Origin of the sequence: Paraburkholderia sp. BR14374, assembly GCF_040948685.1 — a bacterium.
GTDB lineage: Bacteria > Pseudomonadota > Gammaproteobacteria > Burkholderiales > Burkholderiaceae > Paraburkholderia > Paraburkholderia youngii.
In genome coordinates this window covers 461374-573961 of record NZ_JBFPKF010000001.1, presented here as the reverse complement: position 1 = coordinate 573961, position 112588 = coordinate 461374, and the positions used below count along the sequence as shown (strand labels likewise).

106 protein-coding genes, 1 tRNA gene and 5 pseudogenes (1 of these 112 cut by a window edge) are annotated in these 112588 nt (G+C 64.4%); 60 read left to right on the top strand and 52 right to left on the bottom strand.

Annotated elements, in window-relative coordinates:
- Positions 1–700, bottom strand: the 5' end (the start) of a protein-coding gene (locus tag AB3X86_RS02600) for a YifB family Mg chelatase-like AAA ATPase (protein WP_368594805.1). 923 nt of this gene lie to the left of the window's left edge; 700 of the gene's 1623 nt are visible here — the first part of the coding sequence; the start codon lies at positions 698–700; the stop codon falls past the left edge of the window.
- A 120-nt stretch (positions 701–820) separates the two neighbouring features.
- Positions 821–1075, bottom strand: a complete 255-nt coding sequence (locus AB3X86_RS02595) for an accessory factor UbiK family protein (RefSeq protein ID WP_176109667.1) — start codon at positions 1073–1075, stop codon at positions 821–823.
- 387 nt (positions 1076–1462) lie between these two features.
- Between AB3X86_RS02595 and AB3X86_RS02590 the strand changes: the two genes are divergently transcribed.
- From AB3X86_RS02590 to ptsP (AB3X86_RS02560), 7 genes are all read left to right on the top strand, one after another.
- Positions 1463–1801: a P-II family nitrogen regulator gene (locus AB3X86_RS02590; protein ID WP_013088261.1), complete on the top strand. Its 339-nt coding sequence runs from the start codon at positions 1463–1465 to the stop codon at positions 1799–1801.
- 47 nt (positions 1802–1848) lie between these two features.
- Complete coding sequence (locus tag AB3X86_RS02585) at positions 1849–3360, top strand: ammonium transporter (RefSeq protein WP_368594804.1); 1512 nt, start codon at positions 1849–1851, stop codon at positions 3358–3360.
- Between the two features lie 248 nt (positions 3361–3608).
- Complete coding sequence (gene gshA, locus AB3X86_RS02580) at positions 3609–4898, top strand: glutamate--cysteine ligase (protein WP_368594803.1); 1290 nt, start codon at positions 3609–3611, stop codon at positions 4896–4898.
- 103 nt (positions 4899–5001) lie between these two features.
- Positions 5002–5958, top strand: coding sequence for a glutathione synthase (gene gshB / locus AB3X86_RS02575; protein WP_176109665.1), 957 nt, complete (start codon positions 5002–5004; stop codon positions 5956–5958).
- Between the two features lie 229 nt (positions 5959–6187).
- Entirely contained in the window at positions 6188–6706 is a 519-nt protein-coding gene (locus AB3X86_RS02570; protein WP_368594802.1) for a PTS sugar transporter subunit IIA, read from the top strand.
- Positions 6707–6830: 124 nt separating this feature from the next.
- Positions 6831–7100: an HPr family phosphocarrier protein gene (locus tag AB3X86_RS02565; protein ID WP_013088266.1), complete on the top strand. Its 270-nt coding sequence runs from the start codon at positions 6831–6833 to the stop codon at positions 7098–7100.
- 386 nt (positions 7101–7486) lie between these two features.
- Positions 7487–9232, top strand: coding sequence for a phosphoenolpyruvate--protein phosphotransferase (ptsP, locus tag AB3X86_RS02560; protein ID WP_176126623.1), 1746 nt, complete (start codon positions 7487–7489; stop codon positions 9230–9232).
- 102 nt (positions 9233–9334) lie between these two features.
- Here ptsP (AB3X86_RS02560) and AB3X86_RS02555 read toward each other — a convergent pair whose 3' ends face one another.
- From AB3X86_RS02555 to gpmA, 3 genes are all read right to left on the bottom strand, one after another.
- The gene (locus AB3X86_RS02555) at positions 9335–10093 is read right to left on the bottom strand and encodes a ThiF family adenylyltransferase (protein WP_368594801.1); all 759 of its coding nucleotides are present in this window, start codon (positions 10091–10093) and stop codon (positions 9335–9337) included.
- A 249-nt stretch (positions 10094–10342) separates the two neighbouring features.
- A complete protein-coding gene (locus AB3X86_RS02550) occupies positions 10343–11920 on the bottom strand; it encodes a S41 family peptidase (RefSeq protein WP_176382401.1) in 1578 nt (525 codons plus the stop codon).
- A gap of 263 nt (positions 11921–12183) precedes the next feature.
- Positions 12184–12930: a 2,3-diphosphoglycerate-dependent phosphoglycerate mutase gene (gpmA, locus tag AB3X86_RS02545; RefSeq protein ID WP_176109660.1), complete on the bottom strand. Its 747-nt coding sequence runs from the start codon at positions 12928–12930 to the stop codon at positions 12184–12186.
- Between the two features lie 137 nt (positions 12931–13067).
- On the opposite strand from gpmA, the gene AB3X86_RS02540 reads away from it, so the two are divergent.
- From AB3X86_RS02540 to AB3X86_RS02520, 5 genes are all read left to right on the top strand, one after another.
- On the top strand, positions 13068–13493 hold the full coding sequence (locus AB3X86_RS02540) for a rhodanese-like domain-containing protein (protein WP_368594800.1): 426 nt from the start codon (positions 13068–13070) through the stop codon (positions 13491–13493).
- Entirely contained in the window at positions 13490–13750 is a 261-nt protein-coding gene (gene grxC / locus AB3X86_RS02535; protein ID WP_013088272.1) for a glutaredoxin 3, read from the top strand. Before AB3X86_RS02540 ends, grxC begins: the two co-directional genes overlap by 4 nt.
- 149 nt (positions 13751–13899) lie before the next feature.
- Positions 13900–14379, top strand: a complete 480-nt coding sequence (gene secB, locus AB3X86_RS02530) for a protein-export chaperone SecB (RefSeq protein ID WP_176109659.1) — start codon at positions 13900–13902, stop codon at positions 14377–14379.
- Between the two features lie 22 nt (positions 14380–14401).
- Complete coding sequence (locus tag AB3X86_RS02525) at positions 14402–15400, top strand: NAD(P)H-dependent glycerol-3-phosphate dehydrogenase (RefSeq protein WP_368594799.1); 999 nt, start codon at positions 14402–14404, stop codon at positions 15398–15400.
- Positions 15401–15497: 97 nt separating this feature from the next.
- On the top strand, positions 15498–16058 hold the full coding sequence (locus AB3X86_RS02520) for an O-acetyl-ADP-ribose deacetylase (protein WP_368594798.1): 561 nt from the start codon (positions 15498–15500) through the stop codon (positions 16056–16058).
- On the opposite strand, the gene trmL is transcribed toward AB3X86_RS02520, so the two are convergent.
- Entirely contained in the window at positions 16031–16501 is a 471-nt protein-coding gene (gene trmL, locus AB3X86_RS02515; RefSeq protein ID WP_176382409.1) for a tRNA (uridine(34)/cytosine(34)/5-carboxymethylaminomethyluridine(34)-2'-O)-methyltransferase TrmL, read from the bottom strand. The two genes, AB3X86_RS02520 and trmL, sit on opposite strands and share 28 nt — an antisense overlap.
- Before the next feature lie 18 nt (positions 16502–16519).
- Positions 16520–17180 (bottom strand): annotated as a pseudogene (locus AB3X86_RS02510) (ComF family protein).
- 208 nt (positions 17181–17388) lie between these two features.
- Between AB3X86_RS02510 and AB3X86_RS02505 the strand changes: the two are divergent.
- From AB3X86_RS02505 to AB3X86_RS02470, 8 genes are all read left to right on the top strand, one after another.
- Positions 17389–18354, top strand: a complete 966-nt coding sequence (locus tag AB3X86_RS02505; protein WP_368594797.1) for a methyltransferase domain-containing protein — start codon at positions 17389–17391, stop codon at positions 18352–18354.
- A gap of 395 nt (positions 18355–18749) precedes the next feature.
- On the top strand, positions 18750–19226 hold the full coding sequence (locus AB3X86_RS02500) for a DUF2244 domain-containing protein (RefSeq protein WP_176125092.1): 477 nt from the start codon (positions 18750–18752) through the stop codon (positions 19224–19226).
- A gap of 64 nt (positions 19227–19290) precedes the next feature.
- Positions 19291–20928: a cytochrome c oxidase subunit II gene (gene coxB, locus AB3X86_RS02495; protein ID WP_368594796.1), complete on the top strand. Its 1638-nt coding sequence runs from the start codon at positions 19291–19293 to the stop codon at positions 20926–20928.
- 44 nt (positions 20929–20972) lie between these two features.
- Positions 20973–22586, top strand: coding sequence for a cytochrome c oxidase subunit I (ctaD, locus tag AB3X86_RS02490; RefSeq protein WP_176382420.1), 1614 nt, complete (start codon positions 20973–20975; stop codon positions 22584–22586).
- Between the two features lie 125 nt (positions 22587–22711).
- Positions 22712–22846 (top strand): cytochrome oxidase small assembly protein, encoded by a 135-nt coding sequence (locus tag AB3X86_RS02485; RefSeq protein ID WP_368594795.1) that lies wholly within the window; start codon positions 22712–22714, stop codon positions 22844–22846.
- Between the two features lie 42 nt (positions 22847–22888).
- Positions 22889–23515 (top strand): cytochrome c oxidase assembly protein, encoded by a 627-nt coding sequence (locus AB3X86_RS02480; protein WP_368594794.1) that lies wholly within the window; start codon positions 22889–22891, stop codon positions 23513–23515.
- Positions 23516–23566: 51 nt separating this feature from the next.
- Positions 23567–23776 carry a DUF2970 domain-containing protein gene (locus tag AB3X86_RS02475; protein WP_368594793.1) on the top strand — a complete coding sequence of 70 codons (210 nt, stop codon included), beginning with the start codon at positions 23567–23569 and terminating at the stop codon, positions 23774–23776.
- Positions 23777–23901: 125 nt separating this feature from the next.
- The gene (locus AB3X86_RS02470) at positions 23902–24759 is read left to right on the top strand and encodes a cytochrome c oxidase subunit 3 (RefSeq protein WP_176109649.1); all 858 of its coding nucleotides are present in this window, start codon (positions 23902–23904) and stop codon (positions 24757–24759) included.
- Between the two features lie 190 nt (positions 24760–24949).
- Here the strand turns inward: AB3X86_RS02470 and AB3X86_RS02465 are convergent, their stop codons facing one another.
- Positions 24950–25159 (bottom strand): twin transmembrane helix small protein, encoded by a 210-nt coding sequence (locus AB3X86_RS02465; RefSeq protein ID WP_008921867.1) that lies wholly within the window; start codon positions 25157–25159, stop codon positions 24950–24952.
- A 111-nt stretch (positions 25160–25270) separates the two neighbouring features.
- On the opposite strand from AB3X86_RS02465, the gene AB3X86_RS02460 reads away from it, so the two are divergent.
- From AB3X86_RS02460 to AB3X86_RS02440, 5 genes are read left to right on the top strand one after another with little or no spacing between them, the layout of a single operon-like run.
- The gene (locus AB3X86_RS02460) at positions 25271–25987 is read left to right on the top strand and encodes an SURF1 family protein (protein ID WP_368594792.1); all 717 of its coding nucleotides are present in this window, start codon (positions 25271–25273) and stop codon (positions 25985–25987) included.
- A 51-nt stretch (positions 25988–26038) separates the two neighbouring features.
- The gene (locus AB3X86_RS02455; RefSeq protein ID WP_368594791.1) at positions 26039–26725 is read left to right on the top strand and encodes an SCO family protein; all 687 of its coding nucleotides are present in this window, start codon (positions 26039–26041) and stop codon (positions 26723–26725) included.
- Positions 26726–26747: 22 nt separating this feature from the next.
- The gene (locus AB3X86_RS02450) at positions 26748–27857 is read left to right on the top strand and encodes a heme A synthase (protein ID WP_368594790.1); all 1110 of its coding nucleotides are present in this window, start codon (positions 26748–26750) and stop codon (positions 27855–27857) included.
- Between the two features lie 5 nt (positions 27858–27862).
- Entirely contained in the window at positions 27863–28768 is a 906-nt protein-coding gene (cyoE, locus tag AB3X86_RS02445; protein WP_368594789.1) for a heme o synthase, read from the top strand.
- Positions 28769–28772: 4 nt separating this feature from the next.
- On the top strand, positions 28773–29402 hold the full coding sequence (locus AB3X86_RS02440) for an SCO family protein (protein WP_013088289.1): 630 nt from the start codon (positions 28773–28775) through the stop codon (positions 29400–29402).
- Positions 29403–29477: 75 nt separating this feature from the next.
- Here the strand turns inward: AB3X86_RS02440 and AB3X86_RS02435 are convergent, their stop codons facing one another.
- On the bottom strand, positions 29478–29768 hold the full coding sequence (locus AB3X86_RS02435) for a YciI family protein (RefSeq protein WP_368594788.1): 291 nt from the start codon (positions 29766–29768) through the stop codon (positions 29478–29480).
- Positions 29769–30040: 272 nt separating this feature from the next.
- Between AB3X86_RS02435 and AB3X86_RS02430 the strand changes: the two genes are divergently transcribed.
- The gene (locus AB3X86_RS02430) at positions 30041–30853 is read left to right on the top strand and encodes a MetQ/NlpA family ABC transporter substrate-binding protein (RefSeq protein WP_368594787.1); all 813 of its coding nucleotides are present in this window, start codon (positions 30041–30043) and stop codon (positions 30851–30853) included.
- Positions 30854–30930: 77 nt separating this feature from the next.
- Here the strand turns inward: AB3X86_RS02430 and AB3X86_RS02425 are convergent, their stop codons facing one another.
- The gene (locus tag AB3X86_RS02425) at positions 30931–31857 is read right to left on the bottom strand and encodes a GNAT family N-acetyltransferase (protein WP_368594786.1); all 927 of its coding nucleotides are present in this window, start codon (positions 31855–31857) and stop codon (positions 30931–30933) included.
- A 367-nt stretch (positions 31858–32224) separates the two neighbouring features.
- On the opposite strand from AB3X86_RS02425, the gene AB3X86_RS02420 reads away from it, so the two are divergent.
- The 5 genes from AB3X86_RS02420 to nagE all read left to right on the top strand — a co-directional run bounded on the left by AB3X86_RS02420 (position 32225) and on the right by nagE (position 39675).
- Entirely contained in the window at positions 32225–32959 is a 735-nt protein-coding gene (locus tag AB3X86_RS02420; protein WP_013088293.1) for a GntR family transcriptional regulator, read from the top strand.
- A gap of 75 nt (positions 32960–33034) precedes the next feature.
- The gene (gene nagA, locus AB3X86_RS02415) at positions 33035–34138 is read left to right on the top strand and encodes an N-acetylglucosamine-6-phosphate deacetylase (RefSeq protein ID WP_368594785.1); all 1104 of its coding nucleotides are present in this window, start codon (positions 33035–33037) and stop codon (positions 34136–34138) included.
- Positions 34122–35138, top strand: coding sequence for an SIS domain-containing protein (locus AB3X86_RS02410; protein ID WP_368594784.1), 1017 nt, complete (start codon positions 34122–34124; stop codon positions 35136–35138). Before nagA ends, AB3X86_RS02410 begins: the two co-directional genes overlap by 17 nt.
- An 11-nt stretch (positions 35139–35149) precedes the next feature.
- Positions 35150–37744 (top strand): phosphoenolpyruvate--protein phosphotransferase, encoded by a 2595-nt coding sequence (ptsP, locus tag AB3X86_RS02405; RefSeq protein ID WP_368594783.1) that lies wholly within the window; start codon positions 35150–35152, stop codon positions 37742–37744.
- 131 nt (positions 37745–37875) lie between these two features.
- Positions 37876–39675, top strand: coding sequence for an N-acetylglucosamine-specific PTS transporter subunit IIBC (gene nagE / locus AB3X86_RS02400; RefSeq protein ID WP_368594782.1), 1800 nt, complete (start codon positions 37876–37878; stop codon positions 39673–39675).
- A gap of 124 nt (positions 39676–39799) precedes the next feature.
- Here nagE and cydB read toward each other — a convergent pair whose 3' ends face one another.
- The 4 genes from cydB to rpoH form a co-directional block, all read right to left on the bottom strand.
- Complete coding sequence (gene cydB, locus AB3X86_RS02395; protein WP_368594781.1) at positions 39800–40936, bottom strand: cytochrome d ubiquinol oxidase subunit II; 1137 nt, start codon at positions 40934–40936, stop codon at positions 39800–39802.
- Between the two features lie 34 nt (positions 40937–40970).
- Positions 40971–42563, bottom strand: a complete 1593-nt coding sequence (locus tag AB3X86_RS02390; RefSeq protein ID WP_368594780.1) for a cytochrome ubiquinol oxidase subunit I — start codon at positions 42561–42563, stop codon at positions 40971–40973.
- On the bottom strand, positions 42553–42813 hold the full coding sequence (gene cydP / locus AB3X86_RS02385) for a cytochrome oxidase putative small subunit CydP (protein ID WP_368594779.1): 261 nt from the start codon (positions 42811–42813) through the stop codon (positions 42553–42555). Before cydP ends, AB3X86_RS02390 begins: the two co-directional genes overlap by 11 nt.
- 416 nt (positions 42814–43229) lie before the next feature.
- A complete protein-coding gene (rpoH, locus tag AB3X86_RS02380) occupies positions 43230–44165 on the bottom strand; it encodes an RNA polymerase sigma factor RpoH (RefSeq protein ID WP_176125074.1) in 936 nt (311 codons plus the stop codon).
- A gap of 353 nt (positions 44166–44518) precedes the next feature.
- Between rpoH and AB3X86_RS02375 the strand changes: the two genes are divergently transcribed.
- The gene (locus tag AB3X86_RS02375) at positions 44519–45082 is read left to right on the top strand and encodes an acyloxyacyl hydrolase (RefSeq protein WP_368594778.1); all 564 of its coding nucleotides are present in this window, start codon (positions 44519–44521) and stop codon (positions 45080–45082) included.
- A gap of 41 nt (positions 45083–45123) precedes the next feature.
- Positions 45124–45507, top strand: a complete 384-nt coding sequence (locus AB3X86_RS02370; protein ID WP_008921685.1) for a nuclear transport factor 2 family protein — start codon at positions 45124–45126, stop codon at positions 45505–45507.
- A 191-nt stretch (positions 45508–45698) separates the two neighbouring features.
- Here AB3X86_RS02370 and AB3X86_RS02365 read toward each other — a convergent pair.
- Both AB3X86_RS02365 and ybiB read right to left on the bottom strand, forming a co-directional pair.
- Positions 45699–46685 (bottom strand): annotated as a pseudogene (locus AB3X86_RS02365) (2-isopropylmalate synthase); the annotation flags it as partial.
- Between the two features lie 376 nt (positions 46686–47061).
- Positions 47062–48033, bottom strand: a complete 972-nt coding sequence (gene ybiB / locus AB3X86_RS02360; RefSeq protein WP_368594777.1) for a DNA-binding protein YbiB — start codon at positions 48031–48033, stop codon at positions 47062–47064.
- Between the two features lie 221 nt (positions 48034–48254).
- On the opposite strand from ybiB, the gene AB3X86_RS02355 reads away from it, so the two are divergent.
- Together AB3X86_RS02355 and maiA are read left to right on the top strand one after the other, a co-directional pair.
- Positions 48255–48953: a fumarylacetoacetate hydrolase family protein gene (locus AB3X86_RS02355; RefSeq protein WP_176368426.1), complete on the top strand. Its 699-nt coding sequence runs from the start codon at positions 48255–48257 to the stop codon at positions 48951–48953.
- Between the two features lie 34 nt (positions 48954–48987).
- Positions 48988–49632, top strand: a complete 645-nt coding sequence (gene maiA, locus AB3X86_RS02350; RefSeq protein WP_368594776.1) for a maleylacetoacetate isomerase — start codon at positions 48988–48990, stop codon at positions 49630–49632.
- A gap of 121 nt (positions 49633–49753) precedes the next feature.
- Here the strand turns inward: maiA and ftsY are convergent, their stop codons facing one another.
- Entirely contained in the window at positions 49754–50908 is a 1155-nt protein-coding gene (gene ftsY / locus AB3X86_RS02345) for a signal recognition particle-docking protein FtsY (protein ID WP_368594775.1), read from the bottom strand.
- Between the two features lie 250 nt (positions 50909–51158).
- On the opposite strand from ftsY, the gene rsmD reads away from it, so the two are divergent.
- Positions 51159–51773: a 16S rRNA (guanine(966)-N(2))-methyltransferase RsmD gene (gene rsmD / locus AB3X86_RS02340; RefSeq protein ID WP_368594774.1), complete on the top strand. Its 615-nt coding sequence runs from the start codon at positions 51159–51161 to the stop codon at positions 51771–51773.
- Between the two features lie 100 nt (positions 51774–51873).
- Positions 51874–52383 (top strand): pantetheine-phosphate adenylyltransferase, encoded by a 510-nt coding sequence (gene coaD / locus AB3X86_RS02335; RefSeq protein ID WP_176109624.1) that lies wholly within the window; start codon positions 51874–51876, stop codon positions 52381–52383.
- Between the two features lie 57 nt (positions 52384–52440).
- On the opposite strand, the pseudogene AB3X86_RS02330 reads toward coaD, so the two are convergent.
- A pseudogene (locus AB3X86_RS02330) lies at positions 52441–52710 on the bottom strand (winged helix-turn-helix domain-containing protein); the annotation flags it as partial.
- Between the two features lie 102 nt (positions 52711–52812).
- Here AB3X86_RS02330 and AB3X86_RS02325 point away from each other — a divergent pair.
- The gene (locus tag AB3X86_RS02325; protein ID WP_176125067.1) at positions 52813–53070 is read left to right on the top strand and encodes a YfhL family 4Fe-4S dicluster ferredoxin; all 258 of its coding nucleotides are present in this window, start codon (positions 52813–52815) and stop codon (positions 53068–53070) included.
- A gap of 74 nt (positions 53071–53144) precedes the next feature.
- On the opposite strand, the gene hisC is transcribed toward AB3X86_RS02325, so the two are convergent.
- The 8 genes from hisC to AB3X86_RS02285 form a co-directional block, all read right to left on the bottom strand.
- Positions 53145–54224, bottom strand: a complete 1080-nt coding sequence (gene hisC / locus AB3X86_RS02320; protein ID WP_368594773.1) for a histidinol-phosphate transaminase — start codon at positions 54222–54224, stop codon at positions 53145–53147.
- A 50-nt stretch (positions 54225–54274) separates the two neighbouring features.
- A complete protein-coding gene (pth, locus tag AB3X86_RS02315) occupies positions 54275–54880 on the bottom strand; it encodes an aminoacyl-tRNA hydrolase (protein ID WP_368594772.1) in 606 nt (201 codons plus the stop codon).
- Between the two features lie 149 nt (positions 54881–55029).
- A complete protein-coding gene (locus AB3X86_RS02310; RefSeq protein ID WP_013088318.1) occupies positions 55030–55647 on the bottom strand; it encodes a 50S ribosomal protein L25/general stress protein Ctc in 618 nt (205 codons plus the stop codon).
- Positions 55648–55810: 163 nt separating this feature from the next.
- Positions 55811–56767 (bottom strand): ribose-phosphate pyrophosphokinase, encoded by a 957-nt coding sequence (locus AB3X86_RS02305; protein WP_008921698.1) that lies wholly within the window; start codon positions 56765–56767, stop codon positions 55811–55813.
- Positions 56768–56840: 73 nt separating this feature from the next.
- Positions 56841–56917 (bottom strand) — tRNA-Gln (locus AB3X86_RS02300).
- Between the two features lie 52 nt (positions 56918–56969).
- A complete protein-coding gene (gene ispE, locus AB3X86_RS02295) occupies positions 56970–57851 on the bottom strand; it encodes a 4-(cytidine 5'-diphospho)-2-C-methyl-D-erythritol kinase (RefSeq protein WP_368594771.1) in 882 nt (293 codons plus the stop codon).
- Between the two features lie 87 nt (positions 57852–57938).
- Complete coding sequence (gene lolB, locus AB3X86_RS02290; RefSeq protein ID WP_176382474.1) at positions 57939–58571, bottom strand: lipoprotein insertase outer membrane protein LolB; 633 nt, start codon at positions 58569–58571, stop codon at positions 57939–57941.
- Positions 58571–60412: a tetratricopeptide repeat protein gene (locus AB3X86_RS02285; RefSeq protein ID WP_368594770.1), complete on the bottom strand. Its 1842-nt coding sequence runs from the start codon at positions 60410–60412 to the stop codon at positions 58571–58573. The genes lolB and AB3X86_RS02285 overlap by 1 nt, the downstream gene beginning before the upstream one ends.
- Positions 60413–60499: 87 nt before the next feature.
- Here AB3X86_RS02285 and mutM point away from each other — a divergent pair, with 87 nt between their 5' ends.
- Positions 60500–61330, top strand: coding sequence for a bifunctional DNA-formamidopyrimidine glycosylase/DNA-(apurinic or apyrimidinic site) lyase (gene mutM / locus AB3X86_RS02280; protein ID WP_368594769.1), 831 nt, complete (start codon positions 60500–60502; stop codon positions 61328–61330).
- Between the two features lie 7 nt (positions 61331–61337).
- Positions 61338–62471 (top strand): A/G-specific adenine glycosylase, encoded by a 1134-nt coding sequence (gene mutY / locus AB3X86_RS02275; protein ID WP_368594768.1) that lies wholly within the window; start codon positions 61338–61340, stop codon positions 62469–62471.
- A gap of 21 nt (positions 62472–62492) precedes the next feature.
- On the opposite strand, the gene AB3X86_RS02270 is transcribed toward mutY, so the two are convergent.
- The 11 genes from AB3X86_RS02270 to kdsD all read right to left on the bottom strand — a co-directional run bounded on the left by AB3X86_RS02270 (position 62493) and on the right by kdsD (position 71935).
- Entirely contained in the window at positions 62493–63128 is a 636-nt protein-coding gene (locus tag AB3X86_RS02270; RefSeq protein WP_013088324.1) for an LON peptidase substrate-binding domain-containing protein, read from the bottom strand.
- Positions 63129–63167: 39 nt separating this feature from the next.
- Positions 63168–64061 (bottom strand): RNase adapter RapZ, encoded by an 894-nt coding sequence (gene rapZ, locus AB3X86_RS02265; protein WP_041734268.1) that lies wholly within the window; start codon positions 64059–64061, stop codon positions 63168–63170.
- A 98-nt stretch (positions 64062–64159) separates the two neighbouring features.
- The gene (gene hprK, locus AB3X86_RS02260; RefSeq protein WP_008921706.1) at positions 64160–65128 is read right to left on the bottom strand and encodes an HPr(Ser) kinase/phosphatase; all 969 of its coding nucleotides are present in this window, start codon (positions 65126–65128) and stop codon (positions 64160–64162) included.
- An 80-nt stretch (positions 65129–65208) separates the two neighbouring features.
- Entirely contained in the window at positions 65209–65724 is a 516-nt protein-coding gene (locus AB3X86_RS02255; protein ID WP_083421008.1) for a PTS sugar transporter subunit IIA, read from the bottom strand.
- A gap of 341 nt (positions 65725–66065) precedes the next feature.
- Positions 66066–66422, bottom strand: coding sequence for a ribosome-associated translation inhibitor RaiA (gene raiA, locus AB3X86_RS02250; protein WP_008921708.1), 357 nt, complete (start codon positions 66420–66422; stop codon positions 66066–66068).
- A gap of 170 nt (positions 66423–66592) precedes the next feature.
- Positions 66593–68110 (bottom strand): RNA polymerase factor sigma-54, encoded by a 1518-nt coding sequence (locus tag AB3X86_RS02245; protein WP_176110653.1) that lies wholly within the window; start codon positions 68108–68110, stop codon positions 66593–66595.
- 192 nt (positions 68111–68302) lie between these two features.
- Positions 68303–69079, bottom strand: a complete 777-nt coding sequence (gene lptB / locus AB3X86_RS02240; protein ID WP_368594997.1) for an LPS export ABC transporter ATP-binding protein — start codon at positions 69077–69079, stop codon at positions 68303–68305.
- Positions 69080–69096: 17 nt separating this feature from the next.
- Positions 69097–69768: a lipopolysaccharide transport periplasmic protein LptA gene (gene lptA, locus AB3X86_RS02235; RefSeq protein ID WP_368594767.1), complete on the bottom strand. Its 672-nt coding sequence runs from the start codon at positions 69766–69768 to the stop codon at positions 69097–69099.
- Positions 69769–69807: 39 nt separating this feature from the next.
- A complete protein-coding gene (gene lptC, locus AB3X86_RS02230) occupies positions 69808–70395 on the bottom strand; it encodes an LPS export ABC transporter periplasmic protein LptC (RefSeq protein ID WP_368594766.1) in 588 nt (195 codons plus the stop codon).
- Positions 70392–70952 carry an HAD family hydrolase gene (locus tag AB3X86_RS02225; RefSeq protein ID WP_176109614.1) on the bottom strand — a complete coding sequence of 187 codons (561 nt, stop codon included), beginning with the start codon at positions 70950–70952 and terminating at the stop codon, positions 70392–70394. The genes lptC and AB3X86_RS02225 overlap by 4 nt, the downstream gene beginning before the upstream one ends.
- The gene (kdsD, locus tag AB3X86_RS02220; protein WP_368594765.1) at positions 70952–71935 is read right to left on the bottom strand and encodes an arabinose 5-phosphate isomerase KdsD; all 984 of its coding nucleotides are present in this window, start codon (positions 71933–71935) and stop codon (positions 70952–70954) included. The genes AB3X86_RS02225 and kdsD overlap by 1 nt, the downstream gene beginning before the upstream one ends.
- A 205-nt stretch (positions 71936–72140) precedes the next feature.
- On the opposite strand from kdsD, the gene AB3X86_RS02215 reads away from it, so the two are divergent.
- The 5 genes from AB3X86_RS02215 to purU all read left to right on the top strand — a co-directional run bounded on the left by AB3X86_RS02215 (position 72141) and on the right by purU (position 77494).
- On the top strand, positions 72141–74138 hold the full coding sequence (locus AB3X86_RS02215; protein ID WP_368594996.1) for a cation:proton antiporter: 1998 nt from the start codon (positions 72141–72143) through the stop codon (positions 74136–74138).
- 81 nt (positions 74139–74219) lie between these two features.
- Complete coding sequence (locus AB3X86_RS02210) at positions 74220–74786, top strand: adenine phosphoribosyltransferase (RefSeq protein ID WP_018434674.1); 567 nt, start codon at positions 74220–74222, stop codon at positions 74784–74786.
- Between the two features lie 159 nt (positions 74787–74945).
- Positions 74946–75560: a LysE family translocator gene (locus AB3X86_RS02205; RefSeq protein WP_176109611.1), complete on the top strand. Its 615-nt coding sequence runs from the start codon at positions 74946–74948 to the stop codon at positions 75558–75560.
- 71 nt (positions 75561–75631) lie between these two features.
- Entirely contained in the window at positions 75632–76543 is a 912-nt protein-coding gene (locus tag AB3X86_RS02200) for a DUF4743 domain-containing protein (protein WP_368594764.1), read from the top strand.
- 81 nt (positions 76544–76624) lie between these two features.
- Positions 76625–77494 (top strand): formyltetrahydrofolate deformylase, encoded by an 870-nt coding sequence (purU, locus tag AB3X86_RS02195; protein ID WP_176125056.1) that lies wholly within the window; start codon positions 76625–76627, stop codon positions 77492–77494.
- A 58-nt stretch (positions 77495–77552) separates the two neighbouring features.
- Here the strand turns inward: purU and AB3X86_RS02190 are convergent.
- The 4 genes and pseudogenes from AB3X86_RS02190 to uvrA form a co-directional block, all read right to left on the bottom strand.
- Positions 77553–77885 (bottom strand): annotated as a pseudogene (locus tag AB3X86_RS02190) (PepSY domain-containing protein); the annotation flags it as partial.
- 120 nt (positions 77886–78005) lie between these two features.
- Positions 78006–78226 (bottom strand): annotated as a pseudogene (locus AB3X86_RS02185) (PepSY domain-containing protein); the annotation flags it as partial.
- Positions 78227–78446: 220 nt separating this feature from the next.
- Positions 78447–79532, bottom strand: a complete 1086-nt coding sequence (locus AB3X86_RS02180) for an AI-2E family transporter (protein WP_176125054.1) — start codon at positions 79530–79532, stop codon at positions 78447–78449.
- Positions 79533–79567: 35 nt separating this feature from the next.
- Positions 79568–82441 (bottom strand): excinuclease ABC subunit UvrA, encoded by a 2874-nt coding sequence (gene uvrA / locus AB3X86_RS02175; RefSeq protein ID WP_368594763.1) that lies wholly within the window; start codon positions 82439–82441, stop codon positions 79568–79570.
- A 309-nt stretch (positions 82442–82750) separates the two neighbouring features.
- Between uvrA and AB3X86_RS02170 the strand changes: the two genes are divergently transcribed.
- Positions 82751–83938, top strand: coding sequence for an MFS transporter (locus AB3X86_RS02170; RefSeq protein WP_368594762.1), 1188 nt, complete (start codon positions 82751–82753; stop codon positions 83936–83938).
- 146 nt (positions 83939–84084) lie between these two features.
- On the top strand, positions 84085–84621 hold the full coding sequence (locus AB3X86_RS02165) for a single-stranded DNA-binding protein (RefSeq protein ID WP_368594761.1): 537 nt from the start codon (positions 84085–84087) through the stop codon (positions 84619–84621).
- A gap of 145 nt (positions 84622–84766) precedes the next feature.
- On the opposite strand, the gene AB3X86_RS02160 is transcribed toward AB3X86_RS02165, so the two are convergent.
- Positions 84767–85567 (bottom strand): hypothetical protein, encoded by an 801-nt coding sequence (locus tag AB3X86_RS02160; RefSeq protein ID WP_368594760.1) that lies wholly within the window; start codon positions 85565–85567, stop codon positions 84767–84769.
- A gap of 227 nt (positions 85568–85794) precedes the next feature.
- Here AB3X86_RS02160 and AB3X86_RS02155 point away from each other — a divergent pair, with 227 nt between their 5' ends.
- On the top strand, positions 85795–87441 hold the full coding sequence (locus AB3X86_RS02155; protein ID WP_368594759.1) for a methyl-accepting chemotaxis protein: 1647 nt from the start codon (positions 85795–85797) through the stop codon (positions 87439–87441).
- Between the two features lie 37 nt (positions 87442–87478).
- Here AB3X86_RS02155 and AB3X86_RS02150 read toward each other — a convergent pair whose 3' ends face one another.
- From AB3X86_RS02150 to AB3X86_RS02120, 7 genes are all read right to left on the bottom strand, one after another.
- Complete coding sequence (locus AB3X86_RS02150) at positions 87479–88285, bottom strand: cytochrome c (protein ID WP_368594758.1); 807 nt, start codon at positions 88283–88285, stop codon at positions 87479–87481.
- Entirely contained in the window at positions 88282–89907 is a 1626-nt protein-coding gene (locus tag AB3X86_RS02145) for a b(o/a)3-type cytochrome-c oxidase subunit 1 (RefSeq protein ID WP_368594757.1), read from the bottom strand. Before AB3X86_RS02145 ends, AB3X86_RS02150 begins: the two co-directional genes overlap by 4 nt.
- Entirely contained in the window at positions 89894–90466 is a 573-nt protein-coding gene (locus AB3X86_RS02140; RefSeq protein ID WP_176109599.1) for a cytochrome C oxidase subunit II, read from the bottom strand. The genes AB3X86_RS02145 and AB3X86_RS02140 overlap by 14 nt, the downstream gene beginning before the upstream one ends.
- 2 nt (positions 90467–90468) lie before the next feature.
- Positions 90469–90645: a hypothetical protein gene (locus tag AB3X86_RS02135; protein WP_368584449.1), complete on the bottom strand. Its 177-nt coding sequence runs from the start codon at positions 90643–90645 to the stop codon at positions 90469–90471.
- Between the two features lie 51 nt (positions 90646–90696).
- Positions 90697–92037 carry a cytochrome c gene (locus AB3X86_RS02130; RefSeq protein ID WP_368594756.1) on the bottom strand — a complete coding sequence of 447 codons (1341 nt, stop codon included), beginning with the start codon at positions 92035–92037 and terminating at the stop codon, positions 90697–90699.
- A complete protein-coding gene (locus AB3X86_RS02125) occupies positions 92034–92759 on the bottom strand; it encodes a cytochrome c (protein ID WP_368594755.1) in 726 nt (241 codons plus the stop codon). Before AB3X86_RS02125 ends, AB3X86_RS02130 begins: the two co-directional genes overlap by 4 nt.
- A gap of 553 nt (positions 92760–93312) precedes the next feature.
- Positions 93313–94200 (bottom strand): LysR family transcriptional regulator, encoded by an 888-nt coding sequence (locus tag AB3X86_RS02120; RefSeq protein WP_368594754.1) that lies wholly within the window; start codon positions 94198–94200, stop codon positions 93313–93315.
- Between the two features lie 94 nt (positions 94201–94294).
- Between AB3X86_RS02120 and AB3X86_RS02115 the strand changes: the two genes are divergently transcribed.
- The 5 genes from AB3X86_RS02115 to aqpZ all read left to right on the top strand — a co-directional run bounded on the left by AB3X86_RS02115 (position 94295) and on the right by aqpZ (position 99121).
- A complete protein-coding gene (locus tag AB3X86_RS02115; protein WP_368594753.1) occupies positions 94295–95626 on the top strand; it encodes an MFS transporter in 1332 nt (443 codons plus the stop codon).
- Between the two features lie 265 nt (positions 95627–95891).
- Positions 95892–96563 carry a response regulator gene (locus tag AB3X86_RS02110; RefSeq protein WP_368594752.1) on the top strand — a complete coding sequence of 224 codons (672 nt, stop codon included), beginning with the start codon at positions 95892–95894 and terminating at the stop codon, positions 96561–96563.
- 136 nt (positions 96564–96699) lie between these two features.
- Complete coding sequence (locus tag AB3X86_RS02105; protein ID WP_368594751.1) at positions 96700–97377, top strand: response regulator; 678 nt, start codon at positions 96700–96702, stop codon at positions 97375–97377.
- A gap of 108 nt (positions 97378–97485) precedes the next feature.
- A complete protein-coding gene (locus AB3X86_RS02100; protein WP_368594750.1) occupies positions 97486–98130 on the top strand; it encodes a response regulator in 645 nt (214 codons plus the stop codon).
- Positions 98131–98377: 247 nt separating this feature from the next.
- Positions 98378–99121, top strand: a complete 744-nt coding sequence (aqpZ, locus tag AB3X86_RS02095) for an aquaporin Z (RefSeq protein WP_368594749.1) — start codon at positions 98378–98380, stop codon at positions 99119–99121.
- Between the two features lie 40 nt (positions 99122–99161).
- Here aqpZ and AB3X86_RS02090 read toward each other — a convergent pair whose 3' ends face one another.
- The gene (locus AB3X86_RS02090) at positions 99162–99368 is read right to left on the bottom strand and encodes a hypothetical protein (RefSeq protein WP_368594748.1); all 207 of its coding nucleotides are present in this window, start codon (positions 99366–99368) and stop codon (positions 99162–99164) included.
- On the opposite strand from AB3X86_RS02090, the gene AB3X86_RS02085 reads away from it, so the two are divergent.
- The 3 genes from AB3X86_RS02085 (at position 99289) to AB3X86_RS02075 (ending at position 105576) form a co-directional block, all read left to right on the top strand.
- Entirely contained in the window at positions 99289–103704 is a 4416-nt protein-coding gene (locus AB3X86_RS02085; RefSeq protein ID WP_368594747.1) for a transporter substrate-binding domain-containing protein, read from the top strand. The two genes, AB3X86_RS02090 and AB3X86_RS02085, sit on opposite strands and share 80 nt — an antisense overlap.
- 338 nt (positions 103705–104042) lie before the next feature.
- A complete protein-coding gene (locus AB3X86_RS02080) occupies positions 104043–104477 on the top strand; it encodes a CHRD domain-containing protein (protein WP_368594746.1) in 435 nt (144 codons plus the stop codon).
- Between the two features lie 130 nt (positions 104478–104607).
- Positions 104608–105576: an alpha/beta hydrolase gene (locus tag AB3X86_RS02075; RefSeq protein ID WP_368594745.1), complete on the top strand. Its 969-nt coding sequence runs from the start codon at positions 104608–104610 to the stop codon at positions 105574–105576.
- On the opposite strand, the gene AB3X86_RS02070 is transcribed toward AB3X86_RS02075, so the two are convergent.
- Positions 105543–106382: an EcsC family protein gene (locus tag AB3X86_RS02070; RefSeq protein ID WP_368594744.1), complete on the bottom strand. Its 840-nt coding sequence runs from the start codon at positions 106380–106382 to the stop codon at positions 105543–105545. The two genes, AB3X86_RS02075 and AB3X86_RS02070, sit on opposite strands and share 34 nt — an antisense overlap.
- Positions 106383–106519: 137 nt before the next feature.
- Between AB3X86_RS02070 and AB3X86_RS02065 the strand changes: the two genes are divergently transcribed.
- Positions 106520–108115 (top strand): MFS transporter, encoded by a 1596-nt coding sequence (locus tag AB3X86_RS02065; protein WP_368594743.1) that lies wholly within the window; start codon positions 106520–106522, stop codon positions 108113–108115.
- A 30-nt stretch (positions 108116–108145) separates the two neighbouring features.
- On the top strand, positions 108146–108649 hold the full coding sequence (locus tag AB3X86_RS02060) for a MarR family winged helix-turn-helix transcriptional regulator (RefSeq protein WP_368594995.1): 504 nt from the start codon (positions 108146–108148) through the stop codon (positions 108647–108649).
- A 110-nt stretch (positions 108650–108759) separates the two neighbouring features.
- Here the strand turns inward: AB3X86_RS02060 and AB3X86_RS02055 are convergent, their stop codons facing one another.
- Entirely contained in the window at positions 108760–110037 is a 1278-nt protein-coding gene (locus AB3X86_RS02055; RefSeq protein WP_368594742.1) for an amino acid deaminase, read from the bottom strand.
- 155 nt (positions 110038–110192) lie between these two features.
- On the opposite strand from AB3X86_RS02055, the gene AB3X86_RS02050 reads away from it, so the two are divergent.
- Entirely contained in the window at positions 110193–111083 is an 891-nt protein-coding gene (locus AB3X86_RS02050) for a MurR/RpiR family transcriptional regulator (protein ID WP_368594741.1), read from the top strand.
- 3 nt (positions 111084–111086) lie between these two features.
- Entirely contained in the window at positions 111087–112568 is a 1482-nt protein-coding gene (locus AB3X86_RS02045) for an amidohydrolase family protein (protein ID WP_368594740.1), read from the top strand.
- Positions 112569–112588: the final 20 nt, after the last annotated feature.

The following is a 112588-nucleotide window of genomic DNA, read 5'->3' as shown; positions in this document are numbered from 1 at the left end:
CGATCACGTCAGCCATGTCCGGCGCCGGAGCGGCGGCGTGCTCGTGGAGCTCGGGTGCGGCGACCGGGCTAAGACGCGCGTCAGGCGCGCCTGCGAGGTGCGCGCATAGCGACGGCAGATCGGCGGCGCCGTACACATCGACACCGGGTACGAGCGCCGCTTCCGCCGCGCTAGCGGCCGGCAGGTAGAGCTGTGGGGTGGGGAACGCCTGCGCGGTTGCCTGATCGAGGAGGGCCGGCAACGCGGAACGCGTTTCAGATGATGCGTCGGCGTCTGCGCAGGCGGCGTCTGCGCTCGTCAGAGCGCCCCGCGCGGTGCCGCATGCCATCGCGAACGCGCCGCGCATCGGCCGCAGCGCGCCGGTCAGCGACAGCTCGCCGGCGAACTCGCGATGGAGCAGCGATTCTGCCGGAATTTGCCCGCTCGCGGCGAGGATGCCGAGCGCGATAGGCAGATCGAAACGACCGGATTCTTTCGGCAGATCGGCGGGCGCGAGGTTGACGGTGATGCGGCGGACCGGGAAATCAAAACCGCAGTTCTGCAGCGCCGCGCGCACGCGCTCACGGCTCTCGCGCACTTCCAGGTCGGGCAGGCCGACGATCGAAAAGGACGGCAGTCCATTGGCGAGGTGAACCTCGACGGTCACTTCGGGCGCACGGCCAGCGGCCGGCGCGCGGCTGCGCACCACGGCAAGCGACATATTCCCTCCCGTCGGACAGCGCGCTCACTTCGCGCGCAGATCCCCTAAAACGCTGATGACGTCACGGCCCGCTTGCCGGTGATGTGTGGCACTGCGCAGCGCGAAGGCTGCAACCGTTGCTTACGGCGTCTGGGTGAGCGGCAGCTTCTGTTCAAGCTCAGCGACCCGGCGCTCGAGTTCTTCCAGGCGCGCGCGCGTACGCACGAGCACCTGGGTCTGCGTATCAAATTCCTCGCGCGTGACTAGATCGAGCTTCGAGAAGCCCTGCGTCAGCATTGCTTTGACGTTGCGTTCGACATCCTTGGCCGGCGAATTCTTGAACAGATCGCTGACGCGAGCCTGGAAGTCGTTAAAAACGTCGTTCGGTTGTTTCATCGTGTTCCCCTTGGTGCACAAAAAATGTGCATGTTTCATTGCGCCCGTGCCCCGTTGCGGCGAATGGGCGGTCCTGGTGCGCGCGGCTGCTTCGCTGCCGCGGCCTCGTGAACGTGTTTGGTGCGCGCCTCTCGTTCAGAATGTTCGAACACTCTAGCAACGATCCCCCCGCCGCGCCACCGCCGGCCGCGCCGCTGGCCGTTCGGATAAGGCCGCCCGGGCGCGCTGCGCCACGCGCGCGACGCGCAGTCAGACACGATATGGCATAGGAGTTGCTGTTACTGCCGCGCGCGCACTGCCAGGACACTTTTACCGGGAGCGCAGGAGACCGCGGTCACGGGTACGCAACCGGGCAGCAACGGTTCAGCAACAACTAGCGAGGATTTCATGAAACTCATTACCGCAATCATCAAGCCGTTCAAGCTCGATGAAGCGCGCGAAGCCCTGTCGGCGATCGGCGTGTCGGGCATCACGGTGACCGAAGTCAAAGGCTTCGGACGGCAGAAGGGCCACACCGAGCTGTATCGGGGCGCTGAATACGTGGTCGATTTTCTGCCGAAGGTGAAGATCGAAGCGGCGGTATCGGACGACATCGTGGATCAGGCGATCGAGGCGCTCGAGCGCGCGGCGCGAACCGGCAAGATCGGCGACGGCAAGATCTTCGTGACGCCGATCGAGCAGGTGGTTCGGATCCGCACCGGCGAGACCGGCGCGGACGCACTGTAAAAAAATCAAAGCATAGCGACACGGATCGCGACAAGAGGAAAACCAAGATGCGCAAACTCATGATGTCCCTGCTGATGGCCGGCTCGCTGCTCGCGGCCGGTGTCGGCACCGCCCTCGCGGACGACGCGTCAGCTCCCGCGGCCGCCTCCGCTCCCGATACGACGGCGAGCGCGCCCGCACCGGACGCCTCCGCCGCAGTCGCTGCCCCCGCTGCTTCGGCTCCCGCCGCCGAAGCGTCCGCCGCGCCGGCCGCAAGCGCACCGGCCGCCACCGACGCATCGGCTGCCGCAGCCGCAGCCGCGCCGGCCGCGCCGACCGCACCGTTCTCGGTCGATTCGTCGAAGCTCAACTCCGGCGACACCGCGTGGATGCTGACTTCCACCGCGCTGGTGCTGTTCATGACGATCCCGGGCCTCGCACTGTTCTACGGCGGCATGGTCCGCAAGAAGAACGTGCTCGCGACGCTGATGCAAAGCTTCGCGATCACCTGTCTGGTGACGATCGTCTGGACCGTGGTCGGCTACAGCCTCGCGTTCACGCCGGGCAACTCGTTCATTGGCGGCTTCTCGCGCGTGTTCATGACGGGCATGAACTACATCAAGGGCGACAAGGCCACGACGCTGACCGTCAGCCATCTCGCGCCGACGATCCCCGAGACGGTCTACTTCGTCTACCAGATGACTTTCGCGATCATCACGCCGGCGCTGATCACCGGTGCGTTCGCGGACCGCATGAAGTTCTCGGCGATGCTGGTGTTCATGACGCTGTGGTCGATCCTCGTCTACTCGCCGATCGCGCACATGGTGTGGGAACCGAGCGGCTGGCTGGCGACCGCGGGCATCCTCGACTTCGCGGGCGGCACGGTGGTGCACATCAACGCGGGTATCGCGGGTCTGGTCTGCTGTCTGGTGCTCGGCAAGCGCGTCGGCTACGGCAAGGAGTCGATGGCGCCGCACAACCTGACGCTGACGCTGATCGGTGGCGCGATGCTATGGGTCGGCTGGTTCGGCTTCAACGCGGGTTCGGCGGTAGCGGCGGACGGCCGTGCCGGCTTCGCGATGTTCGCGACCCAGGTGGCGACCGCCGCGGCGGCGCTCGCATGGATGTTCGCCGAATGGGCGGCCAAGGGTAAGCCGTCGGTGCTCGGTATCGTGTCGGGCGCGGTCGCGGGTCTGGTGGCGGTGACGCCGGCGTCGGGCTTCGTCGGCACGGTAGGCGCGCTGGTGATCGGCATCGTCGCGGGCGTGGTCTGCTTCTGGGCGGCCACGTGGCTCAAGCACAAGCTCGGCTACGACGATTCGCTCGACGCGTTCGGCGTGCACTGCATCGGCGGCATCATCGGCGCGATCCTCACAGGCGTGTTCGCGGTCAAGGACATCGGCGGCTTCGACGGCAACGTGATCCTGCAGGCGAAGGGCGTGCTGACGACGCTGATCTACAGCGGCGTGGTGAGCTTCGTGCTGCTGAAGATCATCGACCTGGTGATCGGCATCCGCGTGACCGAAGAGCAGGAGCGCGAAGGCCTCGACGTGAGCCTGCACGGCGAGAAAGTCGAATAACGAAGAATCTGTTCCGCTGCGGGCCCGCGCTCTCGGGCCCGTCAGTCAGGAAATAGCTGAGCGCAGCAAAGTTCGCCCGCCTTCATGGCGGGCTTTTTTCTTGCTGATCGGGTTGCGAACGGCAATTTTCCGCGCCTATCATCGAGATAGGGAGAATGCATTCGGGTCTGCTTGCGAATGGAGAAACCGTCCCCAAATGGACAAAGCATTTGCTCTACAATCTTTTTTCTCCAGTCTGCGAGTGATCAATGGTTCCGCACCTAGTTACGGCGTTAAACGGCCCGCTGCTCGACCTCGAGCGGAAGATCCTCGACGCCACGCCCGCTATCGAACGCTGGTTCCGGCTTGAATGGCAGGAGCACACGCCGCCGTTCTATTGCTCCGTCGATCTGCGCAACGCGGGCTTCAAGCTAGCGCCGGTCGACACCAACCTGTTTCCCGGCGCCTTCAACAATCTGCCGCAGGAAGTGCTGCCGCTCGCGGTGCAGGCCGCGATGGCGTCGATCGAAAAGATCTGCCCGGACGCGAAGAATCTCCTCGTGATTCCGGAGCGCCACACGCGCAACGCGTTCTACCTCGAAAACGTCGCCCGGCTTGCGTCGATCATGCGCCAGGCGGGCCTGAACGTACGCTTCGGCACGCTCGACGAAACCATCAACGGCCCGGTCACGATCGCGCTGTCCGACGGCCAGAAGCTCGTGCTCGAACCGCTCGAGCGCTCGCAGCGGCGCTTGGGGCTGAAGAACTTCGACCCGTGCTCGATTCTGCTGAACAACGACCTGTCCGGCGGCATTCCGCCCGTGCTCGAAAATCTGCACGAGCAGTACCTGCTGCCGCCGCTGCATGCGGGCTGGGCTGTACGCCGCAAGTCGACGCATTTCTCGTGTTATGACGACGTCGCGAAGAAGTTCGCGAAGATGGTCGAGATCGATGCGTGGATGATCAATCCGTATTTCGCGCACGTCGAGGGCGTCGACTTCCAGCAGCGCACCGGCGAGGAAGCGCTGGCCGATGCGATCGACGGCGTGCTGAAGAAGATCGCGCGCAAGTATCGCGAGTACGGCATCTCCGAAAAACCGTATGTCGTGATCAAGTCGGATGCGGGCACTTACGGCATGGGCGTGATGACCGTGCACGACGCGTCGGAAGTCGCCGCGCTGACGAAGCGCGAACGCACGCGCATGGCCGCGACCAAGGACGGCCTCGAAGTGCACGACGTGATCGTGCAGGAGGGCGTGTACACGTTCGAGCGCATCGGCGAGGAAGTCGCCGAGCCGGTCGTCTACATGATCGACCGCTATGTGGTGGGCGGCTTCTATCGCGTGCACGGCAGCCGCGAGCGCGACCAGAACCTGAACGCGCCGGGCATGCACTTCGTGCCGCTCGGCTTCGAGCATACGGCGCTGCCCGATGCGCACGCGAAGCCCGGCGCGGCGCCGCCGAACCGCTTCTATATGTATGGCGTCGTGGCGCGGCTCGGGTTGCTGGCCGCATCGGTCGAACTCGAAAAGACCGATCCCGAAGCGATCCAGGTCTAAGCCATCTCGCGCGGCAGGATGGCGGCATGCGTGCCGCCATCGCCGTCTTCAAAGACTATATTGACGAACAATGTCACGCCCGTCAGGGCGCACCGGGACTTTCATGGACATTCTTTTCATCGCCGATCCGCTCAGCCATTTCAAGATTTACAAAGACTCGACCTACGCGATGATGGCCGAAGCGGCGCGCCGCGGTCACACGGTGTACACCTGCGAGCCGAAGCATCTGGCGTGGACGGGCGGCGATGTCGAAGCGAACGTGCAGCGCATTGCGATCACCGGCGATACCGCCGATCTGCATCGTGACGTCTGGTTTGTCGCCGATGCCGCCGCGCCGCGCGCGCTTGCGAGCTTCGGCGCGGTTGTGATGCGCAAAGACCCGCCGTTCGACATGGAATACGTGACGTCGACGTGGCTGCTCGAACTGGCCGAGCGCGGCGGCGCGCGCGTCTTCAACAAGCCGCAGGCGATCCGCGATCATTCGGAGAAGCTCGCGATCGGCGAGTTCGCGCAGTTCGTCGCGCCGACGCTGGTCACGCGCGATCCGGCGCGTCTGCGCGCGTTCCACGAACAACACGGCGACGTGATCCTGAAGCCGCTCGACGGCATGGGCGGCATGGGCGTGTTCCGCGTGAAGGCGGACGGTATGAACCTCGGCTCGATCGTCGAAATGCTGAGCCACGACGGCGCACGCTCGGTGATGGCGCAGAAATTCATCCCCGAGATCAAGGAGGGTGACAAGCGCATCCTGCTGATCGGCGGCGAAGCGGTGCCATACTCGCTCGCGCGCATTCCTCAGGGTAATGAGGTGCGCGGCAACCTGGCGGCCGGTGGACTGGGTGTCGCGCGCCCGCTCAGCGAGCAGGACCGCAAGATCGCCGATACGCTCGCGCCGGTGCTGGCGGCGCGCGGCTTGCTGCTGGTCGGACTCGATGCGATCGGCGACTGGCTCACCGAAGTCAACGTCACGAGCCCGACGTGTTTCCGCGAGATCATGGATCAGACTGGCTTCGACGTCGCCGCGATGTTCGTCGACGCGCTGGAGCGCGCGGTCGGCTGACGCGCCGACTCTAGCGGCCTTGATTGCCCGGCTGCACCCCCCAATCTGTGTAGTAAATCCGCATCAGGCGCGCCGTCGGGATTGGCGCGAAAATGAGGCTGCTACAATGCCCGCTCGCCCGACGAATGCATTTCCGCCCTCGCGACCCACGGCCGGTCCGAGGCGATGGCGAACCGGGCTCGAGTCCCGGTCCACGGTTTTGGGGCCGTTCTATTGCAGTAAGGCTGACATGGCAGGCATTCTGATCATTGCGCACGCTCCATTCGCCACCGCGTTGCGCGATTGCATTTCCCACATCTATGGCGGTTTGCCGGCGCGTATCGGCGTGATCGATGTGTCGCCCGATTGCGATCCCGCGCAGGTCGTCGCGTTCGCGAATTCGGAAGTCGCGCGGTTGAAGGAAGAGAACGGCGCGCTCGTGCTGACCGATATGTTCGGCGCGACGCCGGCCAACATCGCGGGCCGGCTCGCCACCGAGCCGGATGTGCGCGTGCTGTGCGGCGTCAATCTGCCGATGCTGGTACGTGCGGTCTGCTATCGCGCGACGCCGCTCGACACGCTCGTCGACAAGGCGCTCGCCGGCGCGACCAAGGGCGTGCACGCGATCGGACCGGCGGCGCCTGAACCGGTCGCGGCGTCAGCCTGCCCGGCCGATTGCCTGCCGGCTGACGCGGCGCCCGCCGACTGTGTTCCCGCGTTGCCGGCCGATGCCGATCTGACGCAGAAGCCGGACGCGCCCGGCCTGTAAATCGGGCTGGTTCGCAGGCAAGCTTCGACGGATTCAAGCGGTTTCGCAACGGCGCCAAGCGCATTGCAGCCGCTTTGCAGTTTGACTTTTCACCATTTCATTCACCCGCGCTTCGGACCATCACATGCTGCAACAAGAAACGACAATTGTGAACAAGCTGGGGCTGCACGCGCGCGCGTCGGCCAAGTTGACGCAACTCGCGGGCAACTACCAGGCGGAAATCTGGATGAGCCGCAATGGCCGTCGTATCAACGCAAAGAGCATCATGGGCGTGATGATGCTGGCCGCGGGCATCGGCAGTACCGTGCTGATCGAAACGGAAGGTACCGACGAACAGGAAGCGATGGACGCGCTGTTGAAACTGATCGCCGATAAATTTGGCGAAGGTCAATAACGCCGCGTGCTTTGCGTTCGACAAACCCGAAAATGCCGCGGCTCAGTCCGCGGCTTTTTTTTCGCCGCCGACATTTGAATATCAGAAGAGGCCCGCTGGTAATCGACATTAAGGCTAATAGAAGCGGCGCGAAAGCCGCGGGGAAGGGTGCGTAAGGCGGCATGCGCGTAGGGCGACACGCGTTTTCAATGTTTAAACCATATATTTTGCGCGACGCGTATAAAGCGTAGCTTCGCGGTGTACGAGGACACCTGATTGCAATAACTCGTGCTGCGCTGCACACACCGCCGACATACTTCAAAAAGGCGCGGAATTTATAATGCCAGGTACAGTCTGAGAGCATTGCAGCGGTTTGCCGCGGCATCACACAACTAGAGGAGGTGCGCGTGTCATTCACGCTGCATGGAATTCCCGTCTCGCGCGGTATCGCCATCGGGCGGGCCTATCTGATCGCCCCGGCAGCACTCGACGTAGACCACTATCTGATCGAACCCGCCCAGATCGAAGGGGAGGTCGGGCGCTTTCGCGCGGCTCAGCAACGCGTGCATGAAGAACTCAACGTGCTGCGCGCCGATCTCGCCGCGGATGCCCCCAGTGAAATGGGCGCGTTCATCGACGTTCACACGATGATCTTGAACGACGTGATGCTGGTTCAGGAAACCATCGACCTGATCCGCACGCGCCGCTACAACGTCGAGTGGGCGCTGACCGAACAGCTCGAAAGACTCTCGCGCCATTTCGACGATATCGAAGACGAATACCTGCGCGAACGCAAAGCCGACATCGAACAGGTCGTCGAACGTGTGCTGAAGGCGCTCGCGGGTGCGCCGGGCATCGTCGACAACGTGCATGGCGCGTGCGATGAAATGATCGTCGTCGCGCACGACATCGCGCCGGCCGACATGATGCAGTTCAAGACGCAGACGTTCCAGGGCTTCGTCACCGATCTCGGCGGCCGCACGTCGCATACCGCGATCGTCGCGCGCAGCCTCGGCATTCCGGCCGCGGTCGGCGTGCAGCATGCGAGCGCGCTGATCCGCCAGGACGATCTGATCATCGTCGATGGCGACCACGGCATCGTGATCGTCGATCCCGCGCCGATCGTGCTCGAGGAATACTCGTATCGGCAAAGCGAGAAGGAGCTCGAGCAGCGCAAGCTGCAACGGCTCAAGTTCTCGCCGACGCAAACGCTGTGCGGCACGCGCATCGAACTGTGCGCGAACATCGAGTTGCCGGACGACGCGCGCGCGGCGATCGAATCGGGCGCGACCGGCGTGGGTCTGTTTCGCACTGAGTTCCTGTTCATGAATCACAAGGACCGGATGGCCGAAGAGGAGGAGCAGTTCAGCGCGTATCGTCGCGCGGTCGAACTGATGAACGGCTTGCCGGTCACGATCCGCACGATCGACGTCGGCGCCGACAAACCGCTCGATTCGATGGCCGGCGGCGACGGCTACGAGACCGCCGTGAATCCGGCGCTCGGCTTGCGCGCAATTCGCTGGAGCCTGTCCGAGCCGCAGATGTTCCTCACGCAGCTGCGCGCGATCCTGCGCGCGTCGGCGTTCGGCAAGGTGAAGATCCTGATCCCGATGCTCGCGCACGCGCAGGAAATCGACCAGACGCTCGATCTGATCCGCGAAGCCAAGCGCCAACTCGACGATGCGGGCATTGCTTATGATCCGAACGTGCAGGTCGGCGCGATGATCGAGATTCCGGCCGCCGCGATCGCGTTGCCGCTGTTTCTGAAGCGGCTCGATTTCCTGTCGATCGGCACCAACGATCTGATCCAGTACACGCTCGCGATCGATCGCGCGGACAACTCGGTCGCGCATCTGTACGATCCGCTGCATCCGGCGGTGCTCCATCTGATCGCGTTCACGCTGCGCGAGGCGAAGCGCGCGGGCGTGCCGGTGTCGGTGTGCGGTGAGATGGCGGGCGATCCGGCGTTGACGCGTCTGTTGCTCGGCATGGGCCTGACCGAGTTTTCGATGCATCCGAGCCAACTGCTCGAGGTCAAGCAGGAGGTGCTGCGCTCGCATCTGAAAACGCTCGAAAAGCCCGTGGCCGACGTGCTGGCTTCGTTCGAGCCGGAAGAGGTGCAGGCGGCGCTCAAGCGGGTCGCGCTGGTGTGAGTCCGACGCGCTTCGTCTCGCCTCGTTGAACGAAAAAACGCCGCACATGATGCGGCGTTTTTCTATTTCGGCGTCGTTCGGACGGGTAGTGGGGGAACCGCCTCAAGAGCCGTGCGCGTGGCCGCACACCGGGCAATCCGGCTGGCGTCCGATGCGCATCGTGTTCCATTCCATTCGCAGCGAATCGAGCATCGTCAGGCGGCCCACGAGCGGCGTGCCGATTGCGCCGATCACCTTCAGCGCTTCGGCAGCCTGCATCGAACCGATGATGCCGACCGTTGGCGCGAACACACCCATCGTCGAGCAGGCGACTTCCTCGAACGGCTGGTCTTCGGGAAACACGCACGCGTAGCATGGCGACGCTTCGTCGCGGAAATCGAAGGTGCTGATCTGGCCGTCGAAGCGCAGCGCCGCGCCCGACACGAGCGGCACGCGATGCTTGACGCACGCGCGGTTGATTGCGTGACGCGTCGCGAAGTTGTCAGTGCAATCGAGCACGACACTGGCGTGCGGCACTTCGCGATCGAGCCATGCATCGTCGACGCGCTCGGCGACCGCGCTGACGACGACCTCGGGATTGATCTGCGCGAGCGTGTCGCGCCCGGACTCGACCTTGCTGCGTCCAACCGACGCGGTGACGTGCAGGATCTGGCGCTGCAGATTGGTCAGGTCGACGGTATCGGCATCGACGAGCGTCACACGGCCGACGCCAGCCGCCGCGAGATACATTGCGGCCGGCGAACCGAGCCCGCCCGCGCCGACGACGATCGCGTGGGCGTCGATAAAACGCTGCTGCGCCTCGATGCCGATTTCGTCGACGAGGATATGGCGAGAGTAGCGAAGGAGTTGATCGTCATTCATGGCGGGGCGCGTGGGGTGTGTCGCTATGTCGCGGTGTCGCGCAAGGAGAGGCAGGCCGAAGGGCCGCGGCGCGCATTCGTGGCTGTTATTTTAATCGCGCGGGGAGGGTGGCTGCTGCGGCTTGCCGTGAGACGACGCCGGTTAAGCGGCGGCCTGTGCTGAAACTGCTGCTGCGGCGTGTCTTCGCAGACTATCGTACTGCGAAGACACGCGCGGGTTCGCTGCTTATTGGCCAGCTTATTTGCCGGCTTACTTTCCAGCGGGAGCCGGTGCCGAAGCCGGCGCCGGTCCCGATGCGCCCGGCACCGGTTGCGTCGGCTTCACCGCGACCGGCGCGGAGGCCGACGTGCCCGGCTTGTTCTGCGCGAGACGGCGTTCCATCAGCGACTTGGATTCCTGAACCGGCTTGCCTTCGAGCTTGCCGACCGCCTGTTGCATCATGAAGTCGTCGTTCGAACCGAACTCGACCGGCTTGCGTTCGCGTTCCTTCTGGCGCTGCTCCGGCGTCTTCTTGTCGTTCTGCTCTTCGAGCTGACGCAACTGCTCCATGCGCTCCGACTCGCGCTGCTCGGCTTCCTTCTTCTCGTTCGGGTCCTGCGTGTTCGCAAGGTGATTCGAGTAGTCGACTTCGCGAGTGACGAGCGCGTCGTCCGGATCGCCGTCCGCGTATTGATCGACCGGAAGGTCGGGGCGGATGCCCTTGTTCTGGATCGAACGGCCGCTCGGCGTGTAGTAATACGCGGTGGTCAGGCGCAGCGCGGTGTCCGCCGTCATGGGGCGTACGGTTTGCACCGAACCCTTGCCGAACGTGGTCTTGCCGAGAATCAGCGCGCGGTGCTGATCCTGCAGCGCGCCCGCGACGATTTCCGATGCCGACGCCGAGTAGGCGTTGGTCAGCACGATCATCGGCACGGTCTTGAAGATGGCCGGGACGTCTTTCAGCGGATCGCTGTCGAACGATTGCAGACGGTAGTTATCGTAGGTGTCGCGGTAGATCTGCTTCGAATCCGGAATCTGGCCGTTGGTCGACACCACCACCGAATTCGGCGGCAGGAACGCGCCCGCGACGCCGACCGCGCTTTGCAGCAAACCGCCGCCGTTGTTGCGCAGGTCGAGGATGAGGCCCTTCAGGTTCGGCTCCTGGCGCGCCAGATCCTGCAGCTTGGCCGCGAGGTCAGGCGTGGTGCGTTCCTGGAAGCTCGTGATGCGCACGTACGCGAAGCCCGGCGCAACGATCTTGCCCTTCACCGACTGCACCTTGATGATCGCGCGCGTGACGGTGAGCGGGAACGTGCGGTCGTCGGTCTTGCGGAAGATGGTCAGCGTGACCTTGGTGCCCGGCTCGCCGCGCATCTGCTTGACCGCCTGGTCGAGCGTCATGCCGCGCACGGGCTTGTCGTTGATGCGCGTGATCAGGTCGCCCGGACGGATGCCGGCGCGGAACGCGGGCGTGTCTTCGATTGGCGAAATCACCTTGATCAGGCCGTCTTCCGACGAAATTTCGATGCCGAGGCCCGCGAAGCGGCCCTTGGTCTGCTCCTGCAGCTCTTCGTAATCGGTCTTGTCGAGGTACGACGAGTGCGGGTCGAGGCTCGACACCATGCCCTTGATCGCGGAGGTGAGAAGCTTCTTGTCGTCGACCGGTTCGACGTATTCGTGCTTGATCTGCCCGAACACTTCGGCGAAGAGCCTGAGCTGGTCTAGCGGCAGCGGGGCGACCGCGGCGCTAGCGGGTTGCTGGGCCGAGGCGGAGAATTGCAGGGTGGCAAGGACACCGGTAGCAAGGCCCGCGGCAATCAGGCCGATATTTTTCAGGTTCTTTCGCATAGAGTCTATTGCGGTCGGAAGCGCGTGGCAGCGTCGATAAAGATTGGACGGACAAGTATAACTGCACACCCGCCTGCTCAGGGCGCGGTGCAGGCAATCGTGCTTCGACAGTACGGGAAGGTCCTGGTTCTTGCGAACCGGCCCGCGGATGGCGGTCCGTGCGATACGTCGCGCGGCGCAATACAGTATTTCCTGCCGGGCCGCTTGTCTCCGTGCGGCCCTGGGCCTTCCCGTGGCGTGGGGCCGTGGCCGGAAACGCGCGATCAGCCCGCCTTGCCTTGGCTCGCGACCGCGGCTTGCGCCTTTGCGATCGCGTCCTGGTCGCCGAGATAGTAGTGCTTGATCGGCTTCAGATCTTCGTCGAGTTCATAGACGAGCGGCACGCCGTTCGGGATGTTTAGGCCGACGATATCGCTGTCCGAAATGTTGTCGAGGTACTTGACCAGCGCGCGGATCGAGTTGCCGTGCGCGGCGATCAGGATGCTGCGCCCCGACTTGATGGCCGGCGCAATCGACTCGTTCCACAGCGGCAGCACGCGCGCGACCGTGTCTTTCAGGCACTCGGTCAGCGGCAGTTGCTCGCGCGGCACCTTCGCGTAGCGCGGATCGGTGTACGGCGCGCGCTCGTCGGTCGGCTCGAGCGCGGGCGGCGGCGTGTCGTAGCTGCGGCGCCAGACCAGCACCTGCTCGTCGCCGAATTTGGCTGCCGTTTCGGCCTTGTTCAGACCCGACAGCGCGCCGTAGTGGCGTTCGTTCAGGCGCCATGAATGCACGACGGGCAGGTACATCAGATCCATCTTGTCCTGCACGTGCCACAGCGTGCGGATCGCGCGCTTGAGCACCGACGTATAGGCGATGTCGAACGTATAGCCCGACTCCTTGAGCAGCACGCCCGCCTGCTGCGCCTCGAGGCTGCCCTGCTCGGTGAGGTCGACGTCGATCCAGCCGGTGAAGCGGTTTTCCTTGTTCCACGTCGATTCGCCGTGGCGGATGAGAACGAGTTTGTACATAAGAGTTGCCGGTCGGTAGTGAGGAAGCGGTCTCGCGCTGTGCAGCGCCTTCGGCGGCGCATCGCCATCGCGTCAAACGGTTATTTTATAATGCTCGGGTTGACCTTTTCGATTTCTCTCTTTCCGGCGGATCTTCCGTGAAGTTTTTCACCGAATACACAAACCTTGTCCTGATCGCAATCGTCCTTATCTCTGGTGGGTTGCTGCTGTGGCCGACCATCAGTCGGCGTGGACGTGCCGGCCTGTCGGCCGCCGAAGCCACCCAACTGATCAACCGGCGCAACGCGGCGGTCATCGATCTGCGGCCGTCCGCCGATTACGCCAAGGGGCACCTGCCCTCGGCACGGCATTTCGAATTCGCGGAGTTGCAGGCGAAAGTCGCGCAACTCGCGAAGAACAAGAGCAACCCGGTGCTGCTGGTATGCCAGACCGGCCAGCAGTCGAACAAGGCTGCGCGTATCGTGCAGGAAGCGGGATACGCGGAAGTCCATGTTCTCGAGGGCGGCGTCGACGCCTGGCAGAAAGCCGGTATGCCGGTTGTGAAACAAGGAGCAGCCAAGTGAACAAAGTGATCATGTACAGCACCCAGGTGTGCCCGTATTGCCAGATGGCCGAGCGTCTTTTAAAGTCGCGCGGCGTCGAGCACGTTGAGAAAGTACTGATCGATAAAGACCCGGCCCGTCGTGAGGAGATGATGACCCGGACCGGGCGTCGTACGGTGCCGCAGGTGTTCATCGGCGAGACGCATGTCGGCGGCTATGATGACCTTTCCGCGCTCGATCGCGCGGGCGGTCTGACGCCGCTGCTCGAAGCAGCCTGAGTTCGCGCGTTTCGCGCCGCGCGAGCGGGCGGACCACTCGATAAGCCGACGCGTGCGCGCTCCTCGTGGAGCCGGCGAGCCGGCGCAATAATCTGGCGGCCCATGCATGCATCGGCCGCCGCCACGCATACCTATCAGGAATCACCATCATGTCCGACGAGAATAACCAGCCGTTCTTCAACATCCAGCGCATCTATCTGAAGGACATGTCGCTCGAGCAGCCGAATTCGCCGGCAATCTTCCTCGAGCAGGAAATGCCGTCGGTCGAAGTCGAAGTCGACGTGAAGGCCGAGCGCCTCGCAGAATCCGTGTTCGAAATCCTCGTGACGGGCACGGTTACGGCCAAGGTGTCGGACAAGGTCGCGTTCCTGATCGAAGCGAAACAGGCCGGCATTTTTGACATTCGCAACATTCCTGCCGAGCAGATCGATCCGCTCGTCGGCATCGCTTGCCCGACCATCCTGTTCCCGTACCTGCGCTCGAACATCGCCGACGCGATCACCCGCGCCGGTTTCCCGCCGATCCACCTCGCCGAGATCAACTTCCAGGCGCTGTACGAGCAGCGTCTCGCGCAAATGAGCGCGGCCCAGCAGGGCGACGGCGCGGCGCAAAGTGGCGTCACGCACTAAGGCGCCGCGGGCAGTGCCGGCTATGAAGGTCGCCGTTCTCGGCGCTGGCGCGTGGGGCACCGCCCTCGCCGGCCATCTGGCCGTCAGGCACGACACGGTGTTGTGGGCGCGCGAGTCCGCGCTCATCACCGAGCTTTCCACTTCGCACGAAAACGCCCGCTATCTGGCGGGCGTCGCGTTGCCGCCTGCGCTCCGCTACGAAGCGGAGCTCGGCGCGGCGCTCGATCACGCGCTCGCCGACGCTGCGCTGTGCGTGGTCGCGACTCCAGTGGCTGGCCTGCGCGGTCTGTTGCGCGCGATGCGCGATGCCGGCAAGGTGCCCGCGCATATCGTGTGGCTGTGCAAGGGTTTCGAGGCGGATTCGCAGTTGTTGCCGCATCAGGCGGTCGCGGCGGAATTGCCCGAGCATACGAGCAACGGCGTGTTGTCCGGGCCGAGCTTCGCGCGCGAAGTCGGACAGGGACTGCCGGTTGCGTTGACGATCGCGAGTTCGTCGGCGGTGTGCCGCGAACGCACGGTCGCGGCATTCCATCACGGTGCGATGCGCATCTATACCGGCGACGACATCGTCGGCGTCGAAGTGGGCGGCGCGGTGAAAAACGTGCTCGCCATCGCGACAGGCATCGCCGATGGCCTCGGCCTCGGCCTCAATGCACGCGCGGCGCTGATCACCCGCGGGCTCGCCGAAATGTCGCGTCTTGGCGTGACGCTTGGTGGGCGCGCGGAAACCTTTACCGGGCTGACCGGCCTCGGCGATCTGATCCTGACCGCGACCGGCGATCTATCGCGCAATCGCACCGTGGGCTTGCAGCTCGCCACCGGCCGTACACTCGACGACATCCTCGGCGGCCTCGGTCACGTGGCCGAAGGCGTGCGCTGCGCGAAGGCGGTCCTTTCGATCGCACGCGCCCATGCAATCGAAATGCCGATCACCCAAGCGGTCTGCGCGGTGCTGTTCGACGGCGTGGCGCCGCGCGATGCGGTCAGCGCGCTGCTGCGGCGCGATTCGAAGGCCGAATAAAGTCTTTTCTTTCAGCCGTTTAGCGCAAATTCGCGTTGAACGGCTGCCTCACCTGGCTGTCCACTTCTTGAGCGAGACTCAGGTCAGCGAGGTTTTCATGGCCACCTTCAATCTCAGTCACGGCACGTGCACGCTCGAAGCGCGCGTGGTCGATATCACGACGCTCGCCGTCGATGCGATCGTCAATGCCGCGAATACTTCGCTGCTCGGCGGCGGCGGTGTGGATGGCGCGATTCATCGCGCGGCCGGCAAGGAGTTGCTGCGCGAATGCGAAACGCTCGGCGGCTGCGCGACCGGCGACGCCAAGATCACCGCCGGTTATCGGCTGCCCGCGAAGCATGTGATCCATGCTGTCGGTCCAGTGTGGCGCGGCGGCGCGCACGGCGAAGCCGACCTGCTCGCATCGTGCTATCAGCGCTCGCTCGAAGTCGCGCGCGAGACTGATTGCACGAGCATTGCGTTTCCCGCGATCAGTTGCGGCATCTACCGTTTCCCCGCCGACTATGCGGTGAGCATCGCGGTCGGAACCGTGCTCGACACGTTGCCGCGCACACCCCACATGAAGCACGTGACGTTCGCGTGCTTCGACGACGCGATGTTCGCGCGCTACGAGGCCGAACTCGAACGCCGTCAGGCGCCGCCCTCGAAGCCGGCCTGACGCCACGCTTCGAACACCACGACCGCCACCGTGTTCGACAGATTCAGACTGCGATTGCCAGGACGCATCGGCAGACGCACGCGCTGTTCGTTCGCAAAGCGCTCGAGCACCGTATCGGGCAGACCGCGCGTTTCGGCGCCGAACACGAACCAGTCGCCCGGTCGAAAAGCGTGGTCGTGAAAGCGCCCCGAGCCGCGTGTGGTGAACGCGAACATGCGCGACGGGTCGGGCGTTTCTTTCGCGATGAACGCGTCCCAATCGGCGTGCACGTTCATTTCCGCGTACTCGTGATAGTCGAGGCCGGCGCGCCGCATCTTGGTGTCGTCGAGAGGGAAGCCGAGCGGCTCGATCAGGTGCAGTCGGGCGCCGGTATTCGCGCACAGGCGAATCACGTTGCCGGTGTTGGGCGGAATTTCCGGTTCTACGAGAACGACGTTGAACATAAGGGGACCACGTAAAAGCTAGTTTTTCGGAGTGCGCAACGCGACGAAGTTCGTGACCCGTCGCGCGCCGGCCGCCTTCAGCGTATGCGCGAGCGCTTCGAGCGTCGCGCCGCTCGTCATCACGTCGTCGACGATGCCGACGTGCAGGCCGCGCACCGGGCGCGCGACGCGAAACGCGCGACCGACGTTGTGCCGGCGCGCATCGAGATCGAGGCGCGATTGCGGCGCGGTGTTTTGCGTTCGTTCGAGCAGCGTCGCGTCGCTGCGCACGTCGAGCGCCCGGGCAAGCGGCCGCGCGATCTGCCAGGCCTGGTTGTAGCCGCGCTCGACCAGACGGCGACCGGCGAGCGGCACTGGCGCAATCACGTCGGGCCGCTCGGCCGCGTCGTGCCAGTTGTCCTGAGCAAAGCCACGCGAGACGTTGCGCGAAATGGCGCGCAAGCATCAGCCGGGCGCGGAATTTCAGGCCGACCGCGAGGGTATCCAGCGGCGCGCGATAGTCGGCGAGCGCGAAGCTCGCGTCGAACGGCGGCGGCTCGGCCACGCAATCCGCGCAGCGATATTGCGCCTGAGCGACCCAGCGTGACGCCGGCAACGGCACCGCGCAAACGGTGCAGCGCAGACGGCTCTCGTTCCAGTAGGCCGCGTCGCAGCCGTCGCACAGCGTCTTATGCGACATATTGCCGCACAACGCGCACAGGTTCGGCAACGCGACGTTCAAAGCCCGCGGCCATGCCGAATGCAGACCACGCACAAAACGCGCGGCCTGATTTCGACACGATGAAGAAAATAACTGGAATCGCACGGGTGGGTGCCGCTGAATGCCGTTCACGCTGAATGGAGGGGAACGAACGAGTATACTTCGAGCTCACGCCAGCACGACACACATGTCCCCAACATCCGCTCAATCTGGCCGTCCGGCCTACGATTCACGGCGCCTCAGGCGTATTTTCGACCGTCGCGCCGTTACCTTCGACGAGGTTGCATTCCTGCCGCGCGAGATTGCGCAGCGCATGCGCGAGCGTCTCGATTACATCAAGGTGGCGCCCTCGAGCGTGCTCGACGCCGGATGCGGTGCGGGCGAAGACATCCCCGCATTGCGCGCGCGCTTTCCCGAGGCGCCGGTATTCGGCGCCGATCTGTCGCATGGCATGCTGCGCCGCGCGCTGCGTCACGATGCCGGCGATACCAGTTGGCGGCGCTTTCTTCCCGCCTCGCTCGGCAAGGCGCTCGGCGCGCGTGGCCCGCGCTTCGCGCAAGCCGATTTCTCCGCGCTGCCATTCGCGGCCGGCGCATTCGAATTCATCTGGTCCAACCTTGCGCTGCACTGGCACTCGCGGCCCGATCTGGTCTTTCCCGAATGGCAGCGGGTGTTGAAGGTCAACGGCCTGCTGATGTTCAGTACGCTCGGCCCCGATACGCTGAAGGAATTGCGCGGCGCCTACGCCGAGATCGAGGCCGCGCACGGCGTCGCGTCGCGCAAGCATGTGATCGACTTCGTCGACATGCATGATCTCGGCGACATGCTCGTGGAGGCCGGCTTCGAGATCCCGGTGATGGACCAGGAGACGCTGACGATCACCTACAAGTCGCCCGAGTCGCTGCTCGCGGACGTGCGCCGCTGGGGCGCATACCCGTTCGAGCGCGATGCGCATGACGGCGCGCTTGCGCGTCGGTTGCACAAAGCCCTGCTCGCCGCGCTCGAAGTGCGCCGGCGCGCCGACGGCACGATCGCGCTGACCTTCGAGGTGATCTACGGACACGCATGGAAAGCCGTGCCGCGCACCACGGCCGAAGGACATGGCATCGTGCGGCTCGAGGACATCGGACGAGGTCCGGGCAAGCGCGGGTAGCAGGTTGCGGTGCGGTCATCAACTGCTTGCCGACGGTGCGGTTGACGTGTTGCAAAAGCGGTAAAGAGGACATCCGTTATGCCTGGGATTTGCCCTCCGAAAGAGCCGCAAAATGCCGGGCAAAATGGCGCGAAGGCTTGTCGCGCCGGGCTTGTGGGCCGATCGGGGCTTGCTTGTCGAGGCTATGGATCGCGCCTATAATGCGTCAGTTTGTCGCCCGACGTTCCCACATTTGGGGTGGCAAGCCTGAGGCGCAGGGCTGCAAAATGAAGTGATGCGGTAGGGGTTGGCGCGGTCGCGAGTGATGCTGTACACAGTGATACGAGCGGCGGCCGCGAGATGCATCCGGAAGTAAAAGAAGGCAGGCCGGACGCGACGATTCGCAGGAGGCAGCGATGGGCGCATCAGATCATCTGCTGGCGGATTCAGAACCGGTCCTTAGGGACTGGACCATGAAGCGCAACTGTTCGATATCGCCGCGGCAGTTCGTCTGTCTGTACGCGTCGCTTGCGTTGTTCTCGTTGGCAATTGCATTCATGCTGGTTCTGATCGGCGCCTGGCTGGTGTTGCCGTTCACCGGAATCGAATTGCTGGCGGTAGGTATCGCGTTTGCAATATATGCGCGTCATGCTGTCGATTACGAGCGCATCCGGTTGTTTCCGAACCGGCTCGTGATCGAGCAGGTCAGCGCCGAGCGGATTACGCAGTTCGAATTCAATCCGCGCTGGGTGCGGATAGAGCCGGGCGCAACGCCGCGCGATCAGATCAAGCTGGTCTCGCGCGGGCAGACGATCATGATCGGGCAACATCTCGCGCAAAATCGGCGCGCGCAGTTCGCAGGCGAACTGCGTATGTGGCTGGCACGCTGTTAGATGGTGCCGGACGCGCGGCGTTCAAGGGGGCGCGGCACGCTGCCAGCGGGGTCGAGGGGTTTGAATGGAAAATTTGGGTAAGGAAGCTATGAAAACAATCAAGCGAGCGCTCATGAGCGTGCTGGCGACGAGCGGACTGCTTTTCGCCGGTGCCGCCCTGGCAGTGGGCGATGCTCCGGGCGGCCCTGCCGTCAATGCGATCAATCTCCAGCCGCCTGCATCGCGAATCGCTCAGGAGCTGTTCGACCTCCACATGTTCATGCTGCTCCTTTGCACCGTGATTTTCGTCGGTGTATTCGGTGTGATGTTCTATTCGATCTTCGCGCACCGCAAATCGAAGGGTCACCAGGCAGCCAATTTCCACGAGAGCACCACCGTCGAAATCATCTGGACGATCGTGCCGTTCATCATCGTCGTGTTGATGGCGCTGCCCGCTACCAAGGCCGTCGTCGCGATGAAGGACACCTCGAACGCCGACCTCACGATCAAGGTCACCGGCTACCAGTGGAAGTGGGGCTACGACTACGTGAAGGGTCCGGGCGAGGGCATCGGCTTCCTGTCCACACTCGCCACGCCGCGCGCGCAAACCGAAGGCCGCGAGCCGATCTCCACGCTGTATCTGCAGGAGGTCGACAACCCGCTCGTGGTGCCGGTCAACAAGAAAATCCGCATCATCACCACCGCCAACGACGTGGTCCACTCCTGGTACGTGCCGGCCTTCGGCGTGAAGCAGGACGCGATCCCCGGCTTCGTGCGCGACACGTGGTTCAAGGCTAACCGCACCGGCACGTTCCGCGGCTTCTGTACCGAGCTGTGCGGCAAGGAACACGCGTTCATGCCGGTCGTCGTCGAAGTGCTGTCCGACGACGACTACGCCAGGTGGGTCGACACGGAGAAGAAGAAAATGGCCGCCGGCCAGGACGATCCGAACAAGACCTATACGATGGCCGAGCTGATGGAGCGCGGCGGCAAGGTCTACGCGGCGAACTGCGCGGTCTGCCACCAGCCGACCGGCAAGGGCGCGGGCGCATTCCCGGCGCTCGACGGCAGCAAGATCGCCAACGGTCCGATCGGTCAGCACGTGAGCCTCGTGCTGAAGGGCAAGAATGCGATGCCTTCGTGGGCGCCGACGCTGAACGACGTCGAAATCGCCTCGGTGGTCACGTACGAACGTAACTCGTGGGGCAACCACACGGGCGACATCCTGCAGCCGAAGCAGGTCACCGAAGCGCGCAACGGCAAGCTGCCGGAAGGCGGCGACCATCTGGCCGAAGCGGGTGCCACGGCAAGCGGCGCCGCTGCGGCATCGGGTGCGGAAGCGGCTTCCGCACCGGCGGCCGCATCGGGCACTGACGCAGGCGCCGCTGCTGCGAATAGCGCAGAGGCCACGCTGCCGGCGAGCGTCTACTTCGAGACCGGCAAGAGCACGCTGCCGGCCGACGCGAAAGCGGCGGTCGACGCGGCCGCGGCCTACGCGAAAGCGCATCCGGACGCGAAATTCACGCTGTCGGGCTTCACCGACGCAACCGGCTCCGCCGACGTCAACGCGAAGCTCGCGAAGAGTCGTGCCGAGGCCGTTCGCGACGCACTGAAAGCAGCCGGCATTGCCGAAGACCATATTATTTTGAAGAAGCCGGAAACGATCACCGGCGGCACCGACGCGAAGGAAGCCCGGCGCGTTCAGATCAGCCCGGCAGCCTGACGTGTTCATGGTCAGCACCGCAGAATTCGATTTAGGAGATATTCATGTCTAGCATCGGACACGATGTAGTCGCGGGCCACGAGCACGTGCACGGCGACCATGCCCACGAAACGCCGCAAGGCTGGCGCCGTTGGCTGTTCGCCACCAACCACAAGGACATCGGTACGCTGTACCTGATCTTCTCGTTCACCATGTTCCTGTCCGGGGGCGTGATGGCGCTGATGATCCGTGCCGAACTGTTCGAGCCGGGCCTGCAGATCATGCGTCCGGAGTTCTTCAACCAGTTGACCACCATGCACGGGCTGATCATGGTGTTCGGCGCGATCATGCCGGCGTTCGTCGGCTTCGCGAACTGGATGGTGCCGTTGCAGATCGGTGCATCGGACATGGCTTTTGCGCGGATGAACAACTTCAGCTTCTGGCTGCTGCCAGTCGCGGCCGTTCTGCTGGTCGGCTCGTTCTTCTCACCGGGCGGCGCGACCGCCGCGGGCTGGACGCTGTACGCACCGCTGTCCACGCAGATGGGCCCGGGCATGGACTTCGCGATTTTCGCGGTCCACCTGATGGGTGCGTCGTCGATCATGGGCGGTATCAACATCGTCGTGACGATCCTGAACATGCGCGCACCCGGCCTCACGCTGATGAAGATGCCGATGTTCGTCTGGACGTGGCTGATCACCGCGTACCTGCTGATCGCCGTGATGCCGGTTCTCGCGGGCGCGATCACGATGGTGCTGTTCGACCGTCACTTCGGCACGTCGTTCTTCAATGCGGCAGGCGGCGGCGACCCGGTCATGTACCAGCACATCTTCTGGTTCTTCGGGCACCCCGAGGTGTACATCATGATCTTGCCGGCGTTCGGGATCGTCTCGCAGGTGATTCCGGCGTTCTCGCGCAAGCCGCTGTTCGGCTATAGCTCGATGGTGTACGCGACGGCGTCGATTGCGATCCTGTCGTTCATGGTCTGGGCGCACCACATGTTCGTGACCGGCATGCCGGTGACTGGCCAGCTGTTCTTCATGTACGCGACGATGCTGATCGCAGTGCCGACCGGCGTGAAGGTGTTCAACTGGGTCGCGACGATGTGGCGCGGCGCGCTGTCGTTCGAAACGCCGATGCTGTTCGCGGTGGGCTTCCTGATCGTGTTCACGTTCGGCGGCCTGTCGGGTCTGATGCTCGCGATGGCGCCGCTCGACATTCAGTATCACGGCACTTATTTCGTGGTTGCGCATTTCCACTACGTGCTGGTGGCGGGGTCACTGTTCGCGCTGTTCTCCGGGTGGTACTACTGGGCACCGAAGTGGACCGGCTGGATGTACAACGAAACCCGCGGCAAGATCCACTTCTGGGCGTCGATGTTCTTCTTCAACCTCGCGTTCCTGCCGATGCACTTCGTCGGTCTCGCGGGCATGCCGCGTCGCTATGCGGACTACCCGGCACAGTTCACCGACTGGAACCAGGTGATCTCGATCGGCGCATTCGGCTTCGGTCTGTCGCAGGTCTACTTCCTGTTCGCGGTGGCGCTGCCGGCGTACCGTGGTGGCGGTGAGCTCGTCGAGGCGGGCGACAAGCCGTGGGACGGCGCAACGGGCCTCGAGTGGACCGTGCCGAGCCCGGCTCCGTTCCACACGTTCGAGCACCCGCCTACCGTCGAGTAAGCCTGTCCCGGCGAAGTTCCGGGTTCCGGCGGCGCGACACATGCCGCTACCGGAACCGGGCGCTTTGCGAGGCGGCCGCAGTCGGGCGGTCTCACCAGTCAAGAACCGTATTCAGAAAGTCGAGCATGACGCGCAATCCAGAGGAAAGACGTACACCGGAGCAGATTCGCGCGGGCAACAGGCGGATAGGGTTGGTGATGTTCGCGATCGCCGCGGTGTTTTTCGCGAGCGTCGTTGTGAAGCAGTGCTGGTTCAGCTAACGCCGCAGTCTCAGTCCGTATGCAGGTTTGTTGAGGATTCAGATGTCGACGCAACCGCCGGCCGAGGCCGACCGCTCTTTCAACCGTTCGATGCTGATCAAGCTGTTCGTCGTCGCTTTGATGATGTTCGGTTTCGGTTTCGCGCTGGTGCCGATGTATCGCGCGATCTGCCAGATCACCGGCGTGAACAACCTCGTGCAGCGCGACGTTTCGGCGCGCGAGGCGAAGAATACGCAGGTCGACATGAGCCGCACGATTTCGATCGAATTCGATGCGAACGCGCGCGGCCTGTTGGGTTTCAAGCCGGAGCAGCGCAGTCTCGACGTGCATCCGGGCGAAGTGACGACCGTCATGTACGACGTCAGCAACGGGCAGTCGCGCACGATCCGTGCGCAGGCGATTCCGAGCTACGCGCCGAAGCAGGCGACCGAGTACTTCAGGAAGATCGAGTGTTTCTGTTTCACGCAGCAGACGTTGAGCGCGAACGAGACGAAGCGGATGCCGGTGGTGTTCGTGGTCGATCCGAAGTTGCCGAAGGACGTGAAGACGATCACGCTGTCGTACACGTTTTTCGAGTTGAACACGCCGGCGGCGGCCAGCGCGGATGACGCGCCGCCGAAGGCGAATGCAGTGAACAACGCGGCAGCCACTCCCGCGAAGCCGACCTGAAAGCAGAATTGACGGCGCGAGCCACGGACGAACGAAGGAAGACGAAGCGAGATGAACGATAACGGCGGCAGTCCGCGCAAGAGCAGTTTCGCTCAGTCTATGCGCGCGGTGTTCTGGTCGTTTTTCGGCGTGCGCAAGCGCCGCGATCTCGAAGCGGACGCGACGCAGTTGAACCCGCTGCATGTGATCGTGGCGGCGCTGATCGGCGCGGCGGTCCTGATCGGGGTGCTGATTCTGGTCGTGCGCCTCGTGGTCGGTTGAGGCAGTAGCAGGGCACAGCAGCACAGAAGAGCCCACGAATTAGAGAGAAGCGGTGCGGTATCGACGCGCCGCCGAAGATACAGCCGGAGATTCCGGAACAACTGGACTGAAGTGGAGAATCAAGAATGAGCGGTCAAAACGAGAGCCCGTACTATTTCGTACCGCATCCGTCGCGGCATCCGATCAGCGCCGCTACCGGGTTGCTGGTCATGCTCGGATCGCTTGCGGCCTGGATCAACGACCACACGTGGGCGCCGCTCGGCGTGCTCATCGGTCTGCTGTGGCTGCTCTTTACGCTGTGGCACTGGTTCGGCGACGCGATCGCCGAGTCGGAAGGCGGCATGTACGGCAAGAACGTCGACCGCTCGTACCGCTGGAGCATGAGCTGGTTCATCTTCTCCGAAGTGATGTTCTTCGGCGCATTCTTCGGCGCGCTCTTCTATGCTCGCGAAATCGCGATGCATCAGTTGGGCAGCCTCGACTACAAGCTGATCTGGCCGGACTTCACGGCGGTGTGGCCGAACAACGGCCCGGCCGAGCTCGTGGGTACCTACAAGTCGATGCAGCCGTGGCCGGTGCCGACCATCAACACGGCGCTGCTGCTGTCGTCGGGTGCGACGCTGACGGTGTCGCACCACGCGCTGCGCGACAACCATCGCAAGAAGGCGATCGCGTGGCTCGCGGCGACCCTCGTGCTGGGCGTGTGCTTCCTGTTCCTGCAGGGTTTCGAATACTTCCATGCATACCACGAGCTGAACCTGACGCTGGCTTCGGGCATCTACGGTTCGACGTTCTTCCTGCTGACCGGCTTCCACGGCTTTCACGTTTTCCTCGGCGGCACGATGCTCGCCGTCGTGCTGGCGCGCCTGATTCGTGGCCATTTCACGCCGGAACATCACTTCGCGTTCGAAGGCGCGGCCTGGTACTGGCACTTCGTCGACGTCGTGTGGCTCGGTCTGTACGTCGTCGTGTACTGGCTGTAATGCAGTCAGACCCCGCGCGCCGCTCGTCGGCGCAGGCGCGGGACGTGCGCGCAACACTTGTCAGGCGGCGCGCACGAGCAGTATGCAAGGATGAATTCAGCGCCGCCCTCGACCTGTCAGGGCGGCGTTTTGTTTGGTGGCGTGAAAATTTTGCCGCCGACGCTTTGCGCCGGCGACCTATCCGCGAGCGTCAGCGCCCGTACGGAATCCCGGTCGACTGAATCCAGCCCATCCAGTGTGCGAACAGGATGAACAGGAACAGCGAGATCGACAGACCCACGCGCGTGGCGAGCGACCAGACCATCCGCTTGGTCTTGCCTTTGTCGTGCATCATGAAATACAGCGCCGACACCATGCTGGCGATGATCAGAGCAAAGGCGATGGGAACGATAATGTGCATGGAACCAACTGAAACCGGAAAGCGCAGTGGCAAGATACTCATTATCGCACCGCGCGCGGGCCTCTGCCGCAGGTTCCCGGCGGCCCTGCACGCGATGACGGAGTACCTGCAATGAAGTTTCGCCTGATTCCCGTGCTGCTAATCCTGCTGGTCGTCGTCGTGACGGTGCGGCTCGGTTTCTGGCAGCGCGATCGTGCGCATCAGAAGGAAGCGCTCGAGGCGCGCATCACGCAGTTCGAAAACGCGCCTGCGCTGCCAGTCAGCGCGGCGCCGCTCGCCCTGAAAGACGTGGAGTTTCATCGGGTGAAAGCGCGCGGCAGTTTCGTCGCGGACAAGGTCGTGTACCTCGATAATCGTCCGTATAACGATCAGCCGGGCTTTTACGTCGTGATGCCTTTTAAACTCGCCGACGGCGGCTACGTGCTCGTCAATCGCGGCTGGCTGCCGCGCAACCTGAGCAATCGCGAGACCATCGCACCGTACACGACGCCGTCGGGCGAGGTCGAGATCGAAGGGATTGCGCGAGCCGACGCGTCACGCGCGTTCGAGCTCGGCGAGGGCGGATCGGCCGCGCATCACCTGATCCGGCAGAATCTCGATGTCGCCGCGTACGCGGCGGAGACCGGATTGCCGCTGCAATCGTTCGTGATCCAGCAGATCGGCGACGCGCACGACGGTCTGGTGCGCGACTGGCCCGCGCCGACTACCGGCGTCGAGCGCAACTACGGCTACATGCTGCAGTGGTGGGGCATGGCCGCCGCGGCGCTCGCGTTCGGTCTGTATGCGGCGCGCCGCGCGGGCAAAAAAGAACACGCGCCGGGCGCGTGAGGAACGCAAGGCACGGCTCGCCGCCGTCCAAACATTGAGAGAGGTTCCGTAGTGTCGACTCATACTCCCCGTTCGCCGGAAGTTGGCGAACCCGCTGGCAAAGCCGCCGGCAAACCCGCCGCGGCCAGGCCGATGCCCGGCCAACCGAACGGCCCGGGCTCGTGGCGGCGCGGCCGCTGGGTGCTGCTGCTGCTCGCGGTGATCTGTGCGGCGCCGATCGTGATCTCGTACTTCATGTACTACGTCATCAAGCCGACCGGCGGCAGCACGAACTACGGCGCACTGATCGACCCGCAACGGCCGATCCCCGACTCGCTCGTGGTCACCGGCGAGGACGGTAAGCCGCTGAAGCTCGCGTCGCTGCGCGGCCGCTGGCTGATGATCTCGGTCGACAACAGCGCGTGCGACAAAGCCTGCGTGACAAAGCTGTACTTCATGCGACAAATCCGCGCAGCGCAGGGCCCGGAACGCGAGCGCGTCATGGAGGTGTGGCTGCGCACCGATGCGGACAAGGTCGCCGATGTGATACAAAGCGCCTACCCCAACACCGACATGCTGATCGCCGATCCGGCGCAGGTTGCCGCGTGGCTGCCCGCCGACACCGGCACGCGGATCACCGACCACATCTACCTGGTCGATCCGAACGGCAATCTGATGATGCGTTTTCCGAAAGACGCGAACCCGAGCAAGATCAAAGGCGACCTGACCAAGCTGCTCAAGTGGTCGACCATCGGCTGATGCCGCAACCTGGGTAAATGAGATGTTCGTATTGCAACTGGGCCTGATCGGCTTGTGTATCGCGTTGCTGCCGCTGTCCTACGTATGGGTCAAGGCCGACGACAACAAATTCCGCAAGCTGGTCTGGCTCACCACCTTCCTGACGCTCGATCTCGTGATGTTCGGCGGCTTCACGCGTCTCACCGATTCGGGCCTCGGCTGCCCGGACTGGCCCGGCTGCTACGGCACGTCGTCGCCGTTCATCGCGCACGCGGCGATCTCCGCCGCCTATCAGGCGATGCCGAGCGGCCCCGTCAGCATGACGAAGGCGTGGATCGAAATGATCCACCGCTACTTCGCGATGGCGATCGGCGTGCTGATCATCGCGCAGACGATCATTGCGTGGACGGCGCGCATCAAGCGTCGTCCGCTGCACGTGTCACCGTGGTGGCCGACTTCGCTGCTGCTCCTGATCGTCGTGCAGGGCGCGTTCGGCGCGTGGACCGTGACGATGAAGCTGCAGCCGATCATCGTGACCACGCATCTGCTGCTCGGCCTCGCGCTGCTCGGCACCCTCGGCTGGCTCGCGGCGCGCTTGACGCCGCTGCCCGCCTACGAGCCGGAAGCCGCGCGCTGGCGCGCGGCGGCGCTCGCGGGTCTTGGACTGCTGGTAGTACAGATCGCGCTCGGCGGCTGGGTCAGCACGAACTACGCGGTGCTCGCGTGCACCGACTTCCCGACCTGCAACGGCCAATGGATTCCGCCGATGGACTTCGCGCACGGCTTTCACCTGTGGCGCGCGCTCGGCATGACCGGCGACGGCGACGTGATCACGCAGGATGCGCTGGTCGCGATTCACTGGACGCATCGCACGTTCGCATTCGCCGTGATCGCCTATCTGGCGTGGTTCGCCGTGAAGATGCGCCGTTTCGAGTCGCTGCGGCGACCCGCCAACGGCGTGCTGCTGGTGGTGCTGATCCAGTTCATCACCGGCTTGTCGAACATCGTGCTGCAATGGCCGTTGCCGATCGCGGTCGCCCATAACGGCGGGGCCGCGATCCTGCTGCTACTGCTCGTTATGTTAAACTTTCGGATCGCTTATAGCCGTCCCGGCCGCGCCACGCTCCCTGCGCGCGAAGCCGCGCCAGCGTGACTCACATGGACAGCACAACACTCTCCCATTCGCCCGGCAGCCGGGTCTCCCAATATCTCGCACTGACCAAGCCGCGTGTTACGCAGCTCGCGGTGTTCTGCGCGGTCATCGGCATGTTCCTGTCGACGCCGGGCATGGTGCCGTGGACCGTCCTGATCGGCGGCACCGTCGGCATCTGGCTGTTGGCCGGTGCTGCGTTCGCGATCAATTGCCTCGTCGAGCAGCAGATCGACGCGAAAATGCGCCGCACGTCGTGGCGTCCGTCGGCGCGCGGCGAAATCACTACCCGGCAAATCCTGCTGTTCTCGGCCGTGCTCGGCGGCCTCGGCATGTGGACGCTGTACACGTTCGCCAATCCGCTGACCATGTGGCTGACGCTCGCCACGTTCGTCGGCTATGCGGTCATCTATACGCTGCTGCTGAAGCCGGCCACGCCGCAGAACATCGTGATCGGCGGCGCGTCGGGCGCGATGCCGCCGGCACTCGGCTGGGCAGCGGTCACCGGCCACGTGCCCGGCGACGCATGGATCCTGGTGTTGATCATCTTCGTATGGACACCGCCGCATTTCTGGGCGCTCGCTCTGTATCGCCGCAAGGACTACGAAAACGCCGGCCTGCCGATGCTGCCGAACACGCACGGCGAAAAGTACACGCGCCTGCATATCCTGCTCTACACGGTCATTCTGTTCGCGGTCACCCTGATGCCGTTCATCTCCGGCATGAGCGGCGTCGTGTATCTCGCGTCGGCGGTGCTGCTGGGCGCCGTGTTTCTCGCGTATGCGTGGAAGATCTACCGGGAGTATTCGGACGAACTCGCGCGCAAAACCTTCCGCTATTCGATCGTCTATCTGTCGCTGCTGTTTGCCGGGCTGCTGATCGACCACTATGCGCGCGTCGTAATCGGCGCGTAACACCATGCTCAACAACCGCTTTGCGCGCGTCGCGCGCGCCGCTGTGATCGCTTGCGCGCTCGGCGCCGCGCTGGGCGGCACACTGCTGATGACCGGTTGCGGCAAGCAGCCGCCGGCTTTTACGAATCTCGACATCACCGGCAATACACAATTCGCCAGCGATTTCTCGTTGCCCGACACGTCCGGCAAGATTCGCACGCTTGCCGACTACAAAGGCAAGGTCGTCGTGCTGTTCTTCGGCTATACGCATTGCCCGGACGTCTGCCCGACGACGATGGCCGAGCTGTCACAGGCATTGCAGCAACTCGGCCCGGAAGACGCGAAGCGTGTGCAGGTGCTGTTCGTCACACTCGACCCCGAGCGCGACACCCCGCAGTTGCTCGCGCAATACGTGCCGGCGTTCAATCCGAGCTTCGTCGGCTTGCGTCCTGCCAGCGAAGAGCAGCTGGCGAAGCTCGCGAAAGACTTCCGCGTCTACTACGCGAAGGTGCCGGGCAAAACGCCCGACAGCTACACGATGGACCACACGGCCGCGAGCTATGTGTTCGACACGGACGGCAAGCTGCGTCTGTTCGCGCGCGATGGCCAGGGCGCGACGCCGTGGGTGCACGACTTCAAGCTTTTGCTCGATTGACGCGTATCGCGGGCGGCCGTTTGTCGCGATGCCGCTTACGCGTCCTCGCATCGATCTCCTCTTCGCAACTCGCGCTCAAACCGGGGTCGGCAGATTCAGCCCCGGCGCGATACGCGTTGTCTTGAACTCCGTCACCTCGTAGCGCGCGAGCTGTTGCACGGCGAATGGATCGCTCGCGAGAATGCGATCCAGCCTGTCGCGCTCGATACGAACCGCGAGGATGATGCCGCCGTCGCGCGGCACTTTCGGCCCGGCCGCGACGAAGATGCCCGCGTCGAACTGCTTGGCGAGAAACGCGCGATGCGCGTCGAGCGCGTCGTCGATACGATCGAGCGGAGCGGTGTAGATCAGGTTGATCACATACATGGTCGTTCTCAGTGGCGGTTGAGTGGGCCGTGCGAGGCCACGGCTCCGGATTATCGGTTAGCTGCGGTTTTGCGTCGCGCTAGTCAGCACGCTCGCGCTCTGCATATCGATATGCGCTAAGGGTATTTTCCAAACTTGCCGCCCATATGAAACAATTTAGGGCTTGGCCGACGGCGCACCAGCAGGAACCGGAGCGCCGCCCATTTTCATCCGGCTCTGGCACCCATCGGAGCCATCGACTCAAAAAGTCGAACCGCAACAGCGAGAAACACATGCAGCGCAGAAATATTCTCAAAGCCCTCACCGCAGTCGTCGCCGGTGCGGCGATCCTGGCCAGCTTCGGCGCGCACGCCGACGACAAGGTCATCAAGGTCGGCACGATCGGCGGCCCGGACGCGCAGATCTGGGAAGTCGTCACCAAGGTTGCGAAGCGCGAAGGCTTGAACGTGAAGGTCGTCGAGTTCAACGACTACATCCAGCCGAACGCCGCGCTCGATGCCGGCGACCTCGACGCCAACAGCTTCCAGCACCAGCCGTACCTCGACAGCCAGACCAAGCAGCGCGGCTACAAGCTCGTCAACGCGGGCCTCACGTACATTTCGCCGCTCGGCGCGTACTCGAAGAAGCTGAAGTCGCTGAAGGATCTGCCGCAAGGCGCGAAGGTCGCGGTGCCGAACGATCCGTCGAACGAAAATCGCGCGCTGCTGTTGCTGCAGGCGCAAGGCCTGATCAAGCTGAAGGACGGCGCGGCCAAGGGCGGCAACAACGCGACGCCGCTCGACGTCGTCGACAATCCGAAGAAGATCAAGTTCGTCGAGCTGGATGCTGCGCAACTGCCGCGTTCGCTCGCCGACGTCGATGCTGCCGTCATCAACACGAACTTCGCGCTGGCCGCCGGCCTGCAGCCGACCAAGGACGCGATCGCGCTCGAAGACATCCACAGCCCGTACGCGAACCTGATCGCCGTGCGCACGAAGGACAAGGATCAGCCGTGGGTGAAGAAGCTGGTCGCCGCGTATCAGTCGGAAGACGTGCGCCAGTTCATCAAGACGCAGTTCAAGGGTTCGATGGTGCCGTCGTTCTAAGCGACGCGTTTAGCGGGATCGCACGCGCAGCCGCATGGCATCGCAAAAAGCACGCGCCGCACAGGCGCGTGCTTTTTTTATAGCTCCAGCTCCCATCTTTCGATCATCAGATCGTGGCCGAAGCGGCGCTGCGTCGCGCTGTCGGCCAGCTTGAACCCAGCGCGCTCGCAAAGCCGCCGCGGCTCCGCCAATGCGCTCGCGGTGGTCAGCGTCAGCTTCGTGTAGCCCGCGCGCCGCGCGAAGCGCACGCATTCGCTGATCAGCTGCGTGCCGATGCCGAGCCGCCGCACGTCCGGTTCGACCCACAGCAGGCGTATGCCCGCGACCGTCGTCGAGACCCCCACGAGGCAAACCGAGCCGACCACCAGACCTTCCTGTTCGGCGATCCAGCACTTCTCGCGCACTGGGTCGTTGCGCTGCGCGTACTCGGCGACGACGCGCGCGAGCAAGCCCTCGAACGTGTGATCCCAACCGTATTGCGCGGCGAACCACTGCGCCTGCCGATGCACGAGCCAGCCGCATTCGCCGGCGCGCGGCTGACGCAGCATCACGAGCTCATGCTTCGGCTTGTCGCCGAGCAGCCGCTCGATCAGCTTCATCGCGGCGATCAATTGCTCCTGCGATAGCCCACTGAGTTTGTCGAGCAGGCCGAGCGCTTCGTGGATGGCGGCGGCCTCGAGCGGTGCGTAGGTGGCGTGGCCGTGCTCGGTGAGCGCGATCAGCGACTGGCGCGCGTCGGTGTCGGACGGGCGGCGCGAGATCAGGTTGCGTCGCTCGAAACTGGTCAGCAAGCGGCTCAGATAGCCACTATCGAGGCCGAGCGCGCGCCCGAGCACCGATGCGGTCTGCGCACGGGCACGCGATAGCTCGTGCAGCACGCGCACTTCCGTCAGCGAGAACTCGCTTCGCGCCAGATGTTCGTGCAGGGCGCCGATGCACCGGGTATAGAAGCGATTGAAATGGCGGACGGCCTGAGCGCGCCGCAGCGCCTCGGAATCAGTCAAGGACGGCTCCCCCGAAACTTTTTGTGGTCGGTACAGCGCACTATATCGGCACGACCCTTATTTACAAAGCCAGTCCATCGCAGCCTGGCGCCAATTGGTATTAAACAGGTATTGATCGTCGAGGGTGTTTTGATACCACTAAAGCCCGGTCGCAGCTCGCTGGTATCGTCAATTGGTCAGATGCGGGAAAGTCCTGGTCCGCGAATCCCTCTCGCAACAGCCCTCAAATTCGCATCTTAACCTTACCTGGTAAGGCTTTCCGCCGTCCTCATCAACATGGAACCAGTCCGTTGACTGGTATTATGTTGGTTATATAATGGGCTCTCATTTTTCGAGGCCGTGCTGCTCGCGGCGTCCCTGGAGTCCCATGGAAACTCGCTGGTCCGCATTGATGCCTGACGTGCGCAACGTCACGCCGCTCTACCTGCAGCTCGCGCGCAACCTGGCGACGGCGATCCATTGCGGCGTCTGGTCGGCCGGCGAGGCTCTGCCCTCCGAGCGCACGCTGTCCGACGCGATCGGCGTATCGCGCATCACCGCGCGCAAGGCGATCGAGCTGCTGGTCGAGCAGGGACTGATCCGACGCTCGCGCGGCGCCGGCAGCTTCATCACGCCGCGCGTCGAAGACCCGCTGTCGCGTCTCACCGGCTTCACGAAGAAGATGCAGCAGCGCGGGTTCCGCCCGGATTCGGTGTGGCTCGAACGCGATGTGCGCGCTGCCAATCGCGACGAGCTGCTGCACCTCGGCCTGTCCCCGGGGGCGGCCGTCGCGAGCCTGCGGCGGCTGCGGCGCGCGGACGGCATCGTGATGGCGGTCGAGCATTCGGCGCTGCCGGTCGCGATCGTGCCCGATCCGCTCGTGATCGGTGACTCGCTGTACAGCTATCTCGAGCAACGCGGCGCGGCTGTCGTACGCGCGTTGCAGCACTTCCGCGCGGTCAACGCGTCGAGCGAAATCGCCGCGCTGATGGACATCGAACCGCGCACCGCACTGCTGGTCATTACCCGTATCGGCTACAGCGCGGATCAGCGCGCGATCGAGCTGACCGACACCTATTGCCGCGACGACTACTACGACTTCGTCGCTGAATTGCGCACCTGAACTGCGCGGGCCGCACAGGCCGCAAGTCCGGCGAACGCACTTTTGCCGCATACGTATCACGCACCAGAGAGACCCATGCTGACCGGAAACATACTCACCACCGAAGGGTGGATCCACGGCACGCTCGAATACGAAAACGGCCGCATCACGGCGCTGTCAGGCGAGCGCGTCGATCCGTCGACGAACGACGCGCCGTACATCCTGCCCGGCTTCATCGATCTGCACGTGCATGGCGGCGGCGGCGCCGACGTGATGGAAGCCGGCGACGCGATCGAAACGATCACCCGCACGCATGCGCGCTACGGCACCACGAGCCTCCTCGCAACGACGATGACCGCGCCGCGCGACGAACTGATGAACGTCGTCGCCGGGCTCGGCACCGTCACGCGGGTGCGCACGCCGGGCTGCGCGCGGGTGCTCGGCGTGCATCTGGAAGGGCCGTACATCAACCCCGGCAAGCTCGGCGCGCAGCCCGACGCGGCAGTATCGGCGGTGATGGACGAGGTGCTCAAGTATCTGTCGATCGCGCCGATCCGCGTCGTCACGCTGGCGCCCGAGATCGCCGGCCACATGGAGATCATCTCCGAGATGACGGCGCGCGGCGTGCGCGTGCAGCTCGGCCATTCGCTCGGCACCTACGACGACGCGGTCGCCGCGCTCAAGCACGGCGCGTGCGGCTTCACGCATCTGTTCAACGCGATGTCGCCGCTGCATCACCGCAACCCTGGCATCGTCGGCGCGGCGCTCGCGCACGCCGAATACGCCGAAATCATCCCCGACCTGCTGCACGTGCATCCGGGTGCGATCCGCACCGCGCTGCGCGCGATTCCGCGCCTGTACGTGGTGACGGACAGCACGTCGGCCACCGGCATGCCCGACGGCGAGTACCGCCTCGGCAGCCAGCACGTGACCAAGTGTCTGGGCGGCGTACGTTTGGCCGACGGCACGCTCGCGGGCAGCACGCTGACGATGGATCAGGCGCTGCGCAATCTTGTCTCGATCGGCCTGCCGATCGCCGATGTATCCCACCGTTTGTCGCGCTACGCCGCCGACTATCTCGGCATAGAAGACCGCGGCCGCATCGCGCGCGGTGCGTGGGCCGACGTGGTCGTCTTCGACCGCGAGCTGGCGCTTAGCGCAACCTACGTCGAAGGAGAGGCCATTGTCGAATATGCTTAAAGAAGCGCTCGCGTCCGCCGCAACGGTCGCCGAGCAGCTCAAGGACTCCTCGCGCGTCGCGGCGCTCGCCGCGAAGCTCGCGCAACAGCCGCGCCACGTCGCGCTGACCGTCGCGCGCGGCAGCTCGGACCACGCCGCCAGTTACTTTGCCTCTCTGACGATGAGCCGCCTGGGCGTACCGGTCGCGTCGCTGCCGATGTCGGTCGCGACGCTGCAGCAGGCGCCGCTGCAGGTGCGCGATCAGCTTGCGCTCGCGTTTTCGCAATCGGGCAAGAGCCCCGACCTCGTCGGCACGATGAACGCGTTGCGAGCAGCCGGCGCGCTGACGGTCGCCGCTGTCAACGCACCGAGCTCACCGCTCGCCGACGCGTGCGAGTGGCATCTGCCGCTCGTCGCCGGTCCCGAGCTGAGCGTTGCCGCGACCAAGAGCTACATCGCGATGCTGTCGATCTCCGCGCAACTGGTCGCGCATTGGCAGAACGACGCCGAGTTGCTCGCTGGACTGAATACGCTGCCCGACGCGCTGGAACGCGCGGGCCGGCTCGACTGGTCGATGGCCGTCAACGAGTTGCGCGGCATCGAGCGGATGATCGTGATCGGCCGCGGCCTTGGCCTCGCGATCGCGCAGGAAGCCGCGCTGAAGCTGAAGGAGACTTCCGGCATCCAGGCCGAAGCGTTTTCGAGCGCGGAAGTGCGTCATGGTCCGATGGAGCTGATCGACCGCGACTATCCGCTGCTCGTGTTCGCACCGCGCGGGCCGGAGCAGGCGGGTCTGCTGCAACTCGCGCACGACATGCGCGCGCGCGGCGCGCGCGTGCTGCTCGCGGCACCCGATGACGTCGCGCAAGCTTCGCTGCCGCTCGTCGCCACCGCACACGCGGCGCTCGATCCGATCGCCGCCATCCTGTCCTTTTACGTGATGGCCGCGGATCTTGCCGCCGCGCGCGGGCGCAATCCCGACGCGCCACGCCATCTGAACAAAGTCACCGAAACTCACTGACGAGAACGACGATGCGACGTGTCGAGAAGTCCAACCTGATGAGCCATTCCGAAGATCACATTGTTTTGTTTGCACCGCTGACCGGTCCGGTGGTGCCGCTCGCGAAGGTGCCCGACCCGGTTTTTGCGGGCGGCATGTTCGGCGACGGCATCGGCGTCGATCCGCTCGAGGGGCGGCTCGTCGCGCCGTGCGACGGCGTCGTCACGCATCTCGCGCGCACCGGCCACGCGGTGACGCTCGAGAGCGCCGAAGGCGCGCAGATTCTGCTGCATATCGGTATCGACACGGTCGGACTGAACGGCAAGGGTTTTGTGCCGATGGTCGCGCAGGGCGCAAAGGTGCGCGCCGGTGACGTGCTGATCGAGTTCGATCAGGATCAGGTCGCGCTGAACGCGCCGAGCCTCGTGTCGGTGGTCGCGATCGCGAATTCGGATGCGTTCGAGATCATCGAGCGGGCCCCGGACGGTCACGTCAAGGCCGGCGCAACGCCGCTGCTGGTGCTGCGCGCGCGCGAAGGCGTCAGCCATGACGCGGCGCGCGAGGCGTGCGCCGCGCAGGTGATGGACGAAGCGCGCCGGCAGATCACGCTGACGCACGCGGGCGGTCTGCATGCGCGGCCCGCGGCGCGAGCGCGCGAAGCGGCGCGCGGCTTCGACGCGCGCGTCGAGGTGCGCTACGACGGGCGCAAGGCGCCGATCGAAAGCGTCGTGGGTCTGCTGGGACTCGGTGCCGGCGAAGGCGCGAGCGTCGAGTTGCTCGGCGTCGGTCCGCACGCGCAGGCGGCGGTCGATGCGATCGCCGCTGAACTGACGCGCGAAGCGCACGGTGAGGTAGAACACAAGCCCGCGCGGCCGGCGACAGCACCGGCGAGCGTGGTTGCCACGCCCGCCGCGGGCGAGCCGCTCGCGCCGAATACGCTCGCGGGTGTATGCGCGGCGCCGGGCGTCGCGCTCGGCAAGCTGGTGCGCTGGGACGACGCGGATGTCGATCCGCCGGAGCAGGCGAGCGGCACGTCGGCGGCGGAGAGTCGTCTGCTCGACAAGGCGATCGCGACCGTCGACGCCGATCTCGACACGATCGTGCGCGATGCGTCGCAACGCGGGGCGGTCGGCGAGGCGGGAATCTTCGCGGTGCATCGCGTGCTGCTCGAAGATCCGACGCTGCTCGACGCCGCGCGCGATCTGATCAGCCTCGGCAAGAGCGCGGGTTTTGCGTGGCGCGAGGCGATCCGCGCGCAAATAGACATCCTGAGTAATGTCGAAGACGCACTGCTCGCCGAGCGGGCCGCCGATCTGCGCGACATCGAAAAGCGTGTGCAGCGCGCGCTCGGCTACACGAGCAGCGCCGCCCGCTCGCTGCCGGACGAGGCGGTGCTCGCGGCCGACGAATTCACGCCGTCGGATCTGTCGTCGCTCGATCGCACGCGTGTGACCGCGCTCGTGATGGCACGAGGCGGCGCGACCTCGCACGCGGCGATTCTCGCGCGTCAGGCGGGCATCCCGGCGCTGGTCGCGGTCGGCGACGCGTTGCATGCGATTCCCGATGGCACGCAGGTGGTGGTGAACGCGAGCACCGGCCGACTCGAATTCGCGCCGACCGAACTCGACGTCGAACGCGCCCGGTGCGAACGCAGCCGCCTCGCCGACGTGCGCGAAGCGAATCGCCGCACCTCGCAACAGGCAGCGGCGACCGCCGACGGCCGCGCGATCGAAGTGGCCGCCAACATCGCCACACTCGACGACGCGAACGCCGCGGTCGACAACGGCGCGGACTCGGTCGGCCTGTTGCGCACCGAGCTGCTGTTCATCCACCGCCCGGCCGCGCCGAGCGCGGACGAGCACCGCCACAGCTATCAGGCGATCGTCGATGCGTTGCGCGGCCGCAGCGCGATCATCCGCACGCTCGACGTCGGCGCGGACAAGGAAGTCGACTATCTGACGCTGCCGCCCGAGCCGAATCCCGCGCTCGGCCTGCGCGGCGTGCGCCTCGCGCAGGTGCGCCCCGATCTGCTCGACGACCAGCTGCGTGGCCTGCTCGCGGTGCGTCCGATCGGCGCCGTGCGCATCCTGCTGCCGATGGTCACCGATGCGGGCGAACTGATCCGCATCCGCAAGCGTATCGACGAACTGGCACGCGAAGCGGGCAGCACCGAGCCGGTCGAAGTGGGTGTGATGATCGAGGTGCCGTCGGCCGCATTGCTCGCCGATCAGCTCGCCCAGCACGCCGATTTTCTGTCGATCGGCACCAACGACCTGACCCAATACACGCTCGCGATGGACCGCTGCCAGCCCGATCTCGCGGCGCAGGCGGACGGCCTGCATCCGGCGGTGCTGCGGCTGATCGCGGCGACCGTCGAAGGCGCCGCGAAGCATGGCAAATGGGTCGGCGTATGCGGCGCGCTCGCCGGCGACCCGCTCGCGATGCCGCTGCTGGTGGGCCTGGGTGTGACCGAGCTATCGGTCGATCCGGTCTCGGTGCCCGGCATCAAGGCACGCGTGCGCACGCTCGACTATCAGTTGTGCCGCCAGCGCGCTCGCGAGGCGCTCGCGCTCGACTCGGCGCAGGCGGTTCGAGCCGCAAGCCGCGCGACGTGGCCGCTCGATTGAAAGATTAATCAAATGGAGAACTCCAACGCCGTGCGTCCGGCAGTACGGCTGCCTTCACGCGCGGCGCGATTCTCCGCATCGCTGCACTACTCACCGAAGACTTACCCCACGAGACAAAATTGGAGATACCGATGGATGCAAATCCGTTTTTGAAGATACAGCGCCTGGGACGCGCGCTGATGCTGCCGATCGCGGTGCTACCGGTCGCCGGCCTGCTGCTGCGGCTCGGCCAGCCCGACGTGTTCAACATCAAGATGATCGCCGATGCGGGCGGCGCGATCTTCGACAACCTGCCGCTACTGTTCGCGATCGGTGTGGCGGTCGGCTTCGCCAAAGACAATAACGGCGTCGCGGGTCTGGCTGGCGCGATCGGCTATCTGGTGCAGATCGCGGTGATGAAAGACATCAACGACAAGCTCAACATGGGCGTGCTGTCGGGGATCATCGCGGGGATCGTCGCGGGACTGCTGTACAACCGCTACAAGGACATCAAGCTGCCCGACTACCTGGCGTTCTTCGGCGGCAAGCGCTTCGTGCCGATCGTGACAGGCGTGGTCTGCGTGGTGCTAGGCATCATATTCGGCCACGTGTGGGCGCCGGTGCAGAGCGCGATCGACCTGGCCGGCCACTGGCTCACGACGGCCGGCGCGCTCGGCGCCTTCGTGTTCGGCGTCCTGAACCGCTTGCTGCTCGTGACGGGCCTGCATCACATCCTTAACTCGCTGACGTGGTTCGTGTTCGGCAGCTTCACGCCGGCCGGCGGCGCGGCGGTCACGGGCGACCTGCACCGCTTCTTCGCCGGCGACCCGACCGCGGGCACTTTCATGACCGGCTTCTTCCCAGTGATGATGTTCGGCCTGCCGGCCGCGTGTCTCGCGATGTTCCACGAGGTGCCGAAGGAGCGTCGCGCGGTGGCCGGCGGCCTGCTGTTCTCGATGGCGCTCACGTCCTTCCTGACGGGCGTGACCGAGCCGATCGAGTTCAGCTTCATGTTTCTCGCGCCGGTGCTGTATGCGATCCACGCGCTGCTGACGGGGCTGTCGCTTGCGATTTGCTCGGCGCTCGGCATTCACCTCGGCTTCACCTTCTCGGCGGGCTTCATCGACTACGTGCTGAACTTCGGTCTGTCGACGAAGGGCTGGTGGGCGATTCCGCTCGGCATCGTGTACTCGGTCGTGTACTACGGTCTGTTCCGCTTCTTCATCCGCAAGTTCAACATGGCGACGCCGGGCCGTGAGCCCGCCGCTGCGCAAGAGCAGGTCGACTCGTTCGCGGAGGGTGGTTTCGTCGCGCCGGCGGCCGGTGCAGCGGTGCCGCGTGCGCAGCGTTATATCGCGGCGCTCGGTGGGGCAGCGAACCTGTCGGTCGTGGATGCATGCACGACGCGTCTGCGCCTGTCGGTCGTCGATGCGGACAAGGTCTCCGAAAGCGAACTGAAGTCGATCGGCGCGCGTGGCGTGCTCAAGCGCGGCGCGAACAACGTGCAGGTGATCATCGGACCGGAAGCGGACATCATCGCCGATGAGATGCGTACGGCGATCGCGCAGGGTCAGGGCGACGCAGTGAAGGTGGCGAGTGCTGCCGTGTCGGCGCCGGCTATCGCTGCCGCGCCGGCCGCGCGAAACGCCGGGCACGCCGACGATGCGCAAGGCGGTCCGCTCGACCCCGATCCGCTGCGTTGGCTCGCCGTGTTCGGCGGCGCGGGCAACGTGGTCTCGCTCGATGCGGTCGCGGCGACGCGTCTGCGCGTGGTCGTGCGCGATGCGGCGGCGATCGATCGTCAGCGCCTCGCGTCGCTCGATACCGCGTGGGTGTCGACCGACACGTTCCATATCGTCGTCGGCGAGGCCGCGCAGCGCTATGCGCAGAAGCTGGCCGAGCGGCTGTCGTCGCAAGGCGGTGGCGCGGGCGCGGCGCCGGTGCCGGCTTGATCGGCTGATGGCTGTCGGGCACTGTTGAGAGAAAACAAGCGGCACCTTGTCCCATCCCAAGGTGCCGCTTTCGCGTCTACGACCGAAGCGTGCCGCCTGGCGAGTCATCCGCTGATGGTCCCGCTCAATACATCGAATGATGGTTTTCCTTGATCGCAGCGGCGGTCACCTTGCCGCGCATCACGCGATAAACCCAGCCGGTATAGAGCAGGATGATCGGCAGGAACAGGATCACCGCGAACAGCATGATTTCGAGCGTCATCTGGCTCGACGTCGAATCCCACATGGTCAGGCTGCTGCGGCCGTCGAGTGACGAAGGCATGATGAACGGGAACATCGAGAAGCCGGCGGTCAGGATCACGCCGACGACCATCAGCGACGTCGACAGAAACGCCGTCGCCTCGAAGCGCGAGCGTGCGAGCAGCACCGCGAGCACCCCGCCGACCAGACCCGCGAGCGGCGCGATCGCCATCCACGGATAGAGCGCATAGTTGTTCAGCCACAAACCCGGCGCGCCGATCACGGTTTTCATCAAAGGATTGGAGACCGCGTCGAGCGGCGGCATGTCGACGATCTGATAGCCGCCGATCATCGTCGCGACGAGCGCGCCCGCGATGAGAAACAGCACCACCGCGCATAGCGCCGAGAGCCGCAGCGCCTTCGACGCGCGCTCGTGAACCTCGCCATCGGTCTTCCACTTGACGAACGCCGCGCCGTGCGCGGCCAGCATCGACACGCCGACGAGACCCGTCAGCAGCGCGAACGGATTGAGCAGGCCGAAGAAACTGCCGTGATAGGTGACGCGCAGATCGGTATCGAACGAGAACGGCACGCCTTGCAGCAGATTGCCGAACGCGATGCCGAACACCAGCGCCGGTACGAAGCCGCCGATGAAGAGACCCCAGTCCCACGCGTTGCGCCAGCGCGGATCCTCGCGCTTGCCGCGATAGTCGAACCCGACCGGACGGAAGAACAGCGCGAACAGCACCAGCAGCATCGCGAAGTAGAAGCCCGAGAACGATGCCGCGTAGGCGAGCGGCCACGCCGCGAACATCGCGCCGCCCGCGGTCACGAACCAGACCTGGTTGCCTTCCCACGTCGCGCCGACCGTGTTCACGACGATGCGGCGCTCGGAGTCCGTCCTGGCGATGAACGGCAGCAGGATCGCCGCGCCCATGTCGAAGCCGTCGGTGAGTGCGAAGCCGATCAGCAGTACACCTATCAATACCCACCAGATCAGTCTGAGAGCTGCGTAGTCCATATGGCTTATTCCTCTGAAGCGGTGTGGCGGCGCGTCACGCGGCCGTGTTCGACAGCGGCTGAGTCACCTGCTGATCGTTCTCGTGGTGATAGCGGCCGGTATGCAGCGACGAAGGGCCGAGCCGTGCGTACTTGAGCATCAGCATGATCTCGATGACGAACAGCCCCGTGTAGAACAGCACGAAGCCGCCGATGCTCAGATACAGATCGCGCGGCGTCAGTGTCGATGCGGCCAGGTTGGTCGGCAGAATGCCCGCGATGCTCCACGGCTGGCGGCCCATTTCGGCGACGATCCAGCCGAGTTCGGCGGCGAGCCACGGCAGCGGAATCGCGATGACCGCCCAGCGCAGGAACCAGCGACGCTTTTCAAGCAGCAGCGTGCGCTGCGCGCAGAACCAGAACGCGAGCACGAAGGTCGCGAGGAACAGCAGGCCGAGGCCGACCATCATGCGGAACGAGAAGAACAGCGGCAGCACTGGCGGAATCGTGCTTTTTGCCGCGGCCGCGATCTGGTCTGGCGTCGCATCGGTGACGTTCGGCGCGAACCGCTTGAGCAGCAGGCCGTAGCCGAGATCGTCCTTGTACTTGTCGAACGCGGCGTGCGCTTCGTCGCTCGAGTCGCCGCCTTTCAACTTCTGCAGCGCCGAGTAGGCGAGCATGCCGTTCTTGATACGCCCCTCGTTTTCGACGATCAGGTCGCGCAGGCCGACCACGGGTTCGCTCAGCGAGCGGGTCGCGATGATGCCGAGCGCGTACGGCACGCGGATCGCGTAGTCGGTGCGCTGCTCCTTTTGATTGGGAATACCGAATACCGTGAACGGCGCCGGCGCGGGCGCGGTCTCCCATTCGGATTCGATTGCGGCGAGCTTGACCTGCTGGACTTCACCGGTGCGATAGCCGGATTCGTCGCCGAGCACGATTACGCACAGCGCCGACGCGAGGCCGAAACCGGCGGCGATCGCGAACGAGCGCAGCGCGAACTCGGTGTCGCGGCGCTTCAACAGATACCACGACGACACCCCGAGCACGAACATCGCCGCGGTCACGTAACCGGCCGACACCGTGTGCACGAACTTCACCTGTGCGACCGGGTTGAAGATCACCGAGCCGATGTTGTCGAGCTCCATGCGCATCGTCTGGTAGTTGAATGTCGCGCCGACCGGATTGTTCATCCAACCGTTGGCGATCAGAATCCACAGCGCCGACAGGTTCGATCCGAGCGCGACACAGAACGTGACGATCAGATGCTGCACTTTTGACAATCTGTTCCAGCCGAAGAAGAACAGACCGACGAACGTCGATTCGAGGAAGAACGCCATCAGTCCTTCGACGGCGAGCGGCACACCGAAAATGTCGCCGACGTAATGGGAGTAATAGGCCCAGTTGGTGCCGAACTGAAATTCGAGCGTGAGGCCAGTCGCGACGCCCATTGCGAAATTGATGCCGAACAGCTTGCCCCAGAACTGCGTCATGTCCTTGTAGATCTGCTTGCCGGTCATCACGTAGACCGACTCCATGATGACGAGCAACCAGGCGAGGCCGAGCGTGAGCGGCACGAACAGAAAGTGATAAAGCGCCGTGATGGCGAACTGGAACCGCGACAGTTCTACGACTTCGCTAACGGGCATGTTGATCACCTCCGGACGGATGCGGGGCGGGCACCGACAGCAGCGCCTGCGCGACCTGCTGAGGCGGCAGCATCATGTGCTCCGCCTGCGGATGATTGAAGAATGCGAATTTGAGCGTCATCAGCAGGGCGAACTTGATGACGAGGATGATGGCGATATCGCGCGCCAGGGTTGGACCGCGCACCCACCTGGTGAACCCGCCGCGCAAGCGCGACCGGACAGTGCTGCTGCGATTGAGGGCTAGGGTCATGATCGGTCGAAAGACGACTTCACGCCGGAGAGTCCGGCCGGATCCAGACCGCCCTTGCCGTCAGGCTGTCTGGCGAATGCATGCCGACAGTAGGAGGGAGAACCTCGCGCGCTCAGGGTTAGCCATGCGGCATCACGTCGCGAAACTTGCCGCGTCTGTGCAGTATTGCTACCGGACTCGCGATACGTCAAGAAAGGCTTACCGGGCGCGGCAGGCCGGCTTGGGGACAGGCCTACGCGAATGCGCTGCGGCCGGGAGACGCACGAATGGACGAAAGGAATGAAAAAGCCCCGCCGTCTTGCGAGGGCGGGGCTTGAGCGCGATGATCGTTAAATAGTACGCGACCGGTTACCGTGTGTCGCTTTTACCCACGTCGTGGGCGGGACACAATTGACGCGCGCATGGCTTCGACGCTTTTACGCGTATTCGGTCAGTGCGCCTCGCATCTTCTTCATCGCGCTGGCTTCGATCTGGCGGATACGTTCGGCCGACACGCCGAACTCGTCGGCCAGCTCGTGCAACGTGGAGCCGCCCGAGCCGTCGTCGGCCACCTTCAGCCAGCGCGCTTCGATGATGCGGCGGCTGCGCGGATCGAGCGCGTCGAGCGCGCTTGCGATGCCGTCGCTTTGCAGCCGGTCGCGCTGACGCGAAGCCAGCACGGCGGTCGGCTCGCTATGCGAGTCGGCCAGATAGGCGATCGGCGCGTACGACTCCTCACCGTCTTCGACCTGACCTTCGAGCGCGATATCGCCGCCCGACAGACGCGTTTCCATCTCCGCGACCTCTTCGCGCTTCACGTTCAGTTCCTTCGCGAGACCTTCGATCTCGTCCGGCGTGAACGCGCCGAGGCCCTGCTTGTGGCTGCGCAGGTTGAAGAACAGCTTGCGCTGCGCCTTCGTGGTGGCGACCTTCACCATGCGCCAGTTGCGCAGGATGTATTCGTGGATCTCGGCCTTGATCCAGTGCATCGCGTACGACACGAGGCGCACGTTTTGCTCGGGGTCGAAGCGCTTGACCGCTTTCATCAGGCCGATGTTGCCTTCCTGGATCAGGTCGGCGTGCGGCAACCCGTAACCGAGGTAGTTACGCGCGATCGACACGACGAGTCGCAGGTGCGACAGCACGAGGCGGCGCGCCGCCTCCAGATTGTCATGTTCGCGCAATTCAATGGCGAACTGGCGTTCTTCCGCCGGCGTCAGCATCGGAATCCGGTTGACCGCCTGAATATAGGCGTCGATGTTGCCCAGTTGACCGGACAGCAGCGAGGAATGCGAGAGCGCCAGTGCACCTGCCGGAGCGGCCTTAGCCGACGACGGGCTCAAAGTACTCGGAAGGGTCATTGCATGGCTCACGTGTGAAGCTCCTTTGGAATCAGACAATTGCGTACTCAGTAAACGACTCCAGCGATGGATGTTAGCACTCAGATCTGCCGAGTGCTAATACTTAGATGTCGCAGGGGTATCCAAGTTCCGGAAAATCCTATTGGGTCCTGATTTCTGATAGTCATCATACGCTCTATTTGCGCTGTGCGTTGAGCCTGGCCAAATTACCGTTCGAGGCGGCTGCAGCCTCATGATCGACTGACATCGTCCTATTTTTAAGTGAATAATTGCTGTTTTGGCGCATTATCTGGAGATACTTGCCCCTAAATCGTGCTTGGAACAAAGGGGGCGCTCGCTTAAATAGTCACCAGGATGGGGGCTCAATGAACAACAAGAATCTTGTGGTCCGTGGACTTACTCTAAAAAGTGCGTTGGCCGTTCTGCTGCTGGGTGCGGCGGGCGTGTCCCGGGCTGACCAGTTCGGCGTGCTGGTGGCCGCCGGCGTCGGTGATCGTCACGTCAAGAGGCTCGATCTCGGCGTGGTCTGGGACCCGAACCTCACCTGGTGGCAGATCGGCGACTGGCACTTCGCGCTGATCGGCGAGGCGCACGTCGCGTGGTGGCACACCAATGAAGGAAACGTTCACGACAACATCGGCGAGATCGGTGTGACGCCGGTGATCCGCTTCGTCAAGTCGTCGGGCTTGGTGCGGCCATTCATCGAGGTGGGTGCCGGCGTCGGGCTGCTGACCAGCCCGCGGATTTCTTCCGACTTCACGTTGGGCACCGCGTTCCAGTTCTCCGAGATGGCGGGCGTCGGACTGCAGTTCGGCGCTCATCAGCAGTATGTCGCCGGCTACCGCTTCCAGCATGTTTCCAATGGCGGTATCAAAGAGCCGAATCCTGGTATAAATTTCAGCCAGCTATATTTGCAATATCACTTCTGACCGTGGCCCCTTGCGGCTCGCGGTGTTCCAGGGGCTCTGCAATGGCGGCAAAGATGATCGAAGCGATTCGCGGGCTCGAGCGAGAGCGATTTCGCGCGATGGTCGACGGCGATGGGCAATCGCTCGACACGCTGCTCGCTGACAACGTGAGCTACGTTCATACGAACGGCAAGCGCGAGACGAAGCGACAGTTCATCGACGGGATCACCGCGGGGCGCCGTCGTTATCGGCAAATCGAGGTGCAGTCGCAAGACGTCCTGCCGGCCGGGCGCGAGACCTACGTGGTCACGGGCCGCGCGCTGATCGAGATGGAAGCGAACAACGGCGCGCTGCTGTTCCCGATTGCCTACACCGCGATTCACACACACGAAGACGGCCAGTGGCGGCTGATCGCATGGCAGGCGACGCGTTGCGCGCTGGAGTGAGATTTTCATCGCGCGGGCGCGCCTCGTGAGCGCGCCCGTCCCGGCAGCCGAATGCGGGGTGCGCACTCCGCCGCCGCAAGCTCAAGTCGGATTTACGCGGTTGCGCAATCCTCAGCTTTAGCGCGGCTGTTTGCGCCGTATTCATCGCGCTCGGCATCCGCGTCGCGCGCCGCGCGTGAGCCGCGCATCGCCACTTCTCCCGCATACGGATGCCGCGCGGCCACTGCAAGCCGCGTGCAGCGCTCCGCCACGCGCCGGATCGTCGCGAGATCCGAGAAATCCAGACCGCTGTCGATACCCATCGCGTCGAGGTTCATCGCGAGCGTGACGAGGTCGACGTTGCCGGTGCGTTCGCCATTGCCGAACAGACAGCCTTCGATGCGATCGGCGCCCGCCAGCAGCGCGAGCTGCGCCGCGGCCACGGCGGTGCCGCGATCGTTGTGCGGATGCACCGACAGCACGATGCTGTCGCGGTAGCCGAGGTTGCGGTGCATCCATTCGATCTGGTCGGCGAATACGTTCGGCGTGGCCGCTTCGACGCTCGCCGGCAGGTTGACGATCATCTTGTGATTGCGCGTCGGCCGCCACGTTTGCGCGACCGCGTCGCATACCTCGCGCGCGAACGGCAGCTCGGTGGTGTTGAAGGTCTCGGGCGAGTACTGGAAGGTCCAGTGCGTTCCCGGCCGCGCCTGCGCATGTTCCTTGATGACGCGCGTGCCTTCGACTGCGAGCGCCTTGATCTCGTCCTTCGATTGCTGGAACACGATGCGCCGGAACGACGGGCAGATCGCGTTATACAGATGCACGATCGCGCGCGGCGCGCCTTCGAGCGCTTCGAACGTGCGTGCGATCAGCTCCGCGCGCGACGGTACGAAGACTTCGATCGTGACGTCGTCGGGAATGCGCCGCTCGTCGATCAGCTTGCGCACGAAGTCGAAATCGGTCTGCGAGGCCGACGGAAAGCCCACTTCGATTTCCTTGAAACCGATCGCGACCAGCATCTCGAAGTACTCGAGCTTTTGCGCGGCGTTCATCGGTTCGATCAGCGCCTGGTTGCCGTCGCGCAGGTCGGTGCTCATCCAGACGGGCGCGGCGTCGATCGTGCGACTCGGCCATTTGCGGCCGGTCAGCCGCACGGCGGGAAAGGGGCGGTACTTTTCAGCGGGATTGCGCAACATGGTGAGGTGCCTCATTCGTGGTGTCGTCGGCGGAGGGTGGGACCTCGAGCTGTTGCCGACTGTCACGCATGCTCGATGCAGATGCCCGAGGCAACGTGCATGTGATCCTCTCGCTTCGCCCGCGCGGTAAACGGACGAATGCAAACGACGACAGGTTGTGGAGAACTACGACGGGGGTGAAGCGAGACTGCGGGAACTACCGGGAGGACCGCCGACGGCAACCGGAGCTGCCAGCGCGCGGCGCTACGCGTGACTTACGCCAGGCGTAGCGATAGGGGCCGCGCTAGGCGGCCGGAGATAATTCGGAGGGTGTTCGGGAGGGAATGCATGGGGCCAAATGTATGACGGCGGGCGTTGGCCTGTCAACCCGCGGCCGTCAGGCCGCCGTCTTCGCGATATCGACGATCAGCTCGACCTGGCGCTCGATCGCGCCCGGCACCGGTGCTTCGCCGCGCAGCACGGCGTCGATCCAGGCGGCCGTGGTCGCCGCGTCGCGCGCTTCGGGTAGCTCGACTTCGGGCGCATCGGGCGAAGAGCGCTCGTGCGGCAGCCGCGTCTCGCAGATGCCGTCATGCAGCCAGTCGACTTGCACCTGGCGGCGCGTATCGGCGACCGCCTCGCCTTCGGTGCCGCGCGCGAGCAGCGCACCGCCGACGGCCGCATCGGGATGCGTGATGAACAGCTGCGTGAGACTGTCGCGATACGGCGGATGCGTGTAATTCACGAGCCGCAGCCCCGCGGGCGCGAATGGCTGCAGCAGCTTCACGAGCGTATGCGTCGAGTTGCGCACGCCCATGCGCCGGCGCAGCGCGAGCAGGCGAGCGAGCTTGGGCGCGAGTACGTCGATCGACGCGAACGCGACGCGACGCTCGGCGAGACCCGCTTCGATCTGCGCGTGTGACTGCGCACGGAGGATGCGCAGATGCGCGAAAATTTCCGCGCTCGTCACGCGACCCGGATCTTCGGTGACGCCGTGCACGAGCACCGGCACGCCTTCGCGCGCGAGCAGCAGTGCGAGCAGCGGCACGAGGTTCGGCTGCTTGCGCGCGCCGTTGTACGACGGAATCGAAACGGGCCGAAACGCGCCGTGCGGCAGCCGCACCGGCTCGAACGACGTATGCGCGGCGGCGAGCATCGCGGCGAGTTCGTCGGCGGTTTCGCCTTTCACGCGATACGCGAGCAGCACCGCGCCGAGCTCGAGATCGTCGACGCGGCCGTCGAGCATCGCGGTGTAGAGCGCGCGGGTGTCGTCGGCGGTCAGCGCGCGGGCGCCGTTCGGGCCGCGGCCGATTTCCTTGATGAAGCGGGCGCAGGGGAAGGGAGAAGTCGTATTGGTCGAGTCGGTCATCGTGCGCAAGAGGCGGTGGCGTGCCGCGCTTGGGCGTCGGCTACGGCATTCGGGAAGCTGTTCGGTGTGAGTATCGCATCTATGGCGAACGGGCGAACAGCGGCGCAGCGGGCACGCGGTGACGCGCGACGGCCCGCCTGACATGCACCCGCGCCGTGCCGCGCGTTACACTCGATGTTTCTCGCCGCCTCGGCGGCGCCCATCGAAAAACGGAGAACGGGATGAGTTACGTGTTTGCACCCGCACCGCAGGTCGCGGTGCCGGTCGTGGGGTCGAGCGAGCAGTTCGCGGTGCGCCGCATCTACTGCGTGGGGCGCAACTACGAAGCGCATGCGCGCGAAATGGGCCACGACCCGGACCGCGAACCGCCGTTCTTCTTCTCGAAGCCGGCCGATGCGGTCGTCTACGTCGCGCCGGGCACCACCGGCGAATTCCCCTATCCGTCGCAGACGAAGAACGTCCATTTCGAAATGGAAATGGTCGCGGCGATCGGCGAGGGCGGCAAAGACATCCCCGTCGAGCGCGCGCTCGACCACGTCTACGGCTACGCGCTCGGTCTCGACATGACGCGCCGCGACCTGCAAGGCGAAGCGAAGAAAATGGGTCGTCCGTGGGACACCGCCAAGGGCTTCGATCACTCGGCGCCGCTCGGCCCGATCCATCCGGCTTCGGCAGTTGGTCACATCGGCAAGGGCGCGATCTGGCTGTCGGTGAACGGCGAGGACAAGCAGCGCGCGGACGTGTCGCAGCTGATCTGGTCGGTGGCGGAGACGATCGCGTATCTGTCGACGCTGTTCGAACTGCAGCCCGGCGACCTGATTTTCACCGGCACGCCGGAAGGCGTCGGCGCGGTCGTGAAGGGTGACCTGATGAGGGGCGGCGTGGACGGACTCGGCGAATTCAGCGTACGCGTCGTTTGAGACGGCTTGCGGGCAGGTGGAGGAGGCAGACAACATGAAGCTCTACAGCTATTTTCGTAGCTCGGCGTCGTATCGCGTGCGCATCGCGCTGAACGTGAAGAACCTGACGTACGACTACGTGCCCGTGCACCTGGTGCGCGAAGGCGGCGAGCAACTAAAGCCCGAGTATCGCAAGATCAACGCGGACTGCATCGTGCCGACGCTCGCCGACGGCAATCATTTGCTGCCGCAGTCGCTCGCGATCATCGAGTATCTCGAGGAGACGCATCCGGAGCCGCCGCTGATGCCGAAGGCGCCGCTCGATCGCGCCTATGTGCGCTCGGTGGCGCTGCAGGTCGCGTGCGAGATTCATCCGCTGAACAATCTGCGTGTGCTGCGCTATCTAAAGCACACGCTGCGAGTCGACGACGACGCGAAGGACGCGTGGTACAGGCACTGGATCGACGCGGGCTTCGCGACGCTGGAAGCGCGTCTCGCCGGCGACGCGCGCACCGGCAAACTGTGTTTCGGCGACACACCGACACTTGCCGACGCGTGCCTGATTCCGCAGGTTTTCAACGCACAGCGCTTCAAGGTCGACACCGCAAAGTTTCCGACGATCCAGCGCATCTACGACCACGCGATGCAACTCGATGCGTTCGCCCGCGCTGCGCCGGGCGCGCAGCCGGACGCGGAGTGATCGCGGGATCGCTTGAAGCGTTGACGGCGGCTCGAAACGAAGAAGGGCACCCCGCGGAGTGCCCTTTTCCTTTTTGCGCGCCGCGAGCGGCGAGCGCCGCGGCGGTCAAGCGATTGCGCGATCAGCCGCCCAGCAGCGCGTCCGAAAACTCCTCCGCGCTGAACGGCTGCAGATCCTCGACCCTTTCGCCGACGCCGATGAAGTACACCGGAATCGGCCGCTGCCGCGCGATCGCCGCGAGGATGCCGCCCTTCGCGGTGCCGTCGAGCTTGGTGACGATCAGGCCGGTGAGGCCGAGCGCGTCGTCGAACGCCTTGACCTGCGTGAGCGCGTTCTGGCCGGTGTTAGCGTCGATCACGAGCAGCACTTCGTGCGGCGCGCCGTCTTGCGCCTTGCCGATCACGCGCTTCACCTTGCGCAGTTCTTCCATCAAATGCAACTGCGTGGGCAGGCGGCCAGCCGTGTCGGCCATCATCACGTCGATCTTTCGCGCGCGCGCGGCGCCGACCGCGTCGAAGATCACCGCAGCCGGATCGCCGCTTTCCTGCGCGACCACGGTCACGTTGTTGCGCTGGCCCCAGACGGCAAGCTGTTCGCGCGCGGCGGCGCGGAACGTGTCGCCGGCAGCGAGCAGCACCGACTGGTGAAAGCTCTGCAGATGCTTCGCGAGCTTGCCGATGCTGGTGGTTTTGCCCGCGCCGTTGACGCCGGCGATCATCATTACGAGCGGCTGCGCGCGGCCGAGCATCAGCGATTTTTCGAGCGGCTTCAGCAACTCGACGAGCAGCGTGCGCAATGCGGTTTTGACCTGCTGCGGGTCCGTCAGGCGCTCGGTGCGCACCTTCTCGCGCAGCGATTCGAGCAGGAATTCGGTCGCCTCGACGCCGGCGTCCGACATCAGCAGCGCGGTTTCGAGTTCCTCGTACAGGTCCTCGTCGATCTTCGTGCCGACGAAGATGCCGGTCAGGTTCGAACTGGTTTTCGCGAGGCCGCTCTTCAGGCGCGTGAGCCACGAGCGTTTTGCGCTGGCGTCCTGCATGGGCGGCGGGACGATTTCCACGCTGTCGAGCGCGGCGTCTTGCGGCTCGGGCTGCGGCTCGATGATGGTCGTGACCACAGGCGGAACGGCGGCCGGCGTGGGCTCGACGGATTTGGCGGGCGAAACCGGCTCGACGGCCTCGGCCTCGGGCGTCGCGCCGTCTTGCGCCGCCAGCGATTCGTCTGCGGCGGTATCGGACTCTTTCGAACCCTTGAATCGTTTGAAAAAGCTGAACATGATCTGACGTATGGGAGAGCGCGCCGATGCGCGCAGCCGGCACGGGACCGGCGAAGCGGTGGGCAGCGCCGGGATGCGAAAAGGCGGGGCGCTGGCAGCCGCACATTTTATCAGGCGTGCCGCGGTGCGTCGTATTGGCCGCCCGGGGAAGCTGGACGCGCGCCGCCCCTGTGGTAACGTGGGCGCTCCGGCCCGCGCGCACCGGCGTCGCGGGCGTATTCAATACCTAGCTGAAACTGCACGATACTGCATGCCTCGTTTAGCACCTTCACGCGCCGCTGGCGCCTCCTCCAAAGCCGGCAAGCCGCATGCCATTCGCATCATCGGCGGCGACTGGAAACGCACGCCGCTGCCCGTGCTCGATCTGGACGGCCTGCGCCCGACGCCCGATCGCGTCCGCGAAACGCTGTTCAACTGGCTCGGCCAGCGCCTGGACGGCCAGCACTGTCTCGATCTGTTCGCCGGTAGCGGCGCGCTCGGCTTCGAAGCTGCGTCGCGCGGCGCGGCGCGCGTGCTGATGGTGGAACGTCATGCGCGCGCCGCCGGCCAGTTGCGCGCGAACCAGCAGCGGCTCGATGCACGCATGATCGAAATCGCCGAGGCGGACGGCTTGCGTCTTGCGGCGAGCCTCGCCCCAGGATCGTTCGACGTAGTGTTCCTCGATCCACCGTTCGATGCCGACCTGCTCGGCAAGGCGCTCGCGGTGGCCGTGCCGCTCGTGCGCCCCGACGGCTATCTTTATGTCGAGGCCGGCGAGGCGCTCGAACCGACCGCTCATCAGTCGCTTGCGGGCTGGGAGGTCGTGCGGCAGGGCAAGGCGGGCGCAGTGCACTTTCATTTGCTGCAGCGCGAAAATAAGGAATAATGCGCGTTCCAAAAAAGGGCCGGGCGGTTTATCGTCATCCGCGCCGGTGCCAAATGCGTCGCTTGGACGTGCCCTTTTGTCTGAAAAGAGGAGAAGTCTCATGGTAGTCGCCGTGTACCCGGGCACGTTCGACCCGCTGACGCGCGGTCACGAAGACCTCGTTCGGCGCGCGTCGAGCATTTTCGACACGCTGGTGGTGGGTGTGGCCGACAGCCGTGCCAAGAAGCCGTTTTTCACTCTTCAGGAGCGCCTCGCGATTGCGCACGAGGTGCTCGGCCACTATCCGAACGTCCAGGTGATGAGCTTCAAGGGACTGCTGAAGGACTTCGTGCGGAGCAACAACGCGCGGGTGATCGTCAGGGGTCTGCGCGCGGTGTCGGACTTCGAGTACGAGTTCCAGATGGCGGGCATGAACCGCTATCTGCTTCCGGACGTCGAGACGATGTTCATGACGCCGTCCGATCAGTATCAGTTCATCTCGGGTACGATCGTGCGGGAGATTGCGCAATTGGGCGGCGACGTCAGCAAGTTCGTATTCCCGTCGGTCGAAAAATGGCTGAAGGAGAAGGTCGCGTCGCTGGACCCGCAGGGCGGTGCCCAGGGGACGTGAGCCTGAGTCGCGCGAATGGCCGATTTTGACGGATCATTTATCCGACGCAGTGCAAAGTCAGCTACCCTTCGCGGCCTTGGCGAATGCCTCGGCAAGTTTGTCGAAGTGTCGGAGGGCGGCGGGCGTTAGCTCGACCTGTTTGCGGCGAGCATCTTCGGTGTCGTGGAGCAGGAGCCAGCCTTTTTCGCGCATTGACGCGATCCGGGCATGCAAGGTGGCCGGAGGCCCGAGCGCACTTTGGGCCATCATGTCTCGAACCGACAGGCGTTCGTTTTTTTGCCTCATGCGAGCAACGAACTCCAGGATCGGTTCTCCGAGCGGATCGACTCTACATTCTTGTCGAGCCCGGCATAAAGCGCGGGATTGCACGACCGCGCGGGGGCGAAAAAGCTATAATGTATTGTTTTATCTAGCAAAGTTGGTGGCAGCATGGCCCTCATGATTACCGACGAGTGCATCAACTGCGACGTCTGCGAGCCTGAGTGCCCGAACGACGCGATTTCGATGGGCCCGGAAATCTATGTGATCGATCCGAAGAAGTGCACCGAGTGCGTCGGTCATTTCGACGAGCCGCAGTGCATCCAGGTGTGCCCGGTCGAGTGCATTCCGCGTGACCCGAACCACCTCGAGACGCCTGAGGGTTTGATCGCGAAATATCACGCGTTGCAGGCCGCCAAAGGCACCTGACGTGCGCGGGTGACGCGCAAAAGAAAACGGCGAAGGCTAGGGGCCTTCGCCGTTTTTTTGCGGCAGCGTTTCCGTTATCCGACGTAAGCGCTGAAAATACCCCGCAACGCGTCGAGCAGGATGTCGCACTCGGCGTCGGTGCCGACCGAGATCCGCAGATGCTGGTCAATCCGCGGTGCATTGAAGTGCCGCACGAAAATTTCCTTTTCCCGCAGCCGCGACGCGAGCGTCGCCGCGTCGTACCCTGGATGCCGCGCGAACAGCAGATTCGCGGCCGACGGCACCACCTCGAAGCCGAGCGCGGTCAATTCCGCCGCGAGCCGTTCACGGCTCGCGATCACCTTCGCGCAGCATTCGCGAAACCACGCGTCGTCTCCGTACGCGGCGGTGGCAGCGGCTTGCGCCAGGCGGTCGAGCGGGTACGAATTGAAGCTGTCCTTCACGCGATTGAGCGCATCGATCAGCACCGCATCGCCGAACGCGAAGCCGACGCGCATGCCGGCGAGCGACCGTGACTTCGACACGGTCTGCACGACGAGCAAATTCGGATAGCGGTCGATCAACGCAATCGCCGACTCGGCGCCGAAATCGACATAGGCTTCGTCGATCACCACGACCGAATCAGGATGGCTGGCGACGAGGCGTTCGATTTCCGCCAGCGCCAGCGGCCGGCCGGTCGGCGCGTTCGGATTCGGAAACAGGATGGCGCCATTGGGCACCGCGTAGTCGTCGACGTTGATCGCGAAATCCCCGTCGAGCGGGACGGTGCGGTAGTCGACCTCGAACAGCTTCGCGTAGGTCGGATAGAAGCTGTACGTGATATCGGGAAACAGCAGCGGCTTGTCGTGCTTCAGCAAGGCCTGGAATGTCAGCGCGAGCACTTCGTCCGAGCCGTTGCCCGCGAATACCTGATCGGCGCGGATGCCGTGATACGCGGCGACCGTTTCGCGCAGCTTGCGTGCGCTCGGATCGGGATAGCGGCGCAGTGCGTCGGCCGTGTCGCCGAGCTCGCGGCGGATCGCGTCGAGCACGCGCGGCGACGGCGGATACGGATTCTCATTGGTGTTCAGCTTCACCGGATTCGCGAGCGCGGGCTGCTCGCCCGGCACGTACGGCGTCAGACGGTGAACGATGTCGCTCCAGTAGCGGCTCAAGCGATTCTCCTCGCGGGGTCGATTGCGGGTTTCGAAGGATGTGGCGCGCGTCAGCTGTTATTGCGATGCAGTTGCATCATTGCGCGTTCGAGCTCGCCCTTGATGATCTGCGGCATCACCGCGAGCGCGCGCTCGATCGACGCGTCGATGACATCTTGCTCTTCTCGCCGCGGTGGCTTCAGCACATAGTTCGCGACGTCCGGCTTCGCGCCGGCGCGCGCGCTTTCGGGAATCAGATCACGCGGATGACCGATGCCGATCCGCAGCCGCCAGTATTGCTGCGTCGACAAATGCGCGCTGATGTCCTTCAGGCCATTATGCCCGCCGCTGCCGCCGCCGAGCTTCAGCTTGACGCTGCCGGGCGGCATGTCGAGCTCGTCGTGCGCGACGAGGATCTCGTCGGGAAGAATCTTGAAGAATTGCGCAAGCGCGACGACCGACTGACCAGAACGGTTCATGTAGGTCTGCGGCTCGAGCAGATGCACTTCCTCGCCATGCAACCGCGCCTTCGCGTAAAAGCCGTGAAAGCGCCGTTCGTCGCGCAGCGTCGTGCCAGCCTCGCGCGCGAGTTGATCGACCAGCCAGAAGCCGGCATTGTGACGCGTCGCGGTGTATTCGGCGCCCGGATTGCCGAGCCCGACGATCAGCTTGATCATGATTGCGTGAGTCCACCAGGTCCGGAAGTGAAACGCATCGGACCAAAAAAAGCCGAAAAAAAACCCGCCAGGGCGAACCTCGGCGGGTCACATCGACCGTTTCATCGGAAACGGATCGAGAGGATTGCTTGCTTCGAACCGGAAGGCTCTTAAGCAGCCGGCGTTTCGCCGCCTTCAGCAGCAGCAGCGTCTTCAGCGATTGCGCCAGCCGGGATCGTTGCAGCAGCGACCACCGGGTTTTCCGCGTCGACGTGGGCGACGAGCGCCACACCTGCCGGCAGCGGGATGTCCTTCGCGTGAACCGATTGACCAGCTTCGATCTTCGCGAGGTCAACTTCGATGAATTCCGGCAGTGCCGACGGCAGGCACTCGATTTCGATTTCGTTGATGACGTGCGAGATCACCGCGCTCGACAGCTTCACTGCCGGGTTGGTTTCCTGGTTCAGGAAGTGCAGCGGCACCTTGGTGTGCAGCTTCTTCGACGCGTCGACGCGCTGGAAGTCCACGTGCAGCACGAGCTGACGGAACGGGTGGTATTGCACGTCGCGCAGCAGAACCTGTTGCGACTTGCCTGCCACTTCCAGATCGAGGATCGACGAGTGGAATACTTCCTTCTTCAGCGCGTGCCACAGGGCGTTGTGATCGAGTTCGATCAATTGCGTGTCAGCACCAGCGCCATAAACGATACCCGGGGTCTTGCCCGAGTTACGCAGGCGGCGGCTCGCACCCGTACCTTGCTGGGAACGCTCGAAAGCGACTACTTTCATGTTGAATCTCCAATGCACTGCCCGCGACCAGGCAGTAAGAACAGGGCCTCGAAGCCGTAATGGCTGAGGCCCGGGATCGCGGCAAGAACCTTCGTTCGTTCATGCCGATTGTGCAAAAACGCCGCGTGTCGCATCAAGCGGTACGCGGCGTCTTCGCAAATGCTTAACTTTCAGCGAACAGCGACATCACCGAATCGCCGCGGCGGATACGCGAGAACGTTTCGGCCAGCAAACCGGCGCTCGTCAGCGAACGGATCTTCGCACACGAACGGGCTTCTTCGCCGAGCGGGATCGTGTCCGTGACTACGAGTTCGTCGAGTGCGGAGGCGGCGATACGCTCGCCCGCGCCGCCCGACAGAACCGGGTGGGTGGCGTACGCGAATACCTGCTTCGCGCCGCGTTCCTTCAGAACTTGCGCGGCCTTGCACAGCGTGCCTGCGGTGTCGACCATGTCGTCCATGATCACGCAGGTGCGGCCTTCGACTTCACCGATGATGTTCATCACTTCGGCGACGTTCGCCTTCGGACGACGCTTGTCGATGATCGCGAGGTCGCAATTGAGTTGCTTCGCCAATGCACGGGCGCGGACCACACCGCCGACGTCCGGCGAAACAACCATCAGGTTGTCGTAGTTCTGCTTGCGCAGATCGCCAAGCAGCACGGGTGTTGCGTAGATGTTGTCGACCGGGATGTCGAAGAAGCCTTGAATCTGGTCGGCGTGCAGATCCATCGTGATGATCCGCTCGACGCCGGCGATTTCCAGCATGTTCGCCACGACCTTCGCCGAGATGGCGACACGCGCTGAACGCGGGCGACGATCCTGACGGGCATAACCGAAGTAAGGGATGGCTGCGGTGATCCGGCCAGCGGATGCGCGCTTGAGCGCATCGACCATGATCATCAGTTCCATCAGATTGTCGTTAGTCGGCGCGCACGTGGATTGCAGGACGAAGACATCCTTGCCGCGCACATTTTCCTGAATCTCGACCTGGATTTCACCGTCCGAGAAACGGCTAACCATTGCTTTGCCGAGGGGAATACCGAGGTTTTTGACGACTTCCTGTGCAAGCGCGGGATTTGCGTTGCCAGTAAAAACCATCAGGCCGTCATGGCTGCTCATCATGCACCTACTTCAGGCTGGGGCGGGAGGATGTGAATTACTGCGGCGAACTACAGCGAACTACGAGAATTTTTGGCAGGGGAGAAAGGATTCGAACCTTTGCATGCCGGAATCAAAATCCGGTGCCTTAACCAGCTTGGCGACTCCCCTACACTAACTTTGAGCTCCGCCGAACGTGGAGTTTCGTTCGACGATGCAAAACTTATGACGCGAAAGCAAAGAGTGGATGCTGATCCAAGCCCGCGGCTACTGCGCTGCTCCATTCGCCGGGCAGCTTGGCTTGCGCCGCTTCTGCTTCAGCTTTGCTACGGAACGCTGCAAAAACACTGGCACCCGATCCGGACATCCGCGCTGGTGCGATGCTCTCAAACCATCGCAACACTTGCGCTACTTCCGCGTACTTTCCTACCACAACCTGCTGCATGTCATTCCGGCCGAAGCTTTCTGGCCATTCAGTGTTGCAGCTATGTTCTGCAGGAAAGTCCGTAATTATGAGGGGCTTTGTATCTCTTGTCAACGTTTTTTCGGAAAAAATCGCTGCAGTTGGAACCTGCACCCTCGGCGTCACTACCAGAAAGTGACGCGGCGGCAATTGTACAACGTCTAATGATTCTCCGACACCCTCTGCAAACGCATTTTTTCCAAATACAAAGAAAGGCACGTCCGCGCCGAGCTTCAACGCAAGATCCTGCAACTCCTGACGCGGCAGATCGAGCTTCCACAGGCGATTGAGCGCGAGCAGCGTCGTCGCGGCGTCGGAGCTGCCGCCGCCGAGGCCCGCGCCCATCGGCAGGCGCTTGTCGATTTCGATATCGACACCTTCGCGAGAGCCCGTATGCGACTTCAGCAACCTCGCGGCCCGTACGGTCAGGTCATGCTCGGGCGGTACGTCGGCGATTTCGGTGCGGCGCGTGATGAGACCGTCATCGCGTCGCGTGAAGTGCAGCGTGTCGCCCCAGTCGAGCAACTGGAAGACCGTTTGCAGCGTGTGATAACCATCCGGCCGACGGCCGGTGATGTGCAGGAAGAGATTGAGTTTCGCTGGCGCGAGACAGTCGCGCAGCGAATCGGTTGTTTCGATCATGAGTGAAGACTACATGCGCCACGATGGCGCCATACGGGTGGCAAGGTTACGTGAGCGGATGCCGGGACAAACAGCAGCAACGACGACTCACTGATCCAGCACGAGCTTGATGTCGAGTGGCGGCTCCGAGCGACTCAGATTGACGCGCTTCACGCCGGTGGCAGGCGCATCGGCATAGGCGACATAGTCGATCGTCCAGCCATCCTGGGTGATCTGCTTCAGGCGCGACGGTTGCTCCGGATCCTTCTCGGTCTGAGCGCGCGAGGTCGGCGCCGGCGATGGCTGCAGCCAGTAGCGTAACCCTTCGACCGGCAGCGTGAAGCCGAGCGCGTTTTGCATCAGCGTCGACACATTATCGGCGGTGAGCGGCTGGCGGTTCGGCAACTCGAGCGTCGCCGAAGCCGGTGACGAGGTCACGATGGCCAGCGTCTGGCCGAGCGGATTGCGCAATTGCAGCGTGACAGTGTCGCCGGTTTCCTGCCACGAGAAATTGCCGTAGGCGTTGCGCTGCTGGCCGTTCTGATCGTTGTACTGGATCGCGAAGCGGCCCTGATACGAGCGGCTGGTTTGCGCGGTGACTTCGGTCGCGGCGTTCGACGTGGACGGCCCCTGCGGCTTCACCGATGCGCAGCCGGCCAACGCGACAACCGCTGCCGCCGCGCAACCAAGCGCGATGCCGCGCGGCGCCATGGAAAAAGAAATCAAACGGGAAAGACGCATCAAAGATCGTTTACCTGAAGACGTTGCAACGTTTTGACGAGAGTCTCGTTGTTGGGTTCGAGCTTGCGCGCCTCGCGGAACGCGGCGCGCGCCTGTTCCTGTTCGCCGGCCTTCCACAGCACTTCGCCGAGGTGCGCGCCGATCTCGGCGTTCGGCTGGAGGCTGTATGCCTTGCGCAGCAGCTTGATCGCATCGGCCGTGTTACCCATCCGGTACTTGACCCAGCCGACGCTGTCCATGATGAACGCATCGTTCGGTGCAAGGGCCGAGGCCTTCTCGACCAGCTTGTCCGCTTCCGGCAGGCGCTGATTGCGATCGGCGAGCGAATAGCCGAGCGCGTTATACGCCTGCGGATTGTCCGGCTGCGTCTGGATCAGCTTGCGCAACTGCGCTTCCATGACGTCGTAATGGCCGGTTTTCTCGGCGGCCATCGCGTAGTCGTAGGTGAGGTCGGGGTCGTCGGGAAAGTTCGCCGTGGCTTGCTGCAGACGCGCTTCGGCCTCCGGGTAGCGCTTCGCGTCGAACAGGATCGCTGCATCGGTGCGCGCGATCAGCGCCACGTCACGCGGATCCGAGGACTGCAAGTTGGCGAGCAACTGGCGCGCCTCCTCGGTCTTGCCCTGCTTCGCGAGCAGTTGCGCGCGCGTGATCTGCGCGGCCAGGTATTGCTGACTCGCCGGCGAGATCTTGTTCAGCCAGTCGCTCGCGGCCGCCTCATTCTTCTGTTCGAGCGCTAGCTGCGCGAGATAGATGTAGGCCTGGCCCGCATCGGCGCCCGGCGTCTTCTCGGCCTGCTGCGCGTATTGAATCAGATAGGTCTGCGCTTCTGGGAGTTTCTTCTGCTGGATCTTGATCAGCGCGAGCGCCATCAACGGCGTCAGGTCGTTGGCGTTTGCCTTGCGCATGATCTCGAACTGCTTCTGCGCGTCGTCGAGACGGTCGCTCGCCAGATACATCTGCGCGAGCGCGAGCCGCGCGTCATGCGATTTCGGATTCTGCTGCACGTACTTTTCGAGCGACGCGATGCCTTCCTTGCGCTCCTCTGGGCCCATCTGCGACAGCACCAACGCCGCGGGCAGATAGTCGGGCTTGATCGTGAGCGCCTGCTCGAGCGACTTGCGCGCACCCGGCGCGTCGTCGGCCAGCAACTGCTGGCGTGCGACCGCCAGTTGCGCTTCCGGCCGGTTCATGTCGTTCTTCAGCAGGTCCTGCAACACGTGCAGGCCACCGACGCGGTTCGGGCCGCGCGACAACAGCAATTGCAGCGCGAGGATTGCGCTGCCGCGATTTTCCTCAGGTACCTTCGCGAGTTCCTGCGACAGGATCGGCGACGCGTCGTCGGGCTTGCCGGACAGCACGAGCAGCGACGCGTCGAGTTGCGCGGCGCGTTCCGAATCGGGCGCGTACTGTTGCCACAATTGCGCGGCGGCGAGCGCGTCCGATGGGCTCTGCGCGGCCAGCGCGATTTCGGTGGCGCGTTGCGCCATGCGCGGGTCGTGCGTGTCGCGCGCGAGCGCGAGGTAGGTCTGATAGGCCGGTGCTGGCTGATCGCGCTGCAGCGCGATCTCGGCGGCCAGCACCTGGAAGACGATCTGGCTCGACAGAGGCACCCCGGGCAAAGACTTTTCGTCTTGAGGGGTTGACGGACCCAGCGGGTCCGGCATCGTGACCGACGTGTCGTCGGAATCTGGCGACGGGTCCTGCGCGTGCGCGGGCACGGCGGCGAGCGCCCACAATGCGAGCGCACCCGCAGCAAGCATCCGGCGAGCGGACACGGCGAGCGGCACGTTGGACACACGCGCGCGGCGCTTTGAAAGCAGCTTCACGAAGGACACGTTCATGGAAATCCGTTCAATGTTTCAGTCGATTGTAACGCGCTCGCTACAATACGCGCACAACCACTCACGCAAGTAGCAGACCAATCAGCCATGCCAGAGTTGCCAGAAGTCGAGGTTACCCGACGAGGGATCGAACCGTATGTGTCCGGGCGCAAGGTTGAGCGCGTCGACGTGCGGACGGCCGCGCTGCGCTGGCCGATTCCGGCCGACCTTGCGAAAACCTTGCGTGGCCATGTGGTGCGCAAAGTCGAGCGACGCGGCAAGTATCTACTGTTCGAAATCGACGCAGGGTGGTTCATCGTGCACCTCGGCATGACGGGCACGTTGCGCGTTTTGCGTCATGTGCCGCATCCGCCTGCCGCGGCGAAGCACGATCATGTCGACTGGATCTTCGACGACTTCATCCTGCGCTACCGTGATCCGCGCCGCTTCGGCGCGGTGCTGTGGCATCCGCGCGAGGAAGGCGACGTCCTCGAGCATCCGCTGCTCGCGAGCCTTGGCGTCGAGCCTTTCTCGCCGGCGTTTTCGGGCGCGCTGATGCATCGGTTGACGCGCGGGCGCAAGGTGTCGGTGAAGCAGGCTTTGCTGGCAGGCGAGATCGTGGTCGGCGTGGGCAACATCTACGCGTCGGAAAGTCTCTTTCGCGCGGGTATCCGGCCGACCACCGCGGCCGGCCGCGTGTCGCTCGTGCGTTATGAACTGCTGGCCGATGCCGTGCGCGTGACGCTCGCCGCCGCGATCGACAAGGGCGGCAGCACGCTGCGCGATTTCGTCGGCAGCAATGGCGAAAGCGGATATTTCCAGCTCGACTACTTCGTCTATGATCGCGCGGGCCTGCCATGCCGTGTGTGTGCAACGCCAATCAAACAGATCGTGCAGGGACAACGCTCCACGTACTTCTGTCCCACTTGCCAGCGCTAGATTCTCGATGCCTTCCCGCCTGACTCCAACGACCGCCGCGCGTTCCAGCGCGTCCGACACCACGCCCGCATTCACGCCGATACCCGATTTTTCCTCGCGCCTGATCGCATGGCAGCGCCAGCATGGCCGCCACGATCTGCCGTGGCAGAACACGCGGGACCCGTATCGAATCTGGCTGTCCGAAATCATGCTGCAGCAGACCCAGGTCTCGACGGTGATTCCGTACTACGCGAAATTCCTCGCGCGTTTCCCGGATGTCGCCGCGCTCGGCGCGGCGACATCCGATGACGTGATGGCCCTGTGGGCCGGCCTCGGCTACTACACGCGCGCCCGCAATCTGCATCGCTGCGCGCAAGTCGTCGTCGAGCAGCATGGCGGCGCGTTTCCCGCGTCGGTTGATGAACTCGCCGAGTTGCCCGGCATTGGCCGCTCGACGGCCGCGGCGATCGCGTCGTTCGCGTTCGGTGCGCGCGCGACGATTCTCGATGGCAACGTAAAGCGCGTGCTCGCGCGCCTGTTCGGCGTCGAAGGTTTTCCGGGCGAGAAGAAAGTCGAGAACGCAATGTGGACGCTCGCGGAATCACTGTTGCCGTCGAATGCGTCGAAGGCGGAGGTCAGCGCCTACACGCAGGGCTTGATGGATCTCGGCGCGACCTTGTGCGTGCGCGGCAAACCCGACTGCACGCGCTGTCCGTTCGCGCCGGACTGCGTCGCCAACGTCACTGGACGTCAGCGCGAATTGCCGACCGCGCGCCCGAAGAAAGCGGTGCCTACGCGCCGCACGTGGATGCTGGTGCTGCGCGACGGCAACGCGGTGATGCTCGAGCGGCGTCCGCCGTCGGGCATCTGGGGCGGTCTGTGGAGTCTGCCCGAAGCCGCCGACGAAGCGAAGCTCGCCGAGCGGGCACGCGCGTTCGGCAGCGACGGTGAGGTGTCGGCGCTTGCGTCGTTCTCCCACGTGTTCACGCATTTCAAGCTCGACATCGAACCGCGGCTTGCCGAACTCGATCGCGGTGTCGGTGCTCTGGCCGCGCTCAACGATGCGGACACCGCCTGGGTTGCGCTCAGCGATCTGGATTCGTTCGGCGTGCCGGCCCCGGTGCGCAAGCTGCTCGCCAGCCTGCATGGTTCGTTGATCTAGCGGAAGGACGACTTCAGGATTTCACAGCAACTGATGCTGCTGCATGTAGTGATGCACGACGTCGATGCGCGCGCCGGCATCGGTCAGTTCCATCAGCTTTTGCCGCGCGCGCAACGCGATTGGCAGCACCTCGGCGAGACGGTTGGACACCCACGACGGATCGTCGAGCCGGAACGGTTCCGCGAACGGCAGGCTGTCCGGATCGCGTTCGCGGATCGTCGCGATGATCCGCTCGAGCACTTCCGCGCACGCGCCGAATTTGGCCAATAGCTCGTTGCCTTCGAGCGGCAGGTCGTCGGCGAGCGGCTCGGCCATGCCGACCAGCAGGCCGCTCGCTTCGACGCGATGCGACAACAGACGAAAGCGCTTCGTGCCGCGTGCGCGAATCAGCAACATGCCGAATGCCTCGACGTCGCACTCGTCGATTTCAGCGAGACAGCCGATCGTTTCGGGCACCGAAGGTTCTTCCTCACGCGCGACTTCGGCGCCGCTTTTCAGCATGCACACGCCGAACGGTGTTTTTTCCCGCAGGCAGTCACGCGCCATGTCGAGGTAGCGCGCTTCGAAGATTTTTAGCGGCAGCAAGCCATCGGGAAATAGCACCGTATGCAGCGGAAACAGCGGCAAATCGGCGTACACAGTAGGCGTAGAGGACATGGCGCAACGCTTCGGGTTAAGGCCGCGCGATGCGGCCGGTTAAGCCACTAGCTTCGATGATTCGCCGACGTCGACCGGCGCATCACGGTGCCGCACGATCACATTCGCCGATGTCGCGAGACGCGCGGCAAGCGTCTCCGCGATGAATACCGAGCGGTGCTGGCCGCCCGTGCAACCGATTGCGACGGTCAGATAACTGCGATTGTCGTCGCGGAAATGCGGCAGCCACTTGGACAGATACTTCTCGATGTCGTCGATCATCTCGTGGACGACCGGCTGCGCATCGAGAAAATCCATCACCGGTTTATCGAGCCCGGTGAGCGGCCTCAATTCATGATCGTAGTATGGGTTCGGCAGCGTGCGTACGTCGAATACGAAATCCGCGTCGAGCGGTACGCCGCGCTTGAAACCGAACGACTCGAACATCAGCACGAGCCCCGCGTCCTCTTGCTCGATGAAGCGTTTGACCCATGCGCGCAGCACGTTCGCGCGCAGATTGCTCGTGTCGATCTGATGGCCGAATTCGGCAAGTCCCGCGACCAGTTCGCGCTCGCGTTCGATCGCTTCGGCGAGCGACGTGAGCAGGCCAACGTCCGCGTCGTGCGCGGGCGAGCCGGACAACGGATGGCGGCGGCGCGTTTCGGAAAAGCGTTGAATCAGCGACTGCGTGCTCGCGCTCAGGAACAGCACGCGCACGTCGTGCGAGCGCTTGAGGTCGCGGATCATCGCGGGCATTTCGTCGAGCGACGAACCGGAGCGCGCGTCGATCGCGACCGCGAGACGGTCCTGGCCGTCAGCGGCGAGGTAGGTGGCGAGTTGCTGCAAAAAACGCGGCGGCAGATTGTCGACGCAGTAATAACCCGCGTCTTCGAGCGCGTTCAGGGCAACCGATTTGCCGGAGCCGGAGATACCGGTGATCAGGATTATGCGCATGGAGTCGTCGAAAGCGTAGATTTCATCATAGCATCTGGCCTCCATGCGCGTGCCCGCGTCCTGCCTTCCGCGGGCGCTTCATGGCGCTGTGATCGGCTTCAGATCAGCTTGCCGGGAAACTGGCTATCGGGATCCTGCATGGCGAGACGTTGCCGATCCATGAAATCGCGCAGCGTGTCAATACCGCGCAACTGCAGGATGGTATTGCGCACGGCCGCTTCGACCAGCACCGCGAGGTTGCGGCCCGCGGCCACCTGGATCGTCACCTTGCTGATCGGCAGGCCGAGCACGTCGACGGTCTGGCTTTCCAGCGGCAGTCGCTGGAATTCACCGTCGGGGCGGCGAACCAGTTGCACGATCAGCTTTAGTTTCATTTTCCGGCGCACCGCCGTTTCGCCGAAGATCGTCTTGATGTCGAGCAGACCGAGGCCGCGCACTTCCAGCAGGTTCTGCAGCAGCGGCGGGCAGCGTCCTTCGACGAAGTCGGGGCCGAGGCGCACGAAGTCGACCGCGTCGTCGGCGACGAGACCATGGCCGCGGCTAATCAGTTCGAGGCCGAGCTCGCTCTTGCCGAGACCCGAGTCGCCGGTCAGCAGCACACCCATGCCGAGGATGTCGAGAAAAACGCCGTGCAGCGTCGCGCGCGGCGCGAGAATGCGCGACATGTAAAGACGCAGACTATCGATCACCGCCGCCGCCGATGTCGGCGTCGTGAACAGCGGCGTCGACGAGCGCGTGCAGCGCAGCACGAGCTCAGGCGGCGCCGCGACGCCGCCCGCGACGACGAGAAACGGTGGCTCCAGCGCGATCAGCTCGGCCATGTGGCGCGAGCGGTCTTCATCGGTCTGACGTTTGTAGTAGTCGATTTCCGCATCGCCGAGCACCTGGATCCGGTTCGGGTGGATCAGGTTCAGGTGGCCGACGAGGTCGGCGCTCGACGTGGCATTGGCGACCGATTCCGAAGAGAAGCCGCGCTCCCAGCCTTCATGCCCCGTGAGCCAGCTGAGCTTCAGCATGGCGGCGTTGTCGTCGAAAATGCTCTGGGCGTTGATGCTGGACGTATCCATGAGTCAGTGACTCCAGTGTTAGCCGCTTGCCGGGCCTTACCTGCGTGTGCGCGCGCGTATGTACTACCGCCGCCATTGCCTCAAGGTTGCCACTGAGTAAGCAGGCGATGCAACGATTCGCGGTCTTCTTCAGTGTGCAGCCGCTCGCGGGCGTCGCGATCGGACAGCAATTGCGCGATCTCGGAAAGAATTTCGAGGTGCTGTTGAGTGGCCTGCTCGGGGACGAGCAGGAAGATCAGCAGCGAGACCGGCTGGCCGTCCGGCGCTTCGAAGGGGATGGGTTCCGCGAGTCTGACGAATGCGGCGAGCGGTTGCTTGAGGCCCTTGATCCGTCCATGCGGAATCGCGACGCCTTCGCCGAGCCCGGTCGAGCCGAGTCGTTCTCGCGCAAAAAGATTGTCTGTGACGGTACTGCGGGCGATGCCGTTCTGGTTCTCGAAGATCAGGCCCGCTTGCTCGAACACGCGTTTCTTGCTGGTGACCGATAGTCCGATGACGACGTTCTCGAGGGGAAGAAATTTGGCTAAACGATTCATGTTGACAGGCGAAAACGTGGCCTGAGTTCTCCCCACCGGGGCGGTTGAGTGACGTTCCATTCGTTCGATGCTGGCGAAGACGGACGGTGAGAGTCGATCGGGAAAGCGTGAGATTTCGACCGGCCGTACTTCATCAGAACTGGCTTGACCCCGATGGTAACCGGAACATTATAGAACAGGGTGACAGCCGATGGTGCGGCGCGCCATCTATGCATATCAGGTTTTTCACCGCTTGCGGCGCGGAATATGTCGCGCTGCGCAAACGTCTGCGCGAATGTTTGAGCCTGGCCTCGGCGAGGGCGCACCGCGCAGAGCGCGCGCCGGGCGCTGAAACGAAAAACCGCCCAGTTGCGGGCGGCTTGACGAGTCCCAGAGAAATCAGCAATTCGCTCGAGTTTCTCCTATTGCGGCGGCACGTCCAGTTGCGGCGCCGGCTGATACTTGATCGCTTCGTGCTGATGCCCTTGCAGACGATCCTTGTGGCGTATCACCTGTCTGTCGAGCTTGTCGATCATCAGATCGATCGCAGCGTACAAATCACTGTCACAACTCTCGACGAAAATATCCTTGCCCTTCAGGTGGAGGTTGATTTCCACCTTTTGACGCTTCTCCTTTTCCTTATGGTTGTCGACCGAGAGGACCACACTGCCGTCGATGACCTGATCGAAATGTCTTAGCACCCTGTCCAGTTTGGTGATCACGTATTCGCGCAACGCAGGCGTTACTTCGAGGTGGTGTCCACTGATCTTGAGATTCATAGTGCTTCTCCAAGCTAATGGCCGCTTGGTCCGCACAATGACAAAGGTCCGGTCGATCTGACGGCTTGCCTGTGTCGCCCCCCGGTGACGGACATCTGGCAGGTCGCAGCGGCCGGCCTGTCCGCCAGGTGCGGAGCGGCCGGTAAATGCCCGCTGCAAAACGCGGCGAGCTACAGAGACTTGCGCAGGTTGACTGCCGGGATTTTGAGCGCCTCACGGTATTTCGCAACGGTACGACGTGCGACCACGAAGCCCTGTTCCGCCAGCAGTTCGGCTATGCGACTGTCTGAAAGTGGCGATTTCGGGTTTTCCGCTCCTATCAGTTGTTTGATCAGCGCGCGAATGGCCGTGGAGGAGGCCGCGCCGCCGGTGTCCGTCGAAACGTGCGAGCCGAAAAAGTACTTGAATTCCAGCGTCCCGAAAGGGGTAAGCATGTATTTACCGGTTGTCACACGCGAGACAGTCGACTCGTGTAGGCCCAGCGTATCAGCTATTTCCCGCAAAACCAAGGGGCGCATGGCGATTTCGCCGTGCACAAAAAAGCTCTTTTGACGCTCGACAATTGCCTGCGCAACTCGCAGGATCGTCTCGAAACGCTGCTGGATATTTTTGATCAGCCAGCGTGCTTCCTGCAGTTGCTGGCGCAACGAACCACTGCCCGGATCGCCGCGGTTATTGCGCAGAATATTCGCGTACAGATGGTTAATCCGCAGCTTCGGCACGACCTCGGGATTCAGCTCCGCCTGCCAGCCCTGTGCCGTTTTGCGCACCATGATGTCGGGCACAACGTAGTCCGCTTCGGCCTTGCCGTAGGCGGCGCCCGGAAATGGTTCGAGCGAGCGGATCAGCACATGCGCGTCGCGCAGATCGTCGTCGCTGGCCTTCAGGTGCTTGCGCAGCCGCGTGAAATCGCGCGCGGCGAGCAACTCCAGGTAATGGCCGACAATGTCTAGCGCAAGCGTGCGCGTGGGCGATGGCTCGAGCCGCAGCAACTGCAGCTTCAGACATTCGGACGCGGACCGCGCGCCGACGCCGGGCGGGTCGAAGCTATGCAGCAGCGCAAGCGCGGCGTTCAGTTCGTCGACATCGACTTCGAGTTCTTCGGGCAGGTCGGCCAGCACTTCTTCGAGCGTGGCGGCGAGATAGCCGTCGTCGTCGAGCGATTCGATCAGGAACGTGATGAGCGCGCGGTCGCGCTGGCTCGCCTGGGTGACACGTAGTTGCGCCATCAGGTGGTCGCGCAGCGATGTGCTCGATTCGTGGATTTGCAGCGGGGGCAGGTCGTCGTCGTCGGACGCGTTGCCGGAGCGGCCGTAGTCGTCGAGGTTCCACTGTGACGTGTCGCCGCCGCCGTCGCCCGAAAGGCCGTTGTATTCATCGACACCCTGCGGTTCGCCGCTTTCGGCTCGCTCGCCGCTGCCCTCGGACGATGCCGAACCGTTTCCGGCCATCGGGTCGGCCGGCGCCGAGGAGCCCGGTGTCTGGGCGATCACGGAACCGTCGGCCGCAACCCGCAACGGGCTCGCAATCCACTCGTCTTCGTTTTCGAGGAGTGGATTCTGCGAGATCGCCATGGCGACTTCCTGCTGCAATTCGAGCGTCGACAACTGCAGCAGCCGGATGGACTGTTGCAGTTGCGGCGTCAGCGCAAGATGCTGCGATAGGCGGAGTTGGAGGCTGGCTTTCATGGCAAGTTGAGATTCATTGTAGAGAGTTTGCCACGACCGCGATACCTTGCGGCACACGCAATTTTTGGGTACGCCGAAATGGCGCGCCGCCCGGCGCCAGCCTGCGCCGTCTGACAACGAATGTGCGGGTGCCGCAAAATTGGCGCCGCGGCCGGCCGCGCGCGCTCGCGTGGCCGGGGACGCCGTGTGTGCTTACATGCGGAAGTGCTCGCCCAGATAGACGCGCCGCACGCTTTCGTTTTCGATGATGTCGCTAGGCGCGCCGGCGGCCAGCACGCTGCCGTCGCTGATGATGTACGCGTGATCGCAGATACCCAGCGTTTCGCGTACGTTGTGGTCGGTAATCAGGACGCCGATATTGCGCTGCTTCAAGAACTTGACGATTTTCTGGATTTCCAGCACCGCGATCGGGTCGACGCCGGCGAACGGTTCGTCGAGCAGGATGAAGCTCGGATTGGTTGCCAGCGCGCGCGCAATTTCAACCCGCCGACGCTCGCCGCCTGACAGCGACAGCGCCGGATTTTCACGCAGATGCGCGATCTGAAGCTCGTCGAGCAGCGCTTCGGTGCGCGACGTGATCGCGTCTTTGCCGAGGCGCTTGCCGTTTTCGTCATGCTGCAGTTCCAGCACCGCGCGAATATTCTGCTCGACGGTCAACTTGCGGAACACCGACGCTTCCTGCGGCAGATACGACAGGCCGAGCGAAGCGCGCTTGTGAATGGGCAGAAGGCTGATCGACTTGCCATCCAGATCGATTTCGCCGGCGTCGAGCGGCACGAGGCCGACGATCATGTAGAACGACGTGGTCTTGCCGGCACCGTTCGGGCCGAGCAGGCCGACCACTTCGCCGCTTTTCACGTCGAGCGACACGTCCTTGACGACCGTGCGCGAGCCATAGCGCTTCTTCAGATTGCGCACGGCCAGCGAACTACTGGTGCCGGCCGGCTTGCGATGGGGGAGCGGCGTGATGGTGCTGCTTACGGTGCTCACTGGTTCGGCGCTCCCTGGATCGAGTTGGACGGCGTGAGCGTGGCCGACGCGCCGGTCAGCGGCGCGGCGCCCGCATTGCGCGGCGACAGCATTGCGCGCACGCGGCCGGTGGGATTGCCCGGACCGGCGACGTCCTTGCCCGCCTTGGCGGTGTAGAAGTCGTTCTGGCCGTCGTAGGTGATCACGCTGCCGTGTACCTGGTCGAGCAGCGTCGTCATGCTCTGCAGGCGGCGCACCGTCGCGTTGGTGGTCAGCGTGGTCAGATCCTGCTTGCCGTCGTAATCGATACGGATGGCCGTACCCTCGATGTATTCATCGAGCCCTTCGCGCTTCTGGCGGAAATACGACAGATTGTTGCCGCTCGAGGTGCCGGTCGCGAACTGGTAGCCCTGCGGGTCTTGCGACACTTCGACGCGATCGGCCTTGATCAGGATCGTCCCTTTGGTCGCCACCACGTGGCCGGTAAAGATGCTGACCTGCCGCAGGTCGTCGTAAGTCATGTTGTCAGCTTCGATGTTCAGCGGCTTGTCCTTGTCGGCGCGGTCCGCGTGCGCGAGCGGCGCGAAGCCGACGAGCGGCATCGCGACGACGAGCGCAGCGAGTGCGGCGCGGCACGCGGACAGCGCGCGCGAACGGCCGGTATCAAAACGGGGGAGCGATTCGTTCATGCAGTCACGCCTGGAATGGATTACCCGGTATGCGTTGGCTTAGTGGCCGGAATCGGACGCGGCGATTGCGCCTCTTACATTGCCGAACAATTGCATAAACCGGGTGACATTGTTGTATTTCATGCCGCTGGCAGTCATCACCGACATGCCGCGCTGAAGTTTAACTGGCTTTTCAGTCTCGATCACATCGTCGTTGACGAGGACCCTGAAATGCTCGGAATCAGCCTGCATCTGCGGATCGCCGCCGCCGGGCGCGCGCAGGATGCGGGCGTTCTGGTACAGATTGACGATCGACGCATCCGCGTTGACCGTGCCGGTATCGCCGGTCGCAGTGACGATCGGCTTGCCGGGCTGGAACGCGCGCATCGCCGGTTTGACGAGGTCGCTCATTTCGTCGTCCTCGTAATGGATCAGCGACTGCGCAGTCAGCCGGTACTGCGTCGCGCCCGACTGGTCGAGCTCGGACACCGAGAAGTTGTCCGCGAAGTAGTCCGGCGTGTGCTCTTTCGGGCGCACCTCGTTGTCGGTCTTGCTCGGCAACGTGGCTTGCAGCAGCCACCACGTGATGCCGGCGAGCGCCGCCATCGCGATGAGCGGGATCAGCGAAGTCAGGCGAAACTGGTTCATCCCACGAGGCCCCGTTGCTCGCCGCTGCACGCCGCCGCAAGCAGTGCTTCATATTTGTGCTGCGCGCGCAGCAGCGTATCGACCACTTCCCGTGCCGCGCCGTGGCCGCCGCGCGCCTCGCTGACCCAGTGCGCACGCGCGATCACTTCGGGATGCGAATTGGCCGGCGCAGCCGCGAAGCCGACGCGCAGCATTACCGCGAGATCGACCCAGTCGTCGCCCATGTAGCCGCATTCCTCGGCGGTGAGGCCGGTTTGCCGCAGCAGGTCGGCGAACGCCTGCGGCTTGTCCTGCACGCCCTGGTAGACGTGCGTGATGTTCAATTCTTTCACCCGCGCAGCCACGATGCCGGACTGGCGCCCGGTGATGATGGCCGTTTCGATGCCGGCCTGACGCAGCAGCTTCATGCCGTGACCGTCCATCGAGTTGAAGCCTTTCATCGTGTCGCCTTCCGCCGTGAACAGCAGGCCGCCGTCGGTCAGTACGCCGTCGACGTCGAAAATCATCAGCTTCACGCGGCTTGCGCGTTCGGTAGCGGTAGGGGGAGCAACTGCCATCAGATCACCTTCTTCGAAAACAGGTCGTGCATGTTGAGCGCGCCGATTAGCTTTCCCGATTCGTCGACGACCAGCATCTGATTGATGCGATAGCGCTCCATCAGTTCCACGGCTTCGACCGCGAGTTGATCCGGCCCGATCGTGCGCGGGCTCGCGGTCATCACCGAACCGATCGGCAACTGGCGAAAATCGCCGTCGCGTTCGAGCACGCGGCGCAGGTCGCCATCCGTGAAGATGCCCGTCACACGGCCTTTATGGTCGACAACCGAGGTCATGCCCATGCGTTTTGCGGTCAGCTGGAAGAGGGCATCGCTGACGGTTGCCTCGGGTGTGACCTGCGGCAACTGGTCGCCGGTGCGCATGACGTCGCGCACGTAGGTGAGCAGGCGTCGGCCGAGCGCGCCGCCCGGATGCGAGCGCGCAAAGTCGTCGCGGCCGAAGCCGCGCGCGTCGAGCACCGCGACAGCGAGCGCATCGCCGAGTGCGAGCGCGGCGGTGGTGCTGGCGGTGGGCGCGAGATTCATCGGACAGGCTTCCTTCGCGACGCCGGAATTCAGATGCACGTCCGCGAGTTGCGCGAGGCTGGAGCCAGGGCGGCCCGTCATCGCGATCAGCTTCGCGCCGATCCGCTTGATGAGCGGCAGGATCGCCATCAACTCTTCGGTTTCACCCGAATTGGACAGCGCGAGGAAGACGTCGTCGGCGGTGACCATGCCGAGGTCGCCGTGGCTGGCTTCCGCCGGATGCACGAAGAACGCGGGTGTCCCGGTGCTTGCCAGCGTGGCCGCCAGCTTGCGGGCTATGTGGCCTGATTTGCCGATGCCGGAGACGACCACGCGCCCACGGCAACCCAGGATGAAATCGACCGCGCCGACAAAACTGCCGTCGAGCTGGTCGCGAAGCGCGCGCACGGCGTCCGCTTCGATGTCGAGTACGTCGCGAGCAAGCGTGAGTGCCCTGTCGCCATTGATTTTCGCTATCATGCGCGGAGTATAGCAAAGGCGCCTGTTCGCCGCGCCGGGCCTGCTGTGCCGGGCCGCTGTCTTCGTCGGCCTGTCGATAGTCTCATTTGCAGCTGCTTTGCCGCTCTTTAGCAGCTTTTTGCCGGCCCTATCCATCATGTCGCACGGCGTTCTCGTGCGCGGTTCCGCTGACGAACGAGGACGCTTCACCCATGCGTTTTTGCCGATGATTTCCCCGCTCGAGATGACGCTGTTTCTGCTGCTGGCATCGGTGGCGGGCGTGGTGATCTTTCGTTTCCTGAATCTGCCGCCGATGCTCGGCTATCTGACGGTCGGCATCGTCGTCGGGCCGCATGCGTTCGGGCTGATCCCCGATTCGGCGGGTGCGCAGAACCTCGCGGAATTCGGCGTCGTGTTCCTGATGTTCTCGATCGGGCTGGAGTTTTCGCTGGCCAAGTTGCGCACGATGCGCCGGCTCGTGTTCGGACTCGGCTTGCTGCAGGTGATCGGCACGGTCGGGGTGGCGGTGTCGCTCGGCTTCGTGCTGCAGCGCTGGGTGCATATCACGTGGCAGGCGTGCGTCGCGCTGGGCGGCGCGCTGGCGATGTCGTCGACCGCGATCGTCAGCAAGATGCTGGCGGAGCGGCTCGAGATCGAAACCGAGCACGGCCGCAATATCTTCGGCGTGCTGCTGTTCCAGGATCTCGCGGTGGTGCCGCTTTTGATCATCATTTCGGCGCTCGGCGGCCGCTCGGAGAATCTGGCCAGCGCGCTCGGCATCGCGGCGATCAAGATCGTCGTGGCCCTCGCGCTGCTGCTGATCGTCGGCCAGCGCTTCATGACGCGCTGGTTCAACGTGGTCGCGCGGCGCCGCTCGCAGGAGCTGTTCATCCTCAACCTGCTGCTGGTTACGCTCGGCGCCGCGTTCATCACCGACAAATTCGGGCTGTCGCTCGCGCTCGGCGCGTTCATCGCCGGCATGCTGATCGCCGAGACGCCGTACCGGCATCAGGTGGAAGAGGACATCAAGCCGTTTCGCGACGTGCTGCTCGGGCTCTTCTTCGTGACTACCGGCATGCTGCTCAATCCGCGCGTGATCTGGGAGCATCCGCTCGTCGTGCTGGCGTTTCTCATCGGCCCGGTGCTGCTGAAGATGGTCATGATTACCGGCCTCGCGCGGCTTTTCGGCGCGACGCCGGGCGTCGCGATGCGCACCGGTATCGGTCTCGCGCAGGCGGGCGAGTTCGGCTTCGTGCTGCTGAACCTGATCCTCGACCGGCATCTGGTCGACGCGACGCTGTTGCAGACGATTCTCGCCGCGATGCTGCTGTCGATGCTCGCCGCGCCGTTCATGATCCAGAACGCGGACCGCGTCGTGCTGCGGCTGTCGTCGACCGAATGGATGATGCAGTCGTTGCAGATGACACGCATCGCGACGCAGAGCCTGAAGCAGAGCGGCCACGTGATCATCTGCGGCTATGGGCGCGCCGGGCAGAACCTCGCGCGCATGCTCGAGCATGAAGGGCTCTCGTATGTCGCGCTCGACCTCGATCCCGACCGTGTCGCGGCGGCCGCGGCGGCCGGTGAATCGGTCGTGTTCGGCGACGCGGGGCGGCGCGAGTCGCTGCTGGCCGCGGGCCTGCATCGCGCGGGCGCGATCGCGATCACCTACGCGAACACGCCGTCGGCAATGCGGGTGCTGCACAACATTCACGAGATGGAGCCGACGCTGCCGGTCATCGTGCGTACCGTCGACGACGCCGATCTGGAGAAACTGCTCGCCGCCGGGGCGACCGAGGTGATTCCGGAGATCGTCGAGGGCAGCCTGATGCTCGCGTCGCATACGCTCGTCGTGATGGGCGTGCCGATGCGGCGCGTGGTGCGGCGCGTCGAGGAGATGCGCGACGAACGCTACTCGCTGTTGCGCGGCTATTTCCACGGCGCCGACGACATCGACGACGACGACGGTCACGAGCAGGTGCGGCTACAATCGGTGCCGGTCGACGAGAGCTCCGACGCGGTGGGCCGTACGCTCGCCGAGGTGGGCCTGTACGAACTCGGTGTCGAAGTGACCGCGATCCGCCGGCACGGCATCCGCGGCGTCGAACCGGACCCGTCGACGAAATTGCGCGCGAGCGACATCGTGGTGCTGCGCGGTCTGCCCGAGCAACTGGCGCAAGCCGAGGAGCGGCTGTCGCAGCATCGCCGCGCCGCCGCGGCCTGAACCCGTGAACCTGGCCCGTTCTGGCGGGCGGCCCTGATTCAAGCATTTCACCGGACCTGTCGAGGTCCATCCGGAGACATCATGTCCAACGCGCTCGCGAGCGCGCCGCTCGATGCGGCCGACTACATCAGAAGTCACATTCGCACGGTGCCCGACTGGCCGCAGCCGGGCGTGCAGTTCCGCGACATCACGCCGCTCCTGCGCGAGCCGAAGTCGCTGCGCGTGCTGATCGACCTGTTCGTGCAGCGCTATATCGATGCGAAGCTCGATTACATCGCCGGGCTCGATGCGCGCGGCTTCATCATCGGGCCGATCGTCGCGCACGAGCTGAGCATCGGCTTCATCCCGATTCGCAAGGCGGGCAAGCTGCCGTACAAGCGGATCTCGCAATCGTATGAACTGGAATACGGCACCGCGACCGTCGAGATTCACGAGGATGCGTGCGAGCCGGGCGATCGCGTCGTGATCATCGACGACCTGATCGCGACCGGCGGCACGATGATGGCCGGCAAGCTGCTGCTCGAGCGGCTCGGCGCGGTCGTCGTGGAAGGTGCGGCGATCGTCGATCTGCCGGACCTGGGCGGTTCGAAGCTGCTGTGCGAGGGCGGGCTTGCGCTCTATACAGTGACGAGTTTCGGCGGTCACTGAACCCCGAGGCCGTTACGGCGTGCGCCGTGACGGTCAGGTTTCTCGCCGTACGAGCAGTTAAAGTCGCACAGGCTCCGTTGGCCGCACAAGGCCAACCGGGTTCAACGACATGGCTCACCGCCAGGGCTCACCAGCCGCCCAACCCAGAAGGCCACCACGATGCCCAATTTCCTGCTGTTTCTCGCCACTTCGATTGCGATCACCGTGGCGCCCGGCCCGGACAATCTGCAGGTGCTCGCGCGCGGCATCTCGCAGGGCCGCGCGGCCGGCCTCGTCGCCGCGCTCGGCTTTGCCGCCGGCATCACGTTTCATACGACGCTCGCGGCGCTCGGCGTCGCCGCGCTGCTGCGTTCGTCGCCGCTCGCGTTCGAAGCGATCAAGCTCGCCGGCGCCGCGTATCTGGTGTGGATCGGTATCAAGGCGCTGCGCAGTCAGGGGCTCGCGACCGCGCACGAGCGTGCGCCGCAGCCGCTTTCGGCTGTCTTTCGCCAGAGCGTGCTCGGCAATTTGATGAATCCGAAGGTCACGCTGTTCTTCGTCGTGTTTCTGCCGCAGTTCGTGCAGCCCGGCGGCGCGCAGAGCGTGACCGTGCAGATGCTCGAGCTCGGCGCGCTGTTCATGCTGCAGACCGTCGTGGTGTTTTCGCTGTTCGGCGTGTGCGCGGGGATCATCGGCAGCTGGCTCAGACGGCGGCCGCGTGTCGGCCTGTGGCTCGATCGCGTGGCCGGCGCGACGTTCATCGCGATCGGGATTCGCGTCGCACTGCGCGACTGACGCGCGTCACGCAACCCGTCCGCTTCCGCTTTGCCAGGTTCGCCACGACGGCGGACGTTTTGGAGTTTTCGATGACTTTGCGTTGCATCACCGCCGCGCGCCGCTTCGACGCGAACGCGCATCGGCCGTTTCTGATCGGCGCCGAACAGGTCGGCTGGATTCGCGAGCGCGACGTTCCGCTGCTCGCGCGCTGGCCCGACGTGTTCGAGATCGCGAACGACGGCGTGACGCTCTCCGCCACCTTCGATAGCGTCCATCTGCGCAGCGCGGCGCTCGCTTCCGTGATCGGCGCGCTCGCCGCCGATGGCCGCATCCCCGGCTGGCGCAACGAAACCTACGCGATCCGCAATGCGTTCGACGCGCCGCCGCTCGCGTATATCGAGCGCGCGGCATCGCGCTTCTTCGGCACGATGACGTACGCGGTGCATCTGAACGGCGTCGTAGAATATGCGGAAGGCGGAGCGCCCTTTGGCGGAGCGCCCTTTGGCGGAGCGCCCTTTGGCGGTGCGCCCTTTGGCGGAGCGCCGCAATTGTGGATCGCGCGCCGCAGCGACACGAAGGCCACCGACCCCGGCATGCTCGACAATGTCGTCGCGGGCGGGATAGGCTGGGGCTTCGGTATCGCCGAAACGATCGTCAAGGAGTGCTGGGAAGAAGCGGGCATTCCAGCGGAGATCGCGGCGTGCGCGGTCGCGGGCCGCACCGCGCACGTGCTGCAATCGCTGCCGGAAGGCACACAGGCCGAGCAGATCTTCATCTACGACCTCGCGCTGCCCGCCGACTTCGCGCCGCGCAACCAGGACGGCGAAGTGGGCGAACACCGGCTCGCGCGCGTCGACGAAGTCGCAAGCTGGATCGAGGAAGGCGCGCTAACCGTCGACGCCAGCCTCGCGACGCTCGATTGCCTGCTGCGCCGCCGCTGGATCGACGAGGACGCGTGCGAGGGCATCGACGCGCTGTTCGCGCCGCCGCCGCTGGGCTAACCGAGGCTCATCGGTCGGGCCCGCCCCGCAGCCAGTACCACTGAAACAAACCACGCATTGAAGAAGGGAGTCACCGAGGTCATGTCGACCGATCACAGCTTTATCCTCAAACTGTCGTGCGCCGACCGGCCCGGCATCGTTCACGCCGTGTCGGGCTTTCTGTTCGAGCGCGGCAGCAATATTCTCGACTCCGCGCAGTTCGGCGACAGCCGCACCGGCGAGTTCTTCATGCGCGTGCATTTTCAACAGGTGGGCGGCGATCCGGGGCTCGACGCGCTGCGCGCGTCGTTCGTGGCACTCGCCGAGCAGTTCGGCATGAGCTGGGAGCTGCACGACGCGAACGTGAAGCCGCGCGTCGTGATCATGGTGTCGAAGATCGGCCACTGCCTGAACGATCTGCTGTTTCGCTACCGCACCGGTCAGCTGAACATCGACATCCCGGCGATCATCTCGAACCACAAGGAGTTCTACCAGCTCGCCGCGAGCTACGACATCCCGTTCCATCACTTCCCGCTGCTCGGCGGCACGCCCGAAGCGAAAAACGCGCAGGAAGCGCGCGTGCTCGAAGTGATCAGCGAGCATCAGGCTGACCTCGTGGTGCTCGCGCGCTACATGCAGATTTTGTCGCCGAACCTGTGCGAGGCGCTCGCCGGACGCGCGATCAACATCCATCACTCGTTCCTGCCGAGCTTCAAGGGCGCGAAGCCGTACTACCAGGCGTTCGACCGCGGCGTGAAGCTGATCGGCGCGACGGCTCACTATGTGACGACCGATCTCGACGAAGGTCCGATCATCGAGCAGGAAGTCGAGCGTGTGGACCACAGCATGACGCCGGAACAACTGACGGCGATCGGTCGCGACGTCGAGTGCGTGACGCTCGCGCGTGCGGTGAAGTGGCACGTCGAGCATCGTGTCGTGCTGAACGGCAGCAAGACGGTGGTGTTCCGCTAAAAATTGCACCGCTAACACCGCGCCGGTCGAGGCCGGCGCGGTCCTTTCCCCGCTTGCGTTACGAACGCGCTGCCGCACACCCCGTGCTTTTCCCGAGATTCGCGTCTTGCGCGGAACGGCGGCGCGCGCTCAGCTTCTTCAGCCAGATCAGCAGGCCCGTGACGCTCAGCACGGCCACCGCTACCCCCACCGCGCTGATCAGAACCCGCCCGCCGAGTCCGAGAATGCGCCCCGAATGCAGCGGATACTGCATCTGCAGAAAGATGTCGCCGGCCGCGCCCTGGCCGGGAATCCGCGTGGCCAGTCGCTTGCCGGTGGCGGCGTCCCAATACATCCACGGGTTGCCGAGGCCGGTGTCGCCGTGGTCGTTGCCGGTCCCTGGATCTCGCCGGTGACGGGATCGACGGCGATCTGGTTGAAGTCGAGCGGATAGGGCTGCTTCGTTGCCGGGTCGGTGCGCGGCAGCACCATCATTTGCAGCGCGTGACCCGGTTCGACCTCGAGCGGCAGATAGGCCACCCGAAGACGCGGATCGGCGGCTTCGACGCGATTCGCCAGTTCGAGGCCGGGCAGCGTCGGCCCAGCCGTGCGAGCCAGGTAGAACGACGGATTCAGCGCGGCATCCAGCTCGTGGTCCCACGCGATGATCGCACCGGTAAGTCCCGCGACGAACAGAAACAGTGCAGTCGCGACGCCGAACAAGCGGTGCACGCGGACAAGCTGGGGTCTCATGCGCGAGCCAGACGGAATCGCGGGCGGGAAATTCTTGGGGGTTGGCGCGTTCGGCCGCAAGTTTCCTGTCAGCAGCCGACGACGGTGCCGCGTCGCGGGAAGCAAAAAAAAAAAGCGGCGCCGAAGTGCCGCTTTCGCTTCCGTCGCCTGCGTGGACTGCCGGGCGTGCATGCCGACAAGCGTTAGTGAGCGCTGACTTTGAAGTCCAACTCAGCCCCGCTCACACCAACCGCAAATAAATCAGCTCACGCTTGATGTACGCATAAAAAATCGGCGCCGCAATGACCCCGGCGATACCGAACGCTGCTTCCATCACCAGCATCGCGATCAGCAGTTCCCACGCGCGCGCCTCGATTTGACCGCCGACGATCCGCGCGTTCAGGAAGTACTCGAGCTTGTGAATCAGGATCAGGAACACGAGCGACATGATCGCCGCCGGAAAACTGACCGACAGCGCGACCGCGACGATGATCGTGTTCGAGATCAGATTGCCGATCACCGGCAGCAGACCCACGATGAACGTGACGAGCACGAGCGTCTTCGACAGCGGCAGCCGGTCGTGGAAGGTCGGCAGGATCACGAGCAGGAAAATCGCCGTGAATACCGCGTTGAGCGCGGAAATCTTCACCTGCGCGAACACGATGCGGCGAAACGCTTCGGCAAAACGCGTGACGCGCGTGACGAACGCCGTGGACAGCGGCAGCCGCTGCATATGCTTCTGCGCGCCGACCGCGATGATCGCGCCGATGATCATGCCGATCAGCACGTGAGTGAACGCGCGCGCGGCGGTCGTGCCGCCTTGCTGCAGCATGTTCGCGTGCGTGTGCATCAGTTCCGCGGCCTTCGTCTTCATCTGTTCGGTGTCGACCGGCAGATAGTTCGCGACGAACTGCGGAATCCTGCCGCGCGCCTGGTCGATCAGTTGCATGGCCTGATCGAGCAGCGTCTGCACGCTGGGCACGTCGTTCTCGAAATGCGAGATGATGCCGAGCGTGAGCCCCGTCAGCGCGCCGACGATCACCGTCGACAGGAGCACCACCGCGAGCCAGCGTGCCCGCCTGCTCGACATGTGGCGCTCGATGCGCGGCGCAATCATTTGCACGAGTTGAAACACCAGCAGCCCGGCGAGCAGCGCGCCGAGCAGCTTCAGTTCGATGACCGCCCACATGCCGAACAGCATCACGACGTAGCTGCCGATCTCGACCGCCGACAGCTTCGGCAGACTCATGTCGCTGGTCAGCCTGACCGGGCGCGGGCGCAGGTCCTGCACCCGATCTTCTTCGCGCGCCTGATTACGCTTGGTCATGGCTTATCCCGTCTCCAAACCTCGATAGTGCAGCGTTATTTTGTGCTGGCGGCGCGCTTGAGCAGCGGCGCCAGATATTGTCCGGTAAAACTGGCCTTCGACTTCGCGATCTGCTCAGGCGTGCCCTGGGCGATGATCTGCCCGCCGCCGGCGCCGCCTTCGGGGCCAAGATCGATGACCCAGTCCGCGGTTTTGATTACATCGAGATTATGTTCGATGATCACGACGGTATTACCCTGGTCACGTAACCGGTGTATGACTTCCAGCAACAGCGCGATATCGTGAAAGTGCAGGCCGGTGGTCGGTTCGTCAAGAATGTATAGCGTGCGACCGGTATCGCGCTTGCTCAGTTCCAGCGATAGTTTCACACGCTGCGCCTCGCCGCCCGATAGCGTGGTCGCCGACTGACCCAGGCGGATATAGCCTAGACCCACGTCCAGCAAGGTTTTCAGCTTGCGCGCGACGACCGGCACGGCCTTGAAGAACTCATACGCGTGCTCGACCGTCATGTCGAGCACTTCGCTGATGTTGCTGCCTTTGTACTGGATATCGAGGGTTTCGCGGTTGTAGCGCTTGCCGTGGCACACGTCGCACGGCACGTACACGTCGGGCAGGAAGTGCATTTCGACCTTCAGCACGCCGTCGCCCTGGCACGATTCGCAGCGCCCGCCCTTCACGTTGAACGAGAAGCGGCCCGGATCGTAGCCGCGCTCCTTGGCGGCCGGCACACCCGCGAACAACTCGCGGATCGGCGTGAAAAGGCCTGTATAGGTCGCCGGGTTCGAGCGCGGCGTGCGGCCGATCGGCGACTGATCGACGTTGATCACCTTGTCGAAATGTTCGAGGCCCTCGATCGACTCGTACGGCGCCGGCTCCGTGGCCGAGCCGTACAGATGATGCGCGACCGCCTGGTACAGCGTGTCGTTGATCAGCGTCGACTTGCCCGAGCCGGACACGCCGGTCACGCAGGTCAGCAAACCTACCGGCAGATCGAGCGTCACGTTGTGCAGATTGTTGCCGTGCGCCTCGACGATGCGCAGATGCCGCTCGTCGGGTTCCTTGCGCTCGTCCGGGTATTCGATCGTGCGCGCGCCCGACATGTACTGGCCCGTCAGTGACGCCGCGTTCTTCTGTATCTCTTTGGGCGTGCCCTCTGCGATCACCATGCCGCCGTGTTCGCCGGCGCCCGGGCCCATGTCGACCACGTAGTCGGCCATGCGGATCATGTCCTCGTCGTGCTCGACGACGATTACCGAGTTGCCGAGATCGCGCAGATGCTTGAGCGTCGAGATCAGGCGGTCGTTGTCGCGCTGATGCAAGCCGATCGACGGTTCATCGAGCACGTACATCACGCCGGTCAGCCCCGAGCCGATTTGCGAGGCGAGGCGAATACGCTGCGCTTCGCCGCCCGACAGCGTTTCCGCGCTGCGTTCGAGCGACAGATAATCGAGCCCGACGTTGTTCAGGAACATCAGACGCGCGACGATTTCCTTCACGACCTTGTCGGCGATCTCGCGCTTCGAGCCTTCGAGGCGCAGCGTCTGGAAGTAGCCGAGCGCATCGCGCAACGGCCAGCCGCTGATCTCGAAGATGCCGCGCGCGTCGCTGTCGGCGCCGATGCGCACGAAGCGCGCCTCGCGACGCAACCGCGTGCCCGCGCACGCCGGGCACGGCTGGTTGTTCTGATACTTAGCGAGTTCTTCGCGTACCGCGGACGAATCGGTTTCGCGGTAGCGCCGCTCCAGATTCGGGATGATCCCTTCGAACACGTGCTCGCGCACCGAGGTGCGGCCGCGCTCGTTGATGTACGAGAACGGAATCTCCTGCTTGCCCGAACCGTACAGAAGGATCTTGCGGACTTTCTCCGGCAGGTCCTCGAACGCGGTGTCGATGTCGAAGTCGTAGAACGCCGCGAGGCTCTGCAGCATCTGGAAATAGAACTGGTTGCGCCGGTCCCAGCCCTTCACCGCGCCTGCCGCGAGCGACAGCGACGGATGCGCGACCACCCGTTTCGGGTCGAAGAACGTGATCTGGCCGAGGCCGTCGCATTCGGGGCACGCACCCATCGGGTTGTTGAACGAGAACAGGCGCGGCTCGAGTTCCTGCAGCGAATACGAGCAGATCGGGCAGGCGAACTTCGAGCTGAACAGGTGCTCCTTGTCCGTATCCATTTCGAGCGAGATCGCGCGGCCGTCGGCGAGACGCAGCGCCGTTTCGAACGATTCGGCGAGACGCTGCTTCATGTCGGGACGCACGCGCAGACGGTCGATCACGACGTCGATTGTGTGCTTGTCGTTTTTCTTCAGCTTCGGCAGCGAGTCGACTTCGTAGATTTTCGCGGTGCCTTCGTTGGCGGTGCCGCCTCCCGAGCGCACGCGAAAGCGCACGAAGCCTTGCGCCTGCATGTCCTCGAACAGATCCGTGTGCTCGCCCTTGCGATCGCTGACGACTGGCGCGAGGATCATCACGCGCGTTTCTTCAGGCAGCGCGAGCGCCGCGTCGACCATCTGCGACACGCTTTGCGCTTCGAGCGGAATCTCGTGATCGGGGCAGTAGGGCGTGCCGACGCGCGCGAACAGCAGACGCAGATAATCGTGGATTTCGGTGACGGTGCCGACCGTCGAACGCGGATTGTGCGAGGTCGCCTTCTGTTCGATCGAGATAGCCGGCGACAACCCTTCGATCAGGTCGACGTCGGGCTTTTCCATCAGTTGCAGGAACTGCCGTGCATAGGCGGACAGACTTTCGACGTAGCGCCGCTGTCCTTCCGCATACAGCGTATCGAACGCCAGCGACGATTTGCCGGAGCCCGAAAGCCCCGTGATAACGACGAGCTTGTGACGCGGTAGGTCGAGATTGACGTTCTTCAGGTTGTGGGTGCGAGCCCCACGAATACGGATTTGTTCCACGGATTTATTCCATGAACTGCGGAAAGGGAAAGAGGCCAAACCTGCTACTATAACGACTTTTCCAGACCGCCGTTACGGCGTGCTGACAGCGGGAAAGAGGCGTAGCTGGGGCCGTTTTCCGTGAGTACAAGATGCCGCGAGCGTCGGCGGGGACGGTAGGGCACGGGCTTTGCGCATTGCGATGTCTCTTCGGCGCGGACCTGCCGATATGCTAGGGCTAGCCGCCCGCCTGTTCGTCCTGCTCCACTGTGCCGGCGCTCAAGGCTGTCCCCACGGGCTCGCCGCCCGGTTCATTCAAACAACGCTTCGATGTCCAATCCGTCCGCCATCTCCACACGCATGAGCGCGCCCGAATTGCGCGCGACCGTGTCGCTTGCCGCCATCTTCGCGCTGCGCATGCTGGGTCTCTTCATGATCATGCCGGTGTTCTCGATCTACGCGAAGACTATCCCGGGTGGCGAGAACGTGCTGCTCGTCGGCATCGCGCTCGGCGCGTACGGCGTCACGCAGTCGATGCTCTACATCTTCTACGGCTGGATCTCCGACAAGGTCGGCCGCAAGCCGGTGATCGCGACGGGTCTGCTGATCTTCGCGATCGGCAGCTTCGTCGCGGCGGCCGCGCACGACATGACGTGGATCATCATCGGCCGGGTGATTCAGGGAATGGGGGCGGTGTCGTCGGCGGTGATCGCGTTCATCGCCGATCTGACCGCGGAGGAGCATCGCACGAAGGCGATGGCGATGGTCGGCGGCAGCATCGGCGTGTCGTTCGCGGTCGCGATCGTGGGCGCGCCGATCGTGTTCCACTGGCTCGGCATGAGCGGGCTCTTCACGCTGGTCGGCGTGTTCGCGATCCTCGCGATCGGTGTGGTGGTGTGGGTCGTGCCCGATGCGCCGAAGCCGGTGCACGTGCGCGCGCCGTTCGCCGAAGTGCTGCACAACGTCGAGCTGCTGCGCTTGAATTTCGGCGTGCTCGTGCTGCACGCGACGCAAACCGCGCTGTTCCTCGTCGTGCCGCGCATTCTCGAAGCGGGCGGGCTGCCGGTCGCGTCGCACTGGAAGGTGTATCTGCCGGTAATGGGGCTGTCGTTCGTGATGATGGTGCCGGCGATCATCGCCGCCGAGAAGCGCGGCAAGATGAAGATCGTGCTGTTGTCGGCGATCGCCCTTATCCTGATCGGCCAGTTGTTATTGGGCGTTGCTCCGCATACGATTCTGAGTGTGGCGGCGATCCTGTTCGTGTACTTTCTCGGCTTCAATATTCTCGAAGCGTCGCAGCCTTCGCTGGTGTCGAAGCTCGCGCCCGGTACCCGCAAGGGAGCCGCGGCCGGCGTATACAACACCACGCAGTCGATCGGTCTTGCGCTGGGCGGGATGGTCGGCGGCTGGCTGCTGAAGATGAACGGCCAGAGCGCGGTTTTCTTCGCCTGCTCCGGGCTGGTATTTTGCTGGCTTATAATCGCCGCAAAGATGAAACAGCCGCCGCGCAAGGCATAACGCAGCGTACTCGGGGCACTTCCCGAATCATCCAGAACTCACCCGGTGGCGGGCAGAGGCGCTCTTCTGGTCTCGGGCCCGCCGGCCATGAGACGTGAACCGCGTAGTGCCGCGCCGCCTGCAACAGGAATCAACAGGAGAAATTCATGGCATCCGTGAACAAGGTCATTCTGGTCGGCAACCTCGGCGCCGATCCGGAAGTCCGCTATCTTCCGAGCGGCGACGCAGTGGCGAACATCCGCCTTGCGACGACGGACCGCTACAAGGACAAAGCGTCGGGCGAGATGAAGGAAGCCACCGAGTGGCACCGCGTCGCGTTCTTCGGCCGCCTCGCGGAAATCGTGGCGGAATATCTGAAGAAGGGCTCGTCGGTGTACCTTGAAGGGCGCATCCGCACCCGCAAGTGGCAAGCCCAGGACGGCACCGATCGTTACTCGACCGAGATCGTCGCGGAACAAATGCAAATGCTCGGCGGCCGAGGCGGTGCTTCGATGGGCGGCGGCGACGAAGGCGGTTATAGCCGTGGCGAGTCGTCGGAGCGTAGCGGCGGCGGTGGTGGTCGCGGCATGTCGTCGGGCGGCGGCTCGCGTGGCGGCAGTGGCAGTGGCGGTGGCGGCGCGAGCCGTCCGAGCGCGCCGGCTGGCGGCGGCTTCGACGAGATGGACGACGATATCCCGTTCTGACCGTTCCGGCTCAATGCCGACCCGACCAGCGTCCCGCTGATCGACACAACGAGAAAGGCCCGCTTTCTGTGAAGAAAGCGGGCCTTCTGTTTGCCGGCATTTTTTACGTTACACGCGCGCACGGAGTCTGCCTGCCCGCCGAAAGTCACCTGCTCAAATGCTCCAACGTGTCCCGCAACGGCAGACTCGAAATCACGATCGGCCCGGTGAACGGCGTATCCAGATCGACGATCACATAAACCGCCGAAGCAATCGACACCGCTCCCAGCGTGATCGTCACCAGCGCCAACGCATTGCGCGGCGCGATCAACCCGAAGCTCAGAAAGATCACGCCTAGCCAGAACGTCAGCGTCCAGAAGAACGGCTGCGAAATCGAGCTGTGCGCTTCCTCGATGATCTTCCAGCGCGCGTCGATGACGCGCCGGTACTGAATCAACGCGTCCTCGAGCGCGCGTTGCTGCAACGCATCCTGCGTGCGCAGTTGTCGCAATTGCCTCCCCACCGTGGTCAGCATGTCGCCCAGACGGACGTTTTCGAGTTGCTGCGAATTGTCGGGCGAACCGAGATCGCGCGGGTAGTCGCCGCTCGGCGCGGGCTCGCGCGGCCACGTCGACGCGATCGCCGCCGCTGTGTACTGGCGCAACAGGCGCCGCGACTTGTCGGCCACGCTGCCGAGCTCACGCAGCGTCGTGTCGAATTCGATCAGCTCGGCCGCATAGGTGCGCATATCGTTCGACGCCGTATCGAAGCTCGATTTCGCCGATGCCGTCATCAAACCCAGCACCAGCGCGGCGAACGTCACCAGCATGCCGATCACGAGCTGCACGAGCTGTACGGTCTCGTGCGCCTTGTGCTCCTCCGGCAGCAGCGGCCGCACCCCGACGCCGAGGCCGGTGGCGATCAGCAGCAGCGCGAATACGAGTACGGCCGAACCGATCTCCGACATGGGCGCGCTCCGGGCGGGCTTCGAGACTTCATTGATGTAACGCAAGCGGGGCGAGCGATCAACCATAAAGTTTTCCACCGGTACGCCGTTGTCCTCAATGTGCTGTTTGCTTAATTTTCAGACAAGTTGCGGACCGGGCCGAACGGCGTGGGCGCAGCCTGCGTGGCCATGCAGCTATCGTCAACGATACGGAACCATCGGCCGGGCAGCCCAAGGAGACCAGTCCGATGTTGAAAAAGCTGTCGATTCGCACCAGCCTCACTCTGATGATCGTGTTCTTCGGCATCGTGCTGCTGCTCGGCGCGGCTGCGGGATTGTTGTCGCTGCGCTCGTCGAACGCGTCGCTGCAGCAGATGTACACGGTCGACACGCCCGCCGTCGCGGACCTCGAAGGCAGCTCCGGCCAGCTGCTGCGCCTGCGTCTGGCGCTTGCGACCTACGCGTCGCTCGTCGCGCTCAACGACCAGGACGGCGCGAGCGCAGTGCTCAAGCGCTTCGATCAGTACCGCAAAGCCTCCGACGAGCGGCTTGCCCACTATTTGAGCCATGCGGGCACGGATGCGGATGAGCAGCATCTGATCGCCGACATGCAGCAAAAGCGCGACGCGTTTCTGCGCGATGGCGTCGATCCGACGCTCGCCGCGCTGAAGTCGGCCGACACCAACGCCTTCCAGCAATTGCAGGCGCATAAGCTGCCGTCGCTGTACAGCGCGTATGAGAAGGCCATGCTCGCGCTCGAGCAGTTGCAGCTCGATCATGGCGCACAGCGCTATAAGGATGCGCAGGAGCTGTTCTACGCGATCTGCACCGCGGTGGCGATCGGCATTGCGCTGTCGCTGGTCGGCGGCTTGCTCGCCCGCTTCGTGCTCGTGCGCGCGATCGTCGCGCCGGTCGATGCGACGATCGCGCAGTTCCAGCGCATCGCCAACGGCGACCTGAGCGGCCGGGTCGAAGTGCTCGGCGGCAACGAAATGGGTCGTCTCGCGGCCGCGCTGCGCAAGATGCAGGAGTCGCTGATCGCGACCGTCAACGCGGTTCGTCAAGGCACCGAATCGATCGATACCGGCGTCAGCGAGATCGCAGCGGGCAATGCCGATCTGTCGCAACGTACCGAGGAGCAGGCCGCGGCGCTCGAGGAAACGGCCGCCAGCATCGAAGAGCTGACCTCGACGGTCAAGCAGACGGCCGACAACGCGAAAGAGGCGAGCACGCTCGCGCAGGGCGCCTCGACGCTGGCCGCGCAGGGCGGCGAGTTGACCGAGCAGGTGGTCGGCACGATGCACGGCATCGTCGACGATTCGCGGCGGATTGCCGATATCGTCGGTGTGATCGAGGGGATCGCGTTCCAGACCAACATCCTCGCGCTGAACGCCGCGGTCGAGGCGGCGCGCGCCGGCGAGCAGGGACGCGGCTTCGCGGTCGTCGCGAGCGAAGTGCGCTCGCTCGCCCAGCGCAGCGCGGCGGCGGCCAAGGAGATCAAGGGCTTGATCGATGCGTCGACCGCGCGCGTGGAGCAGGGCTCGCAGCTCGTCGAACGCTCGGGCACGACGATGAACGACATCGTCGGCGCGATCGCGCGCGTCAGTTCGATCATGAACGAGATCGCGGCGGCAGCGCTCGAACAGAGCACCGGCATCGATCAGGTCAATCGCGCGGTCGGTCAGATGGACGAGGTCACCCAGCAGAACGCGGCGCTCGTCGAGCAGGCGGCCGCGGCGGCGAGCTCGCTGGAAGATCAGGCACGGCGCCTGTCGGCGGCGGTGGCGGTGTTCCGGACCGGTAGCGAGTCGCGCGGCGGTGTTGCGGCGCCGGGCACGAAGCGCGCGGGCGGTGTCGGCGCGCGGAGCCTGGATAGCGAGTTTGTGGCGGCGTGACGCGAGCCGTTGCGCTGCGTCACCGCGCACCTTCCCACTACTGCATGGCCGCGTAATACCTCGACACGGCGTCCATTTCCTCGGGCGTCATCTGCCGCGCGACATGGCGCATCTGCTCGTTGATGTCGTTGTGCCGAGCGCCCGAAGCGAACGCTTGCAACTGCGCGCTCAGATAGGCCGCCGACAGTCCGCCGAGCCACGGTGCCGCGCCTTTGCGGTCTAGCTGTCCATGACACGCCGCGCACGGCGCGATATTGCGTTGCGGATCGCCCTGCATCACGAGCCTGACAGCAATCGGATCGGGTCCTTCGCCGGCCCGGGTTTTCTCGGCGGCCGGAGCGAGCGGGAGCGACGCGTAGTAGGCGGCCAGATCGTGCAGATCCTGGTCGCTGCGTCCCGCGATGATCTCCTGCATCACCGCGCTTGGCCGCTGGCCGCTCTGAAAGTCGCGCAGTTCCTTGTAGATCGCGTCGGCGTACTGTCCTGCTAGCGGCGGCGCGGTGACCTGCACGGTAGCGAGCACGCCGTGGCACATCGAGCAGTGCTGATTCGCAAGCGTCGCGCCGCGGCCGATCGAATCCGCCAACGGGTGGTTCGCGCCCGAAGGCGGCAATACGACGACGTCGCTCGGCACCTGGCTCTTCTCGTTGCCGCTGTACCAGCTCGACGGCACGCCGGCGGCGCCGCAAATCCTCGCCCACAGGCTGAGGTCGCCGAATGCGCTGCTAGCCGACGGCAGCCATACGAAGCCGATCAGGATCGCGACGACCGCGATCGCAACCGTGCCGCCGACGCTCCACACGAACCACGGATTGCGCAGGGTGAACAGGCGTTCTTCATTCATCGCGGCGCTCCGACGACGACTGCCGGGACCGAAGTCTGCGGCAGTCTGAGCAACTGGACGATCGGGAAGCTGTAGTTGACGACCGTGAGCCCGATCATCAGCGCGACCCACAGGCCGAAGCCGTTGAGCGCGACCGGCACGCGCTCGACCGGGTGCGCCGCGACCGCGAAGCGGAACGCCGGCGGTTCTTCCACGGGGCCGAACTGCGATTTCGCGAGGATATAGACGAACTGCAGGCCCGACACCAGCAGGATCAGGCCGCCCACCGCCGACATGACGACCCACACGCCCTGTCCCTGCACGCCGGGCATCGCATAGTCGTAATAGGCCATGCGGCGCGGCGCGCCGAGCAGGCCGACCCAATGCCACGGTATCGTGACCACCATCATGCCGATGAACCACAGCCACAATTGCGTACGCATCAGTTTCACCGACACGATCGCGCGGCCGGTCAGTTGCGGCCACAGTTCGTAGGCGATCACGAAGTACATGATGACGATCGCGCCGCCGAAAATCAGATGGAAGTGGCCGGTCACCCACTGCGTGTTGTGCACGGTCGAGTTCAGCTGATAGCTCATGTTGATGAGGCCGCCCGCGCCGCCGAAGCCGAGCATCACGAACGAGAACGCGACCGCCAGCATGATCGGGTTGCTCCACGGCAACGCGGTCAGCCAGCCGAGCGCGCCCTTGCCGCCGCGCAGCCGGCCGGCGATTTCCACCGACGCGCAGATCGTGAACACGGTCAGCAGCGTTGGCACCGACACCATGCCGGTGAACACCGCGTGCACGAACTTGAAGCCAGCGCCGACCTGCGGGTCGACGAACAGGTGATGGATGCCGATCGGCATCGCGAACACGAGGAACAGGATGAACGACACCCGCGCCATCGAGTCGCTGTAGAGCCGTCCGCCGATCGAGCGTGGCACCAGCGTGTAGAACGCGATGTAAGCCGGAAACAGCCAGAAGTAGACGATCGCGTGCAGCGTCCACGAGAACAGCACGCGGGCGAGGCCGGCGTCGATCGTATGGGCGAAGCCTAGCGCGACCGGCAGGATCTGGAACAGGATCTCGAGCGCCGCGCCGACCGCGGTCCAGGCCCACAGGTACGCGCCCGCGACGTTCGCGAACATCGCGAGCGGCACGGGCTTGCCCGGGTTCGCACGCTTCCAGATGCGCAGGTTCACATGCATCAGCGCGACCCAGATCCACGAGCCGACCACTACGAGCACGACGCCGAGGTAGTAGAACGGACTGCCGACCATCGGCGGATAGAACGTGTAGAGCACCGAGGCGCGGCCGAGCGCGACCGGCACCATCGCCATCACCGCGCCGACCAGCAGCATGATGAGCGCGGCCCACGCCCATTTGAGGCCGATGAGGCGCTGCCCGAGCGAGAGTTCGACGATCGCGTAGCCGAAGGCCATCGCGACCAGCGTCGGCATCACGTAGGCCATCACGGTACCGTGCGCGGTGACCGAACGGTAGTACAGCTCAGGATCGCCGATCCACGGCAACAGCGGACTGCGCACCAGCATCTGCCATGCGCCGAGGCAGAGCGCGATCGCGAACGTGATGAAGGCGAGCCAGAAATGCGCGAGTACGAGTCGCTTAGCGTGGAACACAGCTCAGTCTCCGTGATTGTCGTGCCTGCTCGAAGAAGGCGGCTTTGTCGATCACCTTCACGTGCGCCCACATGGTCTGATGGCCGAAGCCGCAGAATTCGTGACACGGCATCGCATGATCGGCGGGATGGTCGAACTGCGTGTTCAGCGTCGCGACGTAGCCGGGCACGACCATCGTGTTGATGTTGGTGTCGGTGACGAGCAGGCCGTGCACGACGTCGGCGCTGGTGGTGCGGATCGTGATCGGCGTATCGGCGGGCACCAGCAGACATTGCGGCGTGAACGAGTACTGCTGCGCGACGAAGCGCACGATCACCGAGCCGTCCGGCTGCACCGCGCTGCCGAGGTTGTCTTCGGCGAATTCGCCGGATAGCTGCAGGCGCGACGGATCGATCGTCTCGACGCGCGACGGCGGCATCATCGACCAATGCACGCCCACGAACACGATCACGGCGAGCATCAGCACGATCAGCGCGACCGCGAAGATCGCCCAGCGCCGCTCGGCGCGCAATGCGACCGCATGGCCGCTACCGGGTTGATGAGAGGAGTCGGTCGACATGGTCAATGGATGATGCCGCGCGGCAGAAACGCGAAAAAGTAGAAGGCGAACCAGATCAGCATCACGATGACGGCGGCGACGCCGGCCAGCGCGATAGCGCCGCGCGGACCGGACGCGACGACGTGCTCGACTTCGTCGTCGGTCGGCGGAGCGGCGCTGGGCGGGTCGTTCGCTTTCATGTCGATGGTTCTCCTATGCGGCGCTTCGGTGTGACCTTTCGGGACGGCAACTCAATGCAGCGGTGCCTTGCGCAGCTCGTTGACCTCGCGGGCCGTCACCGGCAGCCCGTGATTGCCCCACGCGGTGCGGATGAACGTGACGACGGCGGCCGCTTCGGCGTCGTTCAGCTCCTGGCCGAACGGCGGCATGCCGAACGGCTGCGGATTGCGTTTGGTGCCCGGTGGGAACCCGCCGTTCAGCACGATGCGGATCGGATTGACGGCCGAGTCCATTTCGATCGACTGGTTGCCCGCGAGCGGCGGGTAGTGCGGCAGCTGTCCTTCGCCGTTGTCACCGTGGCAGATCGCGCACTTGTCCGCATAGATCTGCTTGCCGAGCGCGAACACCTTCGGGTTCGGCGTCGCGCTCGGACCGGTCTTGCGGCCGCCCTGGTCGGGCAGCGACTTCAGATAGACGGCCATCGCGCGGATGTCTTCCTCGCTCAGATGCTGCAGGCTGTGATAGGTGACCTCGGCCATCGGGCCGTAGACTGCGCCGCGATTGGAGATGCCCGCCTGCAGCAGATCGACGATGTCCTGGATGCTCCAGTCGCCAAGGCCGCCGTCCTTGTCAGAAGTGAGCGACGGCGCGTACCAGTTCTGCACCGGAATCAGCCCGCCCGCGAACTGCTCGCGCGGCGACGAACCGCCCAGCATGTTGATGCGCGTGTGGCACATCGTGCAGTGCCCGAGCCCCTCGACCAGATACGCGCCACGATTCCATTCGACCGATTTGGTCGGGTCGGGCTTGAACTCACCCTCGTGGAAATACAGCGTGCGCCAGCCGTACAGCAGATCGCGCTGATTGAACGGGAAGCGCAGCGTGTGCGGGTGATTCGGCTGACGCACCGGCTCGACGGTCTTCAGGAACGCGAAGATCGCGTTCGAGTCCTCGCGCGTGACCTTCGTGTACTGGGCGACCGGCATTGCCGGATAGATCGGCGCGCCGTCCGGCTTGCGGCCGGTGCGCATCATCTTGAAGAACGCTTCCTCGCTCCACGTGCCGATGCCGTACTGCGGGTCCGGCGTGATGTTCGGCGAATACAGTGTGCCGAACGGCGTTTCCATCGCGAGCCCGCCGGCGAACAGCCGGCCGCGCGGCGCGGTGTGGCACGCGATGCAGTCGCCCGCGCGCGCAAGGTATTCGCCGCGTCTGACGATCTCGGGGCGAGTGTCGGGACTGGTTCCAGCCGTGGCAGTTGCTTCCGCGCCTTGGGGCGCGGCGGTCGCGGCATGCGCCGGTGTCGTGAGCGGTCCATGGACCATTAACGCGAGCGCGAAGCTGCCGGTTGCAAGGGCGCTAGCCATGCTTGCCGGGCGCAGCCAACCGGACGGGCGGAGTGTCGGCTTCATTGCGGTTGGCTCCCGCAAGCGAGGGGCAGCCGCTCGGCGGATGCCGGTGCGGGCCGGGGATCGGCGGGACGCGGCTGGCGCGCGAGCCAGTTCGATACCGCGGCAATGTCGTTGTCGTTCAGCTTGAGCGCGATAGTGCGCATGCAGTCCGGCGCGAGCGCGTGGCGGGTGCCCGAGCGCCATGTGCCCATCTGTCCGGCGATATAGCTCGCGTGCAAGCCTAGCAGGCCCGGAATGCCCGGCTGCGTGCCGGTCATGCGGGCGCCGTGACAGGCGATGCACGCCGGGATGCCGCGCGCCGAGTCGCCATGCGTCACGAGTTTTTCACCGGCGGCAAGCAGCTTCGGCGACAGGGCGGCGCGCTCGGATTCGGGATAGGGCGGCTGCAGGGCCGCGAAGTACTCGCTGATCTGACGCAGGTAGTCGTCGGGCAGGAACGCGAGCAGATAGCCCATCGGCGGATAGGTGCGGCCGCCGTCGCGAAACGCGATCAGCTGGTTGAACAGGTACTCGGCCGGCTTGCCGGCGATGCGCGGGAAGTAGTCGTTTTTGCGTCCCTGGCCCTGCTCGCCGTGACACGACGTGCAAGCGCGTATGCGCTGGTCCATCGATGGCGGCATCGCGCCGGACGCGTCGGTGGCCGCTAACGCCGCGCCGCTCCATAGCGCTTGAAGCGCGCACAGCACGAACAGGACCGCAGAGCCGATAGTTTTGCGATACACACCGGGCCTCGTTTTGGAACGTTCTTATCGCTCGATTTATATACCCGGCGCGGGTGTGCGGATTGACTCATGAATCCGGAAACGGCGCATCTCGGGACTAGCTGCTTTTAATTGACTTGCTATTAACTGCTATTCGGAACGGGCTTGTTCGGGAACGCGAACTACAGAAGCGCAATGATGATGCAATTGTCCGGCAAAAACTTTGATCTGCGACAATGATCCGCGCTGGATGCGCCTGGGACGGCGGCTTTCGGGCTCCAATGAGCGACGCATGAGGCGCTGAAAAGCGTGTGATATCCAGTAGCAGCGTGCAACAATTTGTTGGATGCGTCAATAGAGAATACAAAGTTAAACAGGCGTTCCGATAATGCGGACCGGCTTGGATGGACGGCTTGGCGCGGTGGATTTTGTTGCGCCTCGGCTTATCGATGTCAATGCATCAGGTTAATGTGATTAGCTGATCTCGATCCATACATTTTTGCTGTGAATTTTATTTGTGCCGGGGTCGAGTCTCATTCGTGTGGTTTCACGTTTTGCGCAAACGGCCGTGGCTTCATGCGAAGAGTCGCACGAGCGCATCACGTGCATTGCCGACCAGTTCGCTTTCGCCCGGACGCCGCGGCAACAGATGAAACTCGATGGCGGGCAGCGGCGGCAAGCCGATGTTCGCGGCGCACGCGACCACGCCGCCGCCGAGCGACGACTCGTTCAGACAGGAAATCCCCAACCCCGCCTTCAAAGCGAGCTGCAGCCCCGCGACGCCCGACGCCGAATGCGACACCACGTACGCTACCTTGTGTTCGTCGAGCAGCTTGACGACGAAGCGCTGCAGCTGACAGGTCGTCGGCAGCAGCACTAGTTGATACGGTGTGGCGGGGCGGGTGGGGGCATCGGCGCAACTGGCCCATAGCAGCTTTTCGCGCCGCACGACGATGCTCGCGGCACCGGCACGGGCGCCGCGTGCGCGCGACCGGCCGATGACGAGCCGCGCCGACAAACCGATGTCGAACGACGCGTGATCGTCCGCGCCGCTGTCGATCACCGCGCTCGGCAGCACCGTCACGTGCAGCTTCAGCCGCGGATGCTGTTCCGAAAACGTCTTGAGGATGCGCGCGATGTCGTGCGGGCGGTAGTAATCGGTGATTGCGATGCGCAGCTCGCCGTCGAGCGAGCGGCCTTGCAGGTCGTCGAAGGCCGCTTCGCTCATCGCGATGATGCGGCGCGCATGCTCGAGCAGACGCCCGCCAGCGGGCGTCGGGTTCACACCCTGGCGGCCGCGCACGAGGAGCGGCTGGCCGGCGCGCTCCTCGAGCTTTTTCAGCTGCTCGCTTACCGACGACTGCGACAGGAACACGCGCTCGGCGCCCGCCGACACTCCGCCCGATTCGGCGACGGCGACGAAGGTCCGCAACTGTGCAAGGTCGAAACCACGCTGGCTCATGATTCGGTTTTTCCGATGGCGATAATCTGAATTTCCGGCTTTTCCGATGGAATGCCCAGCCGTAGCATACCCCCGAATACATGCGGAGGGTGTGATGGAAAACGGATCTATGACAGCGTCGCGCGGCACCGGCGAGCGCGGCGCGCGGCATCGCTGGAAGGTGCTGGGCGTGGGCTTTGCCGCGAATGCGAGCTTTTCGGCGGCATTTTCGGGAATTCCGACGACGGCAGTGTTCCTGCGCTCGGACTACCACCTCGCCAACCACGGGCTCGGCCTCGTGCTCGGCATGCTCGGGCTCGGCATTGCGGTCAGCGAGTTGCCGTGGGGACTGCTGACCGACCGTTGGGGCGATCGTCGCGTGCTGCTGCTCGGCTTGCTGTCGACCGCGGCCGCGCTCGCCGGTCTCGCGCTGTTCGTGTCGCCGGGCGACGCGCAGGTGCCCGGCATCGTTCCGCTCGCGCTCGGGCTGCTGCTGGTCGGATTGCTGGGCGGCAGCGTCAACGGATCGAGCGGCCGAGCCGTGATGGCGTGGTTTCGCGAAGGCGAGCGCGGTCTCGCGATGAGCATCCGGCAAACCGCCGTGCCGGCGGGCGGTGGACTCGGTGCGTTGGTGCTGCCGGTGCTCGCCTCGCACTTCGGTTTTGCGAGCGCTTATGCGCTGCTGGCGTTGGCATGCGCGATCACCGCGTGGTTCGCGTGGCGCTGGCTTCACGAGCCCGCGCAGGCGACTGCGACGGCCGGCGCAGCGGCGGCCAGCGGGCGCGGCGTAGACGCTTCGAACGTCGGCGCGCCGCTGGCGATGCGTTCGCCACTGCGCGACATCGCAATCTGGCGCGTCGCGCTCGGCGCGGGCGCGCTGTGCGTGCCGCAGATTGCCGTGATCACGTTCGGAACGGTGTTCCTGCACGACTTCGGGCGTGCCGGCGTGTTCGCGATCAGCGTGACGATGGCCGCGGTGCAGACCGGCGCCGCGGTCGTGCGGGTCTGGAGCGGCGCGTGGACCGACCGGCGCGGCAACCGTCGCGCGTATATGCGGGCCTGCAGTCTGTTGACCGCCGTGCTGTTCGTGCTGCTCGCGCTCGTGACCGGGCTCGTCGGCATGCATCGCGCCGGGACGGTCGCGCTGTTCGCGCTGATGATCGTGCTCGGCGGAGTTAGCGCGTCGGCGTGGCACGGCGTCGCGTTCACCGAACTCGCGTCGCTTGCCGGTACGCGCCGAGCGGGCACCGCGCTCGCGATGGGCAACACCTGCGTGTTCCTCACGCTGTTCGTGACGCCACTCGCGATTCCCGCGCTGCTGTCCATCGGAGCATGGCCGCTGGTGTGGAGCGTGGCGAGCGCGTGCGCGTTGCTCGCGTTGCCGGTGTTTCCGCGCGCCGCGCCGACGCGTGCGATGCGCGCGACGCGTGCCTGTGATGCGGCGTGAGACACATGTGAACAGCGCGGGCTTTGCGTTTCCGAATGGATTTTGATTCGATTCGAATAACGGTGCGCATTTTGCTCGGTGGAGCTAGAAATTATCCCGATCATTTAACCGGATTAGGAACGCTCCGATTGTCGTGAATTTGCGAGGGTGATGAGATGGCTTTTCCGGCACGTCGCTTGATTGACGCGGCGAAGGTCGACGCCTGCCGCCTGCACAGCCACCCCCACACGCATTCCGACCATTCCGATAACGAGCGAGACTAATCGTGACAAATCTTCAAATCATTCTGGCGGACGATCATCCGTTCGTCCTGCTTGGCCTGAAATGGGCGCTGGAGGCGCACGAAGGTCTGACTGTCGTCGGTCAGGCGCAGACGCCCACCGCGTTGATCGCGTTGCTGCAACACACACCGTGCGACGTGCTCGTCGTCGATCTTTCCATGCCGGAGCCCGCCGGCGAGATTGGCGACGGACTCTGCCTGATCCAGCGCATTCGTGGCGAGTGGCCGTCATTGCGCGTCGTCGTCGTGACCGGGCAGACGAATGCTGCGATGTTGCGCGTCGTCGCCGCCGATGCCGCAGTCAGCGTGGTCGGCAAAGCCGATTCGCTCGAGGAACTGCCGCGAGCCGTCCGCGACAGTGTGCGCGGCGGCGCGCGCTACCTGGGCCGCTCGGTGGTCGAAACGCTCGAGCGTTCGCAGCCGGACAACGGTCGGTTCGTGTCGGCCCTGCTGTTGTCGAAGCGGCAGACCGACATCGTGCGCAGGCTCGTGAGCGGCGAGTCCATCGTGCAGATCGCGGCGGCGCTCGGCTGCCATCGCCGCACGGTGAGTCGGCAAAAGCGTGAAGCGATGGCGCGATTGGGCGTGACCGACGACCCCGCGCTCTTTTCCTGTGTGCGCGCCTGCGGCTCGCTCCTCCTCGAACCAGAAAACTAAGCATCGGGCACGCCGTCGTTCGGTCCATTTCAGAGCGCTCTGATGTTTGTCGCAAAAGAAATGCTCGACCATTGCGTGAGCGCCGGTCACACATAACAGGGTGTCGAGAAATGAAAGTATCGAGGAGCGCCAGAAGATGAACCTCATGGCTGCATCAGGCACGCCTGTTCGAACGATCATCGCGGACGATCATCCGCTGGTTCTACTGGCTATAGAAAATCTGATTGGCAACTATCCCAACCTGAAGGTGGTTGGCCGTGCGGCGGATGTCGCCGAACTGTTGATCGAAGTCGATCGCTGTCCTTGCGATCTCGTGCTGATGGATCTTTACATGCCAGGAGGGAACAACGAAAACCGGTTCGACATCGTCAGGCAGTTGAAGGCGCGCTATCCCAACGTGGCGCTCGTCATCCTGACAATGGAAACGGAAGCGGCGACGCTGCGCAAGGTGATGTCGCTGGGCGTCGATGGGCTGCTGAGCAAGCGTGATCGTATCGATCTGATCCATGTGGCGCTGGCGCGCGAATGTTATGTCGGTCCAGCGGTGCGCGCCATGCTGGCCGACGTAACGCTGACGCAACGTCTCGACTTCGTGCGAGCCACCCTGTCCCGCCGCGAGTTCGAGGTATTTACGCAGTACGCGTCAGGGCTCTGCGTCACGGAAATCGCCCTGCGGTTGGGACGTAGTGTGAAGACGATCAGCGCGCAGAAGTGCATGGCCATGCGCAAGCTGTCGCTGAATAGCGACGCCGAACTGTTTCGCTTCGCAGTCGAGTACGGAGTAGTGCCAGACCGGCTTGGTCAGGTCCGCTAACCGGGCGGCAACCTGCCGCGCACGGGCGCGGCGAATAGATCGGCATAACCGGGGAGACACATTTCGTGCGGTTTGCCGATCGACACCATAAAAAAGTCACGGAACAGAATGACAAACAAGATTCACGTCGTCGTGGCGGACGATCACGACTCCATTCGCGCGGGCGTCCGATCGCTGCTGCGCGACAGGCCGAATATCGAGATTGTCGGCGAAGCTGCCGACACCCGTGGTCTCGCGAAGCTGCTCGAAGCCTGCGCGTGCGACGTCGTCGTGTCGGACATCGGCATGCCGGGACTCGACGGAGATACCAGCGCGGTGCCGCTATTGCGTCGGCTGCTTCGGCGCACGCCGCATCCCCACGTGGTCGTGCTGACCATGATTGGGCGCGCGCATGTATTGGCCGGCTTGCGCAATATCGGCGTGACTGGAATCGTCGACAAGCGCGACGCTGTGGACGCATTGATCGACGCGATCGAAGCCGTTGCCGCCGGAGGCACCCATCTATCGGAACAGGTTCGTGCCGCACTAGCGGCCGCGGAGCCTGCTTCGCCCCGGCGCGGCGGTGCGATGAGCGCACGCGAGTGGGAGGTGTTTCAACTTTATGTGCGAGGCCTCGCGGTGCACGAGATCGCCACACGTCTGCGACGCAGCGACAAAACCATCAGCACGCAAAAACGCAGCGCGATGCGCAAGCTTGGACTGGAAACAGAAGCTGACCTGATCAACTACGCCACTCAGATTGGGCTGATATGAGGCGGCGCGATGGTCACATTTTCTTGCTTGCGACGGCTTTGATGTAGTCCTTATCAGACTTATCTGATTGGCATGGCTTGCGGGAGCCCCTAATAATCCTGGCCGCCGCCGGTCATTGCGCGCCTTGCGCCGCAACTGCCGCTATGGCTAGTTCGTGATCCGATTGGCGATGGAAAGGAAATCCGGTGCAGACATCTTCGCGCGATCGTTCGGAGTCTGTGCCTCGTACTTGACGGATGGGGTAGAGATGGTTGCGCTAGGCAAGCGATTGTGGAGCGAGGGAGTGGGTACGGCATGGCTCGTGTTCGTCGGCTGCGGTAGTACGGTGTTGGACACCACGGGCATATCGCAGGCTGGTGGCGCGCTGCAGATGTCGTTGGCGTTCGGGCTTGCACTCGCTACTGGCAGCTATGCTTTCGGGAAGATCTCCGGCGCGCATTTCAATCCTGCCGTCACCATCGGTCTGACCGTCGCGCAGCGCTTTCCGGTGCGTGATCTGTTGCCCTATATCGCCGCGCAAATCGGCGGCGCGATAGTCGCCGCGGCGCTTCTCGCCTACATCGCTAGTGGCCGGCCAGGTTTCGAACTCGCCGCGAGTGAATTCGCGGCGAACGGCTTCGGCGCTCATTCGCCCGCTGACTATCCATTGCATTCGGCGCTCGTCGTGGAAGTCGTGCTGTCGTTCGTGTTTGTCGGGGCCTGCCTGCTGGTCGTCGTTCGAAAAGAGTTGGCAACGGTTGCGCCGTTCATCACCGGCGCATGTCTGATGCTCGTCTACCTGGTGTCCATTCCGGTTACCAATGGAGCGGTCAATCCCGCCCGTTCGACAGCGCAGGCAGTGTTCGTCGGCAACTGGGCGCTGGACCAGTTGTGGCTGTTCTGGGCCGCGCCGTTGGCCGGCGCAATCGCGGCTGGCGTGCTGTTTTCGTTTCTGGACGGTCGAGTTGATTCGTCCGCGGTGTCATTGGACGGACAGGGTGACGTTTCGTGAGCGGGGGACGCTACTCGCCACTTCCGATCGATGCGAGTTCTCAAGGCGAGGTGACGCTGACGTTGGGGCTGCGGCGTTTGTTGCGGTGTCTGTGGCAGCGCTCGCCGCCCCACTCAATGATGCGTTGGCTGGCGTTATGTCTGCTGGCGGCTTCGCATGCGGTCTGCATGGCCGCGCCTGCCGGCGCTGCGTCAGAGTCACCCGTCATCTCCACAGTACGAGCCGATGCTTCCGCTTCGTCACCCATTGCATTTCCTTCCAGACTGACCGTGGGCATACTCGAAGGTGGCTGGCCGCCGTTCGACATCCTGAGGAACGGCCAGCTCGCCGGCGTCAGCGGCGACCTGTTGCGCGCGCTCGTGGGGCCGAACGTCGTCATCGAGACGAAGAGCTTTCCCGACATGGCCAAACTGGTCGCCGCGGCTTGCGCCGGCGAGGTCGACCTGCTGACGAGCATAGCGCGCACGCCGCAGCGCGAGCGCTGCCTCGGCTTTACGGCTCCCTACTTCCACTCGTTCGCGTCGGCCGTCGTGCGTCGCGACGATGCCCGGCATATGAAACCCACCGATCTCGCCGGCGCGCGTATTGCGATCGAGCGCGGTTTTGCGCGTGAGCGGTTGTTGCGCGCCGGTTTTCCTCGCGCGAAGATCGTCTCGTTCTCGAGCACGCACGAAGCACTGAACGCGGTACTGCATGGCGATGCCGACGCCTATTTCGGCTTCACGCCGGTCGTGCAATACGAACTGGCGACCGACGCATATCGCAATCTGCGCGTAGCGTTCGAGCAAGGCGGCAAGGCGCTCGACCTGCGTTTTGCGGTATCGCCCCGCCAGCTTGCCTTGCGCGATCAACTGAACCGCGCGCTCGTGTCGATGAATCCCGCCGAAGCCGCCGCGATACGCGCGCTCTGGCTGTCCGGCAACTTCAACGCGACGCCCGCGGCGGGTGCCCCACGCTTCGCGCTGACGCCGGAAGAAAAGAACTGGCTGCGTTCGCTGCCGCCGTTGCAGATCGGCTTCGACGACGACTGGGCCCCGTTCAGCTATGTCGACGCCGCCGGTCGCCCCGTCGGTCTGACCGCCGATTACCTCGCGTACCTGAGCGGCACGCTCGGTGTCGTGTTCAACCGCGCGCGCACGGCCGACTGGGCCGCCACCGTCGACGCGTTCCAGCGCGGCGAGCTCGCGATGCTGTCCTCCACATCGAGTCGCGGGGCGCTTCTCGCGGGCGCCGACCATAGCCGCGTATACGAGAGCGATCCGCTGGTGATCGTCGGACGCAGCGGCGTGCCCACTCCATGCTGGTTCGACGACATCACGTCGTGCCGCGTCGTAATGTCGCCGCACGTAGCCGGTTCGGTGCCGCTCGCGTTGGGGGCGGTGCCGGTCGATCACATCGTCGTCGCGGCGAGCCTCGGCGAGGGGATGCGCATGGTCGCGAGCGGCGAGGCCGACGTACTGGTCGGCAACGCTGCCGCGATCAACGTGCAAATCCGGCAGCATTACACAGGCGCACTCAGGGTGCTCGACTCGCTCGGTGAATCCGACTCGTTATATTTTGCTATACGCGAGGATCTGAGCCCGCTCGTCAAGCTGATCGATCGCGCGTTGCAGGCCATGCCGGCAGCCGAAAAGCAACGCATCCGGCGCAAGTGGGTGAGCCCCGCCGCGCCGGACAACGCGATGTGGAGTGTGACTGCGGTGCGGTTGCTGCCGGTGCTGATCGGCATCGGCGTCGTGCTGCTGGTCACGTTGCGCGCGTATGTGCTGCTGCAACGCGAAGTCCGGCTGCGCAAGCAGACCGAACGCGAACTCGCACTGCAATTGAACTTCCAGGAAACGATGATGAAGACGGTGCCGTATCCGCTCATCGCGAAAGGCCTGGACGGACGGTACATCGCGATCAACGAGGCTTATGAGAAAGCGTGTGGGCTGGAGCGGAAGGACGTGCTCGGGCGTACGACGGCCGAGGTCGGCACATGGGGCGACGCAAACAGCCGCGTGCTCGACGACATGACGCGCGAGCTCCTGCGCGGCGGCGGCATCGCTAAAGTCGAACTGGAGTTCGAGGACGGTGCTGGCGAGGCGCGGCATGGGATTTTCTGGACGAGCGTCTGTGAAGGCGACGATGGGCAGCCGGCGGCGTACGTGCTCGGCACGATGGTCGATATCACGGACATCCGGCGCGCCGAAATGCGCGCGCGCGAAACCGAACGGCGCCTGTTCGACGTCACGCGTTCGTTGCCGGCCGTCGTGTTCCAGATGCGGCGCTCGCCGGCCGGTGCCTATTCCTTCCCATACATCGGCGGCGACGCGCGACATCTGCTCTGTGACAGCGATTCGCAGGGCGGGGCGCGAGTCGACTTCCAGCGCATATCGGAGCTGGATCGGCCGCTCGTTCTCGCCGAGCTCGAGCGTTCTGCGATCTGTACCTCTCCGGTGCATATGGAGTTCCGCGTCGAAAGCGCCGGTCAACTCAAGTGGGTGCGGGCCGAGCTGGTGCCGCGGCGCGATGCCGATGGCGGTGTCCTGTGGAGCGGCTATTGGGTCGACGCGAGCGTCGAGCGAGCGCGTTCGGAGGAACTCGCGCGAGCTCGCGATCTGGCCGAGGCGGCCTCGCGCGCGAAGGACAACTTCTTCGCGATGATGAGCCACGAAATCCGCACCCCGATGAACGGCGTGCTCGGTCTCGTCGAAGTGCTCGAACGCACGCCGCTCAGTCCCGACCAGAGCGAAATGCTCGGCATGATCCACGAGTCGGCGGGCGCGCTGCTGCAGATTCTCGATGATTTGCTCGACTATTCGAAGATCGAGGCGGGTCGGCTCACGCTCGAAGCCGAGCCGATCGATCTCCGCGAGCTCGTCGACAACGCCGTGGGCCTGCTCGCCGGGCGCGCTCACGAAAAAGGGCTGAAAGTGCGCGTCGACATCGCGAGCGACGCCGCTGCGACGCTCCGTGGCGACAGCGTGCGTCTGCGCCAGATTCTGTTCAACCTGCTCGGCAATGCGATCAAGTTCACGCCGAAGGGCGAGGTGGGTGTCAGCGTAGCGGTCGTCGAAGATTGCGCGGATTCGCAGACGTTGGAGCTGACCGTTCGGGACACCGGCATCGGCATCGCACCCGATGTGCAGGCGGGGCTATTCGAGCCGTTCGTGCAGGCTGAGTCGTCCACCACGCGGCGCTTCGGCGGCACGGGCTTGGGGCTGACGATCTGCCGCAAGCTGATCGACCTGATGAACGGCACGCTCACGCTGCACAGCGAACCCGGCCACGGCACGAGCATGATCGTGCGGCTGACGATGCCGATCGTCGAACAGTGCTATCCGATCAACGGTCTGCGCGGCAAACTCGGCGTAGTGGTCACGCGAGATCGACGCATCGGCCGGGCCCTCGCACACTTCGGCAAGGCGCTCGGGCTCGAACTGCGCAGCCTCTCGGCCGATGCGGCGACGCTGGGCAAAAGCGACGTGCTGAGCCGCGCGGATCTGCTGTTCGTCGCCGAGGACGTCACGTTGCCGGCACATATCGGCACGAATGCGCGCATCGTCACGCTGACCGAAAAACCGAAGCCGAGCGGTTACCGCATCCTCGACGACAAGGTGCGCGTCAGCATCAATCCGATTTCGTGGCGCGGCCTCGGCGCCGCGTGTGTGGCCGCGACGGCGGGGCTGCCGTCGATGGCCCCGATGCCGTCGCGCGTGGTGGGTGCGCCGTTCACGACCGATGGCATCGCGCCGCCGCCTGATCGCGAACGCGCGCTCGCGAACGGGCGGCTGATTCTTGTCGCGGAAGATCATCCAGTCAATCAGGAGTTGATCCGTCATCAGCTCACCCTGTTGGGGTTCGCGTGCGACGTCACCAACGACGGCGCCGAAGCGCTCGCCGCGCTGGAATGCACGAGCTATGGATGCCTGATCACGGACTGCCACATGCCAAACGTGTCCGGCTATGAACTGACCCGTCGCATCCGCGAAGCGGAGGCACTGCACGGCGGCGCGCAGCGTCTGCCGATACTCGGCATCACGGCCAATACCGCGCCCGACGACCTGAGTCTGTGCCGCGAAGCCGGCATGGACGAGAGTCTGATCAAGCCGACCCGGCTCGCCACGCTGCGCGACCACCTGAGCCGCTGGTTTGGCACTGACGCCGAGTGGCCCCCCGCGCTGGCGGAAACTTCCGATCGCGTCTCGACTGCGTCGGCCGGCGAGCGGCAGGCCACACAACCTGTCGGTGCTGAACCGTTCGTGCCCATCGACCTCGCACGGATGACGCAGTTATGGGGAAGCGAGTCGACGGTCAAGGCGTTGCTAGATTCATTCGTCTCGTCGATGCGCGACGACATCAACGCGCTCGCGACGTTACTCGAACGCGCGGACATGGAGCGGGTGCACGAGTGGCTGCACCGGGTGATGGGGGCGGCGAGCGTGCTGCAGTATCCGCCGCTCGTACAGGCGCTCGAAGCCTATCGCCGCGTCATTGCCGCGAAGTCGCCGCGGCAGGTGCGTGACGAGGGGTACGCGCTAATTCGACAATGCGAGGCGATGCTCGATGGGATCGAACAGCAGGCCGGATTGCTCGCGTAGCGAGCGGCGCGCCGTAACCTCGCGCAAATACCCAAGCGATTCAAACGGCGGCAACCCAAATCAGGACGAAAAAAAACGCGGCCGAAGCCGCGTTAAAGGTTTGGAGACGTCCTTCGATGAAGGAGTCACTTCTCGCGAGTCGAAGCATACCAGGATTGACATCGTTTATTTATTACAAAACGCGCAATTATATTTTCGATTAAATCGACTAAAGCCATTTCGCACTACGTCTTTGCCGGCCATCATTCCAGTCGACTCCATATGATTTGCACTAGTATGTGGAAACTCCGCACGGCCGACACGGCGCCGCGGCGGCGCGTCAATGTCCGGAGAAGACCATGATTTCGCAGCGAAAATTTAATCTGGCCGTAGTGTTGTGGGCGCTTGCATCGAGCGCTGCATTTGCGGATACGGTTGCGCTGAAGGCGAATCTCCAGCCGTCGAGCGAAGTGCCGCCGCGTGTGAGTCACGGGCATGGCATGCTGAATGCGACCTTCGACACGTCCACCCAATCGCTGCAGTGGACTGTGACTTACGAGGGCTTGAGCGGTCCGGTCACCGCCGCGCATTTCCACGGTCCCGCGCCGGTCGGCCAGAATGCGAAGGTCCAGGTGCCGATCGAGAAGAATGGGCTCGCGAGTCCGATCAAAGGCACGGCGAAGCTGACCGAGCAGCAGGTCACGGATCTGATGGCGGGGCAGTGGTACTTCAATGTGTATACCGCGCAGAATCCGACGGGCGAAATTCGCGGGCAGGTGTTGCCGGCGAACTAGGCATGGACCTCGGGGTTGGCCGCGCGCGTGCCGCGGCCGCGATGACCGTCACGCGCCTGGAACCCGCCAAACCACGGTCCCCTGCCAACCCACGTACCCTGACGGGACTTCAACGAAGGAGCATGTCCCGATGAGCTGGCAAAGCGCGCTCGCGTGCTGGTATTTGCGCAGGCAGTTCCGGCCCGAAACTCTCAAACCGTTTATCAACGTCGAACGGGCGCGCGCGCTGACCTCGAAGCGCGTATGGTCGCCGCGCGTGCCGCGCGGCTGGCATCTGCGCGAAACGTATCGCGCAGGCGACGCGCCGCTCGTCGGAGAGTGGCTGGAGCGCGTGGACGGCGGCACGGCCGGCGGCGCGGAGCCTACGGTGCTGTATTGCCACGGCGGCGGCTACTACTTCTGCTCGCCGCGCACGCACCGCTCGCTAACGTTCGCTCTCGCGACCCGCGCGGATGCGCGGCTCTTCTCCCTCGACTACCGTCTCGCGCCTGAGCATCGCTTTCCGGCCGCGCTCGACGACGCCACCGCCGCCTATCGCCAGTTGCTCGCGATGGGCATCGCACCGAGCTCGATCGTGATCGCCGGCGACTCGGCCGGCGGCGGTCTCGCGCTCGCCACGCTGGTCGCGCTGCGCGACGGGGGCGCGCCGATGCCCGCGGGCGGTCTGCTGTTCTCGCCGTGGACCGATCTGGCGACGACCGGCGCTAGCCTGCGCACCAACGACAGCGTCGATCCGATGTTCTGCGGCGCCTCGGTCGAGCGCGCGGCCAAGGTCTATCTGGGCGACGCGTCGCCCACCCATCCGTACGCGTCGCCGGTCTATGCGGACCTGCACGGTCTGCCGCCGCTGTTCCTGCAGGCGGGCAGCACCGAAGTGCTGCTCGACGACACGCGCCGCGTCGCCGACAACGCGCACGCGGCAGGAGTCGATTGCGAATGCGAGGTGTGGAAAAACCTGCCGCACGTGTGGCCGATGTTCGCGCCGTTCATGCCGGAGGCGAACCGCGCGCTCGATCGCGCGGCCGCCTTCGTGCGACGCGCGACGAGCCGCGCCGCGAACAGGGCTCAGGCTTCGAGCGTGACGTCGAGCGTCCGATAGACGGCTTCGATCGTTTGCTGGCCGTATTGCCGCTCGAGCCGCCGCACGGTGAAGTGTCCGTGCGCGACCTGCTGGAAATGATCGATAAACACGGTATTGACCATCGCGCCGAGCACCGCGCCGATCGCCGGAATCGATTTGGCCGCGATCTGCTCGCCGACCTGCACCGAAAAGCGCGCGGCGATCGCGTTGATGAGCCGCAACAGAGCCGCCGAGCCGTGGGCTGTGAAGCCCTTGCTGGCCACCTCGGACGACGCCTTCGACACCGCCTGCGCGAGCGCGCCGCGCATGAAGAAGTAGCCGAGGTCGGCGTCGTCGTCCTCGCTCGAGGTGCCGCCCATGCCGAGCACGGTCAGGCATTGCAGCTGCGTGTCGACCGAGGTCAGGTCCTCGCCCTCGCTGCGCGCGATGTCGCAGATGGAGCGAAACATCAGCGTGGTCGTGACGGGCAGCTCGACCGGCAGCGCGAGCAATCCGAACGCGCCGCCGGCCGCACCGGTCGTCGCGACCGCGAACTTGTGCAGCAGGTTGTTCGGCTTGTCGGGTGCGAGCAGCCTGGCGTCGTCGCGCCGGCCGAGCGTGCGCAGCGCGATCGACAGACATTTGCGCAACGCGGCTTGCGTTGCATCGGACACTTTTTCGTTGGCGAACGCCGGAATGCGCGACAGCAGCTTTTCGATCGGCGCGCCGACGACGCTTGCGAGTTTCATTGCGAGCGCGGGGCTTTCGAGCTGATGTTTGGCGCGCCGCAGCGCGGCGAGGTCCTGCTCTGATAAGGATGGTGCTGCGAGCGAACTCGGCTGCATGAGCCTCCCTGGCATGTCATGGCGTGGGTACTGCAAGTGAGTCTACCGCGTTGCAAGACGTATTCCGTCCCGCGTGGAGCGTTGCAGCATGGTATGATTTCCAATCTTTTGACACGTCAACTTTTGCTGCATCAAAAATGGCTGTCCACACCGCCGCCCACCATTCGAGTGGGCAAGTTTTACCATTCCGCGAATCCCTGCTCGCCATGCTCGGCATCTCCTTCGTCACGATGCTGGTCGCGCTCGACCAGACCGTGGTCGGCACCGCGCTGCCCACCATCGTGTCCGAGCTCCGGGGCTTCGAGCTGTACGCGTGGGTCGCCACCTCGTATCTGCTGAGCTCGGTGATCACCGTGCCGATCTTCGGCCGGCTCGGCGATTACTACGGGCGCAAGCCGTTCGTGATCGCATCGATCCTCGTGTTTACCGGCGCCTCGGTGCTGTGCGGCGCGGCCAACGACATGCTGTTTCTCGTGCTCGCGCGCGGCTTGCAGGGCATTGGCGGCGGCATGCTGGTCGGCACCGCGTTCGCGTGCATCCCCGATCTGTTCCCCGATTCCGTCGTGCGGTTGCGCTGGCAGGTGCTGATGAGCTCGGCGTTCGGCATTGCCAATGCAGTCGGGCCGTCGCTCGGCGGTTTTCTGACGCAGTACTACGGCTGGCGTTCGGTGTTCTACGTGAATCTGCCGGTAGGCCTCCTGTCGCTGTTTTTCGTCTGGCGTTTCCTGCCGCATCTGCGGCACGTCGAGCATGAAGGCAAAATGCGGCTCGACTGGCCCGGCGCGCTGTTGATCGCGATTGCGCTCGGCTCGCTGCAACTGTTCGTCGAATTGCTGCCGAAGCACGGCATCACGCTGAGCGCGTTCGCACTGCTCGGGCTGAGCGTCGTGTCGGCCATCGCGCTGTGGAAATGGGAAAAGCGTTGCCCCACCGCGATTCTGCCCGTCGACATGTTCCGCAACCGTAGTCTTGCCGCGCTGTTCACGCTGGCGGTGCTCGGCGGCTTCACGATGTTCTCGCTGCTGTTCTACGCACCGCTGCTGTTCCAGGGCGGCTTCGGCATGTCGCCGAAAGAGGCGGGCCTCGTGATCACGCCGCTCGTCGTGTTCATCACGATCGGCAGCATCACGAACGGGCGCGTCGTGTCGCGGATCAAGAATCCGAACGTGATGCTGTACATCGGCTTTGCGATGGTCGCGCTGTCATGCCTTGGCATCGTCGTCGCGACCCGTTCGATGCAGCAATGGGTGCTGATGTCGTTCATGGTCGTCGGCGGCCTCGGGCTCGGTTTCGTGATGCCGAACCTGACGATCTTCGCGCAGCAGACCGCGGGCCGCGAACACCTCGGCATCGCGACCGCGCTGCTGCAGTCGCTGCGGATGATCGGCGGCATGATCGGCACCGCGCTGACCGGCACGCTCGTGACCCATATGTACAAGAGCGGCGTGCGCAGTGCGCTCGAAGGCGCGGGCGCGTCGCACTGGTTCGGCGATTTGGGCGATCCCCAGATCCTGATCAACCGCGATGCGCAGACTACGCTCGTCTACCAGCTGACGCACGCGGGCCACAACGGCGCGATGCTGCTCGAAAGCGCGCGCGAGTCGCTGGTCGGCGCGATTCATCTGGGTCTCGCGATGGCCGCGCTGATCGCCGTCGCGTCGGTATGGCAAAGCCGCCGCGTGCCGCCGGTCAAGCTGCAGCGCAAGCTCGAGCCGGTGATTCACGCAGACTGATTTTTGGACTTGGTGTTGGACAGGCAGATTATGGAAGAACAGGACCGCGTCGCCGTCATGCAGCAATTTGGTCGCACGTATCGGGCATTCATGTCGGCATTCGAGACCCAGGTGGGTCATCCGCTGCCACGCTGGCGCATTCTGCTCGCGCTGCACGAGCAGGCCGGCGAGTCGTCGCAGAAGCGGCTCGTCGAGCGGCTACGCGTCGATCCGGGCGCGCTGACGCGGCAGTTGAAGGCGCTGGAAGGCCTGGGTTGGATCGCCCGCAGCATGGATGCGCGCGATAACCGCGTGACCAACGTGCGCCTGACTGAAGCAGGTCGCGACGCGACCGAAGCGAGCCTGCCGCGTCGCCAGGCGTTCTTGCACGACACGATGGCAGGGTTGCCGGATGAGGCGCTTGCGGCGTTGTCGAGCGCGCTGAAAATGCTGGAGACGCGCATCGGCGAAGTGGCGGCCAATGCGAGCGCAGCGGCCGGCGCCGCTGGAGCAGCCCAGGATACCGCCGGCGACGAGGCTGCTCAACGCGTGTGATTCTTTCTCCGCGAGCGACGACAAAAAGGCTGTGCGCCCTTGGGCTCACAGCCTTTTTTCTATCGTCGGAAAGCCCGCGCTTCAGCGCGGCGCAATCCACTCCAATCCAATCAGAAAAACGTCTCGATCACTTCCTTCACGCGATACTGCGGATCGAGGACCAGCACCTGCTTCCACTTGTCGAACGTCAGGCACGGATGCGAGATGTCGAACGCGATCATGTCACCCACTTTCAGATCGGCGCCGGCGGGAATGCGCAGATACGCGTGCTGATCCATCAGACCGAAGATTTCCCAGCCTTCGCTCGCGGCGATGTCTCGCGGCGCCTCGTTGCCCGGACGATAGTGGCGCGCCGGCTCCGGCATGCCCGCGTCGAACGCGGAGTCGCGTTTGCCGAGGCCGATGATCGCGCGATCCGGCTCGGGAATCGACTGCACGTACGCCCACAATTGCAGCGCCGGCAGCAAGCCTTCGCCCATTTTCTTCGCGACCGGATTGCGCTTGAAGATGTCGGTCTGCGCCTTGCGATAGATGCCGACGTCATGCGTCAGGTAGCAGCCGGGCCGCAGCACGACCTCGACCTTGCCGGTTTGTGTCGCCTGCGCGAATTCTTCGGCGACCACGTCGTACCACGCCGATCCTGCGCCGGATAACACCGCCGGCGAACGCGCGAAACTTCCTTGCTCGACGAGTTCGCGCGTAACTGCAACCGCACCTTGCAGGAACGCGCGCACTTCGGCTTCTTCCTTCAGCACGCCTTCGTACAGTTCGACGCCCGCGAGCTTCAGCACGTCCGGATAGCGCGCGATCGCGTCGAGCACCGCGTTGCGCTGCGCTTCATCGCGCACGCCGGTGCGCCCCCCCGGCACGCCGAGTTCGAGCAGTACCTGCAGCGGCTTCTTCACCGAGGTGAAGAATTCGCCGAGTTGCTCGACCCCTTCGGCCGAATCGACGAGGCAGAAAAATTCGAAATCTGGATCGGTGAGCAACTCGGCGATCATCATCATGTTGTGGCGGCCGACCAGCTGATTCGCCATCAGGACGCGCGACACGCCGCCGTGATACGCCGCGCGCACCTGATGGGCGGTGGCTAGCGTGATGCCCCACGCGCCGGTTTCGAGCTGACGGCGAAACAGTTGCGGCGCCATCGTGGTCTTACCGTGCGGCGCGAGCTTGACGCCGTATTCGGCGACGAACGCCTGCATCCACTTCAGGTTGTGCTCGAGGCGGTCCTCGTACAGCACGGCGGCCGGCAGGCTCACGTCCTCGGCAAGCAGGTTCCACTCGAGGCGCGCGGCGTCCTTCAGCTGGACGCTCGTGCCCGGAACCATGCCCAAGCCCTTGCTATAAGGATCAATCGTCGCGCCCTGATAGTTTGTAACTTTCATGTCTCCGTGCTCCATCGTCCGGTTAAATTGGATCAGATTTGACTCTACCATGTTACCGAAAGTACGATGTCCGGAAAAATGTTATTTAGTACCACGGGTTTCGAAGGCCGCCGGAAAGGGTCGCGAAAGCCGTGCCGCGAACCCCGCCGCCCGCCATGAACAGTAGCGCCGAACCGCTCGCTTTCGACATCGTCGCGCGCATCGCCGAATGCGCGCCGGAATTGCGCTCGGCCGAACGCAAGGTCGCCGCGCTGATCCTCGACGATCTGACCGGCGCGTCGCGCGCGAGCATCGGCGCGCTCGCGCAGCAGGCCGAGGTCAGCATCGCGACCGTCACGCGCTTCGCGAAGGCGGTTGGCTGCCGCGACGTGCGCGAGCTGAAGCTGCGGCTCGCGCAGGCGGCTGCGGTCGGTCAGCGTTTTCTCGAGCGCGACGCAACAAGTGACGCACCCGAGCCGATCGCCACGCGCGTCTTCGACGAACTGCAAACCGCGCTCGCGCACAATCATCAACTGCTGCGTCAGGCGCCGCTCGCCGAAGCGGCGGCCGCGCTGCGCAATGCGCGCATGATCTACGTGTTCGGCATGGGCGGCGGCTCGACCGCGCTCGCCGACGAAATGCGTTTCAGGCTCGTGCGCCTCGGCCGCCCGGTCGCGACCTATCAGGACGGGCTGTTGCAGCGCATGGTGGCGAGCACGGTGTCGCGCGACTGCGTGGTGATCGCGCTGTCCACCACGGGACGCGTGCCCGAGATGCTCGAGAACTGCAAGATCGCGCGCAGCTACGGCGCGACCGTGGTCGCGGTGACCGCGCCCACGTCGCCACTGGCGAAGCTCGCCGACTGGCTGATCCCGATCGTCGCGTTCGAAACCGATTTCATTTACAAGCCGTCGTCTTCCCGTTACGCGATGATGATGGCGCTCGATGTGCTCGTCACCGAACTTGCCGTCAGCCAGGGCGACGAGAGCCGCGAATTGCTGCGCCGCATGAAGCACGCGCTCGACGCGCACCGCGGCGGCGGCGATCGACAACCGTTAGGAGATTGATCCATGCATTCGCATCCTGAAGCCGCCGACACGCTGATCGTCGGCGCGCAACTGTACGACGGCACCGGCGCCCCGCCCGTCGAGCGCGATGTGGCGATCCGCGACGGGCGCATCGCCGCGATCGGCAATCTGTCGAACTGGCTTGCTGAAGAGGTGATCGAGGCCGAGGGGCGCGCGCTCGCGCCGGGTTTCATCGATGTGCACACCCACGACGACACGCACGTGATCCGCTCGCCGCAGATGCTGCCGAAGATCACCCAGGGCGTGACGACGGTGATCGTCGGCAATTGCGGCATCAGCGCGTCGCCGGTGTCGCTGAAGGGCGATCCGCCCGATCCGATGAACCTGCTCGGCGAGCGCGATGCGTTCCAGTACCCGAGCTTCGCCGACTACGTGAGCGCGGTGAACGCCGCGCGGCCGGCGGTGAACGTCGGCGCGCTGATCGGCCACACGGCGTTGCGCAATAACCAGATGGACCGGCTCGATCGCGCGGCGACTGCCGAGGAAATCGAGCGCATGTGCGCGCAGCTCGAGGAAGCGCTCGCGCACGGCGCACTGGGCTTGAGCACGGGGCTCGCATACGGCTCGGCGTTCGCCGCGCCGACCGAGGAAGTGATGGCGCTCGCCGAGCCGCTCGCCGCCGCGGGCGCGCTCTATACGACCCACATGCGCACCGAGTTCGACGCGATTCTCGACGCGATGGACGAGGCTTACCGCGTCGGCCGGCATGCGCGCGTGCCGGTCGTGATCTCGCATCTGAAGTGCGCGGGGCCGTCGAACTGGGGACGCAGCGTCGAAGTGCTGAAGTCGCTCGAAGGCGCGCGCAGCGCTCAGCCGGTCGGTTGCGACTGCTATCCGTACAACCGCAGCTCGTCGACGCTCGATCTGAAGCAGGTGACGGGCGACATCGACATCACGATCACGTGGTCCGAGCCGCATCCGGAGATGGCCGGCAAGCTGATCAGCGAAGTCGCGGCGGATTGGGGCGTCTCGCAGCAGGAAGCGGGCAAGCGCCTGCAGCCGGCGGGCGCGGTCTATCACAACATGTCCGAAGACGACGTGCGGCGCATCCTGTCGCATCCGGCGACGATGGTCGGCTCGGACGGCCTGCCGAACGATCCGCTGCCGCATCCGCGGCTGTGGGGCGCGTTTCCGCGCGTGCTCGGCCACTATGCGCGTGATGCCGCGCTGCTGCCGCTCGAAGAGGCGGTGCGCAAGATGACGAGCCTGTCCGCGCGCCGTTTCGGTCTCGCGCAGCGAGGCGAAGTGCACATCGGCTATCACGCCGACCTCGTGCTGTTCGATCCGTCGAAAGTGCTCGACCTGGCGACTTTCGACAAGCCGCAGCAGCCCGCTGCCGGCATCGACGCGGTGTGGGTCAACGGCGTGCTGTCGTATCGCGACGGCGCGGTGACGGGCGAGAGGGCTGGCCGGTTCGTCACGCGCGGCGCACCGTCGAAGGGCGATGCGCAGGGCGCGTTCTGATTTTTATCGATTGATGGCGG

Excerpts from the sequence above, each read along its gene's own strand:
- AB3X86_RS02595 (WP_176109667.1), bottom strand. The coding sequence starts at position 1,075 with ATGAAACAACCGAACGACGTTTTTAACGACTTCCAGGCTCGCGTCAGC.
- AB3X86_RS02590 (WP_013088261.1), top strand. The coding sequence starts at position 1,463 with ATGAAACTCATTACCGCAATCATCAAGCCGTTCAAGCTCGATGAAGCG.
- AB3X86_RS02585 (WP_368594804.1), top strand. The coding sequence starts at position 1,849 with ATGCGCAAACTCATGATGTCCCTGCTGATGGCCGGCTCGCTGCTCGCG.
- gshA (WP_368594803.1), top strand. The coding sequence starts at position 3,609 with ATGGTTCCGCACCTAGTTACGGCGTTAAACGGCCCGCTGCTCGACCTC.
- gshB (WP_176109665.1), top strand. The coding sequence starts at position 5,002 with ATGGACATTCTTTTCATCGCCGATCCGCTCAGCCATTTCAAGATTTAC.
- AB3X86_RS02570 (WP_368594802.1), top strand. The coding sequence starts at position 6,188 with ATGGCAGGCATTCTGATCATTGCGCACGCTCCATTCGCCACCGCGTTG.
- AB3X86_RS02565 (WP_013088266.1), top strand. The coding sequence starts at position 6,831 with ATGCTGCAACAAGAAACGACAATTGTGAACAAGCTGGGGCTGCACGCG.
- AB3X86_RS02555 (WP_368594801.1), bottom strand. The coding sequence starts at position 10,093 with ATGAATGACGATCAACTCCTTCGCTACTCTCGCCATATCCTCGTCGAC.
- AB3X86_RS02550 (WP_176382401.1), bottom strand. The coding sequence starts at position 11,920 with ATGCGAAAGAACCTGAAAAATATCGGCCTGATTGCCGCGGGCCTTGCT.
- gpmA (WP_176109660.1), bottom strand. The coding sequence starts at position 12,930 with ATGTACAAACTCGTTCTCATCCGCCACGGCGAATCGACGTGGAACAAG.
- secB (WP_176109659.1), top strand. The coding sequence starts at position 13,900 with ATGTCCGACGAGAATAACCAGCCGTTCTTCAACATCCAGCGCATCTAT.
- AB3X86_RS02525 (WP_368594799.1), top strand. The coding sequence starts at position 14,402 with ATGAAGGTCGCCGTTCTCGGCGCTGGCGCGTGGGGCACCGCCCTCGCC.
- AB3X86_RS02520 (WP_368594798.1), top strand. The coding sequence starts at position 15,498 with ATGGCCACCTTCAATCTCAGTCACGGCACGTGCACGCTCGAAGCGCGC.
- trmL (WP_176382409.1), bottom strand. The coding sequence starts at position 16,501 with ATGTTCAACGTCGTTCTCGTAGAACCGGAAATTCCGCCCAACACCGGC.
- AB3X86_RS02505 (WP_368594797.1), top strand. The coding sequence starts at position 17,389 with ATGTCCCCAACATCCGCTCAATCTGGCCGTCCGGCCTACGATTCACGG.
- AB3X86_RS02500 (WP_176125092.1), top strand. The coding sequence starts at position 18,750 with ATGGGCGCATCAGATCATCTGCTGGCGGATTCAGAACCGGTCCTTAGG.
- coxB (WP_368594796.1), top strand. The coding sequence starts at position 19,291 with ATGGAAAATTTGGGTAAGGAAGCTATGAAAACAATCAAGCGAGCGCTC.
- ctaD (WP_176382420.1), top strand. The coding sequence starts at position 20,973 with ATGTCTAGCATCGGACACGATGTAGTCGCGGGCCACGAGCACGTGCAC.
- AB3X86_RS02485 (WP_368594795.1), top strand. The coding sequence starts at position 22,712 with ATGACGCGCAATCCAGAGGAAAGACGTACACCGGAGCAGATTCGCGCG.
- AB3X86_RS02480 (WP_368594794.1), top strand. The coding sequence starts at position 22,889 with ATGTCGACGCAACCGCCGGCCGAGGCCGACCGCTCTTTCAACCGTTCG.
- AB3X86_RS02475 (WP_368594793.1), top strand. The coding sequence starts at position 23,567 with ATGAACGATAACGGCGGCAGTCCGCGCAAGAGCAGTTTCGCTCAGTCT.
- AB3X86_RS02470 (WP_176109649.1), top strand. The coding sequence starts at position 23,902 with ATGAGCGGTCAAAACGAGAGCCCGTACTATTTCGTACCGCATCCGTCG.
- AB3X86_RS02465 (WP_008921867.1), bottom strand. The coding sequence starts at position 25,159 with ATGCACATTATCGTTCCCATCGCCTTTGCTCTGATCATCGCCAGCATG.
- AB3X86_RS02460 (WP_368594792.1), top strand. The coding sequence starts at position 25,271 with ATGAAGTTTCGCCTGATTCCCGTGCTGCTAATCCTGCTGGTCGTCGTC.
- AB3X86_RS02450 (WP_368594790.1), top strand. The coding sequence starts at position 26,748 with ATGTTCGTATTGCAACTGGGCCTGATCGGCTTGTGTATCGCGTTGCTG.
- cyoE (WP_368594789.1), top strand. The coding sequence starts at position 27,863 with ATGGACAGCACAACACTCTCCCATTCGCCCGGCAGCCGGGTCTCCCAA.
- AB3X86_RS02440 (WP_013088289.1), top strand. The coding sequence starts at position 28,773 with ATGCTCAACAACCGCTTTGCGCGCGTCGCGCGCGCCGCTGTGATCGCT.
- AB3X86_RS02435 (WP_368594788.1), bottom strand. The coding sequence starts at position 29,768 with ATGTATGTGATCAACCTGATCTACACCGCTCCGCTCGATCGTATCGAC.
- AB3X86_RS02430 (WP_368594787.1), top strand. The coding sequence starts at position 30,041 with ATGCAGCGCAGAAATATTCTCAAAGCCCTCACCGCAGTCGTCGCCGGT.
- AB3X86_RS02420 (WP_013088293.1), top strand. The coding sequence starts at position 32,225 with ATGGAAACTCGCTGGTCCGCATTGATGCCTGACGTGCGCAACGTCACG.
- nagA (WP_368594785.1), top strand. The coding sequence starts at position 33,035 with ATGCTGACCGGAAACATACTCACCACCGAAGGGTGGATCCACGGCACG.
- ptsP (WP_368594783.1), top strand. The coding sequence starts at position 35,150 with ATGCGACGTGTCGAGAAGTCCAACCTGATGAGCCATTCCGAAGATCAC.
- nagE (WP_368594782.1), top strand. The coding sequence starts at position 37,876 with ATGGATGCAAATCCGTTTTTGAAGATACAGCGCCTGGGACGCGCGCTG.
- cydB (WP_368594781.1), bottom strand. The coding sequence starts at position 40,936 with ATGGACTACGCAGCTCTCAGACTGATCTGGTGGGTATTGATAGGTGTA.
- AB3X86_RS02390 (WP_368594780.1), bottom strand. The coding sequence starts at position 42,563 with ATGCCCGTTAGCGAAGTCGTAGAACTGTCGCGGTTCCAGTTCGCCATC.
- cydP (WP_368594779.1), bottom strand. The coding sequence starts at position 42,813 with ATGACCCTAGCCCTCAATCGCAGCAGCACTGTCCGGTCGCGCTTGCGC.
- AB3X86_RS02375 (WP_368594778.1), top strand. The coding sequence starts at position 44,519 with ATGAACAACAAGAATCTTGTGGTCCGTGGACTTACTCTAAAAAGTGCG.
- AB3X86_RS02370 (WP_008921685.1), top strand. The coding sequence starts at position 45,124 with ATGGCGGCAAAGATGATCGAAGCGATTCGCGGGCTCGAGCGAGAGCGA.
- ybiB (WP_368594777.1), bottom strand. The coding sequence starts at position 48,033 with ATGACCGACTCGACCAATACGACTTCTCCCTTCCCCTGCGCCCGCTTC.
- AB3X86_RS02355 (WP_176368426.1), top strand. The coding sequence starts at position 48,255 with ATGAGTTACGTGTTTGCACCCGCACCGCAGGTCGCGGTGCCGGTCGTG.
- maiA (WP_368594776.1), top strand. The coding sequence starts at position 48,988 with ATGAAGCTCTACAGCTATTTTCGTAGCTCGGCGTCGTATCGCGTGCGC.
- ftsY (WP_368594775.1), bottom strand. The coding sequence starts at position 50,908 with ATGTTCAGCTTTTTCAAACGATTCAAGGGTTCGAAAGAGTCCGATACC.
- rsmD (WP_368594774.1), top strand. The coding sequence starts at position 51,159 with ATGCCTCGTTTAGCACCTTCACGCGCCGCTGGCGCCTCCTCCAAAGCC.
- coaD (WP_176109624.1), top strand. The coding sequence starts at position 51,874 with ATGGTAGTCGCCGTGTACCCGGGCACGTTCGACCCGCTGACGCGCGGT.
- AB3X86_RS02325 (WP_176125067.1), top strand. The coding sequence starts at position 52,813 with ATGGCCCTCATGATTACCGACGAGTGCATCAACTGCGACGTCTGCGAG.
- pth (WP_368594772.1), bottom strand. The coding sequence starts at position 54,880 with ATGATCAAGCTGATCGTCGGGCTCGGCAATCCGGGCGCCGAATACACC.
- AB3X86_RS02310 (WP_013088318.1), bottom strand. The coding sequence starts at position 55,647 with ATGAAAGTAGTCGCTTTCGAGCGTTCCCAGCAAGGTACGGGTGCGAGC.
- AB3X86_RS02305 (WP_008921698.1), bottom strand. The coding sequence starts at position 56,767 with ATGAGCAGCCATGACGGCCTGATGGTTTTTACTGGCAACGCAAATCCC.
- ispE (WP_368594771.1), bottom strand. The coding sequence starts at position 57,851 with ATGATCGAAACAACCGATTCGCTGCGCGACTGTCTCGCGCCAGCGAAA.
- lolB (WP_176382474.1), bottom strand. The coding sequence starts at position 58,571 with ATGCGTCTTTCCCGTTTGATTTCTTTTTCCATGGCGCCGCGCGGCATC.
- AB3X86_RS02285 (WP_368594770.1), bottom strand. The coding sequence starts at position 60,412 with ATGAACGTGTCCTTCGTGAAGCTGCTTTCAAAGCGCCGCGCGCGTGTG.
- mutM (WP_368594769.1), top strand. The coding sequence starts at position 60,500 with ATGCCAGAGTTGCCAGAAGTCGAGGTTACCCGACGAGGGATCGAACCG.
- mutY (WP_368594768.1), top strand. The coding sequence starts at position 61,338 with ATGCCTTCCCGCCTGACTCCAACGACCGCCGCGCGTTCCAGCGCGTCC.
- AB3X86_RS02270 (WP_013088324.1), bottom strand. The coding sequence starts at position 63,128 with ATGTCCTCTACGCCTACTGTGTACGCCGATTTGCCGCTGTTTCCGCTG.
- rapZ (WP_041734268.1), bottom strand. The coding sequence starts at position 64,061 with ATGCGCATAATCCTGATCACCGGTATCTCCGGCTCCGGCAAATCGGTT.
- hprK (WP_008921706.1), bottom strand. The coding sequence starts at position 65,128 with ATGGATACGTCCAGCATCAACGCCCAGAGCATTTTCGACGACAACGCC.
- AB3X86_RS02255 (WP_083421008.1), bottom strand. The coding sequence starts at position 65,724 with ATGGAACGTCACTCAACCGCCCCGGTGGGGAGAACTCAGGCCACGTTT.
- raiA (WP_008921708.1), bottom strand. The coding sequence starts at position 66,422 with ATGAATCTCAAGATCAGTGGACACCACCTCGAAGTAACGCCTGCGTTG.
- AB3X86_RS02245 (WP_176110653.1), bottom strand. The coding sequence starts at position 68,110 with ATGAAAGCCAGCCTCCAACTCCGCCTATCGCAGCATCTTGCGCTGACG.
- lptA (WP_368594767.1), bottom strand. The coding sequence starts at position 69,768 with ATGAACGAATCGCTCCCCCGTTTTGATACCGGCCGTTCGCGCGCGCTG.
- lptC (WP_368594766.1), bottom strand. The coding sequence starts at position 70,395 with ATGAACCAGTTTCGCCTGACTTCGCTGATCCCGCTCATCGCGATGGCG.
- AB3X86_RS02225 (WP_176109614.1), bottom strand. The coding sequence starts at position 70,952 with ATGGCAGTTGCTCCCCCTACCGCTACCGAACGCGCAAGCCGCGTGAAG.
- kdsD (WP_368594765.1), bottom strand. The coding sequence starts at position 71,935 with ATGATAGCGAAAATCAATGGCGACAGGGCACTCACGCTTGCTCGCGAC.
- AB3X86_RS02215 (WP_368594996.1), top strand. The coding sequence starts at position 72,141 with ATGATTTCCCCGCTCGAGATGACGCTGTTTCTGCTGCTGGCATCGGTG.
- AB3X86_RS02210 (WP_018434674.1), top strand. The coding sequence starts at position 74,220 with ATGTCCAACGCGCTCGCGAGCGCGCCGCTCGATGCGGCCGACTACATC.
- AB3X86_RS02205 (WP_176109611.1), top strand. The coding sequence starts at position 74,946 with ATGCCCAATTTCCTGCTGTTTCTCGCCACTTCGATTGCGATCACCGTG.
- AB3X86_RS02200 (WP_368594764.1), top strand. The coding sequence starts at position 75,632 with ATGACTTTGCGTTGCATCACCGCCGCGCGCCGCTTCGACGCGAACGCG.
- purU (WP_176125056.1), top strand. The coding sequence starts at position 76,625 with ATGTCGACCGATCACAGCTTTATCCTCAAACTGTCGTGCGCCGACCGG.
- AB3X86_RS02180 (WP_176125054.1), bottom strand. The coding sequence starts at position 79,532 with ATGACCAAGCGTAATCAGGCGCGCGAAGAAGATCGGGTGCAGGACCTG.
- AB3X86_RS02170 (WP_368594762.1), top strand. The coding sequence starts at position 82,751 with ATGTCCAATCCGTCCGCCATCTCCACACGCATGAGCGCGCCCGAATTG.
- AB3X86_RS02165 (WP_368594761.1), top strand. The coding sequence starts at position 84,085 with ATGGCATCCGTGAACAAGGTCATTCTGGTCGGCAACCTCGGCGCCGAT.
- AB3X86_RS02160 (WP_368594760.1), bottom strand. The coding sequence starts at position 85,567 with ATGTCGGAGATCGGTTCGGCCGTACTCGTATTCGCGCTGCTGCTGATC.
- AB3X86_RS02155 (WP_368594759.1), top strand. The coding sequence starts at position 85,795 with ATGTTGAAAAAGCTGTCGATTCGCACCAGCCTCACTCTGATGATCGTG.
- AB3X86_RS02150 (WP_368594758.1), bottom strand. The coding sequence starts at position 88,285 with ATGAATGAAGAACGCCTGTTCACCCTGCGCAATCCGTGGTTCGTGTGG.
- AB3X86_RS02140 (WP_176109599.1), bottom strand. The coding sequence starts at position 90,466 with ATGTCGACCGACTCCTCTCATCAACCCGGTAGCGGCCATGCGGTCGCA.
- AB3X86_RS02135 (WP_368584449.1), bottom strand. The coding sequence starts at position 90,645 with ATGAAAGCGAACGACCCGCCCAGCGCCGCTCCGCCGACCGACGACGAA.
- AB3X86_RS02130 (WP_368594756.1), bottom strand. The coding sequence starts at position 92,037 with ATGAAGCCGACACTCCGCCCGTCCGGTTGGCTGCGCCCGGCAAGCATG.
- AB3X86_RS02120 (WP_368594754.1), bottom strand. The coding sequence starts at position 94,200 with ATGAGCCAGCGTGGTTTCGACCTTGCACAGTTGCGGACCTTCGTCGCC.
- AB3X86_RS02115 (WP_368594753.1), top strand. The coding sequence starts at position 94,295 with ATGGAAAACGGATCTATGACAGCGTCGCGCGGCACCGGCGAGCGCGGC.
- AB3X86_RS02105 (WP_368594751.1), top strand. The coding sequence starts at position 96,700 with ATGAACCTCATGGCTGCATCAGGCACGCCTGTTCGAACGATCATCGCG.
- AB3X86_RS02100 (WP_368594750.1), top strand. The coding sequence starts at position 97,486 with ATGACAAACAAGATTCACGTCGTCGTGGCGGACGATCACGACTCCATT.
- aqpZ (WP_368594749.1), top strand. The coding sequence starts at position 98,378 with ATGGTTGCGCTAGGCAAGCGATTGTGGAGCGAGGGAGTGGGTACGGCA.
- AB3X86_RS02085 (WP_368594747.1), top strand. The coding sequence starts at position 99,289 with ATGGCCGCGCCTGCCGGCGCTGCGTCAGAGTCACCCGTCATCTCCACA.
- AB3X86_RS02090 (WP_368594748.1), bottom strand. The coding sequence starts at position 99,368 with ATGGGTGACGAAGCGGAAGCATCGGCTCGTACTGTGGAGATGACGGGT.
- AB3X86_RS02080 (WP_368594746.1), top strand. The coding sequence starts at position 104,043 with ATGATTTCGCAGCGAAAATTTAATCTGGCCGTAGTGTTGTGGGCGCTT.
- AB3X86_RS02075 (WP_368594745.1), top strand. The coding sequence starts at position 104,608 with ATGAGCTGGCAAAGCGCGCTCGCGTGCTGGTATTTGCGCAGGCAGTTC.
- AB3X86_RS02070 (WP_368594744.1), bottom strand. The coding sequence starts at position 106,382 with ATGCAGCCGAGTTCGCTCGCAGCACCATCCTTATCAGAGCAGGACCTC.
- AB3X86_RS02065 (WP_368594743.1), top strand. The coding sequence starts at position 106,520 with ATGGCTGTCCACACCGCCGCCCACCATTCGAGTGGGCAAGTTTTACCA.
- AB3X86_RS02060 (WP_368594995.1), top strand. The coding sequence starts at position 108,146 with ATGGAAGAACAGGACCGCGTCGCCGTCATGCAGCAATTTGGTCGCACG.
- AB3X86_RS02055 (WP_368594742.1), bottom strand. The coding sequence starts at position 110,037 with ATGAAAGTTACAAACTATCAGGGCGCGACGATTGATCCTTATAGCAAG.
- AB3X86_RS02050 (WP_368594741.1), top strand. The coding sequence starts at position 110,193 with ATGAACAGTAGCGCCGAACCGCTCGCTTTCGACATCGTCGCGCGCATC.
- AB3X86_RS02045 (WP_368594740.1), top strand. The coding sequence starts at position 111,087 with ATGCATTCGCATCCTGAAGCCGCCGACACGCTGATCGTCGGCGCGCAA.